The organism is Bacillus sp. z14 (2026) (assembly GCF_058313575.1).
Genome location: NZ_JBZFQK010000003.1, coordinates 521,762 through 637,104, shown reverse-complemented (window position 1 = coordinate 637,104; position 115,343 = coordinate 521,762). Strand labels below are relative to the sequence as shown.

Annotated in this window: 104 protein-coding genes and 1 riboswitch (2 of these 105 running past the window's edge); of the genes, 74 read left to right on the top strand and 30 right to left on the bottom strand. The window is 38.0% G+C overall.

From position 1 onward, the window contains the following. A protein-coding gene (gene dnaA, locus AC4G3O_RS14005) for a chromosomal replication initiator protein DnaA (protein ID WP_066109730.1) crosses the window boundary here: on the bottom strand, positions 1-1,164 show its 5' portion. The gene continues 189 nt to the left of window position 1, outside the view; the window shows 1,164 of its 1,353 coding nt (coding positions 1-1,164); it begins with the start codon at positions 1,162-1,164; the stop codon falls past the left edge of the window. Between the two features lie 582 nt (positions 1,165-1,746). Here dnaA and rpmH point away from each other — a divergent pair. From rpmH to AC4G3O_RS13955, 10 genes are all read left to right on the top strand, one after another. Beyond that, positions 1,747-1,881, top strand: a complete 135-nt coding sequence (rpmH, locus tag AC4G3O_RS14000) for a 50S ribosomal protein L34 (protein WP_066109727.1) — start codon at positions 1,747-1,749, stop codon at positions 1,879-1,881. 203 nt (positions 1,882-2,084) lie between these two features. Next, complete coding sequence (gene rnpA / locus AC4G3O_RS13995; RefSeq protein ID WP_066109724.1) at positions 2,085-2,426, top strand: ribonuclease P protein component; 342 nt, start codon at positions 2,085-2,087, stop codon at positions 2,424-2,426. Between the two features lie 139 nt (positions 2,427-2,565). Next, complete coding sequence (gene spoIIIJ / locus AC4G3O_RS13990) at positions 2,566-3,339, top strand: YidC family membrane integrase SpoIIIJ (RefSeq protein WP_066109790.1); 774 nt, start codon at positions 2,566-2,568, stop codon at positions 3,337-3,339. Further along, on the top strand, positions 3,336-3,956 hold the full coding sequence (gene jag / locus AC4G3O_RS13985; protein WP_066109723.1) for an RNA-binding cell elongation regulator Jag/EloR: 621 nt from the start codon (positions 3,336-3,338) through the stop codon (positions 3,954-3,956). Before spoIIIJ ends, jag begins: the two co-directional genes overlap by 4 nt. 352 nt (positions 3,957-4,308) lie before the next feature. Continuing rightward, a complete protein-coding gene (gene mnmE, locus AC4G3O_RS13980; RefSeq protein WP_066109720.1) occupies positions 4,309-5,694 on the top strand; it encodes a tRNA uridine-5-carboxymethylaminomethyl(34) synthesis GTPase MnmE in 1,386 nt (461 codons plus the stop codon). 12 nt (positions 5,695-5,706) lie between these two features. Beyond that, the gene (gene mnmG, locus AC4G3O_RS13975) at positions 5,707-7,596 is read left to right on the top strand and encodes a tRNA uridine-5-carboxymethylaminomethyl(34) synthesis enzyme MnmG (RefSeq protein ID WP_066109717.1); all 1,890 of its coding nucleotides are present in this window, start codon (positions 5,707-5,709) and stop codon (positions 7,594-7,596) included. Between the two features lie 11 nt (positions 7,597-7,607). After that, the gene (gene rsmG / locus AC4G3O_RS13970; RefSeq protein WP_066109714.1) at positions 7,608-8,324 is read left to right on the top strand and encodes a 16S rRNA (guanine(527)-N(7))-methyltransferase RsmG; all 717 of its coding nucleotides are present in this window, start codon (positions 7,608-7,610) and stop codon (positions 8,322-8,324) included. Positions 8,325-8,462: 138 nt separating this feature from the next. Then, complete coding sequence (gene noc / locus AC4G3O_RS13965; RefSeq protein ID WP_066109711.1) at positions 8,463-9,344, top strand: nucleoid occlusion protein; 882 nt, start codon at positions 8,463-8,465, stop codon at positions 9,342-9,344. 182 nt (positions 9,345-9,526) lie between these two features. Then, on the top strand, positions 9,527-10,288 hold the full coding sequence (locus AC4G3O_RS13960) for a ParA family protein (RefSeq protein ID WP_066109709.1): 762 nt from the start codon (positions 9,527-9,529) through the stop codon (positions 10,286-10,288). Beyond that, positions 10,281-11,123, top strand: coding sequence for a ParB/RepB/Spo0J family partition protein (locus AC4G3O_RS13955; protein ID WP_066109707.1), 843 nt, complete (start codon positions 10,281-10,283; stop codon positions 11,121-11,123). The genes AC4G3O_RS13960 and AC4G3O_RS13955 overlap by 8 nt, the downstream gene beginning before the upstream one ends. 30 nt (positions 11,124-11,153) lie before the next feature. Here AC4G3O_RS13955 and yyaC read toward each other — a convergent pair whose 3' ends face one another. Further along, complete coding sequence (yyaC, locus tag AC4G3O_RS13950; protein ID WP_066109705.1) at positions 11,154-11,792, bottom strand: spore protease YyaC; 639 nt, start codon at positions 11,790-11,792, stop codon at positions 11,154-11,156. Between the two features lie 546 nt (positions 11,793-12,338). Between yyaC and AC4G3O_RS13945 the strand changes: the two genes are divergently transcribed. The 18 genes from AC4G3O_RS13945 (at position 12,339) to AC4G3O_RS13860 (ending at position 29,768) form a co-directional block, all read left to right on the top strand. Then, on the top strand, positions 12,339-12,536 hold the full coding sequence (locus tag AC4G3O_RS13945) for a DUF951 domain-containing protein (RefSeq protein WP_066109702.1): 198 nt from the start codon (positions 12,339-12,341) through the stop codon (positions 12,534-12,536). A gap of 172 nt (positions 12,537-12,708) precedes the next feature. After that, complete coding sequence (gene ychF, locus AC4G3O_RS13940; RefSeq protein ID WP_066109696.1) at positions 12,709-13,809, top strand: redox-regulated ATPase YchF; 1,101 nt, start codon at positions 12,709-12,711, stop codon at positions 13,807-13,809. Between the two features lie 140 nt (positions 13,810-13,949). Continuing rightward, complete coding sequence (gene rpsF, locus AC4G3O_RS13935; RefSeq protein ID WP_302621348.1) at positions 13,950-14,243, top strand: 30S ribosomal protein S6; 294 nt, start codon at positions 13,950-13,952, stop codon at positions 14,241-14,243. A gap of 61 nt (positions 14,244-14,304) precedes the next feature. Beyond that, positions 14,305-14,811, top strand: coding sequence for a single-stranded DNA-binding protein (gene ssb, locus AC4G3O_RS13930; protein WP_066109692.1), 507 nt, complete (start codon positions 14,305-14,307; stop codon positions 14,809-14,811). Between the two features lie 52 nt (positions 14,812-14,863). Next, positions 14,864-15,106, top strand: coding sequence for a 30S ribosomal protein S18 (gene rpsR / locus AC4G3O_RS13925; RefSeq protein ID WP_066109691.1), 243 nt, complete (start codon positions 14,864-14,866; stop codon positions 15,104-15,106). A 357-nt stretch (positions 15,107-15,463) separates the two neighbouring features. After that, complete coding sequence (locus tag AC4G3O_RS13920; RefSeq protein ID WP_491136363.1) at positions 15,464-17,437, top strand: DHH family phosphoesterase; 1,974 nt, start codon at positions 15,464-15,466, stop codon at positions 17,435-17,437. Then, positions 17,434-17,880: a 50S ribosomal protein L9 gene (gene rplI, locus AC4G3O_RS13915; RefSeq protein WP_066109684.1), complete on the top strand. Its 447-nt coding sequence runs from the start codon at positions 17,434-17,436 to the stop codon at positions 17,878-17,880. The genes AC4G3O_RS13920 and rplI overlap by 4 nt, the downstream gene beginning before the upstream one ends. A gap of 227 nt (positions 17,881-18,107) precedes the next feature. Then, complete coding sequence (dnaB, locus tag AC4G3O_RS13910; RefSeq protein WP_066109682.1) at positions 18,108-19,472, top strand: replicative DNA helicase; 1,365 nt, start codon at positions 18,108-18,110, stop codon at positions 19,470-19,472. Between the two features lie 185 nt (positions 19,473-19,657). Beyond that, a complete protein-coding gene (locus AC4G3O_RS13905; RefSeq protein WP_066109679.1) occupies positions 19,658-20,947 on the top strand; it encodes an adenylosuccinate synthase in 1,290 nt (429 codons plus the stop codon). 267 nt (positions 20,948-21,214) lie between these two features. Next, the gene (yycF, locus tag AC4G3O_RS13900; protein WP_066109676.1) at positions 21,215-21,925 is read left to right on the top strand and encodes a response regulator YycF; all 711 of its coding nucleotides are present in this window, start codon (positions 21,215-21,217) and stop codon (positions 21,923-21,925) included. A gap of 5 nt (positions 21,926-21,930) precedes the next feature. Next, a complete protein-coding gene (gene walK / locus AC4G3O_RS13895; RefSeq protein ID WP_066109673.1) occupies positions 21,931-23,754 on the top strand; it encodes a cell wall metabolism sensor histidine kinase WalK in 1,824 nt (607 codons plus the stop codon). Further along, positions 23,751-25,055, top strand: coding sequence for a YycH family regulatory protein (locus AC4G3O_RS13890; RefSeq protein WP_066109672.1), 1,305 nt, complete (start codon positions 23,751-23,753; stop codon positions 25,053-25,055). The genes walK and AC4G3O_RS13890 overlap by 4 nt, the downstream gene beginning before the upstream one ends. Beyond that, entirely contained in the window at positions 25,042-25,836 is a 795-nt protein-coding gene (locus tag AC4G3O_RS13885; RefSeq protein ID WP_066109666.1) for a two-component system regulatory protein YycI, read from the top strand. Before AC4G3O_RS13890 ends, AC4G3O_RS13885 begins: the two co-directional genes overlap by 14 nt. Positions 25,837-25,842: 6 nt before the next feature. Then, positions 25,843-26,637 carry an MBL fold metallo-hydrolase gene (locus AC4G3O_RS13880; RefSeq protein ID WP_066109662.1) on the top strand — a complete coding sequence of 265 codons (795 nt, stop codon included), beginning with the start codon at positions 25,843-25,845 and terminating at the stop codon, positions 26,635-26,637. A gap of 194 nt (positions 26,638-26,831) precedes the next feature. After that, positions 26,832-28,031, top strand: coding sequence for a S1C family serine protease (locus tag AC4G3O_RS13875; protein ID WP_066109658.1), 1,200 nt, complete (start codon positions 26,832-26,834; stop codon positions 28,029-28,031). Positions 28,032-28,135: 104 nt separating this feature from the next. After that, on the top strand, positions 28,136-28,318 hold the full coding sequence (locus AC4G3O_RS13870; protein WP_066109653.1) for a CxxH/CxxC protein: 183 nt from the start codon (positions 28,136-28,138) through the stop codon (positions 28,316-28,318). Between the two features lie 83 nt (positions 28,319-28,401). After that, complete coding sequence (gene rlmH, locus AC4G3O_RS13865) at positions 28,402-28,881, top strand: 23S rRNA (pseudouridine(1915)-N(3))-methyltransferase RlmH (protein ID WP_066109652.1); 480 nt, start codon at positions 28,402-28,404, stop codon at positions 28,879-28,881. 254 nt (positions 28,882-29,135) lie between these two features. Beyond that, the gene (locus tag AC4G3O_RS13860) at positions 29,136-29,768 is read left to right on the top strand and encodes a YczE/YyaS/YitT family protein (protein WP_139892031.1); all 633 of its coding nucleotides are present in this window, start codon (positions 29,136-29,138) and stop codon (positions 29,766-29,768) included. Positions 29,769-30,089: 321 nt separating this feature from the next. Here the strand turns inward: AC4G3O_RS13860 and gdhA are convergent, their stop codons facing one another. After that, positions 30,090-31,472, bottom strand: coding sequence for an NADP-specific glutamate dehydrogenase (gdhA, locus tag AC4G3O_RS13855; protein WP_491136362.1), 1,383 nt, complete (start codon positions 31,470-31,472; stop codon positions 30,090-30,092). A 560-nt stretch (positions 31,473-32,032) separates the two neighbouring features. Continuing rightward, positions 32,033-32,512, bottom strand: a complete 480-nt coding sequence (locus AC4G3O_RS13850; protein WP_066109785.1) for a hypothetical protein — start codon at positions 32,510-32,512, stop codon at positions 32,033-32,035. 290 nt (positions 32,513-32,802) lie between these two features. Here AC4G3O_RS13850 and AC4G3O_RS13845 point away from each other — a divergent pair, with 290 nt between their 5' ends. After that, entirely contained in the window at positions 32,803-33,528 is a 726-nt protein-coding gene (locus tag AC4G3O_RS13845; RefSeq protein ID WP_491136361.1) for a 3-ketoacyl-ACP reductase, read from the top strand. Positions 33,529-33,617: 89 nt separating this feature from the next. Here the strand turns inward: AC4G3O_RS13845 and galT are convergent, their stop codons facing one another. The 4 genes from galT to AC4G3O_RS13825 form a co-directional block, all read right to left on the bottom strand. Further along, entirely contained in the window at positions 33,618-35,105 is a 1,488-nt protein-coding gene (gene galT / locus AC4G3O_RS13840; protein WP_491136360.1) for a UDP-glucose--hexose-1-phosphate uridylyltransferase, read from the bottom strand. A gap of 32 nt (positions 35,106-35,137) precedes the next feature. Next, positions 35,138-36,130 (bottom strand): UDP-glucose 4-epimerase GalE, encoded by a 993-nt coding sequence (gene galE, locus AC4G3O_RS13835; protein WP_491136359.1) that lies wholly within the window; start codon positions 36,128-36,130, stop codon positions 35,138-35,140. Further along, positions 36,127-37,317: a galactokinase gene (locus AC4G3O_RS13830; RefSeq protein WP_491136358.1), complete on the bottom strand. Its 1,191-nt coding sequence runs from the start codon at positions 37,315-37,317 to the stop codon at positions 36,127-36,129. The genes galE (AC4G3O_RS13835) and AC4G3O_RS13830 overlap by 4 nt, the downstream gene beginning before the upstream one ends. Positions 37,318-37,523: 206 nt before the next feature. Beyond that, complete coding sequence (locus AC4G3O_RS13825) at positions 37,524-38,513, bottom strand: LacI family DNA-binding transcriptional regulator (protein ID WP_491136357.1); 990 nt, start codon at positions 38,511-38,513, stop codon at positions 37,524-37,526. A gap of 322 nt (positions 38,514-38,835) precedes the next feature. Here AC4G3O_RS13825 and AC4G3O_RS13820 point away from each other — a divergent pair, with 322 nt between their 5' ends. The 5 genes from AC4G3O_RS13820 (at position 38,836) to AC4G3O_RS13800 (ending at position 43,317) form a co-directional block, all read left to right on the top strand. Next, the gene (locus tag AC4G3O_RS13820; RefSeq protein WP_139892035.1) at positions 38,836-40,584 is read left to right on the top strand and encodes a solute:sodium symporter family transporter; all 1,749 of its coding nucleotides are present in this window, start codon (positions 38,836-38,838) and stop codon (positions 40,582-40,584) included. A 282-nt stretch (positions 40,585-40,866) separates the two neighbouring features. Continuing rightward, on the top strand, positions 40,867-41,202 hold the full coding sequence (locus tag AC4G3O_RS13815) for an aminotransferase yhxA (protein ID WP_066109628.1): 336 nt from the start codon (positions 40,867-40,869) through the stop codon (positions 41,200-41,202). Between the two features lie 23 nt (positions 41,203-41,225). Then, on the top strand, positions 41,226-41,624 hold the full coding sequence (locus AC4G3O_RS13810; RefSeq protein ID WP_066109625.1) for a DUF350 domain-containing protein: 399 nt from the start codon (positions 41,226-41,228) through the stop codon (positions 41,622-41,624). An 18-nt stretch (positions 41,625-41,642) separates the two neighbouring features. Then, complete coding sequence (locus tag AC4G3O_RS13805) at positions 41,643-42,104, top strand: RNA helicase (RefSeq protein ID WP_491136356.1); 462 nt, start codon at positions 41,643-41,645, stop codon at positions 42,102-42,104. Continuing rightward, on the top strand, positions 42,097-43,317 hold the full coding sequence (locus AC4G3O_RS13800) for a glutathionylspermidine synthase family protein (RefSeq protein ID WP_491136377.1): 1,221 nt from the start codon (positions 42,097-42,099) through the stop codon (positions 43,315-43,317). The genes AC4G3O_RS13805 and AC4G3O_RS13800 overlap by 8 nt, the downstream gene beginning before the upstream one ends. Positions 43,318-43,381: 64 nt before the next feature. On the opposite strand, the gene AC4G3O_RS13795 is transcribed toward AC4G3O_RS13800, so the two are convergent. Further along, complete coding sequence (locus AC4G3O_RS13795) at positions 43,382-43,855, bottom strand: hypothetical protein (protein ID WP_491136355.1); 474 nt, start codon at positions 43,853-43,855, stop codon at positions 43,382-43,384. 200 nt (positions 43,856-44,055) lie between these two features. Here AC4G3O_RS13795 and AC4G3O_RS13790 point away from each other — a divergent pair, with 200 nt between their 5' ends. The 3 genes from AC4G3O_RS13790 (at position 44,056) to msrA (ending at position 46,593) form a co-directional block, all read left to right on the top strand. Continuing rightward, complete coding sequence (locus AC4G3O_RS13790; RefSeq protein WP_066109620.1) at positions 44,056-44,790, top strand: DUF2238 domain-containing protein; 735 nt, start codon at positions 44,056-44,058, stop codon at positions 44,788-44,790. A gap of 130 nt (positions 44,791-44,920) precedes the next feature. Beyond that, the gene (locus tag AC4G3O_RS13785; RefSeq protein ID WP_139892341.1) at positions 44,921-45,391 is read left to right on the top strand and encodes a PaaI family thioesterase; all 471 of its coding nucleotides are present in this window, start codon (positions 44,921-44,923) and stop codon (positions 45,389-45,391) included. 242 nt (positions 45,392-45,633) lie between these two features. After that, positions 45,634-46,593, top strand: a complete 960-nt coding sequence (gene msrA / locus AC4G3O_RS13780) for a peptide-methionine (S)-S-oxide reductase MsrA (protein ID WP_491136354.1) — start codon at positions 45,634-45,636, stop codon at positions 46,591-46,593. 50 nt (positions 46,594-46,643) lie between these two features. On the opposite strand, the gene AC4G3O_RS13775 is transcribed toward msrA, so the two are convergent. The 3 genes from AC4G3O_RS13775 to AC4G3O_RS13765 all read right to left on the bottom strand — a co-directional run bounded on the left by AC4G3O_RS13775 (position 46,644) and on the right by AC4G3O_RS13765 (position 53,737). Further along, positions 46,644-50,159 carry a bifunctional 2',3'-cyclic-nucleotide 2'-phosphodiesterase/3'-nucleotidase gene (locus AC4G3O_RS13775; RefSeq protein ID WP_491136353.1) on the bottom strand — a complete coding sequence of 1,172 codons (3,516 nt, stop codon included), beginning with the start codon at positions 50,157-50,159 and terminating at the stop codon, positions 46,644-46,646. 1,122 nt (positions 50,160-51,281) lie between these two features. After that, positions 51,282-52,427, bottom strand: coding sequence for a glycerate kinase (locus AC4G3O_RS13770; RefSeq protein ID WP_066109608.1), 1,146 nt, complete (start codon positions 52,425-52,427; stop codon positions 51,282-51,284). Positions 52,428-52,441: 14 nt separating this feature from the next. Next, a complete protein-coding gene (locus AC4G3O_RS13765) occupies positions 52,442-53,737 on the bottom strand; it encodes a GntP family permease (RefSeq protein WP_066109605.1) in 1,296 nt (431 codons plus the stop codon). A 202-nt stretch (positions 53,738-53,939) separates the two neighbouring features. On the opposite strand from AC4G3O_RS13765, the gene AC4G3O_RS13760 reads away from it, so the two are divergent. Next, entirely contained in the window at positions 53,940-54,953 is a 1,014-nt protein-coding gene (locus AC4G3O_RS13760) for a CdaR family transcriptional regulator (RefSeq protein WP_491136352.1), read from the top strand. Positions 54,954-55,979: 1,026 nt separating this feature from the next. On the opposite strand, the gene AC4G3O_RS13755 is transcribed toward AC4G3O_RS13760, so the two are convergent. From AC4G3O_RS13755 to AC4G3O_RS13720, 8 genes are all read right to left on the bottom strand, one after another. Next, positions 55,980-57,923, bottom strand: a complete 1,944-nt coding sequence (locus tag AC4G3O_RS13755) for an ABC transporter permease (RefSeq protein WP_066109599.1) — start codon at positions 57,921-57,923, stop codon at positions 55,980-55,982. Continuing rightward, positions 57,913-58,674, bottom strand: coding sequence for an ABC transporter ATP-binding protein (locus AC4G3O_RS13750; RefSeq protein WP_148630348.1), 762 nt, complete (start codon positions 58,672-58,674; stop codon positions 57,913-57,915). Before AC4G3O_RS13750 ends, AC4G3O_RS13755 begins: the two co-directional genes overlap by 11 nt. Positions 58,675-58,776: 102 nt before the next feature. Beyond that, a complete protein-coding gene (locus tag AC4G3O_RS13745) occupies positions 58,777-59,784 on the bottom strand; it encodes a sensor histidine kinase (RefSeq protein WP_491136351.1) in 1,008 nt (335 codons plus the stop codon). Continuing rightward, the gene (locus AC4G3O_RS13740; RefSeq protein WP_066109590.1) at positions 59,781-60,473 is read right to left on the bottom strand and encodes a response regulator transcription factor; all 693 of its coding nucleotides are present in this window, start codon (positions 60,471-60,473) and stop codon (positions 59,781-59,783) included. Before AC4G3O_RS13740 ends, AC4G3O_RS13745 begins: the two co-directional genes overlap by 4 nt. 190 nt (positions 60,474-60,663) lie before the next feature. After that, on the bottom strand, positions 60,664-61,488 hold the full coding sequence (locus tag AC4G3O_RS13735) for an undecaprenyl-diphosphate phosphatase (protein ID WP_491136350.1): 825 nt from the start codon (positions 61,486-61,488) through the stop codon (positions 60,664-60,666). 349 nt (positions 61,489-61,837) lie between these two features. Next, positions 61,838-62,566 carry an amino acid ABC transporter ATP-binding protein gene (locus AC4G3O_RS13730; protein WP_066109585.1) on the bottom strand — a complete coding sequence of 243 codons (729 nt, stop codon included), beginning with the start codon at positions 62,564-62,566 and terminating at the stop codon, positions 61,838-61,840. After that, positions 62,553-63,998, bottom strand: coding sequence for an amino acid ABC transporter substrate-binding protein/permease (locus AC4G3O_RS13725; protein ID WP_066109582.1), 1,446 nt, complete (start codon positions 63,996-63,998; stop codon positions 62,553-62,555). The genes AC4G3O_RS13730 and AC4G3O_RS13725 overlap by 14 nt, the downstream gene beginning before the upstream one ends. Positions 63,999-64,677: 679 nt before the next feature. Further along, on the bottom strand, positions 64,678-66,360 hold the full coding sequence (locus AC4G3O_RS13720) for a YrzE family protein (protein ID WP_066109578.1): 1,683 nt from the start codon (positions 66,358-66,360) through the stop codon (positions 64,678-64,680). Between the two features lie 229 nt (positions 66,361-66,589). Then, positions 66,590-66,701, top strand: a riboswitch (SAM riboswitch). A 122-nt stretch (positions 66,702-66,823) separates the two neighbouring features. Here AC4G3O_RS13720 and AC4G3O_RS13715 point away from each other — a divergent pair. The 6 genes from AC4G3O_RS13715 to AC4G3O_RS13690 all read left to right on the top strand — a co-directional run bounded on the left by AC4G3O_RS13715 (position 66,824) and on the right by AC4G3O_RS13690 (position 72,792). Beyond that, entirely contained in the window at positions 66,824-67,843 is a 1,020-nt protein-coding gene (locus AC4G3O_RS13715) for a methionine ABC transporter ATP-binding protein (protein ID WP_490558497.1), read from the top strand. Positions 67,844-67,860: 17 nt separating this feature from the next. Further along, positions 67,861-68,511, top strand: coding sequence for a methionine ABC transporter permease (locus AC4G3O_RS13710; RefSeq protein ID WP_066109774.1), 651 nt, complete (start codon positions 67,861-67,863; stop codon positions 68,509-68,511). A gap of 17 nt (positions 68,512-68,528) precedes the next feature. Continuing rightward, a complete protein-coding gene (locus AC4G3O_RS13705; RefSeq protein WP_066109571.1) occupies positions 68,529-69,398 on the top strand; it encodes a MetQ/NlpA family ABC transporter substrate-binding protein in 870 nt (289 codons plus the stop codon). Positions 69,399-69,454: 56 nt separating this feature from the next. Then, the gene (locus tag AC4G3O_RS13700) at positions 69,455-70,663 is read left to right on the top strand and encodes a M20 family metallopeptidase (protein WP_066109570.1); all 1,209 of its coding nucleotides are present in this window, start codon (positions 69,455-69,457) and stop codon (positions 70,661-70,663) included. A gap of 173 nt (positions 70,664-70,836) precedes the next feature. Next, on the top strand, positions 70,837-71,865 hold the full coding sequence (galE, locus tag AC4G3O_RS13695) for a UDP-glucose 4-epimerase GalE (RefSeq protein WP_139892044.1): 1,029 nt from the start codon (positions 70,837-70,839) through the stop codon (positions 71,863-71,865). A gap of 138 nt (positions 71,866-72,003) precedes the next feature. Further along, the gene (locus AC4G3O_RS13690) at positions 72,004-72,792 is read left to right on the top strand and encodes a carbon-nitrogen family hydrolase (RefSeq protein WP_491136376.1); all 789 of its coding nucleotides are present in this window, start codon (positions 72,004-72,006) and stop codon (positions 72,790-72,792) included. 53 nt (positions 72,793-72,845) lie between these two features. On the opposite strand, the gene AC4G3O_RS13685 is transcribed toward AC4G3O_RS13690, so the two are convergent. Beyond that, positions 72,846-73,790 (bottom strand): ABC transporter substrate-binding protein, encoded by a 945-nt coding sequence (locus AC4G3O_RS13685; protein ID WP_066109564.1) that lies wholly within the window; start codon positions 73,788-73,790, stop codon positions 72,846-72,848. Positions 73,791-73,952: 162 nt separating this feature from the next. Between AC4G3O_RS13685 and AC4G3O_RS13680 the strand changes: the two genes are divergently transcribed. Genes AC4G3O_RS13680 through AC4G3O_RS13670 form a run of 3 tightly spaced genes read left to right on the top strand, consistent with a single transcriptional unit; the run spans position 73,953 to position 76,781 of the window. After that, the gene (locus AC4G3O_RS13680) at positions 73,953-74,981 is read left to right on the top strand and encodes a FecCD family ABC transporter permease (RefSeq protein ID WP_491136349.1); all 1,029 of its coding nucleotides are present in this window, start codon (positions 73,953-73,955) and stop codon (positions 74,979-74,981) included. Next, positions 74,978-75,982 carry a FecCD family ABC transporter permease gene (locus tag AC4G3O_RS13675; RefSeq protein ID WP_066109556.1) on the top strand — a complete coding sequence of 335 codons (1,005 nt, stop codon included), beginning with the start codon at positions 74,978-74,980 and terminating at the stop codon, positions 75,980-75,982. Before AC4G3O_RS13680 ends, AC4G3O_RS13675 begins: the two co-directional genes overlap by 4 nt. Positions 75,983-75,998: 16 nt before the next feature. Further along, positions 75,999-76,781, top strand: a complete 783-nt coding sequence (locus AC4G3O_RS13670; protein WP_491136348.1) for an ABC transporter ATP-binding protein — start codon at positions 75,999-76,001, stop codon at positions 76,779-76,781. A gap of 110 nt (positions 76,782-76,891) precedes the next feature. On the opposite strand, the gene AC4G3O_RS13665 is transcribed toward AC4G3O_RS13670, so the two are convergent. Then, entirely contained in the window at positions 76,892-78,355 is a 1,464-nt protein-coding gene (locus AC4G3O_RS13665) for an alpha-amylase (protein ID WP_139892048.1), read from the bottom strand. Positions 78,356-78,754: 399 nt separating this feature from the next. Between AC4G3O_RS13665 and purU the strand changes: the two genes are divergently transcribed. From purU to AC4G3O_RS13635, 6 genes are all read left to right on the top strand, one after another. Next, complete coding sequence (gene purU / locus AC4G3O_RS13660; protein ID WP_491136347.1) at positions 78,755-79,654, top strand: formyltetrahydrofolate deformylase; 900 nt, start codon at positions 78,755-78,757, stop codon at positions 79,652-79,654. A 48-nt stretch (positions 79,655-79,702) separates the two neighbouring features. Continuing rightward, positions 79,703-80,641 (top strand): DNA-binding transcriptional repressor DeoR, encoded by a 939-nt coding sequence (gene deoR / locus AC4G3O_RS13655; RefSeq protein WP_148630355.1) that lies wholly within the window; start codon positions 79,703-79,705, stop codon positions 80,639-80,641. 256 nt (positions 80,642-80,897) lie between these two features. Further along, positions 80,898-82,199, top strand: coding sequence for a pyrimidine-nucleoside phosphorylase (locus AC4G3O_RS13650; RefSeq protein ID WP_491136346.1), 1,302 nt, complete (start codon positions 80,898-80,900; stop codon positions 82,197-82,199). A 30-nt stretch (positions 82,200-82,229) separates the two neighbouring features. Continuing rightward, the gene (gene deoC / locus AC4G3O_RS13645; protein ID WP_139892052.1) at positions 82,230-82,904 is read left to right on the top strand and encodes a deoxyribose-phosphate aldolase; all 675 of its coding nucleotides are present in this window, start codon (positions 82,230-82,232) and stop codon (positions 82,902-82,904) included. Positions 82,905-82,935: 31 nt separating this feature from the next. Further along, on the top strand, positions 82,936-83,334 hold the full coding sequence (locus AC4G3O_RS13640; RefSeq protein WP_066109535.1) for a cytidine deaminase: 399 nt from the start codon (positions 82,936-82,938) through the stop codon (positions 83,332-83,334). A gap of 189 nt (positions 83,335-83,523) precedes the next feature. Next, positions 83,524-84,708 carry a NupC/NupG family nucleoside CNT transporter gene (locus AC4G3O_RS13635; RefSeq protein ID WP_139892053.1) on the top strand — a complete coding sequence of 395 codons (1,185 nt, stop codon included), beginning with the start codon at positions 83,524-83,526 and terminating at the stop codon, positions 84,706-84,708. A gap of 85 nt (positions 84,709-84,793) precedes the next feature. Here the strand turns inward: AC4G3O_RS13635 and AC4G3O_RS13630 are convergent, their stop codons facing one another. Beyond that, positions 84,794-85,462: a lysoplasmalogenase gene (locus AC4G3O_RS13630; protein WP_148630357.1), complete on the bottom strand. Its 669-nt coding sequence runs from the start codon at positions 85,460-85,462 to the stop codon at positions 84,794-84,796. A 149-nt stretch (positions 85,463-85,611) separates the two neighbouring features. On the opposite strand from AC4G3O_RS13630, the gene AC4G3O_RS13625 reads away from it, so the two are divergent. Further along, the gene (locus AC4G3O_RS13625; RefSeq protein ID WP_148630359.1) at positions 85,612-86,817 is read left to right on the top strand and encodes a class I SAM-dependent rRNA methyltransferase; all 1,206 of its coding nucleotides are present in this window, start codon (positions 85,612-85,614) and stop codon (positions 86,815-86,817) included. Between the two features lie 39 nt (positions 86,818-86,856). Here AC4G3O_RS13625 and AC4G3O_RS13620 read toward each other — a convergent pair whose 3' ends face one another. Then, positions 86,857-87,090: a hypothetical protein gene (locus tag AC4G3O_RS13620; protein WP_066109526.1), complete on the bottom strand. Its 234-nt coding sequence runs from the start codon at positions 87,088-87,090 to the stop codon at positions 86,857-86,859. Between the two features lie 160 nt (positions 87,091-87,250). On the opposite strand from AC4G3O_RS13620, the gene AC4G3O_RS13615 reads away from it, so the two are divergent. The 3 genes from AC4G3O_RS13615 to AC4G3O_RS13605 all read left to right on the top strand — a co-directional run bounded on the left by AC4G3O_RS13615 (position 87,251) and on the right by AC4G3O_RS13605 (position 91,516). Beyond that, the gene (locus AC4G3O_RS13615; protein WP_491136345.1) at positions 87,251-87,964 is read left to right on the top strand and encodes a class I SAM-dependent methyltransferase; all 714 of its coding nucleotides are present in this window, start codon (positions 87,251-87,253) and stop codon (positions 87,962-87,964) included. Between the two features lie 1,210 nt (positions 87,965-89,174). After that, entirely contained in the window at positions 89,175-90,584 is a 1,410-nt protein-coding gene (locus AC4G3O_RS13610) for a glycosyltransferase family 2 protein (RefSeq protein ID WP_066109521.1), read from the top strand. Positions 90,585-90,601: 17 nt separating this feature from the next. Beyond that, complete coding sequence (locus AC4G3O_RS13605; protein WP_066109516.1) at positions 90,602-91,516, top strand: polysaccharide deacetylase family protein; 915 nt, start codon at positions 90,602-90,604, stop codon at positions 91,514-91,516. Between the two features lie 51 nt (positions 91,517-91,567). On the opposite strand, the gene AC4G3O_RS13600 is transcribed toward AC4G3O_RS13605, so the two are convergent. Together AC4G3O_RS13600 and AC4G3O_RS13595 are read right to left on the bottom strand one after the other, a co-directional pair. Further along, entirely contained in the window at positions 91,568-92,182 is a 615-nt protein-coding gene (locus tag AC4G3O_RS13600; RefSeq protein WP_066109515.1) for a hypothetical protein, read from the bottom strand. Between the two features lie 486 nt (positions 92,183-92,668). Beyond that, positions 92,669-93,934 carry a dicarboxylate/amino acid:cation symporter gene (locus AC4G3O_RS13595; RefSeq protein WP_373925486.1) on the bottom strand — a complete coding sequence of 422 codons (1,266 nt, stop codon included), beginning with the start codon at positions 93,932-93,934 and terminating at the stop codon, positions 92,669-92,671. A 112-nt stretch (positions 93,935-94,046) separates the two neighbouring features. Between AC4G3O_RS13595 and AC4G3O_RS13590 the strand changes: the two genes are divergently transcribed. Further along, positions 94,047-94,916, top strand: coding sequence for an AraC family transcriptional regulator (locus AC4G3O_RS13590; RefSeq protein ID WP_491136344.1), 870 nt, complete (start codon positions 94,047-94,049; stop codon positions 94,914-94,916). A gap of 70 nt (positions 94,917-94,986) precedes the next feature. On the opposite strand, the gene AC4G3O_RS13585 is transcribed toward AC4G3O_RS13590, so the two are convergent. Together AC4G3O_RS13585 and AC4G3O_RS13580 are read right to left on the bottom strand one after the other, a co-directional pair. Beyond that, positions 94,987-96,636, bottom strand: a complete 1,650-nt coding sequence (locus AC4G3O_RS13585) for a glutamine--tRNA ligase/YqeY domain fusion protein (RefSeq protein ID WP_491136343.1) — start codon at positions 96,634-96,636, stop codon at positions 94,987-94,989. Between the two features lie 231 nt (positions 96,637-96,867). Further along, complete coding sequence (locus AC4G3O_RS13580; protein ID WP_491136375.1) at positions 96,868-97,257, bottom strand: DUF4183 domain-containing protein; 390 nt, start codon at positions 97,255-97,257, stop codon at positions 96,868-96,870. A 159-nt stretch (positions 97,258-97,416) separates the two neighbouring features. Here AC4G3O_RS13580 and AC4G3O_RS13575 point away from each other — a divergent pair, with 159 nt between their 5' ends. The 6 genes from AC4G3O_RS13575 to AC4G3O_RS13550 all read left to right on the top strand — a co-directional run bounded on the left by AC4G3O_RS13575 (position 97,417) and on the right by AC4G3O_RS13550 (position 103,757). Beyond that, positions 97,417-97,770: a DUF4183 domain-containing protein gene (locus tag AC4G3O_RS13575; protein WP_491136374.1), complete on the top strand. Its 354-nt coding sequence runs from the start codon at positions 97,417-97,419 to the stop codon at positions 97,768-97,770. Between the two features lie 139 nt (positions 97,771-97,909). Continuing rightward, the gene (locus tag AC4G3O_RS13570) at positions 97,910-99,109 is read left to right on the top strand and encodes a DEAD/DEAH box helicase (protein ID WP_066109507.1); all 1,200 of its coding nucleotides are present in this window, start codon (positions 97,910-97,912) and stop codon (positions 99,107-99,109) included. 122 nt (positions 99,110-99,231) lie between these two features. Continuing rightward, complete coding sequence (locus AC4G3O_RS13565; RefSeq protein WP_066109504.1) at positions 99,232-99,609, top strand: YckD family protein; 378 nt, start codon at positions 99,232-99,234, stop codon at positions 99,607-99,609. A gap of 293 nt (positions 99,610-99,902) precedes the next feature. Continuing rightward, a complete protein-coding gene (locus tag AC4G3O_RS13560) occupies positions 99,903-102,212 on the top strand; it encodes a glycoside hydrolase family 65 protein (protein WP_066109503.1) in 2,310 nt (769 codons plus the stop codon). Continuing rightward, a complete protein-coding gene (gene pgmB / locus AC4G3O_RS13555) occupies positions 102,209-102,877 on the top strand; it encodes a beta-phosphoglucomutase (RefSeq protein ID WP_066109500.1) in 669 nt (222 codons plus the stop codon). Before AC4G3O_RS13560 ends, pgmB begins: the two co-directional genes overlap by 4 nt. Before the next feature lie 316 nt (positions 102,878-103,193). Beyond that, entirely contained in the window at positions 103,194-103,757 is a 564-nt protein-coding gene (locus AC4G3O_RS13550; RefSeq protein WP_066109497.1) for a site-specific integrase, read from the top strand. Positions 103,758-103,822: 65 nt separating this feature from the next. On the opposite strand, the gene AC4G3O_RS13545 is transcribed toward AC4G3O_RS13550, so the two are convergent. Next, positions 103,823-104,473 (bottom strand): universal stress protein, encoded by a 651-nt coding sequence (locus AC4G3O_RS13545; RefSeq protein WP_066109492.1) that lies wholly within the window; start codon positions 104,471-104,473, stop codon positions 103,823-103,825. Positions 104,474-104,658: 185 nt separating this feature from the next. On the opposite strand from AC4G3O_RS13545, the gene AC4G3O_RS13540 reads away from it, so the two are divergent. The 10 genes from AC4G3O_RS13540 to AC4G3O_RS13495 all read left to right on the top strand — a co-directional run bounded on the left by AC4G3O_RS13540 (position 104,659) and on the right by AC4G3O_RS13495 (position 114,842). Continuing rightward, positions 104,659-107,058, top strand: a complete 2,400-nt coding sequence (locus tag AC4G3O_RS13540; RefSeq protein WP_139892060.1) for a Na+/H+ antiporter subunit A — start codon at positions 104,659-104,661, stop codon at positions 107,056-107,058. Next, positions 107,055-107,477, top strand: coding sequence for a Na(+)/H(+) antiporter subunit B (locus tag AC4G3O_RS13535; RefSeq protein WP_066109486.1), 423 nt, complete (start codon positions 107,055-107,057; stop codon positions 107,475-107,477). The genes AC4G3O_RS13540 and AC4G3O_RS13535 overlap by 4 nt, the downstream gene beginning before the upstream one ends. 2 nt (positions 107,478-107,479) lie before the next feature. Next, positions 107,480-107,818, top strand: a complete 339-nt coding sequence (locus tag AC4G3O_RS13530; protein ID WP_066109482.1) for a Na(+)/H(+) antiporter subunit C — start codon at positions 107,480-107,482, stop codon at positions 107,816-107,818. Next, positions 107,811-109,289 carry a Na+/H+ antiporter subunit D gene (locus AC4G3O_RS13525; RefSeq protein ID WP_066109479.1) on the top strand — a complete coding sequence of 493 codons (1,479 nt, stop codon included), beginning with the start codon at positions 107,811-107,813 and terminating at the stop codon, positions 109,287-109,289. The genes AC4G3O_RS13530 and AC4G3O_RS13525 overlap by 8 nt, the downstream gene beginning before the upstream one ends. Positions 109,290-109,322: 33 nt before the next feature. Beyond that, a complete protein-coding gene (locus AC4G3O_RS13520; protein WP_139892062.1) occupies positions 109,323-109,799 on the top strand; it encodes a Na+/H+ antiporter subunit E in 477 nt (158 codons plus the stop codon). Then, positions 109,799-110,083, top strand: coding sequence for a Na(+)/H(+) antiporter subunit F1 (locus tag AC4G3O_RS13515; RefSeq protein ID WP_066109471.1), 285 nt, complete (start codon positions 109,799-109,801; stop codon positions 110,081-110,083). Before AC4G3O_RS13520 ends, AC4G3O_RS13515 begins: the two co-directional genes overlap by 1 nt. Beyond that, a complete protein-coding gene (gene mnhG, locus AC4G3O_RS13510) occupies positions 110,061-110,414 on the top strand; it encodes a monovalent cation/H(+) antiporter subunit G (protein WP_217491087.1) in 354 nt (117 codons plus the stop codon). The genes AC4G3O_RS13515 and mnhG overlap by 23 nt, the downstream gene beginning before the upstream one ends. Positions 110,415-110,566: 152 nt before the next feature. After that, a complete protein-coding gene (locus AC4G3O_RS13505) occupies positions 110,567-112,756 on the top strand; it encodes a DNA topoisomerase III (protein WP_139892063.1) in 2,190 nt (729 codons plus the stop codon). A 391-nt stretch (positions 112,757-113,147) separates the two neighbouring features. Beyond that, entirely contained in the window at positions 113,148-113,345 is a 198-nt protein-coding gene (locus AC4G3O_RS13500; RefSeq protein WP_066109465.1) for a cold shock domain-containing protein, read from the top strand. 141 nt (positions 113,346-113,486) lie between these two features. Then, a complete protein-coding gene (locus AC4G3O_RS13495; RefSeq protein WP_139892064.1) occupies positions 113,487-114,842 on the top strand; it encodes an amino acid permease in 1,356 nt (451 codons plus the stop codon). Between the two features lie 3 nt (positions 114,843-114,845). On the opposite strand, the gene AC4G3O_RS13490 is transcribed toward AC4G3O_RS13495, so the two are convergent. Further along, positions 114,846-115,343 carry the 3' portion of a LysE family transporter gene (locus AC4G3O_RS13490; protein WP_066109461.1) on the bottom strand. The gene runs 126 nt beyond the window's last position, so 498 of the gene's 624 nt are visible here — the last part of the coding sequence; its start codon lies off the right edge, out of view; it ends in the stop codon at positions 114,846-114,848.

Below are 115,343 nucleotides of genomic sequence, written 5' to 3'. Positions count from 1 at the left end.
AGGGAAGGCAACTGATTTTGTCCGTTTTTTAGCTTTAAAATCATCTAATTTTACATTAAAGTATTCTCCAACTGTCCTCTGAATATCCGATATAGCGATAATTTTTGGTTTCGAATTCGGAATGATATCCTTTAGAGCTTCGGCAGCTAAGTCTGCGTTAATATCCTTATTTATTAAGGAAGAATAGGCTACCACTCTTATTAGGGCTCCTTCGAGCTCACGAATGTTGGAATCGATTTGGTTGGCTATATAAATCATAACTTCATTCGAAATATCCAGTCGTTCAGCTTTTGCTTTCTTCCGCAGGATCGCAATCCTTGTTTCGAGATCTGGTGGTGTAATATCAGTAATCAGACCCCATTCAAAACGAGACCGCAACCGATCTTCAAGAGTCGGAATCTCTTTCGGAGGACGATCACTTGAGATAACGATTTGCTTACTTTCCTCGTGGAGTGCATTAAACGTATGGAAAAATTCCTCCTGAGTCGATTCTTTTCCAGCTAAAAATTGAATATCATCAATTAGCAGTACATCGACATTCCGGTATTTATTACGGAAATCTTCAGCACGGTTATCTCGGATTGAATTAATAAATTCATTTGTAAATTTCTCGGATGACAAATAAACCACTTTAGCTGATGGGTTGTGCTCCAATACATAATGGCCGATAGCATGCATTAAATGTGTTTTACCAAGTCCAACTCCCCCATAAATAAATAGAGGATTATAGGCTTTAGCCGGAGCTTCCGCTACAGCCAAGGATGCTGCATGGGCAAAACGGTTGCCGGAACCAATAACGAAAGTATCAAAAGTATACTTTGGTATTAATAAGGTTTGAGGTATCTCATGCTGATCGTCATCTGATTTTCTAACCCTTTTGGCCGGTGCTGGTAAATCATATTCTTCTTCCCTTTGGTTGTGAGGAATAATGAATTTAACTTCCAATTGTTCGCCTGTAGTTTCGTATAAAACCTCACCTATTACATCTGAGTAACGTTCCTCTAGCCAATCTCGGGCAAACTCGTTTGGCGCAATTACTGTGAGTGTATCCTTTTTTAAAGAATAAGCTTTTGTAGACTTCAGCCAGGTTTCAAAGCTTGGCTTGCTTATTTTCTTTTCTAATATTGATAATGAGTGCTTCCATAGCTCATCTATATTTTTCACTCGTCAATCCTCCTTCAAAGACAGCCAAACCACAATAAACTTGAATTAAAACAATATAAATAGGAAATGTATAAATATAAAAAACAATGTATAAGGAACATTATGGGGAATATAGGTTTTCGACAATATCCACTTCCTGTGGACAAAGTTATACGCTCCTGTGTAAAATCCTATCCACAGCTTATTAACAATCTGTGGATAATTATTTATGTGGATAAGTTATTAAGAATGAAAACAAAAAATATGATATCAAAAATTTGCTTGAGTTGCAACGTTTTTTGTTATTTATCCACAAGACTCAGTGAATGGGGATGAAAGTTTTCCACAAGAAGTGGGTTTGTGCAAAACCTGTCGAAAAGGGGTGTGGATTGTTAAATAGTGATAATTTAATTATCCACAACCTATCCATAGAGAACAAGGTAAATTTTAAAAATGAAATTTAAGCGATCCATATAAATTTATTTATTTGTAAATCAGAAGGTAGTTTTTAATGTTTGAAAGTATAAGTTGACAATTACGTATCACCATCTATATAATTGTAAAGACTGTCTTTAACTGTAATCCTCAGGGAGGTGTACTAATATGAAAAGAACGTACCAACCAAATAAACGTAAACACAGCAAAGTTCATGGGTTCCGTGCCCGCATGAGCACAAAAAACGGACGTCGTGTTCTTGCAGCTCGTCGTCGTAAAGGAAGAAAAGTATTATCTGCCTAGACCACTGACCATTTCAGTGGTCTTTTTTTAAGCTTATAGCGTTTTTTAATGATTAAGATGAGAAATAGATCAAAGTTATATACAGATTGGCGTTTTAATAATGCGTAAATTTGTTAATGATGTACAATGGAAATATAATGGGATTAGAAATAAATCGAAACCCATTTAAAAGTTGAACGTATGTGTTAGGTGCAGGTGGATATATGAACAAAGAGCGCAGGATTAAAAAGAATCAGGATTTCCAGGAAGTATTTAAAAAAGGTAAATCTTTTGCGAACAGGCAATTTGTTATTTACGTATTAAAGAAGGAACAGACAAACTTTCGTCTGGGTCTTTCAGTGAGTAAGAAAATTGGCAATGCAGTGACACGGAACCGTGTTAAACGTTATGTAAGGCAATCCTTTTTAGAGCTTGATGATCGAATCATGAAGGGGAATGATTACATCATTGTTGCAAGAAAACCGACCTCAGAAATGGACTTCCATGAATCGAAAGCGAGTCTAATCCATGTATTAAAGCGTGCTGGCGTCTTGAGAAAAATGTAGTGTAGGTTTTCTGTTATAAAAAAGCCTAAAACATTTAGGCGTAGACATCTAAAAGATGTTAAAATACATTCATTGGCATATAAGAGGTATTAATGCCTCTTAAGTAGTTAGGAGGAAATAAGGCTTGAAGAAGAAACATATGCTTCTCTTTGGTTCGGTTGTTTTTCTCATTGCTGTTCTATCAGGATGTAGTGAAGTCAATCAACCAATAGATTCAGAAAGTACTGGTATCTGGAATCAATACTTTGTTTATCCGCTTTCCTGGCTGATAATCAAAATGGCTGAGTTATTAGGTAATAAATATGGAATATCGATTATTCTGGTCACAATTTTGGTTAGATTATTGATTTTACCATTGATGATTAAACAAATTAAAAGTACAAAAGCGATGCAGGCTATTCAACCGGAAATGAATAGATTGAAAGAGAAATACAGCTCTAAGGATGCTGAAACTCAACAAAAACTGCAGCAGGAAACAATGGCTTTGTTCCAAAAACATGGGGTAAACCCATTGGCAGGATGTTTGCCGATTTTTGTTCAAATGCCGATTTTGATTGCGTTCTATCACGCAATTATGAGAACAACTGAAATTGCTAATCATAGTTTCCTATGGTTTGATTTAGGCGACAAGGATCCATACTTTATCCTTCCGCTAATTGCAGGTGCAACAACCTTTATTCAACAAAAAATATCCATGGTTGGACAGGATGATAATCCAACTATGCAAATGATGCTATATATTATGCCGATTATGATTATTGTGTTCGCAATTAACTTCCCGGCAGCACTATCTTTATACTGGGTTGTTGGTAATATTTTCTCGATTGCCCAAACTTACTTCATTAAAGGGCCTGATTTAAAGCAAGCAAAAGCCGATAAATCAAATGTAAAAGCCGGAGGTAAGAAAAAGTGAAACAAGTAACCGCTACAGCCCAAACAGTTAATGAAGCTGTTGAATCTGCTCTTAAGGAATTAAATACAACGAAGGAAAAGACTGAAATCCAAGTTGTAGATGAAGGGAAAAAAGGTTTTTTAGGCCTGTTTGGCTCAAGACCGGCTATCGTGAAGGTGACTGTAAAGCATGATCCGTTAGCAGAAGCAAAACAATTCATCGAGAATGTAGCAGAAAAAATGGGTGCAGAGGTACATGTTCATCATAAGCAAGAAGGCAAAGTTGTTACATTTGAGTTATCTGGTGAGAAAATAGCCATGCTGATTGGAAAAAGGGGACAAACATTAAATTCCCTTCAATACCTGACTCAGCTTGTAGTAAATAAGAACTCTACCCAATATCTAACGATCATGCTCGATGCAGAGGATTACCGGAGCCGAAGAAATGAAGCTTTAGTTAATCTTTCGGAAAAAATGGCTAATAAAGCTATCTATACAAAAAAAGAAGTTTCATTGGAGCCCATGCCATCATTTGAAAGAAAAGTGATTCATACGGCGCTGATGAATAATAAAAAAGTCAAAACGTACTCTGCTGGTACTGAACCACATCGTCATATCGTGATTTCGCCAAATAAATAGCGTGAACAAAATCTCCGAATGATTTCGGAGATTTTTTTTTGAATGCTTCCAGTTATAATTGATTGAATTTATCGGCTTTTAATAATTAAAAGAACTGGACTTTCTGATATCTAAACGAGTGTATTAGGGCAAAGTAGATATAAGGTGAAAAAAATATAAGAACAGAGTTCACAATTTAGCTGAATAATTTATATCTAAAAGGAAGATTGTGCTTAGATTCTTGTTATTCACATGTGGATAAGTTAAAATTATACGTACTGCATTTTAGTGGTTGTGGATAAGAGCGGCGGGTACAAATGGTATGTGTCGATTATTATAGATTTTTAATTTTGTTATGAAAGGAGTATAGGTCATGGATTTTGATACAATTGCTGCGATATCAACTCCGATGGGAGAGGGAGCAATCGGAATTGTTCGTATAAGCGGAGATGAGGCAATAAGTATCGCAGACTCTGTTTATCGGAGCCCTAAAGGGAAGAGATTGACTGATGTGCCAAGTCATACGATACACTATGGAAATATCATAGATCCTAAAACGAATACCATTATAGAAGAAGTAATGGTGACCGTTTTAAAAGCTCCAAATACATTTACTCGTGAAGATATCGTCGAAATTAATTGCCATGGCGGTTTAGTTTCCGTGAATAGAGTACTTCAGCTTATCTTAAGACAGGGAGCTACTTTAGCCGAGCCTGGAGAGTTTACAAAACGGGCGTTTTTAAATGGAAGAATTGATTTGTCTCAAGCGGAAGCTGTAATGGATTTAATCAGAGCGAAGACAGATAAAGCGATGAATGTAGCTTTAGGGCAAGTTGAAGGTAAACTGTCAAGATTGATAAAGAAATTGCGCCAGGATATCCTTGAAACACTAGCTCAGGTGGAGGTTAATATAGATTACCCTGAATATGATGATGTGGAGGAAATGACTCACCACTTATTTAAGGAACGCTGTGAATATGTCAGTGGGGAAATTGAAAAATTACTACAAACCAGTCATCAGGGGAAAATTTTAAGAGAAGGTATTTCAACCGTAATTGTCGGCAGACCTAACGTAGGAAAGTCTTCCTTATTAAATAGTTTGGTACAGGAAAATAAAGCAATTGTTACAGATATTCCAGGAACCACAAGGGATGTCATTGAAGAATATGTTAATGTAAGGGGAGTACCGCTTCGTTTGGTGGATACTGCCGGAATACGTGAAACAGAAGATATAGTAGAGCGTATCGGAGTGGAACGTTCCAGAGAGGTATTAAAGAAAGCAGATTTAATACTTCTTGTGCTAAATCATGCAGAAGAATTTACAGAAGAAGACCAACGTTTGTTTGAAGCTGTCAATGGGATGGATGTCATTGTGCTTATTAACAAAACAGATCTTCCTGGAAAGCTTGAAATTGATAAAGTTAAAGCTGTTGCAAAGAACTATTCGATTATTTTAACATCGCTAAAAGAGGATAAAGGTGTAGATGACTTAGAGGAAGCTATTTCTGGACTTTTCTTTGAGGGAAATTTAAATTCCGGCGATGCGACATATGTATCTAATTCACGTCATATAGCCCTTTTGAATAAAGCAAAACAGGCAATTGATGATGCACTGGATGGCATTAATGCCGGTGTACCAATTGATCTGGTTCAAATCGATTTAACAAAGTCATGGGAACTATTAGGGGAAGTTATTGGAGAAAGTGTCCATGAGAGTTTAATCAATCAGTTGTTTTCGCAGTTTTGTCTTGGGAAATAAGGAGGTAAAACAATGGCATATCATGCTGGTGAATATGATGTAATAGTAATAGGAGCAGGTCATGCGGGGAGTGAAGCAGGTCTTGCTGCTGCCAGACAAGGGGCTAAAACACTTGTATTAACAATTAATTTGGATATGGTTGCATTTATGCCCTGTAATCCATCAGTTGGTGGTCCTGCAAAAGGGATCGTAGTCAGAGAGATTGATGCTCTTGGTGGAGAAATGGGTAAAAATATTGATAAGACCCATATTCAAATGAGAATGCTCAATACAGGTAAGGGTCCGGCTGTGCGTGCGTTAAGAGCACAGGCAGATAAATTCGCCTATCAGAACGAAATGAAAAAAACGCTCGAAAATGAAAAGAATCTAACCCTCATGCAAGGGATGGTTGATCGCTTACTTATTGAGGATGGGGAATGTAAGGGCGTTATTACACAGACAGGGGCTATCTATCATTCAAAAGCAGTTGTTATTACAACAGGGACTTTTTTACGCGGAGAAATTATTTTAGGAGAATTAAAATACTCCAGCGGTCCAAATAATCAACAACCATCCATCAAGCTATCTGAACACCTTGAAGAGCTTGGATTAGATTTAGTCCGTTTTAAAACAGGTACACCGCCAAGAGTGAACGGTGATACAATTGATTACAATAAAACTGAAATACAACCTGGGGACGATGTACCAAGGGCATTTTCCTATGAGACAACGACCTATATTACGGATCAGTTGCCATGTTGGCTGACATACACAAATGAAGGAACACATACGATTATCGATAATAATTTACATCGCTCTCCTATGTATTCTGGAATGATTAAGGGTACTGGACCGCGTTACTGTCCATCAATAGAAGATAAAGTAGTTCGTTTTAATGATAAGCCACGCCATCAAATCTTCCTTGAACCGGAAGGCAGAGACACGAATGAAGTATATGTACAAGGGCTTTCAACAAGTTTGCCGGAAGATGTTCAAAAGGAAATCCTGGCAACCATACCGGGGCTCGAAAATGTACAGATGATGCGGGCTGGCTATGCAATTGAGTATGATGCTATCGTACCAACACAGCTCTGGCCGACATTAGAAACAAAAAATATTAAAAATTTATATACTGCTGGCCAAATTAATGGTACATCAGGTTATGAAGAAGCTGCTGGACAGGGGCTAATGGCTGGGATCAATGCAGGCCGCAGAGCTCTGAATGAAGAGGAGATTATTCTGAGCCGTTCGGATGCCTATATTGGGGTTCTGATTGATGACCTGGTTACGAAGGGAACGAATGAGCCTTATAGATTGCTTACATCCCGTGCTGAATATCGTTTATTGCTGAGACATGATAATGCAGACCTGAGATTAACAGAAATAGGCCATCGCATTGGATTGATCAGTGAGGACCGTTATGAACGCTTCTTGACTAAAAAGCAAGCTATTCAGAATGAAATCGAAAGGCTGGCTGCTACCATCATTAAACCAAATGAAACTACCCAATCTTATTTAAGAGAATGGGGAAGCAGTGAACTAAAGGATGGCATTCGCGGCAATGACCTGCTTAGAAGGACAGAATTATCGTACAAACATATCAGTCAATTAATTCCTGCAGAGAGTGAAGTTCCTGAGGATGTAGCAGAGCAGGTGGAAATACAGGTTAAATATGAGGGTTATATTGAAAAGTCGATTCAGCAAGTAGAAAAGCTGAAGAAAATGGAAAACAAAAGAATCCCTGATTTAATTGATTATGACGCTATTACAGGGCTTGCTTCTGAAGCACGTCAGAAATTAAAACAGGTTCGTCCATTATCTATGGCCCAAGCTTCACGTATATCAGGTGTTAACCCAGCTGATATTTCTATCTTGCTCGTTTATATTGAACAAGGGAAAATTGCAAAAATACCCCAAAATTAAGAGGTAAATAAATGAACATATCAGAATTTAAACATGCATTAGAGGAGAAGGGAATTGTTCTTTCTCCATCTCAGCTTGACCAATTCGAAACGTATTTTAAGCTTTTGGTAGAATGGAATGAAAAAGTAAATCTGACAGCTATTACGGATAAAGAAGAGGTTTATTTGAAACATTTCTATGATTCCATCTCACCATCTTTCTTTATTGATTTTAATCAGGATCTTTCTTTATGTGATGTTGGAGCGGGAGCAGGGTTTCCCAGTATACCACTAAAGATTTGCTTTCCATCAATAAAATTGTCTATTGTAGATTCTTTAAATAAGCGGATTACCTTTTTAAAAACCTTAACAGATGAGCTGGGTTTACAGGATGTCAATTTATATCATGATCGTGCAGAAACATTTGGTAAATTAGCAGCACACCGGGAACAATATGATTATGTTACGGCTAGAGCAGTTGCCAGATTATCGGTTTTAAGCGAGTTATGCCTTCCATTAGTAAAAAAAGGAGGCAAATTTATCGCTTTAAAAGGTGCCGGTGCTGATGATGAAGTATTGGCAGGGAAAAAGGCGTTGACAATTTTAGGTGGTAAAATGGATCAGGACTTTTATTTCCAACTGCCAAAGGAAGACAGCAAACGTCATATTATCTTAATAGATAAAGTAAAAGAAACGCCAAAAAAATATCCACGAAAACCGGGAACACCAAATAAGCAGCCATTAGAGTAAACTTTATTGAGACGGATATTCTAAAAAACGGTATAATAAAGATAGTTATTACCAAAAAATGAGACAATCTGAACTTATTTAAATATGATTTTTGCCAATGATTAAGCTAGTTGGAAGTTTTTTAAAGGTGGTGTAGGGATGACAAAACATCCTTTTTCACGTTTTTTTGGACTTGGAGATAAAGAACAAAATGTTGACAGGGAATCGGAAATTGAGACGGAAAAAGAAGAAATAAACCATGACGAAATCCATAAATTACCTATTTCTTCAATTGTACCAAATCGTTTTCAACCAAGAAGTATTTTTGATGATGAGAAAATTGAAGAACTTGCTCTGACTATAGAAACGCATGGAATTATTCAACCCATTGTTGTCAGAGAAATCCATGATGGACAATTTGAAATAATTGCCGGTGAACGTCGATACCGAGCCATAAGTAAATTGGGTTGGGATAAAATTCCTGCCATTATTAATAATCTCTCAGACACTGAAACAGCATCTGTTGCTTTAATAGAGAACCTTCAACGTGAGGAATTATCTCCTATTGAAGAAGCTGTGGCATACAGTAAATTAATTGAACTGCATCAATTGACCCAGGAAGGTCTTGCAAACAGGCTTGGAATAGGACAATCTACGGTTGCCAATAAAATCCGTTTACTTAAATTGCCGCAGGTGGTTCAGAATGCGGTCATGCAAAAGGCAATCACAGAAAGACATGCACGCTCCTTAATCCCATTAAAAGATCCTGAAAAACAGGCGAAGCTTGTCGAAGAAATTATTGATAAAGGACTGAATGTGAAGCAGACAGAGGAACGAGTCAACAAACTGCTTTCAGCTGATGAAGACAAAAAGCCTCGTGCCATCCGAAAAGCATTCAGTAAGGATATGCGCATAGCGGTAAATACTATCCGTCAATCAATGAGCATGGTTAAGGATAATGGAATTAACTTAGACTCAGAGGAAACAGAGTTTGATGATTTTTATCAAATTACAATCCGTATTCCGAAAAAGAGGAAATAATAGTTTGATTAATTGATAACTTGGCAATCCGATAGGTTGCCAGTTTTTTTTATATAATCAAAACTTTTTACAAAAATCGATACTTTCTGTGTGATAATTTTAAATATATGAACTTTGAAAAATAGAAACATGTTAAAATAGAAACGTTATAAGTCTGAATGTAAAGTGAGGCAGGTGACAACATGGGAAAAGTAATATCTATTGCAAACCAAAAAGGAGGAGTTGGTAAAACAACAACCTCAGTTAATTTGGGGGCCTGCTTGGCGTACATAGGAAAGAAAGTTTTGCTAGTCGATGTTGATCCACAAGGAAATGCGACCAGTGGAGTAGGGATAGAGAAGGCTGATGTTGAACAATGCATTTATGATGTACTTATTGATGATGTGGATGTTGCTGATGTTATTAAGGCAACGAAAGTTGAAAACCTAGATGTCATACCGGCTACTATTCAACTTGCAGGTGCTGAAATAGAATTGGTTCCTACCATATCCAGAGAAGTACGCTTGAAAAGAGCGTTAGAAGCAGTCGTTAATGAGTATGATTATATTATTATTGATTGCCCTCCATCTTTAGGTTTATTAACTCTAAATTCCCTTACAGCATCTGATGCTGTGCTTATACCTGTGCAATGTGAATACTACGCCCTTGAAGGCCTCAGTCAATTACTTAATACGGTTAGATTAGTCCAGAAACATTTAAACCATGATTTAAAAATAGAGGGAGTATTATTAACCATGCTTGATGCCCGGACAAACCTGGGTATACAAGTCATAGATGAGGTTAAGAAGTACTTTCAGGATAAAGTATATAAAACGATCATTCCACGTACCGTACGTTTAAGTGAAGCACCAAGCCATGGTGAGCCGATTATTATTTATGATCCAAAGTCACGTGGAGCGGAAGTATATTTAGATTTGGCAAAGGAAGTGGTTGCAAATGGGTAAGGGATTGGGGAAAGGTCTTGATGCCCTTATTGCTAACATGGAAGTCAGCAAAGAAGAAGTGGTACAAGAGATTGCGATTAAAAATTTGCGGCCAAATCCATATCAACCAAGGAAATCTTTTCAGCCTGAAGCTATTGAAGAATTAAAGAACTCAATTCTTCAACATGGAATTTTACAGCCTCTGATTGTACGGAAAAGCAGTATTAAAGGCTATGAAATAGTGGCTGGAGAAAGGCGCTTTCGTGCTGCTAAAGAAGCAAAAATGAAAACTGTGCCTGCTGTAGTTCGTGAATTTGATGATCGACAAATGATGGAACTTGCTTTATTGGAAAATCTTCAAAGAGAAGATTTAAATCCAGTAGAGGAGGGTGCTGCTTATCAGTCATTATTGAGAAACCTTGATATCACTCAAGAAGAATTGGCGAAAAGAATGGGGAAAAGCCGACCTCATATAGCCAATCATATTCGATTGTTATCATTGCCTGCATTGATTCAGGATTATATTTCTCAAGGAAAATTATCAATGGGACATGGAAGAGCATTGTTAAGCCTGAAATCAAAAAAAGATATTAAACCTCTGGCTGATAAAGTAATTAAGGAAAATCTTAATGTTAGGCAATTAGAGGGGATCATTCAAGGTTTGAATGAAAGTGTTCCACGTGAAACAAAAAAAGTCCCTGCTAAGGATATATTTATTCAGGAAAGAGAAAATCAATTAAGAGAACGTTTCGGTACAACAGTTAATATTAAACAGAATAATAAGCGTGGGAAGATAGAAATAGAATTTTTCTCCAATGAGGATTTAGAGAGACTCCTTGAAATTTTAGAAAAATAAAAAACCATTTATATGGTTTTTTATTTTTCTCTATAAATTATTGTCATGTACCTTTTCTTCTTCGAAGTTCCAATTAAATGTTGTAGTTATGGAAGCGGCATGATTATAGGATAAACCGGCTAAATAAATACCTTTTGTAATAGCTTTAGCCATTTTTAAGACTAAATTTAAACGAGTATTTTGAAGCACAAAGTATTCCATAAATCCACTAACATTAACGATTCCTGTAATATGGGCTTCTCCCACATTGGGCAATTCTTTATTTACACCGGCACCAGGCTTTACAGGGCCTTTACCAACCTGGATAATTCCAACACTTTTAACTCTGCCAAGACAAGCGTCTATTCCAATAATAAATGGATTTTCATGTATGCTATGAATATAATTAAGTTTTTCTTGTAAATTCACAGCATGGATTGGATCCTCTAATGTACCATATATATAAAAATTGGGCAGTGTTTTCTCACTTAACAATGTTCCAATTAAAGGACCAAGTGAATCACCAGTTGAACGGTCTGTACCGATACAAACAATGACAACAGGACGTACTTTATGAGAAGGGAGGATTGTGAGTAATTCTCTAGAGATAACATGGTGGGCATTCTCTTCCTCATATGATATTCGATTTGTTGTATTGCGTTGTTCAAAAAAAGAAGGCCTCATGTTCATAATTACCACTCCTCTGCAAAAGTACTATCAGTATACGGAAAATATAGGGATTTTATACACTGAACTTTGGAATATTTTGCAGACTTTCGAATCCTATATTCTTCCCATCCGGTTATCAGGATGAAAATACTTGTCTTTTTATATACACTTTTTCCTTCCAAAGCTGAGATGTAGTAAAATGGTTAACGTTTCTTCTAAACAGATTGATTTATCATATGTATACCCAAGCATAAGGAATAAAGAAACATTGTCATTATTCATTTATATAGGTATTTAGATCCTAGTAGATTTGAATAAGTTATATTAAAAAAACATTTAGTTTCAATTCATATACCCAGGTAATAATAGTGAATTGTTCTTTATAGCGAATTTAGTGTGAAACGTTATTCTTATATGATGAAATGAAAGGAAAGAAATTAGAGAAACGGGAGTCTAGGTAGATTTCTGTTTATTCTGGATGTTGGTTTTAATTGGAGGTCTGGCCATATGCTGATATAATTCATGGATATAAAGGGAAAAGTTTAAATAATGGAGGATTAAAAAACTATGGATGATAAGGATTTTGGATTGAATGATGTTGTTGAAATGAAAAAGCCTCATCCATGTGGTATCAACCGCTGGAAGATTATTAGACTTGGTATGGACGTCCGAATTAAATGTGAAGGATGTGACCATAGTGTCATGTTGCCCCGTAAAGATTTTGTTAGGAAGATGAAAAAGATACTTCAGAAACACGAGGCATAATCTCAAAGCTTAATGTACAGCTTGTATGCTATCATAATAAAGTGTAATTCAAATACTAATTGAAAAATAATAGCGGCTTGTCTTTTAGATGACTTGTCACTATAATTGGTAAAGGTTTATCACATATAGATTATATAACATTTAATATGTTTTCACATAAGGAGTGAATGATGTGGCATTAACAGCTGGAATAGTAGGTCTGCCTAACGTAGGGAAGTCTACTCTCTTTAATGCAATAACACAGGCTGGAGCAGAATCTGCTAACTATCCATTTTGTACGATTGATCCTAATGTAGGGATTGTAGAGGTACCAGATCATAGATTGCAAAAGCTGACAGAGCTTGTAGTACCGAAGAAAACAGTACCGACTGCTTTTGAATTTACCGATATCGCAGGAATTGTAAAAGGGGCAAGTAAAGGAGAAGGCTTAGGCAATAAATTCCTTTCCCATATTCGCCAGGTAGATGCAATTTGCCATGTAGTAAGATGCTTTGCTGATGAAAATATTACCCACGTTTCAGGTAAGGTTAATCCAATCGATGATATTGAAACGATTAATCTCGAATTAATTCTCGCTGATATGGAAACGGTAGAGAAAAGAATTGACCGTGTAGGTAAATTAGCTAAACAAAAAGATAAGGAAGCAGTTGTTGAGTATGAAGTTCTTTCCTTATTAAAAGAAGCATTTGAAGCTGAAAAACCAGCCAGAGCAGTTGAATTCACGGAAGAACAGCTCAAAATCGTGAAAGGATTACATCTTCTCACGATTAAACCAGTTTTATATGTTGCTAATGTTGATGAAGATGAAGTAGCAGATGCGTCCGATAATGATTACGTGACTCAGGTTCGTGAATTTGCAGCGAAGGAAAATGCTGAGGTAATCGTGATTTGTGCCAAAATTGAATCGGAAATTGCAGAGCTTGAAGGCGAAGAAAAAGCGATGTTCCTTGAAGAACTAGGCATAGAAGAATCTGGGTTGGATCAATTAATTCGAGCGTCTTATCAATTGTTGGGCTTGGCAACATATTTCACGGCAGGTGTTCAAGAAGTACGTGCCTGGACTTTCCGTAAAGGGATGAAGGCGCCACAGTGTGCTGGAATTATTCACTCTGATTTTGAACGTGGATTTATTCGCGCAGAAATCGTTTCTTATGAAGATCTGATGGCAGCTGGTTCCATGAATGCTGCGAAAGAAGCGGGTAAAGTTAGATTAGAAGGTAAAGAATACGAAGTAAAAGACGGAGACATTATTCACTTCCGTTTCAATGTATAAACAAGAGGACCGGTCAGTATGATCGGTCTTTTTTATCAATTTGCAAACTTCTTATATGTATGCTATACTTTTAACTTGTGAGTAATTGTAATTAATTGCTCCTTGCCCATAAGGGCCGTTTAGACCAAAAGGAGGTGACAGTGATGACAAAATACGAAGTTATGTATATCATCCGTCCAAACATTGAGGAAGATGGAAAAAAAGCTTTAGTTGAGCGTTTTAACACAATTTTAGCTGACAAGGGTGCTGAAGTTCTTGAAACAAAAGAATGGGGCAAACGCCGTCTTGCTTATGAAATCAATGATTTCCGTGATGGATATTACATGATCAACAAAATCCAAGCTGAAACTGCAGAGGCTGTTCAAGAATTTGACCGTCTTGCTAAAATCAGCGAAGATATCATCCGTCATATTGTAGTTAAAGAAGAAGAGTAATTTTGATTGAACATAAATTGTTTCATGTGGAACAATTTTCTAATATTAGGAGTTGATTCTGTTGATAAACCGTGTCATTTTGGTAGGTCGTTTAACGAAGGATCCTGATCTCCGCTATACTCCGAATGGTGTTCCTGTTTCAACCTTCACATTAGCAGTGAATCGCCCATTTTCTAACCAACAAGGTGAACGGGAAACAGATTTTATTAACTGTGTTGTTTGGCGACGCCAGGCAGAAAATGCAGCTAATTATCTGAAAAAGGGTAATCTTGCTGGAGTTGATGGACGTATTCAAACTCGTAATTATGAAGGTCAGGATGGAAAACGTGTCTATGTAACAGAAGTGTTGGCAGAGAGCGTACAATTCCTAGAGCCTAAAGGTTCATCTGCCGGTGAAAAAAGCGGCGGAAGCCAATATGGTGGTCATGATACCAATCCATTTGGCCAGGGAAATAGCAACCAAAACCAGAATCAACGGAAGGACAGTAATTATACGAAGATTGATGATGATCCATTCAGTAGTAATGGACAAACTATCGATATTTCGGATGATGACCTTCCATTCTAACATTGATAATTCGAACGGACGAATATAATTATAATGAAAGGGAGTGAATAATATGGCAGGCGGACGCAGAGGCGGACGTGCAAAACGCCGTAAGGTTTGTTATTTCACAGCAAACGGCATTACGCACATCGACTATAAAGATGTAGATCTTCTTAAAAAGTTTATCTCTGAGCGTGGAAAAATTCTTCCACGTCGTGTAACTGGAACAAGCGCTAAGTACCAACGTAGATTGACTATTGCAATCAAACGTGCTCGTACTATGGCTCTTCTACCATTCGTAGCAGAGGAAAAATAAGATTTTACACATAAAAACGGAAAGGGAATCCTTTCCGTTTTTTAATTGTATTTAAGGAAACAGTATTGACATGAGGAATTATTAATAAAATTACAGACATCGAATTACATTATTTTTAAATATTATTTCAATATAACATTATGGTTCAATGTAATGTCTTGTTTTTTGGATATCATTTTATTTATGCTTTATAATATTCTTTGTATGTATTTATTGTTTTAAATAGGTACTAATGAAGGGTATTAATTATACGCCTCTGAACAGGTAATTAATTGCTCTGTTGGTCATAATGGAGTTTTATCAAGTATAATGATAAGTAATACATAAATTGATCCACATTATTTAGGAGCTGAATCTATGCCATCTTATTTAAACAGGCAAGCGATCCGTTATCCCATCTACGCATTATTGGGTGTATCTTTAGTAATCATCGGAGTTCTTGCTTATTATAATTGGATATTTGCAATAGTAGCTTCTTTGCTTTTTGGCATTCTCTTCTTTCTAATATTAAAAATTGAATATGGAATACAAAAAGAAACGGAAATCTATATTTCCACTCTATCCTATCGATTAAAAAAAGTGGGGGAAGAAGCTCTATTAGAAATGCCAATAGGTATACTGCTTTTCAACGAGGATTATGTAATTGAATGGACCAACCCATATATGGCTAAGTGTCTCCAGGAAGATACTTTGGTTGGAAAATACATTTCTGAGGTTGCAGAACCCTTAATACCTTTGGTGAAAAGAGAGGAAAGCGAAGATATTGTAGCAATTTATAATCGTAAGTTTCGAGTAGTCCATAAACCGGAGGAAAGATTGCTTTATATCTTCGATGTTACAGAGCAAACAGAAATTGAAAAAATGTACGAAGAAGAGCGAACTGTCATTGGAATTATCTATCTAGATAACTATGACGATGTGACACAAGGAATGGACGACCAGCGAAAAAGCAGCTTAAATAGCTTTGTAACCTCCCTATTAAATAATTGGGCTAAAGAATATGGAGTCTTTTTAAAGAGAATTTCCTCGGATCGGTTTATCGCTATTTTTAGCGAAAGTATTCTTAACCACCTAGAAAAAACGAAATTTTCCATACTGGATGATGTACGGGAAACAACGGCCAAGCAAAATGTTCCGTTAACACTGAGTATAGGTGTGGGGAGCGGAGTTTCTGCATTACCTGAATTGGGCAGCATTGCTCAATCAAGTCTTGATCTGGCTCTGGGTAGAGGTGGAGATCAGGTTGCCATTAAACTCCCAAATGGAAAAGTGAAATTTTATGGTGGCAAAACGAATCCTATGGAGAAAAGAACTAGAGTTCGCGCACGGGTAATTTCACATGCACTGCGTGATTTGATAGTCGATAGTGATAAAGTTATTGTAATGGGACATAAGTTTCCCGATATGGATGCTATTGGTTCGTCCTTAGGGATATTAAAAATTGCCGAAATGAATAACCGTGAAGGATATATTATTCTAGACAGAAGTGAATTAGATTCAAGTGTTAAACGACTTCTATCTCAAGTGAAGCAAAAGCCTGAGTTGGACTCCAGATTTATATCACCTGAAATTGGTGTTGAGCTAATCACCGATAAAACATTACTTGTTATCGTAGATACTCATAAGCCAAGCATGGTCATTGAGGAAAAACTGGTTTCCCGGGCTGAAAAAATCGTGGTGATTGATCATCACAGGCGTGGCGAGGAATTTATAGATAATTCTATCCTGGTTTATATGGAGCCATATGCATCATCTACAGCCGAGTTAGTAACGGAGCTTATTGAATACCAGCCAAAGCGTGTTAAGGTAGGTATGCTGGAAGCAACTGCTTTGCTGGCTGGTATTATAGTGGATACAAAATCCTTTACATTTAGAACAGGATCCAGAACTTTCGATGCTGCTTCTTTTTTAAGAGGGCATGGTGCAGACACAGTCCTTGTACAAAAGCTTCTTAAGGAAGATGTAGATACTTACCTAAAGCGCGCAAAGCTGATTGAGGACGTTTATTTTTATCATAAAGGGATTGCTATTGCTCATGGTGATTTAAATGAATTTGCTGATCAGGTTTTGATTGCCCAGGCTGCAGACACATTGTTAGCAATGGATGAAGTGATCGCATCCTTTGTGTTATCACGAAAATCAGAAACTAGCATTGGCATAAGTGCAAGATCTCTTGGCGATATAAATGTTCAGGTTATTATGGAACGTTTGGGTGGCGGAGGGCATCTTACAAATGCGGCAACTCAACTGGATGACATTTCAATGGAAAAAGCAGAGCAAATGTTGAAAGATGCAATTGATGAGCTATATGAAGGAGGCACAAACAAATGAGAGTAATATTTTTAAAAGATGTTAAAGGAAAAGGAAAAAAAGGTGAAATTAAAAATGTTGCAGATGGGTATGCACATAATTTCCTTTTGAAACAGGGATTAGCTGTAGAAGCAACCGGCAGCAATATGAAAACACTAGAAAATCAGAAAAATAAAGAAGTACAGCTTGCAGCTGAGGAACTAGAAAATGCAAAAAAATTAAAAGAGCAATTAGAAAAGCTTACAATTGAATTAAAAGCGAAGACTGGTGAGGGCGGCAGAATCTTTGGATCCATTACCAGCAAACAGATTGCTGACGAATTACAAAAACAGCATAAGCATAAAATTGATAAACGTAAAATTGAATTAGAAGACGCAATTCGCTCTCTCGGCTACACAAAAGTTCCGGTTAAGCTTCATCATGAGGTAACCGCTACTTTAAATGTTCATGTGAAAGAACAATAAAATATTTTCCCAGGAAATAATTTTCTTAAAAAAAGTGATGAAAAGCTTGTTAGCTGATTTCATCACTTTTTTTTAGTATGATAGAAGTTACTAATGCAAATGAAAGTTAAAATAAATAATTTCCTGTACCTATTCTCTTCATTTCCATATACAATAGAATAGCAATCCATTTTAATTGCTAATAAAAATATATAATTACGTTTAAATATATAAAGGGGGTTTGCCGAATGAATGAGCTCTTTACTGATTTGGTTCCACCACAAAATGTTGAGGCGGAACAAGCGGTTTTAGGAGCAATTTTTCTTGTGCCTTCCTCTTTAATACTTGCCTCTGAGATTTTGATACCTGAGGATTTTTATAGAAGTGCACACCAAAAAATCTTCCTGGTTATGCTGAAGCTAAACGACAAAGGAAAGGCTGTCGATTTAGTCACAGTAACAGAAGAACTAAGTGCAACAAAGCAGCTTGAAGAGGTAGGGGGAGTTCCCTATTTAACAGAACTGGCGTCATCAGTACCTACCGCGGCCAATATAGAATATTATGCCCGAATTGTTGAAGAAAAGTCCGTTCTTAGAAGATTAATTAATACAGCAACTGGCATTGTACAAGATGGGTATTCACGTGAAGATGAAGTAGAAAGTCTCTTGGGTGAAGCCGAAAAGAGCATTATGGAAGTTGCCTCCCGAAAAAATGCCGGAGCCTTTCACAACATTAAAGATGTTTTAGTTCGGACCTATGACAATATTGAGTTACTTCATAACCGCGTAGGAGATGTAACTGGAATACCTACAGGCTTTAATGACTTGGATCACATGACAGCAGGCTTTCAGCGTAATGATTTAATTATCGTTGCTGCCCGTCCATCTGTTGGTAAAACAGCCTTTGCACTTAATATTGCCCAAAACGTTGCAACAAAAACGGATGAAAATGTTGCGATTTTCAGTTTGGAGATGGGTGCAGAACAATTGGTCATGCGTATGCTTTGCGCAGAAGGTAATATAAATGCTCAAAACCTTAGAACAGGATCTCTGACAGACGAAGATTGGCGCAAATTAACACTGGCAATGGGAAGCTTATCAAATGCAGGTATATTTATAGATGATACTCCGGGTGTCCGAATTAGTGAAATCCGTTCAAAATGCCGTCGTTTAAAGCAAGAACATGGACTTGGCATGATCCTGATTGACTATCTCCAGCTTATTCAGGGAAATGGCAGATCAGGCGAAAACAGACAACAGGAAGTATCAGAAATTTCCCGTTCCCTTAAGGCCTTGGCAAGGGAGCTAGAAGTTCCGGTTATCGCTCTTTCCCAGCTCTCTCGTGGTGTTGAGCAACGTCAGGACAAGCGTCCGATGATGTCTGATATCCGTGAGTCAGGAAGTATTGAGCAAGATGCTGATATTGTAGCCTTCTTATACAGGGAAGATTATTATGATAAAGAAACAGAAAACCAAAATGTTATTGAAATTATCATTGCGAAACAGCGTAATGGCCCGGTTGGAACAGTTCAACTGGCATTTGTGAAGGAATACAATAAGTTTGTTAATTTAGAGAGAAGATTCCAGGATGATGCCATACCTTCTGGAGCATAATAGTTTATAGACCGACCCACCAAACAAAGGTGGGTTTATTTTTATTACATCAATACACGAACATATTTTACTATTTTCATATAAACGTTCGTGAATTCCTTGAAATTACTTCATGTAATTGATACACTTAATTTGTTTGTTAAGCCAAAGTGCAAGATGTTGGTAAATTAGTGGAGGTGTAAAGAATGTCTTCAGTCGTAGTAGTAGGTACACAATGGGGAGACGAAGGTAAAGGAAAGATTACAGATTTCCTTTCAGAAAACGCAGAAGTAATTGCCAGATATCAAGGTGGAAATAATGCGGGACATACAATAAAATTTAATGGTGAAACATATAAGCTTCATTTGATTCCCTCAGGCATATTCTATAAGGATAAGATATCGGTAATTGGAAACGGTATGGTCGTTGACCCTAAAGCACTTATTGAGGAGCTTACTTATCTGCACGATCGTGGGATTACCACAGATAATTTACGTATCAGCAATAGAGCCCATGTGATTCTTCCTTATCATCTGAAACTTGATGAAGTAGAGGAAGAGAGAAAAGGGAGTAATAAAATAGGTACTACTAAAAAGGGAATTGGCCCGGCTTATATGGATAAAGCAGCCCGTATAGGTATCAGGATTGCCGATTTATTAGATAAAGAAGTATTTGAAGAGAAGTTAACAAGAAACTTGGAAGAGAAAAACCGTATGCTGGAACGTTTTTATGAAACTGAAGGCTTTACGATGGATGATTTCTTTGAAGAATATTATGAATATGGACAGCAAATTAAACAATATGTGTGTGATACCTCTGTTGTTTTAAATGACGCCTTGGATGAAGGACGCCGTGTTTTATTTGAAGGAGCACAAGGGGTAATGCTTGATATCGATCAGGGAACATACCCATTCGTTACATCCTCTAACCCAGTTGCGGGCGGCGTGACAATCGGTTCCGGAGTTGGACCATCAAAAATCAATCATGTAGTGGGTGTATGTAAAGCCTACACGACCCGTGTTGGAGATGGACCATTCCCTACCGAACTTGATAACGAAATTGGTAATCAAATTCGTGAGGTAGGAAGAGAATATGGTACTACTACGGGACGTCCGCGAAGGGTAGGTTGGTTCGATAGCGTCGTTGTCCGCCATGCGCGCCGCGTTAGTGGAATCACTGATCTTTCTCTTAACTCTATCGATGTTTTAACAGGTATTGAAACATTAAAAATCTGTGTTGCTTATCGACACGATGGAAAAGTATTGGAGGAGTTCCCGGCGAGTCTGAAAATATTGGCTGAATGTGAACCAATCTATGAAGAACTGCCAGGCTGGACAGAAGATATCACGGGTGTGAAAACATTGTCTGAACTGCCTGCAAATGCACGTACTTATCTAGAAAGAGTATCTCAGTTAACAGGTATTCCATTATCAATCTTTTCTGTAGGACCGGACCGTAATCAAACGAATATACTCCGCAATCCATACGGTATATAAAAAATAACTGGCTGACAGACGAAAACGTTTGTCAGCTTTTTGAATAAATTAATCATTAGTACTAGTATATTTCATAGAGAATTTGAGGGTTAGACACCAGTCTAATCCTTTTTGGTATTCACCCTTGTATATATTTGGAATTAAATTTTAAAAAGATGACCTGTTTCAATAGAAATGGTAAAGTAAGATTAGGATAGTTTAACAAAATTGTGACTCGCAGATGTCATTAATATAGACATTTTATTATATAAAAGGGAGAAATAGACGATGGATAAAAAGATACTGGTTGTTGATGATGAAAAGCCTATTGCAGATATATTACAGTTTAACTTGAAAAAAGAAGGATTTGATGTGTATTGTGCCTATGACGGTAATGATGCCATTAAACTGGTAGAAGAACTTCAGCCAGATTTGATTTTATTAGATATCATGCTACCGCAACAGGACGGAATGGAAGTATGCAGGGAAGTGCGGAAGAAATATGATATGCCAATTATTATGCTGACGGCAAAGGATTCCGAAATAGATAAAGTGCTTGGCCTGGAACTGGGCGCAGACGATTATGTGACAAAGCCGTTCAGTACTCGTGAATTAATTGCGCGCGTAAAAGCGAATTTACGCAGGCAAAAACATGCTGCAAATCAGCAGGAAGATAACGAGGAAACAAATGAAATTACGATTGGCAATCTAGTGATACATCCTGATTCTTATATGGTATCCAAAAGAGGTGACACCATTGAATTAACCCATAGGGAATTTGAGCTTCTCTTTTATCTCGCTAAACATATAGGCCAGGTAATGACAAGGGAGCATCTTCTGCAGACAGTATGGGGCTATGATTACTATGGAGATGTCAGAACAGTTGATGTAACCGTTCGACGCTTACGTGAAAAAATAGAAGATAATCCAAGCCATCCTGCATGGATTGTTACAAGAAGAGGAGTTGGGTACTACCTCCGTCATCCTGAACAGGAGTAAAAATTATGAGAAAAGTTGGTTTCTTTAAATCGATTTATTTTAAGTTTGTACTAATTTATGTGCTGCTTATTTTAGTTGCCATGCAAATTATCGGAGTTTATTTTGCACAGGGACTTGAACAGCAGCTATTGGAGAATTTTAAGAGCTCTATTCAAGAGCGGGTAACGATTCTTTCCTATAGTTTAGAAAAAGAAATAACGGAAACCCGCAAAGTTGAAGATCCCACCTTAATAGAAGACATTAAGACGACATTGGAGGGATATTCCTCTGGGGATATAACGGAAATACGGGTAATGGATCAGGATTCAAAAATTATTGGCACATCTGATCCGGAGAAACAAGATATAATAGGGAGCCGTTCAACTGAAAAGCTTGTTGATAGGGCAAATAACCAAGGAACGCCCCAAACAGAAATCAGAATCGATTCTCAGACGGGAAAAAGAATTCTCCTTTGGTCAGAACCGATTTTGAGTGATGGACAAATTATAGGGAATTTATATCTGAATACGAAAATAGAGAATGTCTATTCCCAATTAAAACAAATTAATACGATAATGGCGAAGGGAACGATTATTTCTCTTGCAGTGACAGCCTTTTTAGGAATATTGCTGGCACAAACCATTACAAGGCCAATATCTGACATGCGTAAGCAAGCTTTAGCGATGTCACGTGGTAACTTTTCGAGAAAAGTTAAGGTGTATGGATACGATGAAATTGGCCAGCTTGCTATTACATTCAATAGTTTAACTAAAAAGCTACAAGATGCACAGGCGACAACTGATGCAGAGAAAAGGAAGCTCTCTTCTGTATTGACTAATATGACAGATGGCGTGCTAACAACAGATCGCAGAGGCCGAGTCATTTTGATTAACGACACAGCACTATCAATGCTGAAAGTTTCACGTGAAACGTCATTATCTAAGCCGATTACAGAGGTATTAGGATTAGAGGATACGTTCACTTTTGATCAATTATTGAGTGAGAAAGATTCCATTATCCTTAATTACAGCAATGAAAAGAAACTGCTTTATTTAAGAGCGAATTTCTCTGTTATTCAAAGAGAAACAGGTTTTATTAATGGGTTAATTGTCGTTCTTCATGATATTACCGAGCAAGAAAAGATCGATGAAGAGAGAAGAGAATTTGTTGCGAATGTTTCCCATGAGCTTAGAACGCCGCTGACAACGATGAGAAGCTATCTTGAAGCTTTGGCAGATGGCGCTATGGAAGATAAAGAGCTTGCTCCGCGTTTTCTGAATATAGCTCAAACAGAAACAGAGCGGATGATCAGATTGGTCAATGATCTCTTGCAGCTTTCAAAGCTAGATAATACAGACTATAAGCTTTCTACAACCTGGGTCGATTTTGGCCGTTATTTCCACCGAATTATCGATCGTTTTGAAATGTCTAAATCGCGAAATGTAACTTTTAAGCGTTTAATCCCATCTGAGCCAATTGGTGTTGAAATAGATGAGGATAAAATTACTCAAGTACTCGATAATATTATTTCGAATGCATTGAAGTATTCACCTGAGGGTGGACAAGTTACCTTTAAGCTGCAAGTAATCGGACAATTTGTGGAAATTAGCATTAGAGATGAAGGAATGGGTATTCCAAAAGAAAATGTAGCTAAGATATTTGAAAGATTCTACCGTGTAGATAAAGCCAGATCAAGAAAGATGGGCGGTACAGGTTTAGGTCTCGCGATAGCGAAGGAAATGATTGAAGCACATAAGGGGCATATTTGGGCTTCTAGTGAGGAAGGGAAGGGGACAACCATTTTCTTTACTCTCCCTTATGAAACATTACAAGAGGATGATTGGGAATGAGCTGGGAAGGATTTAAAAATATCTTATTGGTGTCCCTCATTTTGATAAGTGGCCTTTTGACTTGGTCATATTGGTTTTATCAGCCAACCTATAACGAGACGGAGAATACAAACTATGTTCAGGAGAAAATCTTCAGTAATCTTGAACCCGATGAAGTCGTAAAGCCAACAAAAATGATTTATCATAAAGGTAATTTATCCTATGGAACTTACTCTGAGGAAATGATTACACAAGCAATCAACTCCATAAAAAAATGGAATATGTTTAACTTTCAGGATCAATCATCAAAGTATAAAAATACTGCTGCTATCAATAAGTTTAGTGAGAAGGATGGATTCATTGAATTAATATTTAATGATATCGTTCCGCTGTCTTTTTATAAAAATTATTTAAAAATAGAAGATAATGAGTTGCCAAATGTTAAATTTGACAGGGTTATTATTCATACCGATAATGATTCTATCTACTTTGTTTCTAGTGAAAAGAAAACAGTCATTGAAGCATCCGTTGATAAAAGTTTGATTGAAGACTTCACAAAAGAGTACGCGAGGGTTGAAAATCTAAAACCCTACACAAAGCTGAAATTATCAGAAACTAACTCAATCCTGGTTCCATCCGGCGAAATAAAAGTAAGTAAATATGATTTTCTAACAAAAGCTACTGATGTGAAAAGCTTTAAGGAAGCTCTGTTTATCAGACCAAGCACTGTTAAGCAGGAAGGAGATATCTATACCGATGGATTGAGTATAATGAAAAAGAACCCAAAGACATCAATGATTGAATACAAAAATCTTGTTGTCGGTGCCAAAGATGAGAAAAAGCTGGAAACTCATATATTGCAAAGCAGCATAGAATTTATCAATATTCATGCCGGTTGGGATACACGCCACCGGTATGCGTCATTAGATGAGTTTAGCAGAGAAGTCGCTTTCCGTTTATATATTGATGGACTTCCTGTATTTAATGAGGAAGGTATGACTGAAATTCACCTGGAATATGGAACTCAAAATGTGAAGAGATATGAACGTTCCTATTTTAATCTTGTGGATGAGCCCTTGGATCAAAGCGCAGTTACTCTTCCTTCTGCAAATGAAGCTTTAAAGTCCTTCAAAAACGGTATGGGTAAACAATATGATGCAAATAAACTTACGGATATGACTGTCGGCTATAAGCTAATTTATGATGATAATTCAGGCACGACTCTTTTGGAATTGAAACCTGTCTGGTACTATCAGTATGGTGGCAGCTGGATGGAGATTCCCGAAAAGGATTTAGGAGGACTTATGGATGGATTGGAATAAAACAAAAGGTTTATTTATTGTTGTGTTTCTAATTCTGGATGTATTCCTCCTATATCAGTTCCTGGATTTTAGGGCAGCAAAGCTTGAAATCAATAAGGATTCGGATTCAACCATTGAAGAAAGGCTAAAGGCTGAGGGAATCAAGTATCATGTAGGAACTCAGGAAAGAGTAAGTGAAAAGACGATAAGTGCTAAGCCTAAGGAATTCAGTAAAGAGGAATTAAATACCCTCAAAAATCAAACCTTAATTATTGATAATAAAAGAACCATTCGATCGACGCTGGATAAACCAATTAAAATTGGTACTGGTGAAGGGAAATATTTTGAGCTGGAAAGCTTCATTAACAAAAATGTATATTCGGGAGATGAGTATAAATTTTGGCGTAAAGAAGATGGGACAATAACATATTATCAAACCTACAAAAGCCGTTTACTTTTTAATAATAAAAACGGCGCCTTAATATTTACGCTTAATGAAAATGATGAAGTAATTTCGTATATACAAACACACCTCGATGATATTGAGGAATTTAATGAAAACCAAGAGATTAATCCGCCAATTCAAGCAGTAGAAAGTCTGTTGAATGGAGGATACTTGTCATCTGGAAGTGAAGTTTCAAAGGGAGAGCTTGGTTTTTATACCTTAATAGAAGTATCAGAATCAAAAGTGCTTGTCCTTGTACCAACATGGCATTTTACAGTAAATAAGCAAGAGGATTATTTCGTAAATGGTATTGAAGGACAAGTGCTGAATACAGAAGAAGGAAATGTAACGGAGTGAGGAAGAATGTCGATGAAATTTAGCGTTCTAGCCAGTGGAAGCACGGGGAATTCACTCTATGTGGAATCAGGAGAGCATTCATTTTTAGTGGACGCTGGTTTAAGCGGCAAAAAAATGACCGAGCTATTAAATAAAATTGATAAAAGGCCTGAGGATTTATCAGGAATTTTTGTGACACATGAGCACAGTGACCATATAAAAGGGCTTGGTATTATGGCTCGTAAATATCAGCTGCCTATTTATGCAAATGCCAACACATGGAGAGCAATGGATGGGTTAATTGGCGAAATTCCTACAGATTTAAAATTTGAATTTGGAATGGAGACCGTTAAGTCATTTGGCAACCTTGATGTAGAGTCCTTTGGTGTTTCGCACGATGCGGCAGAGCCGATGTTTTATGTATTTCACCAGGATGGTAAGAAACTGGTGACAATTACAGATACGGGGTATGTAAGTGATCGAATGAAGGGCATTATTAAAAATGCAGATGTGTACATCTTTGAGAGCAATCATGATGTAAGTATGCTCCGCATGGGTCGATATCCATGGAGTGTAAAGCGTCGGATACTAAGCGATGTAGGCCATGTTTGTAATGAGGATGCTGCTATAGCCATGAGTGAAGTTGCGGGTGACCGTACAAAACGGTTTTATCTGGCTCATTTAAGTAAGGACAATAATATGAAGGATCTGGCACGTATGTCTGTCAGTCAAACACTTGAAACAAAAGGGATCAGAGCGGGAGAGCAATTTAGCCTGTATGATACGGATCCTAACGAACCAACTGAATTAATACTTGTTTAACAGAGGAGGTTTCCTCTGTTATTTTTTTAGGTAATATATATAATGTTGGTAAAGGTTGGAGAATACTCACTAGTTATTAAACATATCATTAAACTCTGCAACAAGAATTTCCTTTCGATGCTGTTTTTGTTTATAAAATGGAAAACAACAAATACTAGACCTACATAAGTAAATAGTGAAGGGAATGTTGGCAAATGGGCTATTATGATCAAGATTATAATCAGTCAGAACAACAGCAAACTAAACGAAAAGGAAGTAAAGCAGGCTATTTTCTCTCTGGTTTAATTGGTGCTATTATTGGTGCATTATTAGTCCTTCTATTGACAGGCAACTTGAATAATAATGGATTAAATCAGAATACTAGTACAAATAACGGTAATGATGCATCCAAATTGACTCAAAATGTTTCTATGGATGTGACGACTGACGTTACTAAAGCTGTTGAAAAAACGGGAGACGCGGTAATCGGGATTACAAATATCCAAGGCTCTGATTTTTTTAATGAAACTCAGGAGGCAGGCACAGGCTCAGGAGTCATCTATAAAAAGGAGAATGGAAAAGCGTTTATCGTTACCAATAATCATGTGGTGGAGGGTGCATCTTCCTTAGAGGTTACTTTAGCTGATGGTACTAAAACAAAGGCAGAACTTTTAGGAAGCGACATATGGACAGATTTAGCTGTTATCCAAATAGATGATAAGGGTATTGATGTAGTTGCTGAATTTGGTAATTCTGATAAATTAAAAGCCGGAGAACCAGTTATTGCAATTGGTAATCCACTAGGTTTGAATTTCTCCGGATCCGTGACCCAAGGGATTATCTCGGGTTTGAACAGAACTATACCGATTGATGTGAATTCAGATGGTGTGGAGGACTGGAATGCAGAGGTTATTCAGACAGATGCAGCGATTAACCCAGGGAATAGCGGAGGTGCTTTAATTAATATAGGCGGCCAAGTGATTGGGATAAACTCCATGAAAATAGCCGAGTCATCCGTTGAGGGAATTGGATTATCGATTCCAAGCAATTATGCTATACCGATTATTGAGGATTTAGAGGCACATGGAAAAGTGAAACGGGCTTATATGGGAACTAGTCTTCGTTCCTTGAATGAAGTGACCAATTATCAGAGGCAGGAAACATTGAAATTACCTACTGGTGTGACAGAAGGTGTCGTCATTACAAGTATTGAACCAGGTTCTCCGGCTGCTAAAGCCGGGTTAAAGGAGTTCGATGTCATTGTGGAGCTGGATGGGAAGAAAATCGCTAATGTTCCGGAGCTCCGTAAACATTTATATGTAAATAAGCAGATTGGCGATAAAATGAAAGTGACATACTATAGGAATGGACAAAAAGCGTCAACCGAAATGACATTGATTGAAGCCCAAATGTGATATAGTTAGGTACGAAAGCAGGGGATTCCAAATTCCCTGCTTTAAATATGCGGGCTTAAAATGAAGCAGATATTACAAAAGACAACAAGAAAAGGAGAATGAATATGAAAATTTATTGCTGTAAAGATCATGTAGAAGTTGGACTTGATACAATCGTGGATGAGACGGAAGTCCCTCCTTTTATAAATATGATTTCTGAGGAAGAAAATAAAGAAGTTACTAACAATTCTAATGAATTCACCTGTGAATACTGTGGACAACCTGCTGTATATATTGTGGCGAACTAATATTCGGGCACAATATGTGGACGATGGTTGTGTATATGTGGATAACTCCTGTGGATAAAATGTTTGTAAAGTGAGGGTAACATGTGAATATCTCGATAATAACTGTAGGTAAATTGAAGGAGAAATATTTAAAACAGGGTATCGGAGAATATGTAAAAAGATTATCGGCCTATGCCAAAATAGACATAATTGAAATACCCGATGAGAAAGCACCTGAAACATTAAGTGAGATGGAGATGCTGCAAGTCAAGGCGAAAGAAGGAGAGCGAATCCTCGCAAAAATTTCTGACGATACTCATGTTATTGCTTTGGCGATTGAGGGGAAAATGAAATCATCTGAAGAACTTGCAGAAACAATAGATAAACTCGCCACCTACGGAAAAAGCAAGATAGCCTTTGTCATTGGCGGATCGCTTGGACTAAGTAAAGATGTAATGAAAAGAGCAAATGACACCCTGTCTTTTTCGAAAATGACCTTCCCTCACCAGCTGATGAGGCTGATTTTAGTGGAGCAGGTGTATCGCGCGTTTCGGATTAATCGAGGGGAACCATATCATAAGTAAGGTGTTTGTTTTATCTTAATATGTTTTTCTTGTGGAATGTATATGAAAAGAAGCAGTCATAGTTAAAGATCAATAACTTCCTTTAGTATGAAAAGATTGGTTGGCATATGGGAATTAAGGAATTAAGAAGGGTTACAAAAAGATGATTTACTTTTAATTGTTTTAGGTTATATTTCAGAAAATATAAATTATGTATTCTGTCCTGCTTTAATGTTATAGTAAAAAAATAAAATATAAGTTAGAGGGACAGAGTTATGAAGAGGAAATGGGTGTTACGCTGGTCTGTTTTTATTCTCGGATTATTGGTATTAGCATTTGGTATAGCACTAACAATTAAAGGAAAGTTTTTAGGGATTGGACCATGGGATGTTTTTCATTATGGACTATTTACTAAATTCGGATTCACTATAGGAACTTGGTCGATCATTAGTGGTCTATTGCTTTTGTTCATCAGTTCAATTTTCAATAAAGCATGGCCCCAAATAGGGTCCTTTCTGAATATGATGTTGCTTGGTTTATTTATTGATCTTTTTAATTGGATGTTACCTAGTATTGATAATTTAGCAGGAGCAACAATTGCCTTTATCATAGGTGTTATTTTAATGGGATATGGTATTGGATTATACGTTTCTGCCGATTTTGGAGCAGGCCCTAGAGACAGCTTTATGTTATTAATTGTTGAAAAAATGGGATGGAGTATCCCGTTGGTCAGAAATGGAATTGAAGTTATCGTTTTTCTCATTGGTTGGATGTTAGGAGGTCCTGTTGGGATTGGAACCTTGTTCATTGCGTTTGGATTGGGTCCCATTTTAGGCTTTTCCATTCCTCAATGTAAGAAGCTGATGGCCTATCTTCTTAAGCAAAAGGACCAATTAATAACGACTTGAGTATATAAATAGAAGATCTTTTCATAAGCGGAATTTCGCAACTTTAGCACCTGGCCTGGTTGTAAAAAGCTTACTTATATATTTTAAAGTGATATTCTTATAAAATACAAAAACACATAGTCTTACGGAATTATAAATCAAGCAAAAAGGATGTCTGGCCTTAAGAGACATCCTTTTTGTATTAGATCTTATCTTATATAGTTATCGAAGTAACCTTGGATATAGACTATTGGCGTGTCTTTGCCTATACTAACCGAAGTCATATCAGATAAGGATAACGATAAGGGTCGAGGTCTTTATGACATCTCATAAAATAAAATGTTAAATAACTCCCTGTGCAATCATGGCATCGGCTACTTTTTTAAATCCCGCGATATTAGCGCCAACAACTAGATTGCCTGGGTGACCATAGTCCTCAGCAGCCTTGACGCTCTCCTTGTAAATGTTAGTCATAATATCCTGCAATTTTGCATCGACTTCTTTAAATGTCCAGGATAATCGAGCGCTGTTTTGTGCCATTTCTAAGGCAGAAACGGCTACACCACCTGCATTGGCAGCTTTTGCTGGACCAAAGAGGATATGGTTATCCAAAAACACATCAATAGCTTCGGAGCTAGATGGCATATTAGCGCCTTCGCCGACGGCTTTTAGTCCATTTGCAACCAGAAGTTTCGCTGATTTTTCGCTAATTTCATTTTGGGTGGCACATGGCAAGGCAATATCGCATGGTATGGACCAAATTCCGTAGCAACCTTTCGTATATTGTGCATGTGGGTGTTCTTCTACATATGCTGAGATTCTTTTCCGCTCAACTTCCTTTAGACGTTTCACGGTTTCTAGGTTAATACCGTTTGGGTCGAAAATATAGCCGTCAGAATCACTGCAGGCGACAACTTTTGCTCCTAGTTGTGCAGCTTTTTCGATTGCATAGATGGAGACATTACCTGAACCGGATACTACCACTGTACTTCCCTTAAAGCTAAGGCCTTGTTCTTTAAGCATTTCTTGTACAAAGTAAACAGTGCCATATCCAGTAGCTTCGGTTCGAGTTAAGCTTCCGCCGTAACCAAGTCCTTTTCCTGTCAGAATACCGGCCTCATAGCCTCCGCGTATTCTCTTGTACTGTCCAAACAGAAATCCAATTTCTCGTGCTCCAACGCCAATATCACCAGCTGGTACATCTATATCCGGTCCGATATGTCTACTTAGTTCCGTCATAAAGCTTTGAGTGAATCGCATGATTTCTCCATCAGATTTCCCTTTAGGATCAAAGTCAGACCCACCTTTGCCTCCTCCAATCGGCTGACCGGTAAGAGCGTTTTTAAAAATCTGCTCAAAGCCGAGAAATTTAATTATACTTGCATTAACAGTAGAGTGGAATCTCAAGCCGCCTTTATAGGGACCGATGGCGCTGTTATACTGTACACGGAATCCACGGTTTATCTGTACCTTGCCTTGATCGTCGACCCAAGGAACTCGAAAGGTAATCAGTCTTTCTGGCTCTACAACTCTTTCAAGGATACTTTGCTCCATGTATTCTGGATGCCTAGCAAATAAAGGGACGAGTGAATCAAAGATTTCTTTAACAACCTGATGAAATTCTCTTTCATTAGGATTTCGCTTTTTGACTGTTTCAAATACTTCATTAACATAATTTTTTGCAGTGATTGTTTCTGTGTCTTTAAACTCTGTCAATACAGTCATGCTGTTATAAGCCCTCCCTTAGATGAACAGTAATTTAGTGTGTGTACTTTAGTCTAATAAAGAAATGATATACTAAATTATCTGATTCTTCAAATTTATAATAAAAATAAACCCAAACAATATAAAGATAAATTAAGAAAAAAAATCTAGAGGGTCATTTAGTATGCATGAAAAATAGATTTTAAATAGAAATTGCCATCTTATTAGATAGATTAGCGAAAGAAAGATATCCGAGTAGAAGTTACTGATAAAATTGTAGTATTTTGTAATTTACTATTAATAATTCTGAAATAATACAAATATGAAAATATAGAAAAAACCTAGATCCATTGGAATGTAGGTTTTTTGCATTAACTATTATTAGGAATACCTTTTCTCACAAAGAAAGAGAAAATCAATGTGAAGCAAATTTGAATGTTTTTGAGAACCGTCTGTCTAAAAAAGTATATCCAAATATTGGGCGTTATCATAAAAAATTAACCAAACATGCACGTAGCTGATTACGAAGTTTCGTGCGTGTAGTTAAAATAATATGAAGAAATAGATAGTTAGGAACCACTTTAGCACCAAACAATAATCCGATATGGTGTCGTTTGGGCAGGGATGCTTTTTGTAGCTGGTCCATAGATGACAATGAGATTCCGATTTCCGATATTTTTTGAAAATGGCTGCCCATTTCTTAAAATGATAGGAGTGTAAGGGGAGGGGTTTAATTGTAATTGACCATCACGGCTTACCAGTTGGTTGTTAAAATAATCTGCTTTAACATTTTGATCGTTATATTCCTTAACAACGATAAGAGCCCGATATTGTGGCGGATAGATCAATGGTACTGGTACATCCCCATCATAATAACCAGTAATTTTATCACCGAGGCCCACAATTGCCTGTTCTACGAAGTAAGTAGTCGGTGATATGATGAAATTAACTATTCCGTTATTCCCATCTTCAACTGTAAGTTGTTTAAAACAGCCCTCTGATTCCCCGTTTTGTCCTATCATAAAATCATTCATGTCGGTTACAATACCTCGAAATGACATAAAATTCACGGCATTATTCCTTTCCTGAAAAACTAGTTTTATAGTCTTTACGGTTAATCATAAATGATAAAATCATCATAAATAATCCTGACGCTTCCTATACAATTTATGTGTCATTGCCCAGAAAGGTGAATGCAAGAAATTCAAACTTTGGACTATGAGATTTGTCTTATTGATATAATTGGCGTTATAGGTAGGAAGCTCGGGTGCATACCTTTAGTCTTATTAACTGCTGCGTATTATACTGAGAAAGAGAACTTCAAGGTTGATTTGGAAAGGAGCTTCTAATTATGGCACAGACATTAAAGGGAAAGATTGCGTTTATCACTGGCGGAGCCAGAGGGATTGGTAGAGCGACAGCAATTGCACTGGCTAAAGAGGGTGTAAACGTTGGTTTGCTTGCAAGGTCAGAGGAAAATCTTAAAAAGGCAGCTGCCGAAATAGAAGGTTTAGGCGTAAAAGTATCTTATGCAACAGTTGATATTTCATCAAAGGAACAGGTAGAAGCAGCGATTGAAGTGTTAACCAAGAATTTGGGCACTGCTGATATTTTGATTAATAATGCAGGAATTGCAACATTCGGAACAGTTTCGGAGATGGATCCGGAGGAATGGAAAAGGATTATAGATATAAACCTAATGGGTACTTATTACGTGACACGAGCTGTACTTCCTCAACTAATAGAAAAAAATGGGGGAGATATTATCAATGTCTCTTCCACTAATGGATTAAATGGGGCAGCTACATCCAGTGCTTACAGTGCTTCAAAATTCGCGGTGATTGGCTTTACCGAATCACTTGCGCAGGAAGTTCGCCGGAATAATATTCGGGTATCAGCTTTGACACCAAGTACAGTTGCTACAGATTTGGCTCTCGACCTCGATTTAATTAAAGAGAATAACGATTCAAAATTCATTCAGCCTGAGGATCTTGCAGAATTTATAGTCGACCAATTAAAATTGAACCCTCGTGTTTACGTGAAAACGGCAAGTTTTATTGCAACAAATCCATTTTAAGGAATCGTAAACTGGTATAGATGAATGGAATGAGGAAAGAAGGCGTAAATCTGCCTTCTTTTTTCTCTTCTAACTAAGTTCTTTTACGGTTAGAGTATATCGATAAATCGTTTGAATGCTTGATTTCCTTCATGGGTCCGTTTAAATACACCGGCATCCTCTAAACATCTCAGGAATTTGGAACCGACTGCCTGAGAGATAATCATTTTTACAGATTCAGAAGTAATTTCTTTCCCGTTAACTACTTTTAGATCTTCAGCCCAGGCTTGGTGATAATCTGCCACTTCATTGCGTTGATTGAGCAGATATTTTTCAACCTCAATAAGCTCCTTTTGTAAGCGGGCAGGTAATACAGCAAGACCCATAACTTCTATTAAACCAATATTCTCTTTTTTGATATGGTGAACATCCTGGTGAGGGTGAAAGATTCCTAATGGATGCTCTTCACTTGTTCGATTATTGCGAAGAACAAGATCAAGCTCAAATTGGCCATCTCGCATTCTTGCAATCGGTGTTATGGTGTTGTGACGGGTATCTCCGGAATAGGCTACAAGATTAACTGATGGATCACTATAGTGAATCCATTTTTTGAGTATCCGATCAGCTGCGCCTGCAACTTCCTCCAGACGAACTCCTTTTATACGAATTACGGACATAGGCCATTTCACGATATTTGCAGAAATAGAAGGGAACCCTTTAATTGAAAAAGTCCCTTCTTCCTTCGCTCGGGCCATTGCGAACTCATATCGTCCGCCTTGATAATGGTCATGGGTTAAAATAGATCCCCCTACAATAGGGATATCGGCATTAGATCCCAAGAAATAATGCGGAAACTTTTTAACAAACATCAGCAAATTGGTGAACGTATGGAAATTAATTTTCATATCACGATGTTGTTCCGATAACAGAATGCAATGCTCGTTATAATATACGTATGGTGAGTACTGTAAATACCATGATTCTTCCCCGAGTGGAATCTGGACCATACGATGGTTGGACCTGGCAGGATGATTTAACCGTCCTGCGTATCCTTCATTCTCAATACAAAGGAGACAAGTTGGATAATTAGATGTAGCAGGCTTCATCTCGCGCTCCAATGCGATTTGTTTAGGATCCTTTTCAGGCTTTGATAAATTAATTGTTATGTCCAGTTCCCCATAATCCGTATCAACCGTGTAGCTGATATTTTTCGCAATCTGTTTAGTTTGGATATAATTGCTATTCTGGCTTAACTCATAAAAATACTTGGTTGCTTCCTCAGGGCATTCTTTATACTTTTGATAAAAAGTGTAATTTAGCTCTGAAGGTCTTGGCATAAATACATTCATTATCTTGGCCTTTAAAATATCTTTATTGACTATTAAATCCTCAATAATGCTAGTTTTAACAGCATAATCAGCGATAACATCCAATAAATCTGGGATCGACAGCTCGTTCTTTACTGGATGTTTCGAAAAGCCATCTAAATGAAGCAGTGACAATATCTGATTTCTGGCGTATATTTCATCTGCTGAATCAAGCATTTGTAATCTTTTAGCCTGATTCAAAAGGTGTTGAACTGCTGCATAGATCTCCATGATATCTTCCCCTTTTAATCGATTTAACTAGGTTACTTATCTCCATAGCCGTTTGGATGGGCCTGATGCCATTTCCAGGCATCGGTAATAATATTTTGGATGGACGTCCGTTTTGGTCTCCAGCCCAAAATGCGCCCGGCTTTTTCAGAAGAGGCAATTAGCGTACTTGGATCACCGGATCTTTTAGGGGCGATTTTAGCGGGAAGCTCGTGGCCTGTTACAGCTCTGGCTGCTTCGACAATCTCCTTGACTGAAAATCCATTGCTGCTGCCAAGGTTAAAGATATTACTTTCTCCACCGTTTTGAAGATACTTCAATGCTAAAATATGAGCATCAATTAAGTCCTCAACATGGATATAATCACGGATACATGTGCCATCCTCCGTTGGATAATCATCTCCGAAAATGGAAATCGATTCTCGCTGTCCTAATGCTACTTGAAGTACTACTGGAATTAAATGTGTTTCCGGATGATGGTCTTCACCAATTTCCCCGGTTGAACGGGCACCGGCAACGTTAAAATAACGGAGCGACACATAATTCATGCCGTAGGCTGTATCACACCACTTCATCAATTTCTCCATCGTCAGTTTTGTTTCACCGTAGGCATTCGTTGGATTTGTCTGCATTTCTTCCGTAATCGGTGTTTGTTCCTGCTCTCCATATGTAGCTGCGGTAGAGGAGAAGACAATATGCTTAACATTGAACTCGTTCATCACTTCAAGCAGTACTTGTGTTCCATATACATTATTACGGAAATACTCGAGCGGCTTTTCCATAGATTCTCCAACAAGTGAATAGGCAGCAAAATGAAGTACAGCGTCTACCTTTTCCGTCGTAAACACTTCACGTAAAAAGTCCTTGTCTCGGATATCTCCTTGATAAAATCTTGCCTTTGGATGTATGGCACCTTTATGGCCTGTTTGCAAATTATCAACCACCACTGTGTCGTAACCTTCGTCCAGTAGTTGGTATACGGCATGGGAACCAATATAACCAGCCCCACCAAGAACTAGTATACTCATACGATCGCCTCCGTTATAATTTCCTTTGTCCCATCACCAATGCTCGCAACATAAAAATCTGCCTCATAACCGATTGTTTGTTGGTACGCATCGCCGACTTCCTGAATAAAACGTTCAATATGAGCTGATTGAACCAATGCAATCGCACAGCCGCCAAAACCGGCACCCGTCATTCTGGAGCCAACGGTACCTTCTTGCTGCCAGGCTGCCTCCACTAATGCGTCGAGTTCCGGTCCGGTTACCTCGTAATCATCCCGAAGTGAAATATGGGACTCATTCATATAGATACCGAATTGGACTAAATCACCAGCCTGTAAGGCTTGAAAGGCTTTTTTTGTGCGTTCATTTTCATAAACTGCATGGCGTGCCCGTTTTTCAAGTGTGGAATCGGCAATGACAGCTTTATGTTGATCAAAAAGATCGATAGATAGTTCTCCAAGGGAGGATATATCAGTTGCAGTTTGCAGTCTTGCAAGTGCTGCTTCACACTCGCTTCGCCGTTCATTATATTTTGAATCCGCCAGTTCTCTTCGTTTATTCGTATTCATGATGACAATCTGGTGATCTGCTATATCAAATGGGGCATATTCATAGCTTAAAGTCTGGCAATCAAGCAATATAGCTGATTTTGCTTTTCCCATTCCAATTGCAAACTGGTCCATAATACCGGAGTTTACTCCAATAAACTGGTTTTCCGCCTTTTGACCAATTTTTACTAACTCGATACGGTCTATCTCTAATTGAAAGACTTCATTTACCATTACACCGATTAAAACTTCAAGTGAAGCAGAGGAAGAAAGGCCAGCTCCATTTGGAATATTGCCGTATATGAGAATATCAAGGCCGTTCGGCAGATTATTTCCATTCTCGGCTATATATCGAAGTACTCCCTTAGGATAGTTCGCCCATTGATCGGATGGGTCATAATCCAGATCATCTAAAGAAAATTCAATTATCCCGACCTCTTTGAAATTCAGTGAATATAGCCGAATAGTGCGGTCTCCACGCAGTCGTACTAACCCATATGTGCCATAGGTGATGGCAGATGGGAAAACATACCCACCATTGTAATCAGTATGCTCACCGATTAGGTTGATTCTGCCAGGTGAAAAAAAGGTACGAACCTTATCATTCATACTGCCTGAGAATATACTGTGAAATGCAGATAATAGTTTTTGATGGTCCATATTGGTCACTTCCCTCTAAATTTTAGGTAAAGCTTTTTATAATTAGTGAATCGAACAGTTTGCTTTTTAACGAGAGTATATTTCCTTTTTTTGAAAGCGTATCCAACTTTATTGTAATAAAAATTAGTAAAGTACGTCAATTAATTTTACTAAAATTTTTACTAAATAGTTTACCATACAAAAAAGCGCACATTTATTTGTGCGCTTTACTTGGAGCTTCCTCTTATTTTAAGTTGTGTAGCTATACTTACTTTCTTTGAGACTTGTCTTCCAGAAAACTGCTCAAGCAATAAATCTACTGCCGTTTCACCCATTAATTCGGTATAGACCTTAACCGTGCTTAAAGGGGGAGACATATATTTTGAAATGCTAATATCATTTACTCCAATAATACTAACTTGATCCGGTACGCGGACACCTGCATCTTGAAGGGCCCTTAATGCTCCAACAGCAATAGAGTCATTTCCGGCAAAAAAGGCTGTAGGAATTTCATCTTCGTGGTCCTTGACTGCTTGTTTCATCAGGTGGTATCCATCTTCAACAGAAAACTTGCCTTCATACACATAAGCTTCCTGATAGAGGCCCATGTCCGATAGAAATCGTTCAAAACTAGTTCTTCGAGGATCGTCAATTTTGGAAGTGTGATCCTTATAAATTTCCCGCCCACCTAAGTAGCCAATTTTAGTGTGTCCTTGATCCAGAAAATATTGAAGAATATTTCGTGTGGCTTTTTCGAAATCAACTATAACAGAATCGAATTGATCGTCATTAGGTGAACTATCTACAAAAACAAGGTTACTTGACACACTCTTTAGTTCCTCAGCCTGGTTTTCGCTGAATTTACCAATTGCGATAATCCCTTGAAATCCTTCATTTTGGAGGGAACGCAAATGCTCTATAGAAAAATTAGTGAACTTCATATTGTGGTATTCCAGGCGCTTTTCCACGCCAAGTCTGATTGCCATATAATAAAGATCGTCTAATTCCTCTTTTTCAGTATACCAATTCACGATTCCTACTTTATACATGATAGGTTTGCGTTTAGGTTTTTTTTGATAGTCTAATTCTTCAGCCGCTTCAAAAATCCTTTTTTTCGTCTCATCACTGACTGATAATGAGTTGTCGTAATTAAGCACTCTTGAAACGGTCGCAATCGAAACTCCAACCATATTAGCGATATCTTTAATGGTGGCCATTGGACAGCTGCCCCCTTTCTTTTCTAAAAGTAAAATCCGGTTATTTTAGCGCTTTCAGTATACTATACTTTTTAGTAAATTTCTTTAGATTATTTTCGTTTTATTAAGGAAGGGTGTAAGGGATAGAAGTATGAAATACATAAAATATAGATAACCATTACGATAACCACTACCAATCACTCGTGTTAATAATTCCTTGATATTTTTTAGAAGATACAAAATTATTTTCTGTGTATTTAGTAAATAAATTGATTAATTTACTAAAATTTATTATGATACCCATGAAAACGTTTTTATAATAAGTCAACAGGGGGGAACCATTGTGCAGTGGTATATCATTCTTTCTTTTATTCTCTTTACGGGTGTAGTTGCCTACTATACATTTTCAAAATTGAGGAAAGAAAGGGTTAAAGGAAAAGTATCTAAGGATAATTATTTCTTAGGCGGAAGAAGTCTAACATGGGGCGTTATTGGGATGTCCCTGCTATTAACGAACCTAAATGCCACACAATTCGTTGGAATGAGCGGGCAATCCTTTGCGGGGAATATGAGTAACATGGCTTATGAAGTTACATCCGGATTCGTTTTAGCGTTAGTAGCTATTTATCTGCTTCCACGTTATTTAAAACAAGGAATCACAACTATTCCTGAATTTCTAGAAGATCGGTATGACAGTCAAGTTAAATCGTTTGTGTCGATATTATTCTTGTTGGGATATGTGTTAAATATGCTACCAACGACCCTTTATTCGGGCGCCATTGCATTAAGCCAAATGTTTGATATTGAAAGCACTTTTCATATCAGCTATGAGGCTGGCATTTGGATTATGGTGTGGTTAATCGGAATAATCGGCTTCTTCTATGCAGTATTGGGTGGATTGAAAGCGGTTGCGATTTCAGATACATTTAATGGAGTTGCTTTGGCCATTGGCGGTTTATTAGTCCCAATTTTTGCGTTGCTTACTTTAGGAGACGGCAGCATATCTCAAGGGTTTTCACAATTTGTTGCAGCGACTCCTGAAAAGTTTAATGCAATTGGTACCAATCATGATGTTGTTCCATTTGGAGCGGCTTTAACGGGCCTTTTACTAGTGAACTTTTATTATTGGGGAACTGATCAATCTATTATTCAACGTGCTTTGGCAGCCAAGGATTTAAAAGAAGGACAAAAGGGGATCATGTTTGTCGGTTTAATGAAAATCTTTACACCGATTATTGTTATTATCCCTGGGATTATGGCATTTCAGATTATCGGTAATACGGGAGCTAACCCAGACACAATGTATTCAGCTCTTGTAACAGAAGTAATGCCGAAACCGTTAATTGGCTTGTTTGCAGCTGCTATGTTTGGATCTGTATTAAGTGTCTTTAATGGAATCTTAAATAGCGCGTCAACTTTATTTGCGATCAATGTGTATGCGCCAACCTTTGGAAAAAATAAATCTGATGAGGAAATTGTCAGGAAAGGGAAATGGTTCGGTGTCTTCATTGCTCTGATCTCCATGTTTATCGCACCACTGATTATGTATGCACCAAGCGGGTTGTTCCAATACTTACAAGTTATAAACGGCTTTTTCAATGTACCGATTTTCACGATTATCTTTATTGGTTATGTGACAAAGAGAGTTCCAGCTATCGCAGCGAAAATAGCCATAACCTTCTTTATTGCAACGTATGCAATCCTTCAGCTGGTTGTTAAACCTGAGATGAGCTTCTTATATCAATTGGCTATTCTGTTTGTCATCAGCTGTCTGCTTATGTTGATAATCGGTAAAATCAAACCAAGAGAAGAGGCATACGTTCTTCCAAGCCGCAATCTTGTAAACCTGGATCCATGGAAATATCGTCAGGAAGCTGCCTGGGGAATGATCTTCTGTGTCACTGCTTTTTATATCGTATTCTCAAAACTCGGTCTCGCAAGTGAAATAGGCTTTGGTGTACATACTTGGGCTTGGCTTGCCGGAGCTGCTCTGATTTGTCTGATCGGTCTATTCGTCACCAAGAAAATCGGAAATAGAACAAATACAGCTGAACCTTTAGAAAAAACGACTCTTAATAAAAATGTATTGTAGTAAATTTACAATATATTAATCTAAAATCACTTTCCTGAGTAAGGAAGGTGATTTTTTTCGGAGAATAAATCAATCGTCTTTAATAGTTTTTCAGCAGGGATTATATGTGTTGGTTAGTAGGGTGCCGGTTACTTTAGAATACTAAATACTTTCGTAAGCAGGTGTTATACATAAATAATCCCTATAACTAAAGAGAAAGACATAAATTCTTCTTCCAATTATTATACTTTTTATTGGAAGTATTTAGTAAAATATAACGAAAGAGGGATTGAGGTGAGATGATTGAATAAAACCAAAAAAATCATGATTGGTGTGACTGTAACTGCGTTGACCATTGGTTTGGTCGGGTGTGGGACATCAAATGCAGATCTTCCTCCAAAACCCACAGATTCAGACTGCGGAGATTGGAAATGGGATGATGATGATGGTGTTTGGGAGTGTGATGATGACAACTCGAGGTATCACGGCCATTATTATTATGGCGGTTATTTTTATGGAAATCGAAGCATGCTTCTGAACAATAAGGGCTACCAATCCTATAAAAATAGTTCTTCTTTTAAGGGGGGGATTAAGGCTAGTTCGGGATTTGGCAGCGGAACAAAATCTTTTGGAGGTTAAGCCTTTGAAAAAGGAGGATTTATATGAATTTATATCTTAATTTTCTTTCATATTTAGGAGTAGCCTTGTTATTGCTTGCTGCAGGGATTGCTTTATTTACTATAAGTACGCCAAAGCTGAGGGAATTCAAGCTGATTTCTGAGAAGAACTCTACAGCAGCCATGTCACTCGGCGGTAAGATCGTTGGGCTCTCAATCGTACTTGGGGCAGCAATTGAATATTCCGTATCACTTAGAGATATGGTGATATGGGGAGTTATCGGGATTGTCTCACAGATTGTTGTGTTCTTGCTTGCCGAGGTTCTTACGATAAGGTTTAGCATTCATCAAGCAATCGAGGAAGATAATCATGCTGTTGGAATCATGTTAGTCTCGTTGTCACTGGCTGTGGGGTTAATTTTAGCGAAATGTCTATCCTATTAAATAAGGCAGGTAAGTGGAGTGAAGCAATTAACGTATTATTTAGATAAAGGAAATGAGCGGTTTGAGCCCTTTTATCAATACAATCTCCCAACTGTTGGGGTGGATGAGTGCTATGCCAGACAGCTTTGTACGTATTTTATTGTAAGAGGAACACAATATGAGCTAATATCGAATGAAATGTCTGCTGAAGAGGAAATCCTTGTGGTTAAGGAAACAGGGAGGAATTTGCAGGGGGAGAAAGAAAAAAACTACCGCGGTCAAGGGATTCATATTGAATTCCGAAACCATGAATTACGGGAAAACTATCGGCTGCTTTCTTGCACTCCTTACGAGAATCATTATGAAGTACTCCGCTATCTCTTGAAGGATGTAGTAGATGTACCGGGTACTGGACAGATGTTAGTGACGTCCACTGAGATTGATGAAGACCGGGGTGTTTATGTGATTTATGTTAAGGAATTAGATGATGTTGATGGATAAGTACCATGAAAGAAGAAGCAAATTTTATGATCATATAGAGGGCTTTTGGGCTAATCTTTATGGTGAGGAATATGCCTTATATGATATGAAGCTGATAGGCAGGCAAGAGGCAGCACATATACGCCTAGCTACTGAACGAATCGGCAAGGTATACTCGAAAATGGCCTCGTTATTACGTAAAGTTCCATATGAAACTTTTCTCGAGATGGGTTATCCAGAAGAGACAATTTCTTTTTTAAGACTTAAAGTTCATCCGGTTGAAAGTGTGATCGCGCGCCTGGATCTAATTCCATACGGAGATGGTTATAAGTGTATCGAGATTAATTCAGATACTCCCACATTTATTAAAGAATTATTTCATATAAATGGACGTATTTGCAAAGAGTTTGGGGCAGGGAATCCAAATGATGGCTTGGAGGTGCAGTTGTATAAGGCAGTTCAGGAAAGTATCCAGCAAGTCAGTAAGGGAAAAGCTCCGCATATCGTGTTTACGGCTCATGAGGATCATATTGAGGACAGAGAAACCGTTCAGTATCTTAAACAGGCTGTACCCTCATCCAAATTCACTCCCTTGCATAAGCTGCAAATTCAAAGAGGCGTAGGCTTATTCGATGAGAATGGAGTCAGGATTGATATCCTTTATCGGCAGACTTTTCCGATTGAAAATATTATTATGGATCAGGACAAAGATGGGAATACAATTGGCTTATGGTTGCTAGAGTTAGTGGAAGAGGGGAAGCTATCCATCCTGAATCCACCATCGGCATTTTTACTGCAAAATAAAGCAGTTCAGGCTGTCATTTGGGGATTGCATGAAGAGGGGCATCCCTTTTTTACGGAGGAGGAACATAAGTGGGTAGAGGATTATTTTCTGCCGACATACCTTGAAGCTGAGCCCTTTTTGAAAAATCAACTGCCTTATGTGAAAAAACCAGCCTTTGGGCGTGAGGGCGACACAGTTGAAATCTTTAGTGAAAATGGCCGATTAATGTACGCAGATAGCCAAAAGTCATATTCTGAGTACACCTCAGTTTATCAACTTTATATGGAACAGCCGACTGTACAATATCTAAGTGAAAAGGGGCTTCAGGAAGGCCGGTTGCTCTTGGGAAGCTTCCTGCTTAACGGAAAATCATCTGCCTTCGGCTACAGGGTTGGCGGAATGATTACCAATAATCTATCCTATTACTTGCCTGTTGGTATAGGTGATTGATAGATTGCTTGTTTTACCTTTACTATCATCCAAGGAAGGCCCTATAATAGGTTCCCTTGGTTTCCTAATCCCAATAGTTAAAAATAATCTCTCCAACTATATTAGGTTTCCAATACTTAATTTTCTCTAATTCAGCGAGAGTTAAATCATGTTCGTTTTGTAAAAAATCATGCTTTAAATGATTTTTAATAATGACAGTCTCGTTCAGCTCACTTGTATGCAATACTTTATAAAAAGAGGAAAATGTCTCGACAAGATGGGGGAGATCAATGAATTCAATGTATTCATACTCAACACTTGAGGCAAAAGCAAGCAAGGGATAATGCTTATTCAGTAAAATATGTAATTCCTCATTATTAAATGATAGGTGTGCATGATAAAAACTCGTTGGATATGCAGGATCTCTCCATTTATTAAGCGTTCCGCCATTGTAATTAACAATAGAATAACAGAGCTGCTTGAACTGCCTTTCGTCCATTGGTGTCAGTTGATTATCTGCTGAATCGAAGAATCCAGTTATCCCATTAGGAAGCCTCATCTGTTCACCGCCATAGATATCTGATATTTTGGTATTATTACCCAATAAGGGAGAGTGTAACATACAACTAGTTAAGCCGATAGCTCTTTAGTTACTAAACTATGTAATCCTATTAAAATTCTTCTTTTATAGCAATGTATCCAATTGTCATACCAATAAGTAGGGCAATAAAGGTAAAATAAGAGAGAGGAGGGGTTAAAGTGGAATACATAAAATATGAAAAAAGGAAAAACTGGACCTTTAGAGTAGTTCTGCTATTACTCGCGATATCAGTCATTTATGCTATTTATATGTTAATTAATGCCCCATCAGGCGTTGCCCAAAATGAATATGAACGTGTGAAAAGTGACTATGTATTAATGATTTTGCAATGTTTAACAGGGTGTATAGTTATTTTCCTGCCATCCCAACTTGAACATCGCTTCCGCATTGATATACCGGATATCATGGAAATTATGTATTTTATCTTTTTATTTTGTGCGATCTACCTTGGTGAGGTTCGAAACTTTTATTATAAAGTTCCTTACTGGGATTTAATTCTACATTGCTTTAGTGCAGCTATGCTGGGAGCGTTAGGATTCATTATTGTGAACTTCCTTAACAATACCAAGAAAACCATTGATTTAAGTCCCTTTTTTGTGGCTCTATTCGCCTTTTGTTTTGCAATAACCTGTGGAACCGTTTGGGAAATTTATGAGTTTCTTGCTGATGGTGTCTTAGGAACAAATATGCAAAAATTCATTACAGGAGAGGGAGTTGTCTTGATTGGGCGAGACGCTGTAATGGATACGATGGGAGATATTATTGTAGATGCTCTCGGTGCGTTCACTGTCACAGCAATTGGCTATATTAATTTAAAAAAGCAACAAAAAAGTAGAATCGTAGAGGAAGAAGAACAGAAGATGTGGATTGAATCCGAAAAGACTGGTTCATAATTATGACAAAATGAAATTGCACCTGCAGCCATTAACCCAACCAAAGGATAATGTGCTCAGATTTATATGCATATTGAATTGAAAAAATCTTTAGCTACTCATTTTAGTAAGGAGTGATTTGGTGATAAAGATGATTGAAAAAGCAATCCAGGATATTTATCCAGATGATTTTGCTTGGTGCTATGGCTGTGGGCGACTGAATAAAGATGGACATCATTTTCGAACTGGCTGGGATGGTGATAAGACTAAAACCGTATATGAGCCAAAATCTGATCACATGGCAATACCAGGGTTTGTCTATGGAGGAGTCATTGCATCCTTAATTGATTGCCACGGGACTGGCTCTGCCTCTCTGGCTCTCCATCGAAAAAACGGATTTGATGTGGGAGATGATGCAATTCCACCTCGATTCGTAACTGCTTCATTACATGTTGATTTTATGAAACCGACACCTGAGGGAGTCCCATTAATTGCAATCGGTTCTTTAACTGAAATCCACCCGAAAAAGTGGAAAGTGGAAACAGAGGTTTATGCTGATGAAATACTTTGTGCCAGGGGAGTTGTCGAAGCAGTCGTTATGCCTGGTACATTTAAAAAATAAATGAATTAAAGGGGCAGTGTTAAACAAAGGGTAATGAGACCTTTTGTTTGCACTGCCTTTATTATTGCCTTAATATAAAACCATTTAGAGCAGCCTTTTTACTTGAGGGATAAGATACATAGTAGGAATCATTTGTTTTCTGTTTATATAAATACGCATATGAGTTTGAATACGATAGAAGTAGGGTTGGAAAAGATAGTAGGGTTGATTACTCAAAATAATGATAGTGGGGTGTATACTGAATGGATCATCAGTTGGAACTGGCAACATTTGCGGGCGGCTGTTTTTGGTGTATGGTATCACCATTTGACGAGCAGCCGGGAATTATAAAAGTCGTATCCGGTTATACGGGCGGACATACGGAGAATCCAACATATGAAGAGGTTTGCAGCGATACAACAGGCCATTATGAAGCTGTTCAAATTACATATGACCCTGAAAAAATGTCATATGAAACATTGCTTAAACAATATTGGCAGCAAATTGACCCGACAGATGCCGGAGGGCAATTTAATGATCGGGGTGATTCTTATCGAACAGCCATTTTTTATCATAATGAAGAGCAGCATCGTTTAGCAGAAGGTTCTAAGAAGGAGCTGGCCAACAGTGGGCGATTTCAGAAAGAAATCGTAACGAAGATTCTCCCGGCTGGTCCATTTTACAGAGCAGAAGAGAAGCACCAACATTACTATAAGAAGAATCCTTTTCGCTATAATCTCTATAAAGAGGGATCCGGTCGTGCTCGTTTTATAAGAGATAATTGGAAGAATACAAAAAGTGATGAGCAGCTTCGAGCAGAATTAACACCGCTCCAATACGAGGTGACAAGAAATAATGCAACAGAGCCGCCATTTAAAAATGAATATTGGGACAATAAGGAAGAGGGAATCTATGTAGATATCATTTCGGGTGAACCTTTATTTAGTTCACTTGACCAATATGACGCCGGGTGTGGCTGGCCGAGTTTTACGAAACCAATACAGCGACATGAAATGGAGGAAAAACTTGATACTTCATTTGGGATGCGAAGAATTGAAGTAAGATCCAAAACATCAGACTCTCACCTGGGGCATGTTTTTGATGATGGGCCTGGACCGGATCGAGCGCGTTATTGTATTAACTCCGCCGCCCTCCGATTTATCCCTCTAGATCAGTTAGAGGAAAAGGGGTACGGTCAATATTTAAGTTTATTTAATAAGTAAAACTAAGAAAGGACTGCCTATTATGAAATTGGCAGTCCTTTAATCACTTGTTAATCTATTTTTTGAATTCTACCCTCTGCCTTATACTCAAACGGGGCAGGCAAGGTTTTTACAAACTCAACAGTTGCATCTATATCGGCTGGTCCGACTTCCATATCTGTTGATAGCTTACCAAAGCTCGTACTGATATTTCCATACATATAATTGTTGATCACGACTGTGTATTCTTTATTCGGATCGATTTTACTGCCATCCGGTAAAAGGATATCGACTATCTTACCGTTTTTTGCTTGGTCATCATAGGTGTAGGTATATTTAAAACCGGATACGTGATAATCTAAACCTCTTGCCGTGATTTGTTCATTTAAAACAACTTCTAAATCAGCTCCGCTAAGCTTTACTTTGTTTAATACATTACCAAAGGGCTGAATGGCGAATAAATCACCAAATGTCACCTCGCCTGCATCTAATGGAGAGCGTACACCGCCGCCATTCATTAAGGCGAAATCTGAATCCATGGCTGCCTTCATACCATCTGCAATTAAATTACCGAGGGCAATGTCACTGAATTCTCTTGCTGTAGTTGGGTAGCTTTTTTCAAGAGAAGCCGTATTATTGCCTATTATCTGAGCCTTAATGGGTTCTACGCGATCAGAGTATTTTTTTAGAATAGATGAGACTTCAGAATCTGGAGCATAGTCCTTTTGGTAAACAGTGTTTATTTTTCCTGTTTTGCTGACGATATCGCCTGTTAGTGGATCAATGGTGATGTCTACATCAGAGAAAGCATTTCCATAGGAGTAAGCTTGAACAATCAATTTTTGATCAACGACGCGGTTCACGTTTACGTGGTTATGTGCCGCAAAAATCACATCGACTTCATCATTAATCTGCTCTGCAATCCGGCTTGCATCGAAGGAATCGGTATAGCCAGTTTGCGTTGCGGGATTATGGGCAAGCACGATAATAGCCTCAATTCCTTGTTTCTTAAGTTCATCTGTATATTTGTTGATGGCAGCTACTTCATCTGTGATTTTTAATGATTCATTTCCTTTTGTTACGATCATAGTAGGCGTTTCCTGAGTTACAACGCCAATAACACCAATTTTTTCGCCCTCAGCTTCTAAAACTGTATAGGGCTGGGTGATTAAATTCCCATCTCTAGTGTCAAAAGCATTGGCAGCAACTAATGGAAAGTTCATTCCGTCATAGTCAGCGTTGCCTTTAGGATGGTCGCCGCCATTCATCATACGCTTTAGTTCATCAATGCCCTCATCAAACTCGTGGTTGCCAAATGTTCCGACATCAAATCCGATTGCTTCTAATATTTCAACGGTAGGCTCGTCCTGAAATAAAGCGGAGACTAACGGACTTCCTCCAATCATATCCCCGGCATGCACTAGAAATGTATTAGGATTTGTAGCTTCTTCCTTCTTTAATGCTGCCGCTGTATATGAAATAGGTCCTGTTGGTAAATCTCCAACAGTAGTGACAGTATCTAACTGTCCGTGTAAATCGTTTAATCCCAGTAACTGAACATTGACTCCACGATTTAGATCAATATTGAAGATTCCGAAGCCTTTAGAGTCTGTTTTTCCAGTGTACGTGAACGGTGTTTCATCTGTAATATACTCTTCTGCCTTTGGTGAAGTGGTAAATGTGACATTCACTTCGCCAGATATTGGAGCAATAGACCAGTTGCGGTCAGCAGTTGGTGTAATTTCTTTTACTTCAGAAATGTAATCCATTAGAACTTGGCGGTTTTCATCTGCTGAATCAATGACCAGTTCACTGCCTTTTAATCCAGGGAAGTTACCTCCGCCACCGGCACGATAGTTGTTTGTCACAACGATAAATTCCTGATCTGGATCAATTGGACTTCCATTGTACTCCAGATTAATTACGCGGCTTGATTCTGGGTTTATAAGAGTACCGTTTGGTGCATATTTTGGAGCCTTCGTCACATCAATTTGATAATTGACACCATCGATGACATCAAAATTATAGACCGCAAAGGAAGGGTTCAATAGTTCTTGTTCACTTTCTTTGGCAGGGTCTATCATATTAAACTTACCTGCCGACATTTCAATCCATTCTTTTACTACGGAGCCTTTGATTTTAACGGCTTTCAATGTATTGTCGTAGAGATATAAATCACCGGCGCTTCGAATGGTTAAATCGCCCTTTTTAATATCGGTGAACTCATCAACACCGTTTCGGCCAGCTTTAAATGGAGCACCAACAGATAATATAGGCAGATCCTTTAATTCTGGTTTATTTAATTCAATGTACTTTTCTGCATACCATTTTTGTGCATTCGTAACGACCTGAACAGAGGGATCGTCCTGAACCAGTGCGAAGTAGCTATAAATATCATCAGTTGTAGTACCGATAGGAGTATCGATATATTTCAACGTACCTTCGTGATCCTTTTGAACAGCACGAACAATCGATTTATCAGGTTGTATAGACTCGTCAACACTCCTTGTGGAGGATTGAGATTTGGATATTTCCCACTCACCTTTTACTTGCTTTAATGTCAAATCAATAATTCCAAGTGCAGCGCCACCATACCCTGCCTGAACAGCAGGCACGCCATTAATGGTTCCTTTAGTATTATCAACACCAGGAAGAGGATTTCCTGCAGAATCTTTGAATAAAGCATCTAATTCAGCATCGGTTTTAGCTGGGAATACTTTATGTGTGTGTGAAAAAGTGAGAGCATCAATACCAGGTACTTTGCTTAAAGCATATACGGTATCCTCCGTATTATCGAGATTCCCATTAAAACCGGAGTGAGCCATAGCAACAATCACATCCGCACCTTTTTTCTCTAGGACAGGAATGTATTTTTTAGCAGTTGCTACAACATCCTTTGTAATGACCTTTCCATCAAGATGGGCCTTGTCCCATTCGTTGATTTGTGGTGGAACAAAACCGATATAGCCAATCTTAATGATTTTGGTTTTTCCGGATTGGTCTTTAACTTTTTTATTGACGATTTTATAGGGCTGGAATTTATGAACATCATTGCTTGGATTGTTATCCTGATCATCAATGTATACGTTTGCATTAATGACAGGAAAATCAGCGTCATTATATACTTCGTTCAGATATTTCAACCCATAGTTAAACTCGTGGTTTCCAAGAGTCGCTATATCATAATCCATGATATTCATAGCCTTTATGGCTGGATGTGTTTCTCTTCTTTCTAACGGATCGATTTTAGCTTTATATGTGCCAAGAGGTGTCCCTTGAATTAAATCGCCATTATCAACTAATACAGAATTTTTTACTTCTGAACGTGCCTTTTTTACGAGAGTAGCTGTTTTAGCTAAACCTATGTTAGGGGCAGAGCTATCTTTATAATAATCATAGCTTAAAAGATTAGTATGAATATCTGTCGTTTCCATAATACGGAGTTCTACTTGTGATTGTCCCTTAGGCTTATGATGCTTGTGATTGGTGGCTTCTGCTTCACTTGTCATAAATGATGTTGCTGCCAAGCTGATTGCCATTGTACTTGTTAAAAAGATCCGACCTTTAATACTACTCCATAGTTTCATACGAGGCACCTATCCTTTGTATTTTTTTGAGAGTTTTAGGCTCCGCTTACAAATATATCAAATTTAAAGTGGTATATGGATAGGTATCTAGGATAACAGTTAAATACTACTATTAATTATATTGGTTCAGGTTAAAAAACTAGTTATCATTACTCAGTGCATAATTAAATATAGGTATAATGGATGTCAAAGTAATCGGTTATTTTGGAGAAGACATGAGAATTTGGTTTGGTATTTCATAAAATAGAATATGCGGAGACTATCAAAAGGGATAAGAGGATTATAAGGACTAAAAAAGAAGATTGGAACAATAACTTATAAACGTTCCTGAAAAGACGAACGATATCTAATTTATCGACTTTGTTACTTATTAAAGAGTTAAGTTGGAAGAAAAGTTCGTTTCATTGCGCGCTTACTCCACTCGCTTTCCGCGGGGAGGAGGGCTTTAGCCTCCTAGGCTGCGCCTTGCTCAGGTCTCAGTCTTTCCTCTACTTCCCGCAGGAGTCGGTGGCTTCCGCTCCATTCCACTAAGTTTAATAATGGTATATAGAACTAACTAATCTATTGAAAACAAATAAAAATCCGAACTATTAGGCGAAATATTTATTAAAATATCACCTGATAGTTCGGATTTATCATTGACTGAAATACTTATGTCCCAGCCTCTTTTATTATTTGTAATGTTAGGAAATACACTAAAGTCTTTCAGATTTGACATAGGTTCCTAACCGCATAGAAATGGTTGTCGGAGGCTTCCGAGATGAGGGTTCTAAAGGTCTTTTGAAGGTGTATTAGGACGTGGCGTTTTTAGTCTTTGTTCCTTTATTAGAGGCCCTTCAGCACTCTAAGTAGTCCGGCTTCAGGGCCTAGGAGCTCGAGTCATAAGCAAAAATCTACGGGAGAAGAACCCTCCCTTCGAGTATTCGTCTTATGCTTTTCGCGGGCCTACAGGATGTAGGTCATGAAGACGTTGCCACAGGACGTGGCGTTTTTAGTCTTCGTTCCGTACTTAGAGGCCCTTCAGCACTCTAAGTAGTCTGGCTTCAGGGCCTAGGAGTTCGGGACATAAGCATAGCCTCTGCGGGGGAAGAACATCCCCTCCGAGCCTCTGTCTTATGCTCCTTACTCCTGATCAAGGCCCTTCAGCACTCTTGCAATATTCTCACAGGTTCTTTCTATGTTTTTAGGGCCGTTTTTTAGGGTTTGGTCTAGGGGTGCGAGTTCTGGGATGATTCCGAAGATGGCATCGATTCCTTTGTCGTAAAGCTCTTCAATACCTTCCCCAATGTATCCGGCAACTGCTATTACTTTTTTGTCAAGTTCTTTTGCAGCTTGCGCGACCCCATAAGGTGTTTTGCCAAATTGCGTTTGATAGTCAATGCCGCCCTCGCCTGTGAACACGTAGTCAGCGTTCTTAAGTTTTTCTCGTAACCCACTGAATTCGATTACAATGTCAATCCCTTTTTGAAGAGTGGCATTTGTAAACAGGAGTAAGCCAGCACCCAGGCCACCAGCAGCTCCAGAGCCTGGGGTGTTCCGAACAGCTTGTCCTAATTGCTGCTCTACCATGTCAGCATAATGCGCTAGATTCTGATCTAGCTGTTTAACCATTTCAGGTGTGGCGCCTTTTTGAGGCCCGAAAACATGAGATGCTCCAGTTTCGCCGCATAAAGGGTTCGTTACATCACAGGCAACTATCATGGTTACATCAGCTAGACGTGTATCTATTTTAGACGTATCAATTGTATGCAATTGATTTAAGTAGCCACCTCCTCTAGGGATATGGTTTCCTTCTTTATCAAGAAACTGAACACCCAGCGCCTCAGCCATACCTGTTCCTCCGTCATTAGTAGCACTGCCGCCAATTCCAATGATGATTTTTTTAATCCCTTTATCTAAACAGGCGCGAATCAATTCACCTGTACCATATGTAGTAGTAATGAGTGGATTTTTTGTTTCTTGGGTGACATAGTGAATACCGCTGGCTTCTGCCATTTCAATAACTGCGGTTTCATGATCCCCCATAATTCCATATCGAGCAGTTACGGGGTTGCCGAGTGGACCTGTAACGTCTAATGAATAGAGAGTGCCGCCTGTTGCATCAATGAGTGACTGGACAGTACCTTCTCCGCCATCTGCCATCGGAACATGGATAAAATCTGCATCTGGATAGACCTTTTTAATACCTGCTTCCATTGCAATGCATACCTCTTTTGCTGTCATGCTTTCCTTAAAAGAATCTGGTGCAAGTACAAACGTTTTGCTCATTGTAACCCCTCCTGTTATAAAATAAATCCGAATAAAATGGTGGCTACAATCGTCATGGTTGCACCGACAATTGCTTCGTAGCCGACTACGGACATCCTTTGTTTAATGGACATGTTCATGCTTTGCGCTGTAACATGAAAATAATTTCCGTGCGGTAATGAATCAATTACTGTTGCACCTGAGTGAACCATAACTGAAGCGGCAAGTGGTGCAACTCCCATGTCTAAAATAGCTTCGCTGAATGATCCTGTGGCAATAATAACGCCAGTAGATGTAGAGGCAGTGGCTGCTGCCATTAAAATACCTGCTATAGGTGCCAGGAATGTACCAGAGATACCGGTAGCTTCAATTAATGAAACAACCTGTGCGGATAGATTGGATTGAGAAATTAATCCTCCGATGGCACCTGCACCAATTAGAATTAACACAGTTACTGTCATTCTATCCAAGCCTGATGCTGTATATTTCAATAAATTTTTTGATTTCCCCATAGCTATTGTTCCAATGATACCTGCAAGGGGGAGAATGTACATAGCATCTACTTTAAAGCTGGATAAGGCCTCTATATTTAAAATTGAACCGATTGGATTAATCATTAATAAGATAATGGCTACTAATGGAGCTACGATTGCTTTATTCAGTGGAGGATAGTTAGCTGAACCATGATCAAGATCCACAACCTCATTATCTGAAACTTTTTCGCCTTTATTTTTGATTAAAGTGGCGATGAGAACAGTTGCGATTAAGCCGAAAATTGCTGGGATAAGACCTGCAATCATTACATCGCTAAGTTCTAAATCAAACCCTCGGGCTGCTGCAATTGTATTCGGGTTTGGCGAGATGATGTTACCCGCTTTTCCTCCTCCGGATAGTGCTAATAATAGAGCAATTTTTGAAATGCCCATTTTATTACCAATTGATAAAGCGATAGGCGCTACAATCAGGACAGCTACAGGGATAAATACCCCAACTGCTGTAATAATCATGGTGGCAAGAGCTAATGCAATGAGAGCCTTCTTTTCCCCTAATTTAGAAACAATAGATTGGGCGATTGTTTCTGCAGCCCCGGATTCCATCATGACACCAGCCAAAACTCCAGCGGCAAGAACACGAATAACAGTCCCCATAACACTTTGAGTGCCGCCAACAAGTATATTGATTGTTTCCTCAAGGTTAGCTCCACCTATTAAACATCCGAGTATGGCTCCTAAAAATAGAGCATACAGCGGGTTCAGCTTTTTTAAGATTAAGATAATGGCTATTGCCAGACCAGCTAAAGCCCCAATCCAACTAATCATAATCCCGTCCATCTTGTAACCTCCTAAGTAGTGTGGAATACGTCTTATTATAGTTTGGTAGCGGTTACAATTCTATTGATGGATAGATGATTTTCTTTGTGCAAACGCACAAAGAAAGTGATGAGAGGTTTGTTAGTTTATAATGGAAATATAGGAGAAGATTTACGGATCATAAGATAAGGCGGTACAGAAATAAAGAAAGGTTTTGTTCACCATGTATCAGTTAACTAATAAACAGGCGCAACATATTGTCGATAAAATGATGGCGGATATTCCATATAATATCAATATTATGAACGAAAAGGGCATCATTATCGGCAGCGGGAGTAAGGACAGAATCGGAACCTTTCATACTGGAGCAGTCCAAGCCCTACGTTTAGGCAGGATGATTACAATAACAGAGGATAATAGGTACGAAAAAAAGGGTACAAATGAACCGATTGTCATTAATCAAAAGATGGTAGGTGTTATTGGGATTAGTGGCGAGCCGGATGAGGTAATCCCTTTTTGCAAACTAGTCAAAACCACAGTCTCTCTGTTAATTGAACAAGAAATCGCGTTGAAGAGTATGGAGGAGATTAGTAAAAAGAAGTCCGCGTTTCTTAAGTTATTAGTAGAAACGAAGTACCAATACTCAGATGAAATAAAAAGGGAAGCCCTGAATTATCAGCTTGATCTGACAAGAAAAACATCTGTCCTGATTGCAAAGCCAAAGCCAAGTCCTAAAAGAATCAATTATCCTGTTTTTGAGGAAGATGAGCATTCCATCATCCTGCTACAGGATAATAGCGGAGTCAAACCCTTGGCTGACCTGTTAACTAATGAAAATTCGACTATAAAGATCAGTGTTGGAAGTCATGTAGACACTATTTCTGAGAGCTATCATCAAGCAATCAGTGCTATGCAAATTAGTGAAAAATTAAATCTTCAAAAGAGAGTTATTCATTATATGGATGTATCCTTTTTATCCAGAATCAGCGAGATAGGTATAGATTCGTTTATTAATCACTCCTATATTAAAGGTTCTCTTATCTCTTCGCCGGAATTGCTGGAGACCTTGCAGATCTATATTAATAAGAATGGCAATATGACATTAACATCAAAAGAGTTACATATTCATAGAAATACGCTGCAATATCGTCTGGATAAAATTAAGGAGATAACAAGTAAAGATCCTAAACAAATATTCGAGTTGTTCGAGTTGATCTTTATTATGTTAAAGGATTAAATTCCTCATTCATTTAAACCTAACATTCGGTTAGGTTTTTTTATTGAAGATTGAAGGTCGAATTAATTGGGTGCAGACAGACAAAAGTTTGTGAATAAAATCTAGAAAAAAATTATCAAGATAACAAAACTGTTATAGTCTATATTTTTATAGAGTAATACAGTTTGTGAAATAAATCACATGATTTTGGAAGTGTTTTCATTGCTTTCACAATCATATTTTTCTATGAATACTTGTATACAACTATGTATACCAATAGATTAAACGGTGTGCTTAACAAAATATAAGTGAATAATTTCACAAACTTTTTTTGAAAATTTCACTGGACTGTTATAGTCATTTTGGACTATACTGTATCTGTAAGGTTGAGAAATCAACTTGAAAGATCACTTATTTTTGAAAAGGAGATTGTGAAATTGAAAAGTGTAGTATCAACTTTTGCGCTTAAAGCGGGATCATTATTGTTAGTTTATACAGCAATGCAAATTTTTATGTAATAGGACAATATGTAATTAAAAAGATAGGAGGAGAAGGAATGAAACCATTAGCGATTGTATTTGGATTTAAAGCTGTAACAATGGCGTTAATGTTATTTATGTAATGAACATTGTATGTAGTAATATTTGCTCTTTGTAGGAATGCAAACGTAAAGAAAAAAAGATAGGAGGAAAGGCAGAATGAAAGGATTAGGAATTGTATTTGGACTTAAATTTGTAACAATGGCTCTTGTATTATTTGTTTAATGTAATTAATCATATGCGATATTGGGCTAATATTGAAACAAGGGAGGATCTAATATGAAAGCAATTGTGATAACATTTGTCTCTAAAGTTGCTACTTTAGGAATGGTGTATACTTCATTAAATGCCTTTATCTAAAATGAATAGACAAAGGCAATTAGAGTATGCACCATAAATTTAAATTCCCATCATTAAAACACGCTATTTATAGAATTTTCCTCGAATTATTTTCTTCAAAATGAAAAGAAGGCTCCCGCTATTTAAAGCAAGAGCTCCATAAATAATTTTATAACGATTCTTTTATGATTTTCTTATAATATGAAACAGATAATACTCCAAATATAGAATAGAATACTGTATACAACACCATTACTAGTAACATCGGTGTCCAAATCTCTATTCCAAATAGGAACCAACCTGACTTAACTGCAAAATAGCTATGACAAAGACCTAATATGAGTGGTATTCCAAAATTAAATAATTGTTTTAGCTTAACACCCTTCAAAAGATCCTGTTGGGTAAATCCAAGTTTTCTTAAGATAGAGAAGTTTAACTTTTCGTCCTCACTTTCACCCATTTGTTTAAAGTAAAGAATGCAGCCCGATGTAATAAGGAATGTTAAACCGAGAAATCCGACAATAAACATCGTTAATCCCATTCTTTTTTTGTTATCTTGGATCATGTTAATACGAGATTCATGTGTATCATCCTGAGTAGCTAATTGGTTGAATAGACTATTTGCTTCTGGAAGCTGTTCATTATCTGTGATATCAATCCCAATATAGAGTGAGTCAGCATCCTGGATAGCTGGATCTATATCATCCTTTAATCTTTGAAAAGTAGATTCATCCACAACTACAGCAGGTATACCGCTGATGGTAAAGTTCCAGGAAATCACATAATCCCTATTTAGGCCTGTATATTTTTGGTCAATCGTTATGTTGTTACCTGTTATTTGGATGTTACCTGTGTCTTTAAAATCCAACGTATTTTTCAGCATGTCGCTATACCCGGTGAAATAAGCCTCATGGGCAGATAACTCAACATCGTCAATTGCCTTTTCACTGATAACAGGCATTGGCATAGAATTCAGTCGAAGATCAAGTACATTAAGGCTGGTTTCTATAATTTGCTCAATATTAACTCTCGATTGAATAACGTCAACTTTCTTCTCCTTAAAAGCAATGCCATTTTCACGAAGGACACTTGTAAAATGATCAGCATCTTTTTCATTCATAAAGGAGAAGTTAGCTGGAACATCATTCTTCGCTGTTTTCTCTACTGAATAGAAGGAAATATAGCTTAAGGAGAGTAAACCGATTGCAAGTGCTGAAACAGTTGTGATGATTGTTAATAACATAGCATTCGATTTCAAGCGAAACATGATAGATGAGAGAGAGAGAACCTCATACACATTTAAATAACCATCTTTCTTTTTACGAATACTATTTAAAATAAAGGTCACAGAGCCTTTATAAAACAAATAGGTCCCAACTATCACAGCCCCAAGAATATATAACATTGCTGCTATTAACTCATCGCCAGTAGATAAATCCTCACCGAAAAGTTTAGTTGAAATATAGTATCCAGATCCTATTAAAAAAAGACCAAGTATACCAATTGTGATTTCAAATTTAGATATTTTTTTGACTTTTACTTCAGTGGAAGAAGTTACTCTAAATAATGATAATATAGTTTGTCTTTTAATGAAGAGATAATTTGATAACATGATTAGTAGATAGATCACACTGAACACAATAATAGTTTGGATTAGCGCTTCTCCTGAAAAACGTAGAGCAGCTATATCCTCGACACCAGTTAATTTAATTAGTATAAGCATAATAAGCTTTGAAATGGAGAATCCAATAAAAATACCTACCACCAATGAACCAAAGTAGAGAATCGCATTCTCCATATTTAAAATACGGAATATTTTCGATTTCGTCATACCGATTAACTGGAATAGACCAATTTCTTTGCCCCGCCTTTTAATAAAAATACTATTGGCAAAGAGCAGGAATACAAGTACGATGCTAATGAGCAAAATAGATCCTACTTGAAGTGCAGCCCCTCCTTTTATCGAACCTTTAGCAGCATCCATTGCGGGGTCATACTGCAGAGTAACAAATGAAAAGTAAAGGGCAACGCTGAAAACTAAAGCAAATACATAGAGATAATAGTTGTTTATATTTTTTTTGAGGTTTCTCCATATGAGTGTTTTAACGCTCATCCATAACACCACCCAAGATTCCTTGTGTTTTAATAATTCCTCTGAAAAAGGATTCACGATCTTCTTGGCCCTTAGTTAGCTGTGTATAGATTTGTCCATCCTTAATAAAAATAACGCGATTGCAATAACTGGCTGCTATAGGGTCATGTGTAACCAATACAATCGTTGCATTCCTCTTTTGGTTTAATTCACTTAGTTTATTTAACAGATCGGATGCTGATTTAGAATCAAGGGCACCTGTAGGTTCATCGGCAAAAATAATACTTGGTTCATGGATAAACGCTCTTGCTGCAGATGTTCGCTGCTTTTGACCGCCTGAGAGTTCATTTGGGTATTTATCCTTCAGGTCCAGGATGCTAAGATCCTTAGCTACCTCATCAAACTTCTTTATAGCTTCTTTTTTGGATAAGCCGCTAATAGATAATGGTAAAAGTATATTTTCCTTAACAGTTAAGGTATCTAATAAATTGTACTCCTGAAAGATGAAGCCAAGATGATGCTTGCGGAATTCAGCTAATTGCTTTTCCTTCATTGCTGTCATCTCTGTATTATTAATCATGATGGTCCCTGTGCTGACTTTATCAATCGAAGATAATACATTAAGTAAAGTCGTTTTTCCTGAACCGGAGGCGCCCATTATTCCAACAAATTCTCCTGTTTTAATAGTAATATCAATGCCTTTTAGAACCTCTTGCTGATTAAATTTGCTACCAAATGATTTATGGATTTTATGTGCCTCTAATATATTCATATGGAATCGTCTCCCTTTAATTGATACCTTCATTATATAGAGGACGTTCTATTCAAATCCTTCTATTCTCCGAACAAAATAGAAAAGCATGTGACATTCCTGTCACATGCTAATGACCTCAACAAAATCATTCTTCTTTGGAAAGGTAAGCGTAAATCGGGTGCCTTCGTCTAGTTTTGAATCTACTCCAATATCAATCATAAGAGGCTTTGCTGCTTTTTTAGCTAGATATAAGCCCATACCTGTCGCAGCATTATCGGTATGTTCCACAGCAGAAGTGTAGCCTTTATCAAAGATACGCGGCAAATCCCTCTGATCAATGCCGCGGCCAAAATCCTGTATGGTTAAAATGATATGTTCATTTGGCAGGGGGCGGCTTGAAATAATAATATCTGAGTCATGACTATATTTGACTGCATTCGTTAATAACTGTCTAATAATAAAGCTCAACCACTTGGCATCACTTACAACCTCGGTAATATCCAGCTGGAAGTCAAAGCCGATTCTTTTCTGGATACACCAACTCTGCAATTCTCTTATTTCTTTATAGACAATTTTACGTAAATCTAAATTCTCTATTAAAAGGTCGTTTTCAATAAATTGAAGTCGCTTTTGGAAAAGTTGAGAATCAAGAAGATGTTGAATTCTCATCCATTCATAGGTTAGCTCAGATTTTGTTCGTTCATCCTCAAGGCGATCAATGATTAAATTCATGGCTGTTAGCGGAGTTTTAACCTCGTGAATCCAGGAGAGTAAGTCATCTTTTTCTTGTTCAATTAAGGTTTGGCTATGTGCAGTTGCATGTTTCAGCTGCTCTGTTTGATTCAGGATACTATTTAGAACAATTCGTTCAATAGGGCTCCTTGCATCCGGCAAAGTGGAGATGTCTAAATCAGTTTCCCGTTTATCTAAACTTCTATAAAATTGCGTTTCAGTTTTATAGCGTATGATAATGAAGATGGTAAATAAAATTACAGATAAAAAGACGATATAAGCAATTGATTGAAAAGGGATAGACTGGTCAATATAAGCCACAAAGAGTATAAATAGATGAATTGATAGGAATAAGATAATCCAGCTTCGTCTTTCAATTAAATAGCTCTTTATCATAAAGAATCAGCCGTCTCTTTTGCCATGTAACCTTGACCTACTTTTGTTTCTATAAAATGTCCGAGTCCAAGTTCATCCAGCCTTTTTCGCAACCGATTCACATTGACCGTTAATGTATTATCGCTGACAAACCGCTCATCATCCCATAAACTGCGAATTAAAGTATCTCTGCTGATAATCTTATTCTTATGATCGATTAACTGCTTTAAAATGTAAATTTCATTCCTTGAAAGCTCTATTGATCCAAGTTCATTTTCAACCGTATTTTTTTCGTAATTAATGGTCGCTCCGCACCAGATTTTCAGCTGTGTTTGATCAGCATTATAATTATAAACTCTTCGTAAAATGGCTTGAATCTTTGCAACTAAAACATCAAAGTTAAAGGGCTTCTGTATAAAATCATCAGCACCAAGTTGCATAGACATCACCATGTCAGTAGGGTGGTCTCTCGATGATAAAAATAAAATGGGTACATTGGAGTGCGTCCGTATCAGCCGGCACCAATGGAAACCGTCAAATTTAGGCAACTGAATATCAATAAGGACTAAGTCAGGCTGAATATCCGTAAATTCATTAAGTACCTCTCCGAAATCTTGAACGCCATATACTTCATAAGACCATTGGGTTAACCTCTCTTTAATTTCTTTAAAAAGGCTGGTGTCATCTTCAATTAATAAAATTTTAAACATAACCATCACCCGTTCTTTATTTATTAGGATTACGAATAGTGGTAAAGTAGCTCGAACTATTTTAGGGTATTAGTTGTTTTGTCATGTAAAGCTCAAAATGTATAGTATATATAAATATAGTGTACTATAAAAACGACTCGCAAATATAAAAAGGAGAACAAGCACCAATGCTTGTTCTCCTTTTTATAAGTTAACCGAAGATAATAACGAGGATTCCTACGATAAAACAGTAAATAGAAAAATAACCTAATTTCCCTTTTTTCATAATATCCATAAACCAACGCAGTGAAAAATAGGAGGCGATGAGGGAAGCTATAAATGCCAATGCATACGGAATCAGCAGTCTTCCTAAATCAGGATCGTTCACCATATCGGATACTGAAAATACCATGCCGCCAAGACTGATTGGGATATATAGAAAAAACGAGAATTTCAACGCAGTTTCACGGTTCATTCCCATAGCCATAGAGGATACGATCGTTGCACCGGAACGGCTGATTCCAGGTATTAAAGCAACAGCCTGTGATAATCCCACAATAATGGCATCCTTAAGTGTTAGTTCTCCCTCAGCTTTCCTGCCCTCTAAATTACGGATAAGCCATAAAGCAATACCTGTGATAATCAGCGCAAAGCCAATGACACGTACACCCTTAAAAATAGATGCGATTTGATCCTCAAAGAAAAGACCGATAAATGCAGCTGGAATTGTAGCAACAATTAAGTAAAGAATAAAATAAAAATCCTTTTTCGTGGCGGTAGATTTATCAGAACCTGTTAAATAGGAAAATCCATTTTTAATCAACTTCATTAAATCTGCTCGATAAATAAAGATAACGGCCAGTAGGGACGCAAAGTTTACAAACAACTCAAAGCTTAATCCCGGAATGTTAAGTCCGAAAAAATGCTGAAAGATGACCAAGTGGCCACTTGAAGATACAGGGATAGGTTCAGTAAGACCTTGCAGTAATCCTAAAAAAACAAATTGTATTATTTCAATAAAGCTAATTGAATCCATTTTAACACTCCTATTTTATAGCTTTTACTTTTATTTATTATACTAAAATAATAATATCATTTGGAGAGAACGGTTCGAAACTGGAAAATTCAGAAAGTAAGGGAACTGGATTAATACTAAAGTTTATTTTGCGCGTAATAAAGGTTTTTATGAAAATATTGGAGTGTTTGCATGAAGGGTTGCATGTAACCAGGAAATAGAAGTTTATATCAGAGTAAAGGCAGGATTCATATATATCAGGCCTTTTAGTAACTGCATATATGGATAGTCATTACATCAGCAAGAAGGAGGTTATCAAAATAGAAATACTAAAGGGCACAGTGCTTAAGCACTGTGCCCTAACTTATCCTTATAAAACTTTATCAAGAAAATCCTTAGTTCGTTCATTTTGCGGATTGGAGAAGATTTCTTCAGGTGTTCCTCTTTCCACAACATAACCGCCATCCATAAAGATGACCTGATCAGCTACTTCACGGGCAAAGCCCATTTCATGAGTCACAATTACCATGGTCATACCCTCTTGTGCAAGCTGTTTAATAACATTCAGAACCTCACCGACCATTTCGGGATCAAGTGCACTCGTAGGCTCATCAAACAACATAATGTCAGGGTTCATGGCAAGAGCTCGTGCAATCGCCACACGTTGTTTTTGTCCGCCGGACAGTTGAGCTGGCATGGCATTGGCCTTATCTTCAAGACCCACACGAGCCAATAGCTTTAAGCCGATTTTTTTTGCTTCTTCTTTTGTAGCTTTATTCAGCTCAACAGGAGCCAAAGTAATATTATCTAGTACTGTCATATGCGGGAAGAGATTGAAATGCTGGAATACCATTCCGATATTTTCCCTAACTTTATTAATGTCTGTGTTTTTATCAGTTAAATGTTTATCATCAACTGTTACGTCACCTTCATTTACTTCTTCAAGTAAATTGAGGCAGCGCAGAAGTGTACTTTTACCGGATCCAGAAGGGCCGATTAAGCAGACAACTTCGCCTTCTTTAACCTCAAGACTGATATCCTTTAGTACTTCCAGCTTCCCGTATGATTTTTTTAATCCTTTTACTTTAAGCTTTCCCATTTTGGATCTTCCTTTCCATACGGTTTGATACCTTAGTTAAAATCATAATAATGATAAAGTATATAAACCCTACAATCAGCCACATTTGGAAGGACTCAAGGTTTCTGGCAATAATGATTTTTCCGCTTTGAGTCAATTCATTAATACCAATGATGGATAGGATAGAGGTATCTTTTAATGTAATGATAAATTGGTTAATGATAGATGGAATCATCAGACGGATTGCCTGTGGAAGGATAACCTTTGCCATTGCCTTTTTATATGGAAGACCAAGGCTTCGGGCAGCTTCCATTTGTCCCTTATCAACGGATTCGATACCACCGCGTACAATTTCAGCCATATATGCACCAGCATTTAAGCTTAATGTTATGATACCGGCAGCAACTGCAGATATACGGAAGTCAAGTGCTGCTGGAATACCGAAATAGATAAAGAAAGCTTGAACAATCAGTGGAGTTCCTCTAAAGATATCTACGTAAATGACGCCGATTGCCCTTAAGATTTTGAGATGGGACACACGCATCAGACCAAATATAATACCTAGGATACATGCTATAACGAGAGATACGACAGTCAATATCAGGGTCATTTGAAGACCTTTTAACAGACTTGGCATACTTGATTCTAATAAGCCGAAGAAACCGTTATTAGTATCGGTGCTTTTTTCTGCCTTCAAGTACTTATCCATAATATCCTGATATTCACCGGATTCTTTTAGATTGGCTAGACCTGTATTGAACTGCTCAATCAATTCCGCATTTTGCCCTTTAGCGACAGCAAATCCATAGGAGCCGCCTTTTTCTTTTTCAGTAACGATTTCTAATCCGTTGCCTTGCGTAATCCCATATGCCAGAACTGGGTAATCATCAAAAACAGCTGCAGAGTTACCTGTTTTAACATCGTCATACATATTGGCGGAATCATCAAAGGTTACCGTTTTAAAGCCATATTTATCTTTTATGCTTTCTGCAAAGCTGGCACCTTCTGTACCTGTTTTAATGGCTACCTTTTTTCCTTTTAAATCTTCATAGGATTTAATCTCTTCATTTCCCTCGGCAACCGCCATTACGACACCAGATTCAAAATAGGGATCGGAGAAATCAAATTTCAGTTGTCTTTCATCTGTTATACTCATTCCGGCAATAACGCCGTCTACTTGATTGGACTCTAGTGCTTGTACGGCTGCATTAAATCCAAGCGGCTTAATTTCTACTTCAAACCCTTGATTTTCAGCTATAGCATTGAGTAAATCGATATCTATACCTACAAATTCGCCATTCGTTTCCTGGAATTCAAATGGGGCAAATGTAATATCTGTTGCAATCTCATATTTTTTTCCTTCTGCTTTCGTGTTTAAAGCCGGGAATATAAATGAAGCAATCATGACAATAGCCATTGCTATTAGGAATGTGAATTTTGAAAATTTCTTCATTGTGAACCTCCTTCATATAAGTAACGTTTAAAAACCCTCTATATCCAATTGGGGCGGGTTAAAAGGGATGTTTTAATCTTATAACAGAATGTATGTATCTCTATGAGTATATATAAAGATACGGTTTTTTGGCAATCAATACTTACCAAATAATATTAGATTACTATAAGATTTCCATTTATTTGTTGTGAAGAAAAAGATGTAATAAAGGGTGGAGAAATAAAAAAAGAGCAGTATTATACGTATTTAATCTAATAAAATATATAGAGATTTGTAAATGGAAAGTACTTCCTAAATGTTATGTGAAAATAATCTAACTCACATATTAATACTGATTATGTATGGAAAACAGCTGAGAATGCTTTAACCATGTAAGTGTATCTTAAGCAAATTTTAGTTCTGAAGAATGAATTCTAAAGTATATTTCCATTTGTGCTCTAATTCTTTTGGAACTACATCCAGTATGGGTATTGATCTATAGAATTTAACTCCAAAGCCCTCCTCTTAATAATGTAAACACTACCTATTATGAGTATTTATGACTAATTTTATTTACCCTATTCAACACGATTCTAACTATATATTTAACAATAATTTAAATATGGATAATAAAATTAGTCCAGTTGTTAAAAAATAGATCAATCCTCGAGTGAGGATGATCTATTTTCTTCAGTATATATTATTGTAAATTCTTAATTGTAATACCGTTAACAGGTAAAAAGTTTTCCCCGGTATCCAGGTACGTTACAGATACCTCATCGTTTTCCTGCAGATATATGATCAAAGGATCCTTTTCAGAGGACATATTGTAGCTTTGTCCATTATCCAGAAGGAACGAAACGACGGTATATTCACCTGATTTTTCTTTATAGACTCTGATAACTTTCCCATCGATTTTCTTCTCAACACTTGTGGAGGTGCCGTTAACCGTTCCGCCGCCTTTTTGAAGTGCTGTTTTGTATAGCTTTAAGGCTTCATTTGGCGTTGACCCATATGCTGTTATTTCAGGATTGGCAGCAGATACAATGAAATAATTTTGTAGGAATCCATTTGAATCCAGGACTCCTGTTAACCAACTGGCTTCACCGTAAAAATTATAGATGATGGGCATTTCTCCTTCCCATTTCTTTTCTATAAACTTCTTCTCGATAATTTGCAGGGCACCCTGTGAATCCATGTAGGATTCCTCCATATTACCTGTATAATAGACAGCTTTACCTGTCCTGGAATTTGTGAGCGCATAGCCGAGCATAGAATCGACGCCTTCTTTAGGACTCGTGAAATCAGTGAAATAATACATATCTCCATTTTCATCAAAGATCGGACTTACATTCGCTTCGGTACCCTCATCAGAAGGCAGTTTAACATCTGATTTTCCAAATAGGCTGTTCCAATAGCCATGAATATAATTTCCGAAGTAGCTGTTTTGTGTACTGACGACTTCTGGTGCAACGGCACCATCAATAAATTCGGGCGCTTCAGAAAGGGAATAAGAGTTGGACTTCCCAGTTTTGGCATCCATCACCACAACACCTTTTACCTTAAAGCCATTTCTGGCAGAGACAAAATCACCATAAGAGCGAATATAAAATGGCGTGCCATTATCATCTACTTCAAGCTGTGAATCCCCATAGAATATGTAGGATGGATACTGTAGACGAATACGGCGCTCTGTTTCTTTATTGAAGAATGCAGAAGGAGTGTAGATCATTTCTGCATCAACAAATTTTGGGTTGGCTGATGAATCTGTAGCACTCAATATAAAGTAACCAGGAGTTTCTTTCCCTTTCAGCCATTTGAAGAATCCTGAAAATTCGACTGGAGCAATATAAACATACTCACCATCTACTTTTTGGATTTGTAAATTCCCTAATTCGTAGTAGCTCGTATTTGGTACCTGGCCAAATGCTTTTTTCATTTTATTGCGCGCGTATTGAGGAGGCACGCTGGCCGGCTTTTTATTTTCATCAAATGTTTGAATTTCTTCTTTGATGTCCATTTTAGCTATAGTATACTTTTCATCGGCATTGAACAGAAATGCCGTTAAAAAATAGAGACCGACAAGCAAACTACCTGCAAATAAAATACCCTTAATGGTTCTCTCCATACCCGTAGCAAGCATTGAACCCAGCAAGGTTAGTATGATGACAAAAATCCAAAGAGAAGAGATAGTTTGATCCAATAGGGTGAAGTAATAAAATAAAAATGCTCCAATCGTGATTAATGCAGCTAAGCTGACAAAAACAAGCAGTTTTGTTTTCCCCTTCATATGGATACGTAATTTTTCATTATTTTTGAATGGCACAAGAATAAGTGCCGATATAATCCCAATGATAATGGAATAGATGAAGATATTTCCCACAAAGTACCCCTCCTTATTTTTTCTATAATTTACCTTAATATCCTATACGAATAACTGGCCAAAATGATTCATGAATTGGAAATATTCATGAATTTTAGTTGCTGTAACTTGATTTAGGATATTCTTTATTATAAATCAAAAATATTTTAAATATTATAAATTATTATTGACATTGCTAAACAAGATAGGATATAGTTGGAAACATCAAATTTAATTGAATAGCAAGCGATTCTTATCGAGAGAAGTGGAGGGATTTGGCCCTATGATACTTCGGCAGCGGATTTTTACTATGGTAAAAATACTGTGCTAATTCCAACAAACATCTGTTTGAGAGATAAGAGGAAGCTTTAAGCGAACATATTTCTACTTGTCTTTTTATGTATATGTTCATACAAAGCCTCTTCTGTCTAATGACAGAAGGGGCTTTTTGCATTTCGAATTTTTTAGGCCTGGAGGAGAGAACATGATTGAGTTTCGAAACATAAAAAAGTCATATCAAGCAAATGGTCAAAGCGTAGATGCTCTGAGAGGCGTTCATTTAACGGTTGAAAAAGGGGATATTTTTGGAGTGGTAGGATACAGCGGGGCCGGGAAAAGTACACTTTTGCGTTTAGTTAATATGCTTGAACGGCCTACTGAGGGGGAGGTCCTTTTGAATGGTAAATCGTTTGCCAGTCTCAAAGCAAAGGAATTAAGGGCAGAGAAAAAGAAAATCGGGATGATCTTTCAACATTTCAATTTACTTCAATCTAAGACGGTATTTGATAATGTAGCGATTCCATTGATACTATCCGGCGTTCGTAAAGAAACGATTCAAAATAGAGTTCGAGAATTACTGGAGTTCGTGGGGTTATCAGCTAAGGGTCGAAGTTACCCGGATGAATTGTCAGGGGGACAGAAGCAGAGGGTTGGAATTGCGAGAGCTCTGGCCACGAATCCATCTATCCTGCTATGTGACGAAGCTACATCGGCATTGGATCCGCAGACGACCAGGGATGTTTTAGAGCTATTGAAAAAAATAAACCGAGAATACAATATAACAATTTTGCTTATTACACATGAAATGTCGGTGATTAAAGAGATATGCAATAAGGTCGCTGTCATGGAAAATGGGAGGGTTGTTGAGCAGGGTCCTGTTCTTGATATTTTTTCCAAGCCAACCACTGAGGTTGCCAAGCGGTTTGTTAGAACAGTCATTCACGACGAGATTCCGCAGAGCTTTTTGAAATCCTTAAAGGAGAATAAACCAGCAGTTTGGAAACTTAATTTTTTGGGATCTTCGTCTGGCAAGCATCTACTTTCAACAGTGGCGAAAAGTTTTGATGTCCATTTAAGTGTTCTTTCTGCCAATATTTCTGAAATACAGGAAACCCCTTTTGGGAATTTAATCGTTGAGGTCATCGGTGAAACAGAAGAAATAAAGAAGGCGATCCAATACATAGAGAGTGAGGATGTGCTCTTGCAGGAGGTTAAGCTATCATGAATGAACAGTTTTTAGGAATGGAAATTACACTTGAACAGTTACTGATTGGATTCAGTGACACACTCTATATGGTTTTCTTCTCCTTACTATTCGCGGCCGTGATTGGATTGCCTTTAGGGATTTTACTCGTCATAACGAGAAAGGGTCACATTCTGGAGAATAAGTGGGTGTTTAATATATTGAACCCAATCATTAATATTTTACGCTCGGTTCCCTTCATTATTTTATTGGTGGCTTTGATTCCATTTACACGATTGGTTGTTGGATCGGCGATTGGAACGAATGCCGCCATTGTACCGCTTGTATTTTATGCAGGTCCTTATATTGCCAGATTGGTTGAAAATTCATTATTGGAAGTTGATAAGGGAATTATTGAAGCAGCTCAGTCAATGGGCGCGACTGAATGGCAGATCATTTTTCGGTTTTTAATACCAGAGGGACTTAGCTCTCTTGTTTTAACCTTTACAACAGCAACTATTGGGCTGGTTGGAGCCTCAGCAATGGCAGGGGCAGTAGGAGCTGGAGGAGTTGGAGATCTTGCCCTCACCTATGGTTATCAGAGGTTTGACACTAACACCATGATTGTAACCGTTGCGGCACTGGTAATCATTGTACAGCTTTTACAATCCATAGGTAATACGCTGGCTAGAAAAATAAGAAGACGATAAAGAAGGAGATGGAAAAAATGAAAAAACTTTTTCTTACTATTTTAATAATTGCATGTACTGTCGTAACAGCAGCATGTGGAAGCGATTCGAAAGGCAGTGCAAAAGAGGGCAGCTCTACCATTAAGGTTGGAGTAAGCAGCGGAGACACAAGAATATGGGATTATATTGCTGAACTCGCTAAGGAGAAGGGGCTCAATATAGAGCTTGTAAAGTTCAGTGATTATATTTTGCCGAATACAGCTCTAAATGATGGCGAAGTGGATGCTAACGCATTCCAGACCATTTCTTACTTTGAAGAACAAGTGGAAGAAAGAAAATTAGATCTTGAGCCACTAAGCTCTACTGTTATTGCACCAATGGGAATCTACTCAAATAAGCATAAGGATTTAAAGGAATTGCCTGATGGGGCTAAAATTGCTGTCCCTAATGAAGGTACAAATCTTGGCCGGGCGCTACTTCTTTTGCAGGAGGCTGGCTTCATTACACTAACAGATAATTTTGATGGAATAGGCTCTTTGGAAAAAATTAAATCAAATCAAAAAAATATTAAACTCGAACTGGTAGCTGCCGGGAATACACCGCGTTTTCTTGAAGATGTAGATGCATCTATTATAAACAATAACTTTGCGGTTGAGGCAGGATTGACATTAAAGGATGCCTTGTTCCATGAAAGTGCAACGGCCAAACCATACATTAATATTATCGCTATAAAAAAAGGGGATAAAGACCGCGCTGAGCTAAAAAAACTGGCAGACATCTATCATTCAGAGGAAGTGGAGGATTTTATCCTTAAAACATTTAAAGGAAATACCATTCCGGCTTTTGTTTCAATAGAAGAATTGGTTAATTATCAGGATGCCTGGACCAGCCCGGCAGTCGATCAATGAATTACTTCGGATACTAACATAGGTATAAGATTATTAGAGAGATTGGAGGCAGAGCAATGATTAAAAACGAAGGTCGCATTTTTCATAAAGATATTATCAATGAATATATAGATCAGCAGAAAAACAAATATATAAATATAAGCCACCAAATTCATGAAAATCCAGAAATAGGGAATGAAGAATTCTTTGCATCTGAAACACTGACCAAGGTATTAATCGATGCTGGCTTTGAGGTAACAAATGATATTGCTGGCCATAAAACTGGATTTTTAGCGAGGAAATCATCCTCAAAGCCGGGGCCTACGATAGCTTTTCTTGCCGAGTATGATGCGCTTCCTGGCCTTGGCCATGCATGCGGCCATAATATCATTGGCATCACCAGCGTAGCGGCTGGAATTTCGCTTGGTTTAGTACTCGAGGAAATAGGGGGAACGGTACTTGTTTACGGTACCCCGGCAGAAGAAGGGGGTCAAAATGGAAGTGCGAAGGGCAGTTATGTAAAGCATCAATTGTTTGACGGTGTGGATGCAGCTATTATCATTCATCCTTCTGGTCAAACGAGAACAACTCAGCCTTTCTTGGCTGTTAATCCCCTTGACTTTCATTTTTATGGGAAACCGGCGCATGCTGCGGCAGCACCAGAGGAAGGGATTAATGCACTTGATGCGGTCATCCAGTTATTTAATGGGATTGGCGCATTGAGACAGCAGCTGCCGACAGATATAAGGGTTCATGGCATTATTCCAAATGGAGGAGATGCACCTAATATCATTCCTGATTATGCCTCTGCAAGATTCTATATTAGAGCTTCAACTTGGAAAAGTTGTGAGGAAATATCGGAAAGGATTATTCAGATTGCCAAAGGTGCGGCGTTGGCAACCGGAGCCGATGTAAAAATAGAAAGATTTCAAAATGAAGTTCATGATTTCGTTCTGAACACGGCTCTTGATGAGGTACTTCGAGAAGAACTGGCAGCTCTAGGTGAGGAGGTTGTACAGGGTACGCGGAATGCATCCGGTTCAACAGATGCAGGAAATGTAAGCCATGTTGTTCCGACAGCGCATCCTTATATCAAAATTGGTCCGAATGATCTAATCGCCCACACAAAAGAATTTAGAGAGTGTGCTATATCAGAACTTGGAGACCAAGCCGTCATTACTGGTGCAAAAGCCTTGGCCAATACAGGTTATCGCCTTCTGACAAATCAGTCGTTACTGCAGAGGATTAAGGATGAATTCCTTAAAGCTAAAACAAGTGATATTTAAACAAGCCTAAATATCGACTTGCGACAATATAAATTGAGTATCCACTGCCCTGTTCTTCTTTTAGTATTTTTAACTCATAAAGAAATTAAGTACCACATAATTCTAAATAAGGTAAAATTAGTGTATGTGTATTTCTAATTACCAATCGTGAGAAACAGGGGAGTGGATCATGGATGGCGATACTCATTACAGGTGGTGCTGGTTATATAGGCAGCCATGCGGCAGTTGAATTCTTAAAAGCGAATTATGATATTGTGGTGCTGGATAATTTCTCTAACAGTCATGTGGAAGCAATTGAAAGAGTGAAAGAGTTAGCTGGTAGGAACTTTCCTTTCTATAATATAGATTTAGTAGATAAGGAAGCTGTTGACCAATTGTTTGCAAAATATGATTTTGATTCAGTTGTCCATTTTGCCGGTTTAAAAGCAGTTGGTGAGTCCATTTCGATGCCTCTGAAATATTATGAAAATAATGTGACGGGTACCATCAGACTATGTGAAGTTATGGCGAAGCATCAGGTGAAGAAGCTGGTATTCAGCTCTTCTGCCACTGTATATGGTATGCCGGATCGGGTACCGATTGATGAGTCCTTTCCATTATCAGCAACCAATCCATATGGCCGTTCAAAATTAATGATAGAGGAAATCCTGTGTGACTTGCATGTTTCCGATCCAGAATGGAGTATCGCCTTGCTGAGGTACTTCAATCCTATAGGAGCTCATGAATCAGGAAGAATCGGTGAGAATCCAAGTGGTATTCCCAATAATTTAATGCCATATATCACACAGGTTGCCATTGGAAAAAGAGATAAATTATCCGTTTTTGGCAGCGATTATGAAACTCATGATGGTACCGGTGTTCGCGACTATATCCATGTAGTCGATTTAGTGAAGGGCCATTTGAAGGCATTGGAATATCTGCAGGGTAGATCTGGAGTAGAAGCATTTAATCTTGGAACAGGAAACGGATATAGTGTCCTGGACCTGGTGTATGCTTTCGCAAGTGTTAGCGGAAGGAAAATCCCTTACGAATTAGTGGAACGGAGGCCCGGTGATGTGGCTGTTAGTTACGCTGATTCCGTAAAGGCCGCAAAGGTACTGGTCTGGAAAGCAGAAAAGAGTCTGAAGGATATGTGCGCAGATTCATGGAAATGGCAAAGGCAAAATCCGAATGGTTATGATCAGACAATTATAAATTCTTAGTGGAGAATTGGATGATGGAGTTGATGATTAAGCCCGATTCCATTTTCGTTTACATATTGGGTAAACAGATAGCATCAAAGTTGCTATCAGCCATGTATTGAAATAACCTATTTAATAGAAGAGAGAGGGGGAAGCCACCTGAAAATCGCCTGTGTACAAATGGATATCGAGTATGGAAAGCCAAATGAAAATTTTAAGCATGTAACAGAGTCTATATCTGAGGCGGCCCAGAATGGTGCGGATTGTATTGTGCTACCTGAAATGTGGAATACAGGCTATGCACTGCAACAGCTGGGGGATCTTGCTGATCTTGAAGGAAAGGAAACGATTAAGCTACTTTCCTCACTGGCATTAAAGTACAATGTCAATATTGTTGGCGGCTCTGTATCTGTGAAAACCTCAAAAGGGTATTTTAATAGAATGTATGTATTCAATCGCCTTGGAGAGGTTATATCTGAGTATGATAAAGCTCATCTTTTTAACGTAATGGATGAACATAAATATCTTATAGCAGGACAAAAAGAGAATTTATTTAAGATAGATGGGAACATGAGCGGGGGCCTGATTTGCTATGATATCCGCTTTCCCGAATGGGGAAGAAAACATGCTTTGGCGGGAGCAAAGCTTATATTCGTAGTGGCAGAATGGCCGGAAGCAAGAGTGGATCATTGGGTAACGCTCTTGAAGGCACGAGCCATAGAAAACCAGCTATTTATTATAGCTGTCAACCGAGTCGGAAAAGATCCTAATAACACATTCGGCGGATTTTCCATGGTTATCAATCCATGGGGCGATACAATTGCAATTGGTTCTACAGCAGAATCTATCCTTTATGCTGACTTAAACATACAGGAAGTCGATCAGGTACGAACTCGCATCTCCGTTTTTGAGGACCGAAGAGAGGATTTATATAATAGAAAAAAGTAAGCTTCAGACATACAATAAAAAGGAGACTCTTAAAAAAGAGCCTCCTTTGTTTATTATTTAGTTAAGGAATCTAGTACCAAATCGATTGTTTTAGCATTGGCCGTTTTAGCATTGGTTGTCCAGTTGCTGGAATCTTCAAATGTATAAACATTTCCTTTTTGGACAGCCGGAATGGATCTATAAATAGAGCTGTTTTCCAATGTTTCCATTCCTGGTTCGCCGCTCGCTGCAGCAATAAAGAGGTGGTCTGCATCCAAATCCGCTAATGCCTCAAGTGAAGTGCCCTGCCATGTTGCCTGTGCTTCACCAAGTTTACTAATATAAGTTGGCATCTTAATTCCTAAATCATTATAGAGTACATTTGAAGCGTAACGATCACCCTCGAAAACAAAGTACTGACCGCCTGTTACCCAAATCAGAGCGGCAGACTCATCTCCGATTTTCTCTTTAACTGCTGTTTTAGCTTCCGCAGCTTTATCCTCATAGTCTTGAATTGCTTTTTTTGCCTGATCTTCTTTACCGAACAACTCGCCCATTTTTGTCAGTAAAGTTCTCCAGTCAGCAGCATCTTCTTCCTTAAATACATAGGTTGGAGCTACTTTTTTGTATTCCTCATACTGGCCTTCCTGAATAGCAGCTTCAGATTCGAACATAATTAAGTCTGGTTCCGCTTCGATCACATCTTCTATCGGCATATCCCATGAAATCAAAGGAACATCCTTAAGTTCATCCTGTAAATAATTATGAACAGTTGTACCGATTGACCATTGAGCAGCAGGTTTAATGCCCAAAGTGACTAAATAATCCTCTAAATTTGGTGCCAGTATTCTTTTAGGGTCTTTAGGGAAGCTCATTTCACCGATTGCATCTGTAACCTTCTTGTCAGACTGCTCCTTGTTAGAAGTATCATTGTCATCATTTGAGCCACAGGCTGCAAGCAATAATACTGCACACAGCATGAATACCAGAAGACGTGTGTATTTATTATTTATTACCATTGCTATATCCTCCTTTAGTATGTAAAATAAATTCGTTACTATTAATGATAATCATTCTCATTTGAAGGGTCAAAGGAAATTCATACCTATTCATTTTAAGGTAACACTAGAAAGGTGGATTCCTTTGGACTACATATTATAATTTTGAAGGACTGAACGTACGTGCAGAAGAACGAGGATAGAAATATTCCATCTCGCAGGGAACGGATTGGCATTGTTCTCCCGCTGTCTTTTTTACTACTACTAGTTATTTTTATTACTTCATTAATAATTGGAACAAAAATGATAGACCTTTCAACAGTATGGGAGGCTTTGCTCCATAGAAATCCTGATAATGTGACACATCAGATTATTTGGGAAATCAGATTGCCGCGGGCACTGATAGCAGGCCTTGTTGGGGCATACTTAGCCATTTCTGGTGCTGTTATGCAGGCATTGACTAGAAATCCACTTGCTGAACCATCTCTTTTGGGAGTATCCAATGGGGCTGCATTTGCTTTAGTTTTATCATTAACGGTTTTCTCTGGATTATCCATAATGGGTTCTATTAGTGCATCCATGATTGGAGCAGGATTGGCTGTCCTATTGGTATTTTCTTTATCTGCCTTATCCAGAGGAGGGGTAACACCAGTTAAATTGGCTTTGGCGGGTATGGCAACTGGGATGTTTTTAAGTTCTTTGACAACCAGCATGGCTTTATATTTTGATGTCACGAAAAGTATTAGCTTCTGGTATGCAGGTGAATTGGCGAATAGTCATTGGGTTGAGGTAAAAATAATTACAGCGGTTGGCTTAATAGGATTGCCTATTTTACTTAGTATTGCACATTCGCTTACGTTATTATCGCTTGGTACGGATGTAACGAAGGGGCTTGGGGTTAACATCAAGCTAGTCCGAGCTTTAGGAATTATCGTTATTTTATTACTGACTGGCAGCTCGGTTGCGGTCTCTGGGACGATTGGTTTTATCGGTCTTGTCATTCCTCATATAACCAGGATGTTGATTGGAACGGACTATAGAAAGTTACTGCCTCTCGCAGCTGTTCTCGGAAGTGCCTTGTTATTGTTGGCCGATGTTGCCTCAAGAGTGATTAATCCCCCATATGAAACTCCGGTTGGTGTTATGACAGCACTTATTGGAGTTCCTTTCTTCCTGTACCTTGTTCGCAGTGAAGGGAGGCAATTGTTTTGAAGAAGATTGCTAATTTGCCAAGAGTATGGATTGCTTTGTTCATACTAATTATTACGGTCAGTTTAATCAGTCTGAATATAGGAAAGGTCAGTATTTCACCAGCAGAGGTGTGGCAGACGATTGTGGGAAATGGAACAGCTAAGCAGGAGCTTGTTTTATTTGAGATCCGGTTGCCGGCTATCTTACTGGCTATTTTGGTAGGAGCAGGAATGGCTATATCGGGAGCAGTATTGCAAACAGTTGCTCAGAATGAATTAGCGGAGCCTGGGATATTAGGGATTAATGCAGGTGCTGGTCTTGCTGTATTAATTTATATTACTGTATTTCAATCTACGCTTGGCAGTCAGAGCCAGATAGGTACATTTATTATGCCCTTCTTTGCATTTGCCGGAGCCATGCTTACAGCCGTATTGATATTGGCATTATCATGGAAGAAAGGGCTGCACACGATTCGCCTTCTTTTAGTTGGAATCGGTATTAATGCTGGATTTTCAGCTGTCTTAACTGCCATGCAGCTCAGATTGAATCCGCATGATTTCATGAAAGCGATAGTTTGGTTATCCGGAGATCTTTGGGCTACACAGTGGAAATATGTGTGGGCCTTGCTGCCGTGGTTTTTAATCTTAATTCCATTTATTTTATATAAATCACACACACTAAATGTATTAAATCTTGGGAGTCTTGTATCGTCAGGACTGGGAATTCGTACAGAAAAAGAGCGCTTAGTTTTAATTGGTGCCGCAGTTGCATTGGCTGGGTTAGGTGTGACAGTTGGCGGGGGGATTGCTTTTCTTGGACTAATAGCACCCCATATTGCAAGGAAGCTTGTTGGTCCTAAACATGGGGCATTTTTACCAGCTTCAGCTATGATTGGAGCCCTTATTTTGCTGTTGGCAGATATGCTGGGTAAAAATATGTTCCGTGTCGATATTCCTTCAGGGGTAATCGTCTCTATTATCAGTGCTCCATATTTTATTTATCTCTTAATGAAATCAAAGTAGAGGAGGGGTAAACCTTTTGGAATTGTCAGCTCGGAATTTAAAAATAGGCTACGACGGAAATGTAATTGTTCCTTCACTGAATTTAGATATAAAAAAAGGAGCGATTACAGCCATTATTGGTCCAAATGGCTGTGGAAAATCGACTATTTTGAAGACAATGGCAAGATTACATCCAGCTATGTATGGATCAGTTATTTTAGATGGAAAAGATATTAAGAATACACCTACAAAGGAGATTGCCAGAAAAATGGCTATCCTGCCCCAGTCACCGGAAGCTCCTGCCGGTCTTTCTGTAATCGACTTGGTCTCTTATGGAAGAACTCCATATCAGGGCGGTTTCTCACGCTTAAATGAACATGACAGAGAAATGGTCGATTGGTCGATTCGTGTTACTGGATTAAGTGATTTTAAAGATCATGCAGTGGACTCCTTATCCGGCGGGCAACGTCAGCGTGCATGGATTGCAATGGCAATTGCCCAGGAGACGGGGTTATTGTTACTGGATGAACCAACCACGTATTTGGATATGGCTCACCAGCTGGAGGTTCTTGAGCTTTTAAAAAAACTGAATCACGAGGATGGCCGAACCATTGTGATGGTGATCCATGATTTGAATCATGCTAGCCGGTTTGCAGATGAATTGGTTGCGATTAAAATGGGTCAGTTAATTTTACAGGGGAGTTCTAATGAAGTTATGAGTTCGGAAGTATTAAAAGAAGTATTCCAGATTGATGCTTCTATTGTAGAGGATCCCAGAACCGGTAAACCGGCAATCATTTCGTATGATTTAGTGAAATGATGAAAAATATGAGGGGGCTATGAGTGATGAAACACTGCAGTAAACAGTGTTTCATCACTCAAAAGCCCCCTGTTTATATAAATTCTGGATGCTACTCTAGCTTAAGCTTTTTAATCTTCTGGGTCAGGCTTGGTCCACACAGAAACACTGCCACCATTTACAGGGAATGTTGCCCAGCCTTCCTCGTCAATCTCAATCTTATCTGGTCGGTTGCTTGTACAATCAGTCCATATTTCTCCGGCACGTTCAGCTCCTACACACATTCTTTTTTCGCCCTCGTCACCGTTTGAAATAACAACAGCGCAGCCAGAGTTCTCCTTTTCTTCGGTTCCTAATCTTACCCACCCAATGGTATTTGGATGGTCAAAGTAATCGACCTGTCCTCCATAGGCTTTATGGACCCTTGCATAAAGAAGCGGATCAATCAGTTTGTTTTTTCTCCCAACTGGGTTTTCGCCGCCAACTCCATAATAATCCCCGTAAAAAACACACGGGTAACCGTCATGGCGAAGTAAGATGAGTGCATAAGCAGATGGTTTAAACCAATCTTCGATCCATGATTCCAGAGATTCTTCCGGCTGTGAGTCATGGTTGTCTACGAAGGTTACCGCATTTAAAGGATTAGATTCTACTAGAGTATTATGAAAAATGGTTGTAAGGTCAAAATCTCGTCCCATTTGAGAAGCTTGATGTAATTTATAGTGGAGAGGCACATCAAATAAATCAAGTGTATGATCAACTTTTTCTAAATACTCCTGGCATGCCCGTAAATCGGGATTCCAGTATTCTCCCACCATATAAAAGTCATCACCATGAGCTTCTCTCATTTCAATGGCAAATTCTTTAATAAAGGTATAATCAATATGCTTAATGGCATCTAAGCGATACCCCTCACATTTAATGGTTTCAGCGAGCCATCTTCCCCAATTTTTCATTTCATTTCGTACATCTGGAAGGCGATAATCAATATTGGCAAACATTAAATAGTCATAGTTTCCAAACTCTTTATCAACATGTTCATTCCAGCCTTTATTTTCACCGAGAATTTTAAATACACCTGTTCGAATGGTTCCTTCATCATAATCAGTTCCATTGAAATGCTCCATATTCCATTTGAAATCAGAATACGTATTACCGCGCCCGGGAAACGTGAACTTCGTCCAGCCATCGATATCAAATGGTTCCGATATCTCTTGTGTACGGTCATTCTGATCAACTTCTACAACCTTAAATCTCTCTGTTTCATCCGCACCTGCTTTATGGTTCATAACGATGTCTGCATACACACAAATATCATTTTCTTTGCATGCTTCAACTGCTTCTATCAACTCATCCTTCGTACCATATTTCGTGCGTACAGAACCATTTTGATCAAATTCCCCTAAATCATATAAATCATATATACCATAACCTGTATCTTCAGGTGTTTGTCCTTTCGTTGGGGGTGGGATCCAAACAGAATCTATTCCGCAGTTTTTTAATACTGGTGCTAATTCCTTCAACCGTTTCCAATGAGTACCATCAGGTAAAATATGCCACTCAAAAAATTGCATCATTGTATGGTTATGCCCCATTTGTACCACCTCGCATCTCTCTATTAGCAGCTTCAACTATAAAACAATATTTACCTATTTACCCGCTAAGCATACCTTTAGAAACATGAAATGAAAATATAATTAATAAATCGTATTTGTTGCGAGAAGTACGTCTCTTAAGATGGGAAAACAAATAGTCAAAATGAATAAGAATCAACATTCACACGGTGAATAAGAACGTTGGTGAATAAAATTATAATGCTGGCAAATCAACGATTATAAAGGCTTGATGAGGAAGTGCTACATTTTGCTCTTTTACCGAAACAATTAAATTATTAGTATAAAAATATTTCAGCAGGTAGGATGGAATATTTGTGATAAAATGTAAGGAATGTAAGCGGATAAATACATATCTGTGCAGATCAGGATGGTGAGGGAATGGAAACGATCGCTGAAAAGCATGTAAATCTGTATAAAGAGAGTCAGCGAGATAAAGGGCGCCTGCTAATTAGCTGTCCGGACAAAAAAGGAATTGTGGCAGCAGTATCTGATGTCTTGTTTAAACAAGGCGCTAACATCCTGGAATCAAATCAATATTCAACAGACAGTAATGGCGGTACGTTTTTTATGAGGATCGAATTCGAATGCTCTGATTTGGCTAAAAACGAGAAGAAACTAAAAGAAGAATTCCTTTCAATAGCGAATAAGTTTAAGATGAAGTGGGATATAATTTTTAACTATCACATAAAGAAAACGGCTATATTTGTTTCAAAGGAGCTCCATTGTTTAAGAGAGCTGCTATGGGAGTGGCAATCAGGAGATTTAATGACAGAGATTCCGATCGTAATCAGTAATCATCTGGCTGCTAAAGAGCTGGTAGAATCGCTGCACATCCCTTTTTACTATATACCTGTGTCGAAGGAAACAAAGGAAGATGCGGAGTTAAGGCAGAAGGAGCTGCTCGATAAACATCAAATCGATCTAATCGTGTTAGCGCGCTACATGCAAATTCTTTCGCCAAGCTTTGTTGAAATGTATGAGAATAAAATCATTAATATTCATCACTCCTTTTTGCCGGCGTTTATGGGAGCACGACCGTATGAAAGAGCGTTTGCACGTGGGGTTAAATTAATTGGAGCAACCAGTCATTATGTAACAGATGATTTAGATGAAGGGCCCATCATTGAACAGGATATTATGCGGGTTAATCATCAGGATAATATTCAGCAATTGAAGAAAATAGGACAATCCATTGAAAGAAATGTGCTGAGCAAAGCTGTGAAATGGCACTTACAGGACAGGATTATTGTTCAGGGGAATAAGACAATTGTTTTTTAGGTCAATAAAATAAAAGAGTGAAAATTAGTGGAAAACTAGGGGACCAAAATGGAAGCGGATAAAAAAAGTAAAGTGATAGAAGCTGCTAAACTTTATTATTTACTGGATTATACACAGAATGAAATTGCAAAAAAACTCGGTGTTTCAAGGCCTACGGTGTCACGTATGCTGCAAACGGCTAAAAGAGAAGGGATTGTCCAAATTAAAATAGATGATATGGAAGAAAATTTGGAGAATCTTGAGGTTAAACTTGAAGAAAAATATAAGTTAAAAAAGGCAGTAGTAACACCTGTACCACAATATGAGGATCACACTATCAAAACTTCTATTGGATTAAAGGCTGCAGAATATCTTGATACAATTGTTAAGGATGATGACATTATAGGAGTGACATGGGGAACGACTCTCTATCATGTGGCAGTGGAGTTGAAGAAAAAGGCAGTAAATAATGTGAAGATTGTGCAGCTTAAAGGTGGAATCAGCCATTCCGAGACGCATACCTATGTATCAGAAATTCTATATTTATTCGGGAAGGCTTTCCGTACTACTCCATTGCATTTACCTTTACCGGCGATTGTCGACCAGGTAGTTGTTAAACAAGCAATGATGGCAGACAGACATATTAAAGGAATTATTGAAACTGGAAAAGAAGCTAATATTGCATTATTCACATGTGGGCCGGTTAAACCAGAATCTCTGCTCTTTAAGCTTGGTTATTTTACGGAAGAAGACTTGGAGATGCTTTATTCTAAGGCTGTGGGTGATATTTGTTCACGCTTTTTCGATTCAAAGGGAAATATATGTAACAACTCATTGAACGAACGTACTTTGGGAATTGACCTTGAAGAGCTGAAGGAAAAAGAATATTCGATATTGGTTGCCGGCGGTACTCAAAAGGTAGATTCCATTCACGCGGCTCTAAAGGGACAATTCGCCAATGTATTAATCACCGATCAATATACGGCAAGGTTTATTTTGGATAAATAAATATATCACCTATATATGAATATGGTTCTAACCTCCTGTTTATCCTAATAGGAGGTTTTTAGTGTTAAAAAATGGATAAAGGGGTCAATAAGGATACACCTACAAAATGTTTTACATTTGTTCACACTTTAATGTTACTTTTGTTCAATTAATATGGTATAGTTAGTTTTGTAAGTGCTACCAATATTTTCACTTACATGGTTATTCCAAGTAATGGTGGCTATTTTACGATAATTCAAAAATGAGGTGTAAAATCATGAGAATGGTTGACGTTATTGAAAAGAAACGTAACGGTCATGAGTTGAATAAAAGTGAAATCCAGTTTGTTATTGAAGGATTTACGAATGGAAGTATACCCGATTATCAAATGTCAGCATTTGCTATGGCGATTTATTTTCAAGGTATGACTCAGGAAGAAAGAGTTAACCTAACTGAGCTAATGGTTGAATCAGGAGATCAAATTGATCTTTCACAAATAAAGGGCGTAAAAGTAGACAAGCATAGTACTGGTGGTGTTGGTGACACAACTACACTTGTGTTGGCACCTTTAGTAGCAGCACTTGGAGTACCGGTTGCAAAAATGTCCGGACGTGGTCTAGGTCATACAGGCGGAACCATTGATAAGCTGGAAGCTGTTCCAGGATTTCATGTAGAAATTTCAAATGAGGATTTTATTAATCTTGTAAATAAAAATAAAATTGCTGTTATTGGACAAAGCGGTGACTTAACACCAGCTGATAAAAAACTATACGCATTACGTGATGTAACAGCAACAGTTGATTCTATTCCTCTAATTGCAAGCTCCATCATGAGCAAGAAAATTGCAGCTGGAGCAGATGCTATTGTCCTGGATGTTAAAACAGGCGATGGGGCATTCATGAAAAACCTTGATGATGCAAAAGAATTAGCAAGAGCAATGGTTGATATCGGGAATGGAGTTGGCAGAAATACAAAAGCTATCATTTCAGATATGAGTCAGCCACTTGGATTTGCAGTTGGTAATGCATTGGAAATTAAAGAAGCTATCGACACATTAGTAGGTAGAGGTCCGGCTGATTTACATGAACTATGCTTAACTTTGGGAAGCCATATGGTCATACTAGCTGGTAAAGCTGAAACAACTGAAGAGGCACGTGGCATGCTTGAGGAAGTTATGCATAATGGAAAAGCGCTTGAAGTATTCAAAACATTCCTTGCTTCACAGGGCGGGGATGCATCTGTGATAGATGATCCATCCAAACTTCCAACGGCTAAATACCTTATTGAAGTCCCTGCAAAGTCTTCTGGATATGTTGCTGGTATTCAGGCGGAGGAAATTGGTGTTGCTGCCATGATGCTTGGAGCAGGCCGTGCTACGAAAGAATCTGTAATTGACTTGGCTGTTGGAATTGTTTTGAATAAAAAAGTTGGCGATGAAGTTGCGGAAGGCGAATCACTTGTAACTGTACATTCCAACTCAGAAGAAATTGCCAATGTATTGGAAAAAATTTACGGAGCATACAACATCAGTACTGAAAAAGTACAGGCTCCAACATTAATTTACACAGAAATTCATTAATATAAGCTTTTGGAAGGCAGGAATTAAGACATGACTACAAAATTAACATCTTTAATCGACCATACGTTATTAAAAGCGGATGCTAGAGAAGAACAAGTAAAGACAATTGTTGAAGAGGCAAAGGAATATAAATTTGCATCTGTATGTGTGAATCCAACATGGGTAAAAAAATGTGCAGAAATGCTAAAAGATACACCCGAAGTAAAAGTATGTACAGTCATTGGTTTCCCTCTTGGAGCGAATACTCCTGAAGTAAAAGCATTTGAAACTACTAATGCAATCGAAAATGGTGCAGACGAAGTCGATATGGTAATCAATATCGGTGCTATGAAGGATGGCCGTTATGATGAGGTTGAAGCTGATATTAAAGCAGTAGTTGATGCAGCAAAAGGTAAAGCATTAGTAAAAGTGATCATCGAAACATGCCTATTAACAAAAGAAGAAATTGAGAAAGCATGTCAGCTGGCTGTTTCTGCTGGTACAGACTTTGTTAAAACATCAACTGGATTCTCTACAGGCGGAGCAACAGTGGAAGACATCGCTCTAATGAGAAAAACAGTTGGAGCAGAAATCGGCGTTAAAGCTTCCGGCGGCGTTAGAAGTCTTGAGGATGCAAAAGCGATGACAGAAGCTGGTGCTACACGTATTGGTGCAAGCTCTGGAGTCTCTATTGCAAAAGGCGAAACAGCAAATTCAGACTATTAATTAATTGAAGAAGTTTGTGGGAGGCCCCCTAATGGATAAAAACAGTTTAATTCAAGAAGCAATCGAAGCACGTAAACAGGCATATACACCTTATTCTAAATTTAAGGTGGGAGCAGCTGTCTTAACTACAAGTGGACATGTTTTCCGTGGATGTAATATCGAAAATGCATCATACGGCCTGACAAATTGCGCTGAACGCACAGCCATATTTAAAGCTGTTTCAGAAGGTGAACCAAAAGTAGAGGCAATTGCTATTGTTGCCGATACGGAAGGTCCGGTTTCACCATGTGGAGCTTGCCGACAAGTAATAGCTGAGTTTAGTGATAACAATACAAAAGTCTATCTATCCAACTTGAAGGGTGATCTGTTGGAGACTTCAATTGCAGAATTACTGCCAGGATTTTTTAAATCGACGGACATGGGGAAATAAAGTGAAACTAATGCTTCGGTGGGGTACCGCCGGCCAATAGTTGAACGGGATAATTTAAATCATTAACCAAGAGCGTTTCCGGCTCCAATCTCTAAACAGGTAGTATTGGAGCCGGATTCTGTAAAGTAGAATGGGTTTTTTAGTTAAGGTGTACACGTAAAATAATCTAAACATCTTAGTGGAGGAATTATGAAATATTTAATTTCAATCATCGGGTTACTTGCAGTGGTAGGGTTGGCTTTGTTAGTGAGTTCAAACAGGAAACAAATCAAGTATAAATATATTGGGATAATGGTTGTTATTCAAATTGCGTTAGCAGCTTTATTATTAAATACTAAATTCGGCTTTGTTTTAATCCAAGGGATTGCCACCGTATTTGGATATTTACTGAAATTTGCAGAAGCAGGGGTATCATTTGTGTTTGGCGGAATGGCAAATGAAGGAGAAGCACCATTTTTCCTTACAGTACTATTGCCAATTGTTTTTATATCGGTATTAATCGGAATATTACAGCACTTTAAAATACTTCCTTTTATTATGAAGGGAATTGGCCTTCTGTTAAGTAAAGTGAACGGAATGGGTAAACTTGAATCATACAATGCAGTTGCCTCAGCTATGGTCGGACAATCAGAGGTATTCATAACGGTGAAAAAACAATTGGGGCAATTACCGCCTCACCGTTTATATACTTTATGTGCATCGGCTATGTCTACAGTTTCAATGTCGATTGTCGGCGCATATATGACAATGATCGATCCTAAATATGTCGTAACCGCTTTAGTGGTCAATCTATTTGGTGGATTTATTATTGCTTCACTGATCAATCCTTATGAAGTTGATGATAAAGAAGATATTCTCGTTGTAGCAGAAGAGGAAGAAAAACAAACCTTTTTCGAGATGATTGGTGAATATATCATGGATGGCTTTAAAGTCGCAGTTACCGTAGGAGCCATGCTAATTGGTTTCGTGGCGTTAATGGCGTGTATAGATGCCTTGTTTGATATGACTATTGGTGTATCCTTCCAACAAATACTTGGATATATCTTTGCACCATTTGCCTTCATAATGGGTGTACCATGGTCGGAAGCAGTATCCGCAGGTGGAATTATGGCTACTAAACTAGTAACTAATGAGTTTGTTGCGATGATTAGCCTGACAGAAATAGCAGATACATTTAGTGAACGTACACTGGGAATTATCTCTGTATTCCTTGTTTCCTTTGCAAACTTCTCCTCAATCGGAATTATATCCGGTGCAGTGAAAGGTCTACATGAAAAGCAAGGAAATGTGGTAGCGCGTTTTGGCTTAAAATTACTCTTTGGAGCTACGCTTGTAAGTGTATTATCCGGTATTATTGTAGGCTTGGTTCTCTAGTTATATAAATATAAATTAGAAAAAAGCAGATTCGTGCGAATCTGCTTTTTTTAATAGGTTTGAAAGTTACAGTATTGCGCAGAAATTATCCCCTTAACGGCTTTATACGTAAAGGAGTGGTCAGACCAGATGTCTTGCTAATACTGGAGGCTATTGTGTATTGAGCAGCATAATAAGTTGACATGATTAAAAAATGCGAGTATGGAACATCAGATATAAACATATTCCATGATAATATAGTGTCAGAAATGACGAAGAGCAAGCTGCCGATTACCGCATATAAATTCCCCGTCATGAAGGCTGCCCATGCCATAAAAGAAATAGCGCCAATATAGATAACAACAGGAATAATTAATCCATCATTTCCCGTCTCTTGAAGGGCATTTATAAGTTTATTGCCTATGATCAGGTCAAATGCAAGGAGCGGAAAAATGGATAAAAGGCGAATTTTAGAGAAATTCCATCTCCTTAGAAAGCCTGCGATATAAATGATATGTCCGATCAGAAAGAAGCTTAGCCCAATTATAAACCAGTGAAGCAGCCCATCACCGAGCATACAAAAAAACAGTCCGGTAAGGATGAGTCCTTTATTTTTGTGTCCTTCAGCAGGTTTTTGAAGATAGGCAAAGTAGATAATTAACCACATTGGAATGAGCTTGAATAGCAATTTGATTCCAAACGGCTCAGCTGGAATGAAAAAAATATAGATAATACTCATTACTAAAATGAGAAGAGTAAGTAATTTAACCTTCATGTAATTCCCTCCTTCCTGTGAATGTAACATAAAGTATTTGATGGAGATAGCGGAAAATCCTTCATTTTACTTAGTATTAGTTTTGAGAGGAAGGCAGTTTTCGATATACTGTAAGTAGAAAAGATTAAAAGAGAGTATGTGAAATATAGATGAGTTCAAGTAATAAGGAAATAATTTGTGAAGTAAAACCAAGAGATAGCAAAAAATTAAGAAATGGATTTCCGCTTATTTTAAAGGAGGCTATTGTGTCTCCTCAAAAACTGCAGGAGGAAGGTCAAATTCTTAAGCTTGTTGATGATTCAGGTCGCTTTATTGCCAAAGGATATTTTGGAAAGCAGAATAAAGGATATGGCTGGGTATTAACAAGACAGGAAAATGAATCTATTAACCAAGCGTTCTTTGATGAAAAAATTCGAAAGGCTCTGGATAAGCGAGCGCACTATTTCCAACAAGAAGATACAACAGCTTTCCGTGTGTTCAATAGTGAGGGTGACGGAATTGGCGGTCTCATTATTGATTTTTATGATGGATATTTTGTCATTCAATGGTATAGCCAAGGGATCTACTCATTTAAAAGATATGTTTTAGAGTCTTTACGCAGATTAACAGATTTTAAAGGAATCTATGAAAAAAAACGTTTCGATACAAAAGGAAAATACATTGAAGATGATGATTTTGTTGAAGGGCAAGAAGGTGAGTTTCCAATCATCGTAAAGGAAAATGGCGTGCATTTTGCAGTCAATCTGAATGATGGTGCTATGGTAGGTGTTTTCTTAGATCAGCGTGATGTACGCAAAACAATCCGGGACCACTATGCTAAAGGAAAGACAGTTGTAAATATGTTTTCTTATACGGGAGCATTTTCTGTGTTTGCGTCATTAGGTGGAGCGAAAAAGACGACCAGTGTGGATCTTGCCAATAGAAGCCGGGCGAAAACGATTGAACAGTTCAGTGTAAATGGAATTGATTATGAAGCACAGGATATCATCGTAGAGGATGTATTTAAGTATTTTAAATATGCACGCAGAAAAGAGCTAAAGTTTGATATGGTTATTCTCGACCCGCCAAGCTTTGCAAAGTCCAAGAAATTCACCTTCAGTGCAGCAAAGGATTATACAAATCTGCTGAAGGAATCAATCGCAATCACTGAAAAAGGTGGTCTGATTGTTGCTTCAACAAATTGCAGCCTGTTTGGAATGGATAAATTCAAATCTTTTATCGACAGTGCATGTAAGGAAATGCATCAGAAATATAAAATTGTTGAAGAATTTTCATTACCGGATGATTTTAGAACGATCAATGAATACCCAGAAGGTAATTACTTAAAAGTAGTGTTTATCCAATTAGCAAGATAATAAAAATGGCCTCGTAATGAATATACGAGGCCTTCTTTTTTAGAAAAATAAAGCTCCTAGAGCAAAGCCGGTAATAAGGCCAAGTCCAACCGGATAGCCCCAGCCTCCTCCGCCCCAGCCCCAATAGCCATAGCCATTCTGTCCGCCATGTGGCTTAATCCATACATGGCTTCTAGTGACTCTTGTGATTGTCCCGGCATGAACACGATTATGACGGTCAGTTATGCGCACATTTCGACCAATATGTTTATTGCATAGGTTGTAATAGTTCATTTACCTGATGCCCCTTTCAAATAATGTCTTCTTTGTATTGTATTGATAGATGGACAACTTGACTGTTTGTTTACCTAAAATTCCAATAAAAAATCCAATGCTAAGCCAAGAACCAAAAAAAAGAAGAGGCATACAATGTGTAAAACACTGACAGAGGTGGATGATGACCACATTTACGTATATGGATTTATTATCTAAGCTTGGAATTGGAGGAGCTCATCCGGGAGGGCTAAGGGCAACAGAAATTATGCTGAAGGATGAGCCTATTAATCAAGACACCGTCATTCTTGATGCGGGCTGTGGTACGGGACAAACCAGTGCTTATTTATATAATACCTATCATGCAAACATTATAGCGCTCGATGCCCACCCACTCATGATTCAGAAAGCAAAGAACAGGTTTTTGCAATTGCAATTACCTATACAGACAGTAGAAGCCTCGTTGGAAGCTATTCCAATGAAGAATCAATCCACTCATTATGTTCTGGCTGAATCCGTTCTATCCTTTGTTGAAATAGAGCCTGTTCTTAGAGAAATGCTAAGAGTATTAAAGCCTGGTGGTGTTTTGTATGCCATTGAACTGACCATGCAAGGACCGCTTTCTGAAATAGAACAAAAACAGATTGGACAGTTTTATGGATTTCAACAGATGTGGAACGAAGATAGATGGAGAGACGCTATGAAAAAGGCCGGGTTTGCGGACGTGCAAATTAGAACGTTGCCATCCTTTTATGATGATCATGAGCCTTTGACAGAGTTTCATCCATCAGAGGAGGTTCCTGAAGCAATATTTGATTTAATGGAACAGCATGAAACGTTTGTGCTTCAATATCGTGACGCGATGAGTTACCGAATTGTACGTGCGCAAAAATAGCAATACAGTGCGGCCGTAGAATGAATCAAAATCTATTCATCCGCAAGGAAAAGCCCTTTAGTTAATATTTATTAAGGGGTTTTATTCTTACTTGTTAGGTTGATGATACAATCATTAGATTCATTCTTGAACACCGAGGGGTTTACAGAAATTTTATCAATCTAAGGTTATAAAGTATTAACTTCTTCTTCAAAGTTGATCTCTACTAAGAGTGGTAATCTATTTAACATTTCCTCGGAAATTTCATGAAAATAAATCTACATAATCACCCCAGCTTAATTTTGCGTACAAGGGATTGTTTAAATACCGAATTGACATACGTTCAATCAATTTTGTCGTTCGGCAATATGAAAGTCATTAAATGAAATAACTACAAAATGAATGTATCTACTCAAAAATGGATTGCATATGGATCTTTTTCTGTTCTATGTTTAAGTATCTTTTTTACTACGTATTGTCGCAATATACCAAAGCTTAACGTTAGTACTAGCAACCCGTTTTCTTTAAGCAGATTATCATTAAGCTCCTCCACTGTAAGGCTTGGTGCTTGCTTTGAAAATTTTGTAAAAACATGCAGTTAAACACTTTATTGATCGTGTAATATGGACGTCCCTTTAAGTAGAGCCGATATCATTTTATTAGTCAGTTTAGCAGTGAAAACCACATATTTAATTTTTAAATTAAAAAATATTTTAAATTAATATAAAAACAATACTTTAGAACTAAGCATATAGAGCTATATTACTATGGATTGAAAAAATACCTACACTATAATTGATTCTTTTATCCTGTCTTTTTAGCAGATTTGACCTATTTTTAAAAAAAAGTGATGTCGAATGGTAGTATATTATGTCTTTTCGCACATTGACTTTAGGTAACAAGAATCATTATCATGGAACCTAAGCTTGTCAGAAAATTACTATATTTTTATAATTATGTAATTCGAACTACACACCTGCTTTTTCCCCTCGAGTAAGAAACAATGTCCTATTTAGATGAAATTCACTAAAAAGATAATCTTACACAGTTATAGAAACAGGAATAGCTCAAATTAGCTATAAGGGTTATGGCATCTCATCTAAAATGAGTACCTATGTGTAACAAGCCTTTAGAAGACAAGGCTTTTTACTTTCAATAGGTACTTTTATTTTTAAGATAATAGTTTTAGATGAGCTTTTATCATACATATCTATTGATAAGGAGGATTTAAATGGATTTAACAATTGGACTAATTTTTACACTTATTTTGTATGTTATCTTTTTTGCATTCCAAATTCTCTATATCATTGTCCCTCTTTTTAGTGTAAATAGGGAACGGAGTAGAATAGTGCGTGAACCGGAAGATGGTATATCCATCCTTATACCTGCTTACAATGAGGAAACGGTTATCAAGAATTGTATTCAGGCAATCCTGCATGTCGATTACAAAAAATATGAGGCATTTATCATTAATGATGGTTCGACGGATCATACTATGGAATTGCTTATTTCCATGCTGGACTTAAAGAGGGTTGAAAAGGAGAAAGCCGCACAGATTTCTCATAAACCTATCAAAGGAATTTACCAGTCTACATTATATCCGTCCATCTTTATCATTGATAAAGAAAATGGCGGTAAAGCTGATTCTTTAAATGCTGGAATTGAGTTTGCTGGATATGAAACAATCATTACCTTGGATGCTGACAGCGGACTGGATGTAAAATCATTGCAGATCATTAATTCTGCATTTAAGGATAATAGTGTTATTGCAGCAGGCGGAATGGTTCATATTGGACAAGCTTTCTATGGCGATTATACAAATCCAAAGCCGAAATTTAATATATCCCACCTACTACGATTTCAATTCTTGCAATACTTAGTTAATTTTTATCTTTATAAAATTACACAGACAAAATTCAAAGCTTTAGCCATTATTTCAGGAGCGTTTGGTGTCTTTAAGCGAGACGCATTATTTGAAGTGGGAGGATATCGCATTACTGTTGGAGAAGACATGGACATTACGATGAGGATACAACGTCTGATTAAGACAAATTATCCTTATAAAAAAATCCTTTTCATACCTGAAGCTGTATGTTTCACAGAAGGTCCCGAGACATTCAGAGACTTATTCAAACAACGGATTCGTTGGCAAAAAGCATTTATCGACTGCATCATTACATACGGACCTTCGCTGCTTACAAAATTCGGTCCAGGCATCTCACTGTTTTTGATTGTGGATGCATTAATGCTTGGAACATTAACAGCATTCCCGACCTTAATTATTCCTTTCGTAATGCTGATTATGGGTGAGGGGGCTATATTAGCGCTTATGTTATTTGCTTTTTCTTTCAGCCTCGGGGTTTTCCAAAGTTTAGTGGCCATGATTATTACCAATCGATTTGGATATGCATTCTCAAGGATTGACAAAATACGGATTGTATTCTTTGTTCCATTCGAAATTGTCACATACCGTTTTTTAGGCGTTTTATTCAATACTTTTGGTACTGTCGGTTATTTTATAAACAAGAACAGTTGGAATAAGGTGAAGCGGGTAGGCGGCCAACATCAAACCTATGATGAAGATATACAGGATAACGGAAAAGTAATTGATCTGAATGAACATAAAAAGAGTGCGGGCTGAGGAGGATTGTTTCAGTTTTGAAGAAAAATGTAAATCTTATATTCCTAATTGTTTTTATAGGGCACTTCACATTATTAGCCGGCTATTTTACAAATAATTTCGATACAATTGCCCATGCTAAATTCAGTTTAAGGGTGGATAGACCATTAGATATTGAAAACACCGTTAATGTAAGGGATTTTAAAGTTAAAGAAAACGATAAGGCAGAAAAAATTACTGTCTTGATGTACCACAGAGTCATCGATAATAAGGATCTTGTTAAAAATCACTATGATGAAGATGGAAATCTTCATGGTACAATCGTCACTTTATATGATTTCGAAGCGCAAATGCAATATTTGAAAGATAAGGGATTCAAAACGCTGACATTGCCCGAATTCCAGGCCTATATGAAAGAAGACATTGCGATACCAACTAAAAGTGTCCTGATTACTTTTGATGATGGCTTTAAGGATAATTATATTAATGCGTATCCTGTCTTAAAGAAACATAATTTCAACGCATCAATCTTCCTGATCACAGGAGGAATAGACCGAAATCCTCGTGATTATGATCCTGCTGACGCGCAATTTTTAAGCGTTAAAGATATTAATAAAAGCTTAGATGTTTTTAGTTATCACGGGCACGCCGATGAATTCCATAAACTCGATGACAATGGGGTATCATATTTGATTTCAAAGGAATATGAAGATGTAAAGGCTGACATTCAGTCTGGCTATGAAACCATCGGCGATTCTAGTGCATTTGCTTACCCATATGGGGAATATAACAAATCCACTTTAGAAATCCTGAAAGAACTGGATACTGATATGGCCTTCACTATAAAAGATGGCATGGCTTCTCCAGGTGATAATATGTTGGAGATACCAAGAAGAGGTGTTTATCCAGGGACAACTCTGGATATATTCGATAAACTAATAACTTACGAATGATAATACTAACCATTATTGTGAGGCTGCAAGATTCATCAGCAGCCTCACATTTTAGTTATGTATGGAAACACCTTTTTTAGATGTGGATGTTGGAAGAGCCAAGATTAATTCATTCAGCAAAATATGGTTTGTAAAATGGGAATAGAATTGTAACATATCCTTTAGCTCTGGGTAAAGAAGATCCGCGTTCTCAGCAGTTTGCTCCATCTCTTTAAAAAAGGCGTTCATCAAAATTAACTTTTGGGTATTGATTTCATATTCAAGTTTAGCCAGTAAAAAATCCTTGTGGCTTGCGTTCAAATTTGAGGTTTCCAATTCGTGATATTCTTTATTTTTACTATGTATACCAAAATATAGTTCCAGCATCTTCTTTGACATATACTGTTCATTTCCCTCTAACTGTTTCATTATTTCATCGGCTAGGCAAATGGAATCTGTCACTTTATTTGATTGCTTTATACGATGTTCCCTTATTACATAGGGTTGATTTTCAAAGAAACCATATGTTTTTTTTATATGCTGGGCCTTAATGATAATAGGTGAATAAACAGTTGAAAAAATTTCCTTATAGAAAATATTATGTTGTTTACGTTTCGTGAAAAAATATTTTAACAGGATGCCAAAGAAAATGGTAACAATAATTCCAGTCAAGATGATTGTAAGCATCTAATTCCTCCTACCCCAAGCGGATACCTATCTATATCTATTATCGGCATATATTCCCTAATGTTTATAGTTCAAACCTCTTTTTCGTCATTTTTTTGCTTTTATATATGTATAGTATTAAAAGTAAATGTTATAGGCTGTATGAAATCTATATTTAAAGCTTCATAAAAACAATGTTACTTATGGCCCCAGCCCATTTTTTCTACAGGCAACCGGTCATATTTCCTTGTTTTATTCCTCGCTTGTCCTTGCTGTGCTGGCTTCTCCTGTAGTAGTCTCACGAAATTTCAACGATTCTTTTCCTTTTTAGTAACCAACAGTGACCTACAGAACCATATTCCTTAAAAGTCGTATATGACATTGCTTATCAATCAGAAAGCAGCAGATAGTAGCCTTATTATACAAAAAACTGCAGACAAAATTCCAAACGGAATTTTATCTGCAGTCTGAATTGATCCTTATAGGGAAAAAAACGAATAATATGTTCTATGCTTTAGCTGTTTTACTAAGTGAGTTTTGCAGCCAATTTTTACCCTCAACCAGGCGAGCTACAAGCATTGCACATACTGTGTTTCCGGTTGAGTTCAATAAGGTTGCAGGAATATCAATAATTGTGCTGATTACAGCGATAATTGGCAGCACCTCTGGTGAGAAACCAAATACAGAAAGAATGAGCATTTCTCCTATCATACCGCCGCCAGGTATAGCTCCCATGACAGCTCCGACAAGGAAGGAAACAGCAAGAATACTTAAAATGCTTGATACACTTGTCATGTCTTTGCCGAAGAGGCTGAATAGAAAGACAATCTTCAAAACTCCTCCAAAGACAGATCCATCTTTATGTGTATTGGCACCAAGAGGGATGACAGTCTCAGCAATATCGTCTGGAACTCCGATTCTTTTAGTAGCTTCCAGGTTGATAGGTATACAAGCAGCACTTGAGCATGTTGCTATAGCAGTTACGGATGGAGGAAGGGCATTCTTCCAAAATACATTGATACCATTTTTGCCTGCTGCTATATAAGCATATAAAGTAAAGAAACCAAAGAAGTAGATGATACTTAAAATCATATACAGAGCAAATGAACGGGCATATCCTTCAAGAATTTGCGGCCCAAGCTCTCCAATAATTGTGGCAAAATAACAGCCTAATCCGATAGGGGCATAGTACATGATAATTTTGACAACCTTCATTAATACTTCAGTTGCTGAGCTCATCAATTGTGCAACAGGCCGACCTTTTTCCCCAGCCATAGCTGTAGCCAATCCAACTAATACGGAAAATACGATTAATTGTAATATATGATTTTTGGATAAGAGCTCTGAGAAATCACTTACTGTAAAAGTGTTAACTAACTGGCCCAGGAAAGAAATTTCTTCTGTTTCAACCACTTCAGTGTTTGACATTAATTCTTTAATGGATGATACATCGGAATCCCCAATTGGATTCATAAAAGTTGTACCGATAAAGCCGAGTACCGCCGCAATAAGAGCGGTTGTGAAGAACACGATGACAATACTGCCCATGATTTTTCCGAGACGCTTCATTTCACTCATATTTGCAATAGCGGAAGTGATACTGAAAAATACAAGCGGAACGATAATCATGAATAATAAGTTCAGAAATAAATCCCCGAATGGCTTAATAACTGCTATATCGGGACCGATCAGATAACCGGCTACCCCACCAATCGCGATCGCCAGCAGTAAGATGATGGAACCTTTATAATTTAAAAAGATTTGTTTCACTATTTTCACTGCCTCTCAATAATTAGTACTATAAGCATACTTGACTATTTTACCACATTCTATGAAAATATTGCTTAAAACATGGTAAAAAGTGCTCTTAAACAGGAGGAATATCATGCATGAATTCAATAGATGGCAATCAGAGAGAAGGGGAATCCTAAATCAGGAAATAAAAGTCTTTCACATTAAAGACCAAATTGTGAATGAATTCGAATATCATTATCATGATTTTAATAAAATCATCATCTTTATTAAAGGAAACGTCACTTATATGATAGAAGGAAAGGCTTATAAACTGAAACCGTGGGATTTGCTCATCATAGGGCATGGACAAATCCATAAGCCTATTATTGACCCAACGGAAGAATATGAGCGTTTTATCATTTGGTTCGACCCAGCTATGGTTTCCAAACATAGCAGAGAAAATAGCAATTTGTTGATGTGTTTTGATTTAGCTGCCCGTCGTGAAATTAATCTAATGCGGATTTCGGATAAGCCGCTTGGAAAAATTAAAAGCATTGTTCAGGAATTAATAGAGACTGAACGGGAGGCTGCTTTTGGAGATGATATTTTAAAATCAGCTCTGTTAATGCAATTGCTGATTATTCTTAATCGTATTTTTATCCATGATGAAGCAACAACGCATTCACAGGATATCCTTTTTGATAAAAATATAACAGAAGTCTTAACGTATATTAATCAACATTTAAATGAGGATCTTTCCATACAGGTATTAGCATCAAAATGTTTTTTGAGTAAGTATCATTTAATGAGAAAGTTTAAATCCTATACAGGGTACACGTTGCATCAGTATATCCTGCAGAAGAGATTATATCTAGCAAAATCGATGCTCTCGAAGGGAGAATCGATGACACATATTTCCCAAAGTGCAGGTTTTAATGATTATTCAACCTTTGTAAGGGCCTTTAAAAAGGAGTTTGGGCTGTCACCGAGGGAGTATTTAAAAGCAAGTAATTATGAATAAAAACCGATTCTATTTCAAATCAACATGACAAAGGACCGTGTATGACCACGGTCCTTCAGTGTTTATAGCCTTAGATTTTAAAGGAACTCTTCAGAGATACAATTAAGTTGAAGATTAAATGTTCAGCTGTTGTATCCTTAGGGTCAACATTAAAGTACCCATGACGGAAGAATTGGAATTTCTCATTAGGTTGAACATCTTTCATATTTGGCTCAACAAAGCCGTTTTCAATAATTAATGAGTTAGGGTTTACATGATTAAGGAAGCTTCCGGCTTCCTCTGCTTCTTCATCAAGAATAAGCGGTTCATATAAGCGGAATTCAGCTGGAATAGCTTGTGTAGCTTCAACCCAGTGAATAGTTCCCTTTACTTTACGTCCAGTGAAACCAGTTCCACTCTTTGTTTCAGGGTCATAGGTACAACGAAGCTCTATCACATTGCCTTCCTCATCTTTAATAACTTCTTCACATTTGATGAAGTAAGCATGCTTCAGACGCACTTCATTTCCAGGGAATAGTCGGAAATATTTTTTTGGAGGATTCTCCATAAAATCCTCTTGCTCAATATAGATTTCTCTTGAGAATGGAATTTGGCGAGTTCCCATCTCAGGATTTTCTGGATTGATTTCTGCATCAAGCATTTCAACTTGTCCTTCCGGATAGTTGGTGATAACCACCTTTAATGGTTTTAAGATTCCCATCGTTCTTGGTGCTTTTAATTTCAAATCTTCTCTTACGAAGTGCTCGAGCATTTTCTCATCCACAATTCCGCTTGTTTTAGCGACACCAATTTCTCGGCAGAAATTACGAATTGCTTCTGGAGTATAGCCTCTTCTTCGCAGACCGGAAATGGTAGGCATTCTTGGATCGTCCCAGCCATCTACATAGCCTTCCTCAACCAATTGTTTTAGCTTACGTTTACTCATAACTGTATTTGTTAAATTTAAACGGCCAAACTCATACTGTCTTGGTGTGCTTTCCATCTCACATTCTTTAATAACCCAGTCGTAAAGCGGACGCTGGTCTTCAAACTCCAACGTACAAATAGAGTGAGTAACACCCTCAATTGCATCCTCAATTGGATGGGCGAAAGCATACATAGGATAGATACACCATTTATCACCAGTGTTATGGTGAGTTGCATGAGCGATTCGGTAAATAACCGGGTCGCGCAAATTGATGTTTGGTGAACTCATATCAATTTTGGCACGAAGTACCTTTTCGCCATTGCCGAATTCACCATTACGCATACGTTTAAATAGCTCTAAATTTTCTTCTACAGAGCGGTTACGGTAGGGACTCTCTTTACCTGGTTCAGTTAAAGAACCGCGATATTCACGGATTTCGTCTGCGCTTAAATCGTCAACATAAGCCAATCCTTTTTCAATTAACAAGATGGCGCGATTATACATTTCTTCAAAGTAATCAGAGGCAAAGAAGAGGTTGTCCCAATCAAATCCAAGCCATTTGACATCTTCTTTAATAGATTCAACATACTCCGTATCTTCTTTTAACGGATTTGTATCATCAAAACGTAGATTTGTTTTTCCTTTAAATTCATCAGCAAGTTCAAAATTTAAAACGATAGATTTTGCATGTCCAATATGCAAATAACCATTTGGTTCAGGAGGGAAACGAGTAATAATTTGATCTGTTTTACCTGATTTTATATCATCAATAACGATGTTACGAATAAAATTTGACGTATTGTGCTCCACCATCTTCAACCTCTTTCGCATAAACTAGTAGTTTCATTCTAATGGAAATAATCCCATGTCGCAAGAAGCCTAAAAATAATTACATTTTCACTATTTGTGCGTTCTTCTAATATAGTAATTTTATTGTTTGTATTTAGTATAACTGTATTTACCTTTGCCAATACATCATATTGCTTAAAAAAGATAGCCTGGAGCAGGTATCCCAGGTTAATAAGGAATTAACCCCATTTTTGTTTATGTGGCGACATCCGTAATGGCAGTAGGTGTATAGTTGACAATTTCGAGCACAATTGGACTTCCAGCCAGAATAGACCCCGCTTCAGGAACGGTAATCACTACACTTCCTGCACCTGTAGCACCCGGTGTATAGACATAAATCCCATCCATTTGGAGTACGCCATTTATAAATAATTGAGTGGTAGTGTTATCTGGATTTAATGCAGGCAAGCCTGCTGGCGTATTTCCGGCATCATCAAAAAATTCAGCAGTATCAAGCGTAAGTGTAGCACCCCCGGCAACATCGCCTGTTACGACTGTAAAATACCTTGTAGATATAGGAGATACCGTAGTGGTAGTTGTAGCCTCAATAGCCAATTTCATAATTACTAATGGCAAAATAAACACTCCTTTGTAACAGGTCATGCAAAATATCTTTATTCACTAAACTTTTAACCCTTGTGTATATATATATGAAAAAGGAATAAAAAGGTTTAATGAAATTATTCTCATGGGATAAGTGAGCAACCATTTTGAGGTGAGGAGGTAACGAGGGAAGTGAAGCTAATGAGAAAAACGGATATCGATTGTTATAGTTATACCGCATCCTTACCAAAACCATTACTTATGCATCCAATGGTGGAGACAGAGACATATAGGTATAAAATTCCTAAAAAGGTCGAGTTATATGAATTTTATATGTATGCTAAAGAAAATCAGCGTGTTTTCTCTTACTGTGATCAGGTGAACGAGTATCGAGATAGCAAAATACCTTCACCAGAAGATGTATCATATACGAATCTATTTATTAATGGAGTTTTGCAGCCGGCTAAAAATTATAAAGTGGTAAAAGATAAATTAATACTTAAAACAGTTGATTTATCGCCCGGAAAAAACCATTTTAATTCTTCAAATGGTTAAGGTTTAAAAACTAAATAAAAAATGGCTTTACACGGAGAGACCTCTTTATTATGGGAGGAACCTCTCCTTTATTGATAATCATCGTTTGGCATATGTATAATAAGAATCATACAAGTATGTGTTTAGTTAGGAGAAATTAATGAATACAAATGATTCAATCGTCAATGAGTTAATAAATGGATTAAAAAAACAATGGGAATTATCCGGATTCAAAGAAGCAACTACAGTTCAGAAGGAGACCTTTGGTCCTATATATGAAGGAAAAGATGTTTTGGCAGAATCGCCGACAGGAACAGGAAAGACACTTGCTTATGTCCTGCCAATCTTAAATAAAATAAAAGCAGACGAACAAAAAGTACAGGCTGTTATTCTTGCTCCTTCAAGAGAGCTTGTTATGCAAATTTTTGAAGTTGTACAAGCATGGTCAAAAGAAACAGGTATTACGGCTGCTTCGTTTATCGGCGGTGCTAATCCGAAGCGTCAATTGGAAAAGCTGAAAAAGCATCCGCATGTTGTCATCGGAACACCAGGCAGACTAGAAGAACTGATTAAGCAGAAAAAGCTAAAGATGCATGAAGTGAAAACAATTGTGCTGGATGAAGGGGACCAACTAATGATCCCTGAGCATTTGCCAACTATTGGGACAATTATTAAAAGTACTATGAGAGACCGTCAGATAGTTTTGTTTTCAGCTACTTTGCCGGCTGGGTTAGAGGAAGAAGCCGAGCAATGGATGAATGACCCTGTTAAAGTACGGGTTAAAAAGGAAGATACCGTTCAATCAAAGGTGGATCATATTTATTTTGTCACTGAGGCGCGTGATAAAATAAATATTCTTGAAAAATTAGTTAAAATGCCTGAAATGCGTGCATTGGTTTTTGGAAAGGACATCGGAAATTTGGATGTGATGGCTTCAAAGCTTCGTTTCAAGGGAGTAGATTTAGGAGTTATTCATGGCGATTCCAAGAAAATAGAAAGAGAAGCGGCTATACGTGAGTTTCGTAGGCAGGAGTCAACTATATTACTTGCTACAGATGTGGCAGCAAGGGGCTTGGACATTAAAGGGCTGCCATTTGTAATCCATGTGGATTTCCCTGAAACGATTGCTCAATATGTGCATCGTTCAGGTAGGACTGGACGCCAGGGAGAAAGTGGAACGGTTATTTCAATTGTAACGGCTCGTGAAGAACGTGAATTAAAGAAATACGCTCGGGAACTGCATATTGAAGTTCAGAAAAAGGAACTGTTTAAAGGTAAAATTGTAGATCAGAGACCTGTATATAATCAAAATTCAAAGTCTATAAAGAAGAAACCGAATCCTAAAAGGTATAAAAAATAAAGAATGAAATGGGCTGGCTCTAATTAGAGTTCAGCCTTTTTTATTATAGGAAAACAGCATGCATAAATAATTAAAGTTGGTAAAAACTAGGGGCAGAAAATAAAGAAGGAGTGAAAATACTAATGAAAAAAATGTCTCTCTTGTTGATAATGGCATGTGTTTTGAGCTTTACCTCAATTGGTATATCCAATACCGTCGTACATGCGGCAGAAAATGGCGATAATCAAACAAAGCAAACAAGGCCAACTTTAACGGAACAACAGAAAGCAGAGCTTGCTGCGATGCATAAAGAAGTGATGGAAAAGGAAAAGGCTATTGTTGAAAAGTATGTTGAATTCGGTGTGATGTCTAAGCAGAATGCTGATATGTTAAAGAATCATATGGATAAAAGATTTGAAAGAATACAGGCAAACGGATATATTCCTCCACATCCTTTTGGAGGTACCCACCCTGGTAAGCCGCCGCATGAAAACAGTCCTGGGACTGAATCTAACGAATAATAAAGCATGAATAACCTCTAAGGAATAGAATTCTTTAGAGGTATTTTTATTTTTGAGTAATTATAGAAGAAAGGATAGTAGGGCATTAAAAAAGGCTTTTTATCCTACTATTCAAATTCACGTAGATGTAATAAATTTTAGATAAATTTTAGAATTTTTAATTTTATGCTTTCATAAGTTAATGAATCGGTTATAATGAGAATGTACTTTTATGCAACCGATTGCACAAACAGTAGAAGCCTATATATATTCTATTAAATAAATAATTGAGGGAAGATGGAAAGGGGTATTATATGAAAAGACTGTTCTCAATAGATCCGTGGAAAATTATTGAAGAAGAGTTACATAAAGAGGATTTTAGACTTGCTGAAAGTATGACAAGTCTTGGAAACGGGCATATGGGGTTAAGAGGTAATTTTGAAGAAACCTATACAGGTGATAGTCATAGAGGGACATATGTGGCAGGCGTTTGGTTTCCGGATAAAACCAGGGTTGGATGGTGGAAAAACGGTTATCCCGATTACTTTGGTAAAGTGATCAATACCATTAATTTTATCGGAATTCGTGTTTTTATTGGTGAGGAGGAAATTGACCTTAATAAAGTGGAAATGAGTAATTACCGCCGTGAACTCGATATGAAAAATGGTGTTCTTACGAGAAGCTTTACGGTCTCACAAGCTGGTAAAGAAACAGCTGTTGAGGTAGTACGCTATTTATCAATTGCAGAGAAGCAACTAGCGGTGATCAAGTATGCGGTTACACCAATTAACCATGATAGTGTGATTACCTTTATTCCTTATTTAGATGGTGAAGTTCGCAATGAAGATTCCAACTATGAAGAAGACTTCTGGAATTATATTTCCTCCAGCTCATCTGAGCTCATGGGTAATTTGGTTATGCAAACAAATGAAAACCCTTTCGGAACAGACAGATTTACAGTCTCTGCGACGATGGGTCTTGAAATCAATGGCAACACGGCCGATATCAAACCGTTCCAACACGAAGAATATGTAGATAATAAAATTGAAATTCCAACTGAAGAAGGTAAGACTGTTACGTTAACTAAATATGTGGGCATTACAACAGACCGTGATCATGCTTCAGAATTTTTAAGTGAAAAGGGTCTGGAAATTGTTAATACAGCTATGCAACAAGGCTATGAAGCTTGCTTAAAGGCACATTGCGATCGATGGGCAGAGCGCTGGGAGTTAGCAGACGTCCAAATTGATGGAGATATTGAAGCACAACAGGGAATCCGTTTTAATTTATTTCAGCTGTTTTCAACCTATTATGGAGAAGATGCCCGATTAAACATCGGACCTAAGGGATTCACAGGCGAGAAATATGGTGGTGCAACGTATTGGGATACTGAAGCATATGCGATTCCATTATATTTGGCAGCAGCTCAGCCTGAAGTGGCTCGCAATCTCTTAATCTATCGTCATAACCAGCTCGAAGGAGCCTATCTCAATGCTGAGAGACAAGGATTAAAAGGAGCATTATATCCAATGGTCACTTTCACAGGAGTGGAGTGCCATAATGAGTGGGAAATTACCTTTGAAGAAATCCACCGTAATGCAGCTATTGCCTATGCTATTTATAATTATGTGAATTATACAGGAGATAAGAGTTACCTTAACGAATATGGCATAGATGTGCTGGTCGGGATTTCGCGCTTTTGGGCAGACCGCGTCCATTATAATAAAATGAAAGATCAATATATGATTCATGGAGTAACCGGTCCAAATGAATACGAAAATAACGTCAATAATAACTGGTATACGAATACAATGGCAGCCTGGACTTTACGTTACACCCTTGAAGTTATTGGATATTTAAAAGAGAACGGGCATGAAGCGAGATTTTCAGATTTATATATGACAGACGATGAATTAAATAAATGGCAGGATATCATTGATAAAATGTACTATCCATTTGATGAGGAGAATCAAGTGTTTATTCAGCATGATACATTTATGGATAAGGATTTAATGCCTGCTTCGCAATTAAAGCCAGAAGACCGCCCGCTAAATCAAAAATGGTCCTGGGATAAAATTCTGCGCAGCTGCTTTATCAAGCAGGCGGATGTCCTGCAAGGGATTTATTTCCTGAATAATGAATATACACGTGAGGAAAAACGCCGAAACTTTGAATTCTATGAGCCAATGACCGTACATGAATCCTCTCTGTCTCCATGCATTCATGCGATACTTGCTGCTGAACTTGGACTGGAAGATAAAGCATATGAGATGTATACCAGAACAGCAAGGCTGGATCTGGATAACTATAACAATGACACGGAGGATGGCCTTCATATTACAAGTATGACAGGCTCCTGGTTAGGGATTGTACAAGGTTTTGCTGGCATGAAAACATTTAATGAGGAGCTGTCGTTTGCACCATTTATTCCGGCAGCATGGGACCGTTATAGCTTTAATATCAATTATAGAGATCATCATTTAACTATTGAAGTGAATAAAAACGAAGTGAGTATTTCACAAACTGGCCCGGTAATGAAACTCAAGGTTTACGACAGTGAATTTGAGTTGCCTGCTGATGGTGTTGTAAAAATACCGCTAATGAAGGAGGACACGGTCGCGTGAGTAAGGAATTAAAAGCGTTTATCTTTGATTTGGATGGTGTTATTACGGATACAGCAGAATATCATTATCTTGCCTGGAAACAGCTTGCCAGTGAATTGGGAATTGAGTTTACCAGAGCGGATAATGAAAGATTAAAGGGAATTTCTCGAATGGAATCCCTTGAAATCATTCTGGAAATTGGGAATAAGCAATCTTCCTATACGGTTGAAGAAAAAGAAAAACTGGCTGCGCAGAAAAATGAGCATTATATGGAGCTAATCAAGCAAATTACACCAAATGATAGTTTACCTGGCATTAAACAGCTATTGCTTGATATAAAAGCTGCCGGCTATAAGCTGGGTCTTGCTTCTGTTAGCAAAAACGCGCCGGCTGTGATGAACTCCTTACAGCTCAGTGACCAGTTTGATTATATGGTTGATGCGCGTACAATTAAGAGGGGTAAACCGGATCCGGAAATTTTCTTAAAAGCCGCTGAAAAGCTTGGTGTCCCTGCTGATGAATGCATTGGGATTGAGGACGCAGAAGCAGGAGTTGAAGCCATTAAGAGTGCTGGCATGTTTGCGGTCGGAATAGGCTCTAAAGAACAACTGGCTAAAGCGGATCTCCTATACAGCAATACATCTTACCTATCGCTGGATGAATTAATAAAGGAATATCAAAACTAAGCAATTTAAGTGCGTCCCAATTTTGGGGCGCTTTTTTTACTCTTTTTATTCCTAAGTAGCAATTAAATACTTCCTCGTTAGCCTGTATTCTAAAAGATGGATATTACTACATAACATTGCTAATGAAATCCAGGGAGTGCTCCTGCAGGCCACTGCCAGAACCGCGAAAAGGGAGTAAATGGAGCTGCCTTACTTTAATAAAGCCTCTTTATAAAGCGTTTTAGATTAAAAAATCAAACAAGTCACTATATTTGTAATGTTACTTAATTTTTGATAATATCATAATTAAGTAACATTATAGTTAGGGGGTATTTCCTTGGAATACGTTGATCCCATAAAGGATATCCGCAAGATTACCGCAATAAAAAGGATTCTTAAAAAGCAATCCTTGCGTGATCTACTATTATTTGTTTTTGGAATTAATACTGGTCTCCGTGTCAGTGAACTGCTCTCTTTACGGGTGGGTGATATCTGGGAAGGCGGGAAGTTCAAGGAGTTCCTTTATATAAAAGATGCAAAGACTTCGGAAGAGAGGGCTTTTTACCTCAATCAAAATGTGAGAGAAGCTGCGAAACATTATTTAGAAACCTTTGATTTCTCTACGGATGATTATTTATTCAAATCCAAAAAAAATCAGCAGCCTATCTCAAGGCAACAGGCATACAGGATTATTAATTGTGCGGCTAAGGAAGTGGGGATACCGGGAAAAATCGGAACCCATACGTTACGGAAGACATTCGGTTATCATGCCTATCGAAAAGGGATTGCTATTTCAATCCTGATGAACATTTATCATCATCATAGTCCTGGTGAAACATTACGGTATTTGGGAATCGACAAAAATGAAAAACTTCCTGTCAAAGTTGATGTGAATCTATAGGTATAACAGACTCCAGTTTCCTTAGAAAAGAAAAAACCCCCACATTTTTTTGTGGAGGTGTCACATCATAAAGTTTCTTTGACATAGTTATCAGTCACGGTTACTTGCAGTGTTTTTTGGTTTTTCATAAATTTAAAGATACCAGTATTGAAATCAGTACCGATTTCTTTAAAGAAGATACCCTCAAATTCACTTTTCTTTGTATGTTCAAAGCTCAGCCGATAATGATTGTCTTCTTTTTCGAGATAGGCACGTACGCCTTTTTCGTAAAGGCCGTCTGGATCATCTCTCAATGCCCGGGCGACGGATATTATATGAATGTCAACAAATGGAATATCTCGCAACAAAGTATTTATAATCGAACCTTTAGCAATCTGTTCCCAACGGCTTTGTGCTGTTTGACCAAGGATGATCTGTGAAATTTGTTTTTCACGTGCGACATCCGCTATTACTTTTGCAAACGGTCGTTTCTCATTATCTTTCAAAATGAATTCCTCTGCTTCCAATTCCTCGGCGAGCTGACGCCATCTCTCAATACTTTCGGATTTCTCAGCGTCTAGTTCATCAAAAGGACTTGGGTCCACTGTCAAGATATATAGGGGACAATCCAACATGTTGGCGATTTTACTGCCACGCTGGATCAAGCGATCACCATTGGGGCCGTAATAGACACACACAAGGATGCTTTCGTCCATTCGGCTTTTGCATTTTTTCATTAAAAGTTCACCTCTAAATAGATGGTAGTTCATTGGACTATTACGAATATAGCCCATGCCAGATTTTCAGTCAATTATTATTACACAAAATAGAGTAAATATTTCTAATATAAAAAGGGTCCGTTGGATATATCGTCACTTTTGTGTGTGCGTACAGTATTCTATGATGAAGGGAGCGCGAGGACATGATTAATTTAATGATTTTATTACCGTTTTTCTTTGCGGTTCTGATACCTTTCCTCTATAGTATGTTCAATAAAAAATTACATATAGGCTGGTTTGTTCTTTTTTTGCCGGTCATCATCTTTATCTCCTTATTACAGTATATCCCAATTACAACGACTGGGAATACATTGACCAGTGAATTTAAATGGCTGCCATCATTCGGGATTAATTTCACAGCTTATGTCGACGGATTGTCCCTCTTATTCGGTTTGTTAATCACAGGTGTCGGATCGCTTGTCATTTTGTACTCGATTTTCTATATGTCCAGGGCTCGGGAGGAGCTGCATAACTTTTATGTATATCTGATGTTGTTTATGGGGGCCATGCTTGGAGTCGTTTTCTCGGATAATGTTGTCGTCCTTTACGTGTTCTGGGAACTGACCAGTATTTCATCTTTCTTGTTGATTGCTTATTGGTACCAACGGAAAAAATCGAGAGAAGGAGCACGGAAGTCGATGCTAATCACCATTTTCGGTGGATTATCTATGTTGGCCGGGTTGTTGCTCCTTTCCATCATTACCGATACATATAGCATCCGTGAAATGATCTCCCAAGCTAAATCATTGCCGGAGAATGTCCTCTTTTTACCTGCGATGATTTTAATTTTACTGGGAGCTTTCACTAAATCAGCTCAGTTTCCGTTTAGTCTTTGGCTACCTGATGCGATGGAGGCACCGACACCAATCAGTGCTTACCTCCATTCGGCTACAATGGTCAAAGCCGGCATCTATTTGGTGGCTAGGTTAACCCCTTTGTTTGGCGGTGATGCAGTTTGGTTCTGGACGGTATCCTTGGTCGGAATTGTAACTTTATTATACGGATCCTGGAATGCAGTTCGTCAGAAAGATCTAAAGGCCTTGCTCGCTTATTCGACAATTAGTCAGCTCGGTTTGATCATGAGTCTACTAGGATTGGGGTCTGCTGCTATTTATTTTGGCTATGGCGATGAATCGAAAGTATATGCAATCGCTATTATGGCGGCTGTATTCCATTTGGTTAACCATTCAACCTTTAAGGGAAGTCTGTTCATGGTTGTCGGAATCATTGACCATGAGACAGGAACCCGGAATCTGCAAAGGCTGGGTGGGTTAATGAGCCTCATGCCGATTTCTTTCACGATCACTATGATTGGAAGTTTCTCTATGGCAGGATTACCGCCATTCAATGGCTTTTTGAGTAAAGAAATGTTTTTTACCGGCGTGGTGAATGCTTCAGGGATGGATATTTTCGGGATGGAAAAGTTCGGCATGATATTCCCTGTTGTTGCTTGGATAGCAAGTATCCTAACGTTCGTCTACTGTATGATTATGGTCTTTAAGACGTTCACTGGAGAACATAAACCTGAGATGCTGTCAAAGGCTGCTCATGAACCGCCCGTCGGTATGCTGATTCCGCCTGCTATATTGGCGATGTTTGTAGTCCTGATATTCTTCTTCCCCAACATTTTGGCAAAATACATTTTAGATCCTGCCCTTATATCAATCTTGCCGGATTATGAGGCAGCAGGAGGGTTGGGTAAGGAGATTAGTGCTTGGCATGGTTTTAATACAGAATTATTGATGACAATCGGTGTCGTATTAGTTGGCCTATTGCTATACAAGCTGCTGCCTAAGTGGATCAGGGTATTCAGCTGGTATCCGCAAAGCCTGACGTTTAACAATATATACAATGAGTCTTTGCTGCTTATGGAATCGATATCTGCTTATGCAACGAAGAAGTACATGACTGGATATACACGTGATTATCTAGTTTATATTTTTGCGTTTTTTATTTTCATTGTTGGTGGTTCTCTGTGGCTGTTCAACGGTTTTGCTTTCGATATGTCTAAGGATTCACCGGTGAGCATTTATGAAGCTGTGATGGTCATTGGTATGGTGGTGACCGCTTTAATCGCACTGTTTTCCCAGTATCGACTGACATCGATTATTGCTGTTGGTGCCCTTGGATATCTAGTGTCTATTCTTTTCGTTATTTTTCAGGCACCGGATCTGGCGCTGACGCAATTGGTTGTGGAAACAGTGACAGTCGCTTTATTCCTGCTGTGCTTCTATCATTTGCCAGAGTTTCGAAAAGAAGTAAGTAAAGTTCGTTTCAAATTCACCAATATGTTGATTTCAGTTGGAGTGGGGTTGACGGTAACACTATTGGCCCTTTCCGCCAATGGAACCCGTTTGTTTGAAACGATTTCTGGGTATTTCGAAGATTCCTATACGCTTGCCGGAGCTAAAAATATAGTGAACGCGACCTTGGTTGACTTCAGGGGACTTGATACGATGGTCGAAGTGGCGGTCCTGTGTATTGCGGGATTGGCTGTCTTTACATTAATCAAGGTCAATGTTACAGGGAGGGATAAAAAATGAAGCCTAATGATATTTTATTGACGGCCGTAACAAAAGTTGCAGTATTGATTATCCTCACCTTTTCCATTGATTTGTTCTTCTCGGGGCATCACAACCCTGGAGGAGGATTTATCGGAGGGTTGGGAATTGCCAGTGCACTCGTACTCATGTATTTGACGCTTGGGACGGAAGCGGTCAATAAGATTATTCCTGTGGATTTTAAAACAGTGGCAGCGATCGGTGTACTGATTGCAATTCTTACGGGTGTCGGTTCATTTCTGTTCGGTGTTCCCTTTCTTTCCCAAACGTATGGTTATGTAGATTTTCCGATTTTAGGTAAAACGGAACTAGCTACCGCTCTTATATTTGACACTGGTGTAGCGTTAGCTGTCATTGGTTCAGCTGTGACAATCATCCTGAGCATAAGTGAGGATCGATAATTATGGAAACAGTTATGTCTATACTTGTAGGTGTTTTTTTCACAATTGGAACATATATGGTCCTATCCAAAAGCCTGCTGAGAATCATTCTTGGGACTTCGGTGATCGGCCACGCTGTCAATCTTTTAATCTTAACAATGGGGGGATTAAAGACCGGGGGTCCGCCATTGTTAGGATTGAAAAGCACTTCCTTTACAGACGGGCTGCCACAGGCGCTCATCCTGACAGCGATTGTTATTAACTTTGCAGTTACAGGTCTTTTTCTGGTGGTTGCCTATCGTAGTTACCGAGTCTTGGGAACTGACGATTTGAATGAATTAAGGGGAAATGAAGATGAATAATATAATCATTCTGCCGGTCATTATTCCGCTTATCGCGGGACTTATCATGGTCATATTCAGAAAAAACTTATATGCGCAAAGATCAATTGCTCTTCTGGCAATTCTAGCCACGGGAATGGTTTCAGTGCTAATGGCTATGAAAGTAAAGGTGGAGGGAATACAGGTTCTGCAGGCAGGGGGATGGGCGGCCCCTTATGGAATTAGCCTTGTCGCCGATATGTTTGCGGTCATTCTGTTGATTATAACGGCATTTGTGTCTTTCTGTTGTTTGCTTTACGCCTTTTACACAATTGGAAAGATAAGAGAGAAAAATTTCTTCTATCCATTGTTCCTGTTTATGATCAGCGGTGTGAACGGATCTTTTTTGACCGGAGATATCTTCAATCTATTTGTCTTTTTCGAACTGATGCTGATTTCCTCCTATGCATTGATTACACTTGGCGGGGAGAAAAAACAGCTCAGGGAATCAATCAAATATATATTGATTAATGTCATGTCATCCTTCTTTTTCCTTGTGTCCGTTGCCTACCTATATGCTGTAACAGGTACGTTGAATATGGCGCATCTGTCTGTCCGTGTTGCGGAAGCGGGACAAAATGGGCTGCTGACGACCGTTGCGATTTTACTGCTCATGGTTTTCAGCCTGAAGGCCGGTCTCTTGCTATTTCATTGGTTACCAGGATCATATAGTGTTCCACCTACAGCGGTGGCAGCAATCTTTGCGGCTTTGCTCACCAAGGTTGGAATTTATGCTATTTTCCGTATGTTTACATTGATTTTCTATCATCAACCGGAAATCACCCACTTGTTGATCGGAATCCTAGGGGCAGCGACAATGTTACTCGGAGCAATCGGTGCGGTCTCGAGATGGGATATAGAAGGAATTTTGACCTACAATGTTATCATTTCTGTCGGTTTGATTATGGCCGGACTTGCTGCTTTCACCACAGGCAGCATCACAGGTTCCATTTTTTATCTTGTGCATGACATCAATGTGAAAGCACTGATTTTTCTAATCGGCGGTACAGTTATTTACCTAACTGGCACTGCTAAATTAAAGGAAATCAGCGGCTTGATCCGGACTCATCCGTTTCTTGGCTGGATGTTCTTTGTCGCAGCCTTGGCGTTGGCAGGTATCCCACCTTTCAGTGGTTTCCTCGGGAAGATGCTGATTACAAAAGGTACCTTTGAAGCCGGAGATTATTGGCTGGGGGCAATTGGATTACTATCAAGCTTGTTAGTGCTATATTCTGTTATGAAAATCTTCATGAATGCATTCTGGGGTGAGACAAACCTAAGTGAAGAAATGGAGAAAGGGACAACAAGAGGGGTTATTATACCAATTACGCTTTTGACGGCTGCAACAATTTTTCTGGGATTGGGTGGAGAAATAATCTCATCTTATATCCAGTTGGCTGCCGAAGGCTTGATGAACCCTGATTTATATATCGATGCGGTTTTAGGAGAATAGTAGCTAGTCTATAAACAAAAAGGGGTGGTCGTTGTGCCCGTTCAAGTCTTGCTTAATATATTCATTGGTTTCTTATGGATGCTCTTGCAGGATAAATGGAGTTTCCCTTCGTTCTTTGCCGGATATCTAGTGGGAATCGTTATTTTGTTTTTTGTGCGTCGCTTTTTCAATAAATCCTTCTACATGGGGACATTTCTCTCTATATTAAAGTTGCTATTTGTATTTCTTAAAGAGCTCGTTTCTTCTACGGTGCTTGTTCTGAGGCAGGTCACACGTAAAAAAATAGATGTTCAGCCGGCGGTTTTTGCCTTAAAGACAGATCTGAATGGAGATTGGGAAATACCAATGTTGGCTTTGCTATTATCGCTGACACCAGGCTCCGTGGTATTGGAGATTTCGCCGGACAACAAAACATTCTATATTCATGCCATGGACTACAAAGAATCTAAACAAGCGATTATTCAGGCAAAAATGAGCTTTGAAAAGGCGATTAAGGAGGTTACACGATAATGTTTGAAAAAGCCATGACTGTAGCGCTATTCATTTTAACGTTATCCATTCTCATTTCCATCTATCGCCTCTATAAAGGTCCATCCATGCCAGACAGGGTTATGGCACTGGATTCAATTGGAATCCACTTAATTTCAGGTGTGGCTATTTTTTCTGTACTGTTCAAATCCCATGCCTTCTTGGACATCATATTGTTGTTAGGGATCCTTTCTTTTATCGGGACTATCGCGTTTGCGAGATTCATAGAAAGGGGTGTGGTCATTGAACGTGGAAATGATAAGTGAGTGGATTGCTGCTGTCTGTATTCTTACGGGGACAATCTTAACGCTTCTAAGTGGTGTTGGGCTGATTAGGCTTCCGGATGTTTATACACGATCACATGCAGCTTCAAAAAGTACAACACTTGGAGTACTATTCATCCTTCTGGGAGCATTTCTGTTTTTTTTAATTGGTGAAGGATATGTTAGTATACGGCTGCTTCTCGGAATATTCTTTGTATTCCTGACTGCTCCGGTAGCAGGCCATATCATCTGCCGGGCAGCTTATCGCTCAAACGTAAAACTTACCGACCGTACAGTCCGTGATGATTTGAAGAAATTATTGAAGTCTAAATGAAAGATAGTTGAACTGCCCACTAAAGGTTAGACTAAATCTAACTTTTATGGGGCAGTTTTAATTTGGAAAAAAAGCGATAGGATGTCTATTCAATTCAAACATTGAAACTATGGTATATTGACAGTACATAGTTAGTAAAGGAGTTTAGAAATATGGCAAAAAGTGTAGTCATTGCTGAAAAACCTTCCGTTGCCCGTGATATTGCGAATGTACTGAAATGTACAAAGAAGGGCAATGGATTTTTCGAAGGAAACAAATATATAGTTACTTGGGCATTAGGGCATTTAGTTACTTTAGCTGATCCTGAAGCTTATGATAATAAATATAAAACATGGAATCTAGAAGATCTTCCTATGCTTCCAGAACGTATGAAATTAGTTGTCATTAAACAAACTGGAAAACAGTTTAATGCTGTAAAAGCACAATTAAGTCGCAGTGATGTGAATGAAATAATTGTGGCTACTGATGCGGGAAGGGAAGGAGAATTAGTTGCACGTTGGATTATTGATAAAGCAAAAGTCAATAAGCCAATCAAGCGCCTATGGATATCTTCTGTAACAGATAAAGCGATAAAAGACGGATTTAATAACTTAAAACCTGGTAAATCGTATGAAAATTTATATGCTTCCGCAGTAGCACGCTCAGAAGCAGACTGGTATATCGGTTTAAATGCAAGTCGTGCATTAACAACTAAATTTAATGCACAATTAAATTGTGGTCGCGTCCAAACACCAACAGTTGCTATGGTAGCGGCACGTGAAGATGAAATCAAAAACTTTAAACCGCAAACTTATTATGGTATTGAAGCGCAAGCTGATGGGCTTAAATTAACATGGCAAGATGTGAATGGTAATAGCCGCAGCTTTAATAAAGAAAAAATAGATGCAATTGTTAAATCGCTTGGATATAAAGATGCGAATGTAGTTTCTATTGAACGCAAAGCAAAGAAAAACTTTTCACCTGCCTTATATGATTTAACAGAACTTCAACGTGATGCTAATAAGATCTTTGGCTATTCAGCTAAAGAAACACTGAATATTATGCAGAAACTATATGAACAACATAAAGTACTAACATATCCACGTACTGATTCACGCTATATATCATCTGATATTGTCAGCACCATTCCAGAGCGCTTAAAGGCAATCGGCGGTAATGAGTATCGTAAGTTAGTAACTAAGATTATAAATAAGCCTATTAAGGCGACGAAGGCCTTTGTTGACGACAGTAAAGTCAGCGACCACCATGCCATCATTCCAACGGAAGGCTTCGTTAATTATGCTGCCTTTAATGATAAGGAACGTAAAATTTATGATTTGGTCGTGAAGCGGTTTCTCGCTGTTCTATTTCCGGCCCATGAATTCGAGCAATTAACAGTCCATGCGAAGATTGGCCCAGAGTCCTTTATCGCCCGTGGTAAAACAGTGATTCAGCCAGGCTGGAAGGAAGTCTATAACAATCGTTTTGAGGAAGAGGAATCTGGCGATGAGGTGAAGGAACAGTTACTTCCGAAAATCAATAAGGGTGACAAATTAGCAATTACGATAATATCGCAAACTTCAGGTCAAACTAAGCCACCTGCGCGTTTTACAGAGGCTACTTTACTGTCAGCGATGGAAAACCCTACGAAGTACATGGAAACAAAAGATAAAAAGCTTGTAGATACGATAAAGATAACTGGCGGGCTTGGTACAGTTGCAACCCGTGCAGATATTATAGATAAATTATTCAATTCATTCTTAATCGAAAAACGTGGTGGAAAAGATATATATATTACTTCTAAAGGACGCCAGTTACTTAATTTAGTACCGGAAGAATTGAAGTCGCCAACTACAACAGCAGAGTGGGAACAAAAACTTGAGCTAATCGCTAAAGGGAAAATGAAAAAGGCTGTGTTCATTAATGAGATGAAAGAGCATACAAAAGAAATTGTGGCAGAAATTAAAGCCAGCAATAAAAAGTATAAGCACGACAATATCTCCACAAAATCCTGCCCAGAATGCGGGAAACCAATGTTAGAAGTAAACGGAAAGAAAGGCAAAATGCTTGTCTGCCAAGATCGCGAATGTGGTCATAGAAAGAACGTGTCACGTGTCACTAATGCACGATGCCCTCAATGCAAAAAGAAAATGGAACTCCGTGGCGAAGGTCAGGGACAAATATTTACCTGTAAATGTGGATACCGTGAAAAATTATCTGCTTTTGAAGAGAGACGTAAAAAAGAGTCTGGCGGAAAAGTGGATAAACGAACTGTACAAAAGTACCTGAAACAGCAAGAAAAGGAAACGGAGCCTATCAACAATCCATTTGCTGATTTATTAAAAGGAATGAAATTTGACTAGAGAATTAAGTTAATTTTTCAAAAACAAAAATGCCTATCCTAATTTTAGAGGATAGGCGTTTTTGTTAAAAATCAGGAGACTGATGAAGATCAAGTGGTACCAGATGAATTAACGAGCCTTTACGAAGAAGACAGTTCAAAAGTTTCATTTTGTATTGATAAAGAAGATACAAATTATATTTTTACCCTATATTGGAATAACCATCACATTTTGGATTAGTTTGATTTGTTTAAATTGTTTGTTAATTAGTAAGCTGTATGTTACAATAAAACAGCAAAAAGGTTTGAAGATCAAAAAAATTTTTACAGTCTTTAAGTACATGCTTAGACAGAAAAGGTTTTTCTGGTTTTCTACTTTTAAAATTTTCACTAAAAGTTAGGGGGCCAAAAAAATGGTCGGAAAAGTAAAATGGTTTAATGCAGAAAAAGGTTTTGGTTTTATCGAGCGTGAAGATGGTGACGATGTATTCGTACACTTCTCTGCTATTCAAGGTGAAGGATTCAAAACTCTTGAAGAAGGTCAAGAAGTTGAATTCGAAATCGTTGATGGAAATCGCGGACCACAAGCTGCTAATGTAGAGCGTATCTAATTAAATTTAAAACCATCGGGTACAATCCTTTTCGGATTGTACCCTTTTTATATTGGCAAGCAAATAAAGCATAAGTTTCGCCTGGATGGAGCAGATTAATTGAGGATACAGTCTGATATAAATCAAAGGGCGGAATAGGATATGAAAAAAGCAGCAGCGACAAAAAATCAAGAAAAGAAAAAACTGCAATGGTGGCAGCTTTCCCTTATAGGGATAGGCTGTACAATTGGAACCGGCTTTTTCTTAGGTTCCGGATTAGGAATCAGGCTTGCCGGCCCATCAATATTAATTGCGTTTATACTTGCCGCTTGTACGACATATATCGTATATGAAGCTTTAGCAAAGATGACGGAAAAAGATCCTCAAAAAGGGTCTTTTCGTACATACTCCCGTAAGGCGTTTGGACGTTCTTTTGGGTTCTTAAATGGGTGGGTTTACTGGTTTTCAGAAATGCTTATAATGGGAAGCCAATTAACAGCCCTGTCTCTATTTTCTAGGTTTTGGTTTCCTGAATTTCCTTTATGGATATTTGCAGCCATCTACGGAGCACTTGGACTGATTGTTATTATTATTGGGGCAAAGCTGTTTGAACCGATGGAGAATGTCAGTGCAATCGTTAAAGTATCCGCTATTTTAATGTTTGTCATTATCGTGATCCTTGGCTTGTGTGGTGTGATTGATGGAAAAGAAACACTTGATTTTCCTTCAACGGTTAAGGAGGTTTTTCCTACAGATTGGAAGAAAACTTGGTCATCTCTCGTTTTTGCTTTTTTTGCCTTTGGAGGTATTGAAGTTCTGGGTATTATGTCTATGCGATTAGAGAAAAAAGAGGATGCTCCAAAAGCAGGGAGAGTCATGATTCTAGCATTAACCGTCATTTACATCATATCCCTAGGCTTAGTCGTAATGCTGTTGCCATGGGATAAGGTTAATCTAAAAGAAAGCCCGTTTTTAACGGTCTTGAGTTATTATCCATTTAGGTTCATTATGCATCTTTTTAATGGAGCTTTGATAATTGCCGGTTTTTCAACAATGTCGGCTTCACTTTTTTCTGTTGCAAATATGCTGACGACCTTAGCTGAGGATCGAGATGCCCCGAAAATATTGGGAAAAAAAGGGAAGTTCGCAATCCCTCTGCCTGCTTTTGCTGTAACAGTGACTGGTTTGCTAATCTCTATCGTTCTGTCGAGAGTGATGCCGGATAAGGTCTATGAATACTTTACGACTGGTGCGAGTTTACTCATCCTTTACAATTGGATATTAATCCTGTTGACGTATTCCAAGCTTGCTGACCTAAAAACAAAGGATAAAATAAAACGAACTATAGGGCTTGGGCTTATTTTGCTGGCTATTGTTGGGACGGTCATTGAAAAGGACACGAGAATGGGCTTTTTCGTAAGTCTAGCTTTTGTTTCTTTTGTAAGCCTGATTACAATTATTATGGCTATTATTCGAAAACGAAAACGGCCTTTAACAAGGCGAAGAATCCATAACTAACGATTAAATTAGGGATTGAACCCCCATAACTCCAAAATAGATCCCAAAGCCAACTAAGGAAATTCCGGATATGATTGAAATTCCCGCTAAGAGTTTATTGGTTAAATAGCGCCTAAATATGGATGCCATCATCGCCATCGAGTAGTCCCAAATTAATATCCCCAAAAGGATGGCCAAGCTGTTAATGATGATTTGCTGAGGAGATAAGTGACTCACGGTTTTGGCGAGTACAGAGCCATAGATGCCCAACCAAAAAAGAATGGATAATGGATTCAATAACGACATAAAAAAGCCAGAGCGAAAGGAACGAGTGATATCCTTGTTCCGTATATTGCTTTGGTTTTTTTTATGATAAACAGCAACCAGACTCTCTACTCCGGAATAAGTAAGCACGAAAGCCCCGAATAACCAGAGAAAGGTTTGGATTAGAGGAACTTGCATATATTGAGCCAACCCGGTATAAACAACAAGCATATAGCAGATATCGGCTAGTATAGCGCC

What these genes read in the sequence shown, in the direction of transcription:
- AC4G3O_RS13545 (WP_066109492.1), bottom strand. Translation starts at nt 104,473, where the DNA reads ATGAAAAAATGCAAAAGCCGAATGGACGAAAGCATCCTTGTGTGTGTC.
- AC4G3O_RS13525 (WP_066109479.1), top strand. Translation starts at nt 107,811, where the DNA reads ATGAATAATATAATCATTCTGCCGGTCATTATTCCGCTTATCGCGGGA.
- AC4G3O_RS13860 (WP_139892031.1), top strand. Translation starts at nt 29,136, where the DNA reads ATGAAGAGGAAATGGGTGTTACGCTGGTCTGTTTTTATTCTCGGATTA.
- AC4G3O_RS13750 (WP_148630348.1), bottom strand. Translation starts at nt 58,674, where the DNA reads ATGAATATATTAGAGGCACATAAAATCCATAAATCATTTGGTAGCAAA.
- AC4G3O_RS13760 (WP_491136352.1), top strand. Translation starts at nt 53,940, where the DNA reads ATGTATCAGTTAACTAATAAACAGGCGCAACATATTGTCGATAAAATG.
- AC4G3O_RS13590 (WP_491136344.1), top strand. Translation starts at nt 94,047, where the DNA reads ATGCATGAATTCAATAGATGGCAATCAGAGAGAAGGGGAATCCTAAAT.
- AC4G3O_RS13830 (WP_491136358.1), bottom strand. Translation starts at nt 37,317, where the DNA reads ATGGACCATCAAAAACTATTATCTGCATTTCACAGTATATTCTCAGGC.
- AC4G3O_RS13565 (WP_066109504.1), top strand. Translation starts at nt 99,232, where the DNA reads ATGAAAAAAATGTCTCTCTTGTTGATAATGGCATGTGTTTTGAGCTTT.
- AC4G3O_RS13570 (WP_066109507.1), top strand. Translation starts at nt 97,910, where the DNA reads ATGAATACAAATGATTCAATCGTCAATGAGTTAATAAATGGATTAAAA.
- AC4G3O_RS13540 (WP_139892060.1), top strand. Translation starts at nt 104,659, where the DNA reads ATGATTAATTTAATGATTTTATTACCGTTTTTCTTTGCGGTTCTGATA.
- AC4G3O_RS13715 (WP_490558497.1), top strand. Translation starts at nt 66,824, where the DNA reads ATGATTGAGTTTCGAAACATAAAAAAGTCATATCAAGCAAATGGTCAA.
- rpsR (WP_066109691.1), top strand. Translation starts at nt 14,864, where the DNA reads ATGGCAGGCGGACGCAGAGGCGGACGTGCAAAACGCCGTAAGGTTTGT.
- AC4G3O_RS13875 (WP_066109658.1), top strand. Translation starts at nt 26,832, where the DNA reads ATGGGCTATTATGATCAAGATTATAATCAGTCAGAACAACAGCAAACT.
- AC4G3O_RS13600 (WP_066109515.1), bottom strand. Translation starts at nt 92,182, where the DNA reads ATGCTTACAATCATCTTGACTGGAATTATTGTTACCATTTTCTTTGGC.
- AC4G3O_RS13685 (WP_066109564.1), bottom strand. Translation starts at nt 73,790, where the DNA reads ATGGTAATAAATAATAAATACACACGTCTTCTGGTATTCATGCTGTGT.
- gdhA (WP_491136362.1), bottom strand. Translation starts at nt 31,472, where the DNA reads ATGACTGTATTGACAGAGTTTAAAGACACAGAAACAATCACTGCAAAA.
- AC4G3O_RS13755 (WP_066109599.1), bottom strand. Translation starts at nt 57,923, where the DNA reads ATGAGCGTTAAAACACTCATATGGAGAAACCTCAAAAAAAATATAAAC.
- AC4G3O_RS13955 (WP_066109707.1), top strand. Translation starts at nt 10,281, where the DNA reads ATGGGTAAGGGATTGGGGAAAGGTCTTGATGCCCTTATTGCTAACATG.
- AC4G3O_RS13515 (WP_066109471.1), top strand. Translation starts at nt 109,799, where the DNA reads ATGTTTGAAAAAGCCATGACTGTAGCGCTATTCATTTTAACGTTATCC.
- AC4G3O_RS13625 (WP_148630359.1), top strand. Translation starts at nt 85,612, where the DNA reads ATGAGTTCAAGTAATAAGGAAATAATTTGTGAAGTAAAACCAAGAGAT.
- AC4G3O_RS13880 (WP_066109662.1), top strand. Translation starts at nt 25,843, where the DNA reads ATGTCGATGAAATTTAGCGTTCTAGCCAGTGGAAGCACGGGGAATTCA.
- AC4G3O_RS13905 (WP_066109679.1), top strand. Translation starts at nt 19,658, where the DNA reads ATGTCTTCAGTCGTAGTAGTAGGTACACAATGGGGAGACGAAGGTAAA.
- AC4G3O_RS13730 (WP_066109585.1), bottom strand. Translation starts at nt 62,566, where the DNA reads ATGGGAAAGCTTAAAGTAAAAGGATTAAAAAAATCATACGGGAAGCTG.
- rpmH (WP_066109727.1), top strand. Translation starts at nt 1,747, where the DNA reads ATGAAAAGAACGTACCAACCAAATAAACGTAAACACAGCAAAGTTCAT.
- AC4G3O_RS13810 (WP_066109625.1), top strand. Translation starts at nt 41,226, where the DNA reads ATGAATTTATATCTTAATTTTCTTTCATATTTAGGAGTAGCCTTGTTA.
- AC4G3O_RS13615 (WP_491136345.1), top strand. Translation starts at nt 87,251, where the DNA reads ATGATGACCACATTTACGTATATGGATTTATTATCTAAGCTTGGAATT.
- AC4G3O_RS13745 (WP_491136351.1), bottom strand. Translation starts at nt 59,784, where the DNA reads ATGATAAAGAGCTATTTAATTGAAAGACGAAGCTGGATTATCTTATTC.
- AC4G3O_RS13585 (WP_491136343.1), bottom strand. Translation starts at nt 96,636, where the DNA reads ATGGTGGAGCACAATACGTCAAATTTTATTCGTAACATCGTTATTGAT.
- AC4G3O_RS13920 (WP_491136363.1), top strand. Translation starts at nt 15,464, where the DNA reads ATGCCATCTTATTTAAACAGGCAAGCGATCCGTTATCCCATCTACGCA.
- AC4G3O_RS13850 (WP_066109785.1), bottom strand. Translation starts at nt 32,512, where the DNA reads ATGTCATTTCGAGGTATTGTAACCGACATGAATGATTTTATGATAGGA.
- galT (WP_491136360.1), bottom strand. Translation starts at nt 35,105, where the DNA reads ATGGAGATCTATGCAGCAGTTCAACACCTTTTGAATCAGGCTAAAAGA.
- spoIIIJ (WP_066109790.1), top strand. Translation starts at nt 2,566, where the DNA reads ATGCTTCTCTTTGGTTCGGTTGTTTTTCTCATTGCTGTTCTATCAGGA.
- rplI (WP_066109684.1), top strand. Translation starts at nt 17,434, where the DNA reads ATGAGAGTAATATTTTTAAAAGATGTTAAAGGAAAAGGAAAAAAAGGT.
- AC4G3O_RS13635 (WP_139892053.1), top strand. Translation starts at nt 83,524, where the DNA reads ATGAAATATTTAATTTCAATCATCGGGTTACTTGCAGTGGTAGGGTTG.
- AC4G3O_RS13610 (WP_066109521.1), top strand. Translation starts at nt 89,175, where the DNA reads ATGGATTTAACAATTGGACTAATTTTTACACTTATTTTGTATGTTATC.
- AC4G3O_RS13710 (WP_066109774.1), top strand. Translation starts at nt 67,861, where the DNA reads ATGGAAATTACACTTGAACAGTTACTGATTGGATTCAGTGACACACTC.
- mnmG (WP_066109717.1), top strand. Translation starts at nt 5,707, where the DNA reads ATGGCATATCATGCTGGTGAATATGATGTAATAGTAATAGGAGCAGGT.
- AC4G3O_RS13560 (WP_066109503.1), top strand. Translation starts at nt 99,903, where the DNA reads ATGAAAAGACTGTTCTCAATAGATCCGTGGAAAATTATTGAAGAAGAG.
- AC4G3O_RS13650 (WP_491136346.1), top strand. Translation starts at nt 80,898, where the DNA reads ATGAGAATGGTTGACGTTATTGAAAAGAAACGTAACGGTCATGAGTTG.
- rnpA (WP_066109724.1), top strand. Translation starts at nt 2,085, where the DNA reads ATGAACAAAGAGCGCAGGATTAAAAAGAATCAGGATTTCCAGGAAGTA.
- dnaB (WP_066109682.1), top strand. Translation starts at nt 18,108, where the DNA reads ATGAATGAGCTCTTTACTGATTTGGTTCCACCACAAAATGTTGAGGCG.
- AC4G3O_RS13870 (WP_066109653.1), top strand. Translation starts at nt 28,136, where the DNA reads ATGAAAATTTATTGCTGTAAAGATCATGTAGAAGTTGGACTTGATACA.
- AC4G3O_RS13620 (WP_066109526.1), bottom strand. Translation starts at nt 87,090, where the DNA reads ATGAACTATTACAACCTATGCAATAAACATATTGGTCGAAATGTGCGC.
- rsmG (WP_066109714.1), top strand. Translation starts at nt 7,608, where the DNA reads ATGAACATATCAGAATTTAAACATGCATTAGAGGAGAAGGGAATTGTT.
- mnmE (WP_066109720.1), top strand. Translation starts at nt 4,309, where the DNA reads ATGGATTTTGATACAATTGCTGCGATATCAACTCCGATGGGAGAGGGA.
- AC4G3O_RS13705 (WP_066109571.1), top strand. Translation starts at nt 68,529, where the DNA reads ATGAAAAAACTTTTTCTTACTATTTTAATAATTGCATGTACTGTCGTA.
- purU (WP_491136347.1), top strand. Translation starts at nt 78,755, where the DNA reads ATGGAAACGATCGCTGAAAAGCATGTAAATCTGTATAAAGAGAGTCAG.
- AC4G3O_RS13665 (WP_139892048.1), bottom strand. Translation starts at nt 78,355, where the DNA reads ATGGGGCATAACCATACAATGATGCAATTTTTTGAGTGGCATATTTTA.
- AC4G3O_RS13700 (WP_066109570.1), top strand. Translation starts at nt 69,455, where the DNA reads ATGATTAAAAACGAAGGTCGCATTTTTCATAAAGATATTATCAATGAA.
- AC4G3O_RS13785 (WP_139892341.1), top strand. Translation starts at nt 44,921, where the DNA reads ATGATTGAAAAAGCAATCCAGGATATTTATCCAGATGATTTTGCTTGG.
- AC4G3O_RS13725 (WP_066109582.1), bottom strand. Translation starts at nt 63,998, where the DNA reads ATGAAGAAATTTTCAAAATTCACATTCCTAATAGCAATGGCTATTGTC.
- noc (WP_066109711.1), top strand. Translation starts at nt 8,463, where the DNA reads ATGACAAAACATCCTTTTTCACGTTTTTTTGGACTTGGAGATAAAGAA.
- AC4G3O_RS13770 (WP_066109608.1), bottom strand. Translation starts at nt 52,427, where the DNA reads ATGAGCAAAACGTTTGTACTTGCACCAGATTCTTTTAAGGAAAGCATG.
- AC4G3O_RS13885 (WP_066109666.1), top strand. Translation starts at nt 25,042, where the DNA reads ATGGATTGGAATAAAACAAAAGGTTTATTTATTGTTGTGTTTCTAATT.
- AC4G3O_RS13495 (WP_139892064.1), top strand. Translation starts at nt 113,487, where the DNA reads ATGAAAAAAGCAGCAGCGACAAAAAATCAAGAAAAGAAAAAACTGCAA.
- AC4G3O_RS13845 (WP_491136361.1), top strand. Translation starts at nt 32,803, where the DNA reads ATGGCACAGACATTAAAGGGAAAGATTGCGTTTATCACTGGCGGAGCC.
- deoC (WP_139892052.1), top strand. Translation starts at nt 82,230, where the DNA reads ATGACTACAAAATTAACATCTTTAATCGACCATACGTTATTAAAAGCG.
- deoR (WP_148630355.1), top strand. Translation starts at nt 79,703, where the DNA reads ATGGAAGCGGATAAAAAAAGTAAAGTGATAGAAGCTGCTAAACTTTAT.
- AC4G3O_RS13640 (WP_066109535.1), top strand. Translation starts at nt 82,936, where the DNA reads ATGGATAAAAACAGTTTAATTCAAGAAGCAATCGAAGCACGTAAACAG.
- AC4G3O_RS13535 (WP_066109486.1), top strand. Translation starts at nt 107,055, where the DNA reads ATGAAGCCTAATGATATTTTATTGACGGCCGTAACAAAAGTTGCAGTA.
- AC4G3O_RS13775 (WP_491136353.1), bottom strand. Translation starts at nt 50,159, where the DNA reads ATGAAACTATGGAGTAGTATTAAAGGTCGGATCTTTTTAACAAGTACA.
- AC4G3O_RS13800 (WP_491136377.1), top strand. Translation starts at nt 42,097, where the DNA reads ATGGATAAGTACCATGAAAGAAGAAGCAAATTTTATGATCATATAGAG.
- yycF (WP_066109676.1), top strand. Translation starts at nt 21,215, where the DNA reads ATGGATAAAAAGATACTGGTTGTTGATGATGAAAAGCCTATTGCAGAT.
- AC4G3O_RS13795 (WP_491136355.1), bottom strand. Translation starts at nt 43,855, where the DNA reads ATGAGGCTTCCTAATGGGATAACTGGATTCTTCGATTCAGCAGATAAT.
- AC4G3O_RS13825 (WP_491136357.1), bottom strand. Translation starts at nt 38,513, where the DNA reads ATGGCCACCATTAAAGATATCGCTAATATGGTTGGAGTTTCGATTGCG.
- AC4G3O_RS13530 (WP_066109482.1), top strand. Translation starts at nt 107,480, where the DNA reads ATGGAAACAGTTATGTCTATACTTGTAGGTGTTTTTTTCACAATTGGA.
- walK (WP_066109673.1), top strand. Translation starts at nt 21,931, where the DNA reads ATGAGAAAAGTTGGTTTCTTTAAATCGATTTATTTTAAGTTTGTACTA.
- AC4G3O_RS13505 (WP_139892063.1), top strand. Translation starts at nt 110,567, where the DNA reads ATGGCAAAAAGTGTAGTCATTGCTGAAAAACCTTCCGTTGCCCGTGAT.
- galE (WP_139892044.1), top strand. Translation starts at nt 70,837, where the DNA reads ATGGCGATACTCATTACAGGTGGTGCTGGTTATATAGGCAGCCATGCG.
- AC4G3O_RS13575 (WP_491136374.1), top strand. Translation starts at nt 97,417, where the DNA reads ATGAGAAAAACGGATATCGATTGTTATAGTTATACCGCATCCTTACCA.
- AC4G3O_RS13500 (WP_066109465.1), top strand. Translation starts at nt 113,148, where the DNA reads ATGGTCGGAAAAGTAAAATGGTTTAATGCAGAAAAAGGTTTTGGTTTT.
- AC4G3O_RS13630 (WP_148630357.1), bottom strand. Translation starts at nt 85,462, where the DNA reads ATGAAGGTTAAATTACTTACTCTTCTCATTTTAGTAATGAGTATTATC.
- galE (WP_491136359.1), bottom strand. Translation starts at nt 36,130, where the DNA reads ATGAGTATACTAGTTCTTGGTGGGGCTGGTTATATTGGTTCCCATGCC.
- msrA (WP_491136354.1), top strand. Translation starts at nt 45,634, where the DNA reads ATGGATCATCAGTTGGAACTGGCAACATTTGCGGGCGGCTGTTTTTGG.
- AC4G3O_RS13765 (WP_066109605.1), bottom strand. Translation starts at nt 53,737, where the DNA reads ATGGACGGGATTATGATTAGTTGGATTGGGGCTTTAGCTGGTCTGGCA.
- yyaC (WP_066109705.1), bottom strand. Translation starts at nt 11,792, where the DNA reads ATGAACATGAGGCCTTCTTTTTTTGAACAACGCAATACAACAAATCGA.
- AC4G3O_RS13740 (WP_066109590.1), bottom strand. Translation starts at nt 60,473, where the DNA reads ATGTTTAAAATTTTATTAATTGAAGATGACACCAGCCTTTTTAAAGAA.
- AC4G3O_RS13960 (WP_066109709.1), top strand. Translation starts at nt 9,527, where the DNA reads ATGGGAAAAGTAATATCTATTGCAAACCAAAAAGGAGGAGTTGGTAAA.
- AC4G3O_RS13735 (WP_491136350.1), bottom strand. Translation starts at nt 61,488, where the DNA reads ATGGATTCAATTAGCTTTATTGAAATAATACAATTTGTTTTTTTAGGA.
- AC4G3O_RS13945 (WP_066109702.1), top strand. Translation starts at nt 12,339, where the DNA reads ATGGATGATAAGGATTTTGGATTGAATGATGTTGTTGAAATGAAAAAG.
- AC4G3O_RS13890 (WP_066109672.1), top strand. Translation starts at nt 23,751, where the DNA reads ATGAGCTGGGAAGGATTTAAAAATATCTTATTGGTGTCCCTCATTTTG.